This is a genomic window from Methylobacterium sp. E-016 (genome assembly GCF_022829745.1).
Lineage (GTDB): Bacteria > Pseudomonadota > Alphaproteobacteria > Rhizobiales > Beijerinckiaceae > Methylobacterium.
This window is the reverse complement of sequence record NZ_JAKSYF010000078.1, coordinates 1-111,681: the sequence shown is the minus strand read 5'-3', so window position 1 is coordinate 111,681 and position 111,681 is coordinate 1. Positions and strand designations below refer to the sequence as shown.

Annotated in this window: 102 protein-coding genes and 4 pseudogenes (1 of these 106 only partly in view); 56 read left to right on the top strand and 50 right to left on the bottom strand. The window is 67.8% G+C overall.

Annotation, left to right across the window (positions count from 1 at the left end; translation table 11 throughout):
- The 3 genes from MKK68_RS08720 to MKK68_RS08710 all read right to left on the bottom strand — a co-directional run.
- Positions 1-657 carry the start of a zeta toxin family protein gene (locus MKK68_RS08720; RefSeq protein ID WP_244029876.1) on the bottom strand. 1,182 nt of this gene lie to the left of the window's left edge, so 657 of the gene's 1,839 nt are visible here — the first part of the coding sequence; its start codon is at positions 655-657; the stop codon falls past the left edge of the window.
- Between the two features lie 22 nt (positions 658-679).
- Positions 680-946 (bottom strand): hypothetical protein, encoded by a 267-nt coding sequence (locus MKK68_RS08715; protein WP_147726388.1) that lies wholly within the window; start codon positions 944-946, stop codon positions 680-682.
- 159 nt (positions 947-1,105) lie between these two features.
- Complete coding sequence (locus MKK68_RS08710; protein WP_147726389.1) at positions 1,106-1,300, bottom strand: hypothetical protein; 195 nt, start codon at positions 1,298-1,300, stop codon at positions 1,106-1,108.
- Between the two features lie 550 nt (positions 1,301-1,850).
- Between MKK68_RS08710 and frc the strand changes: the two genes are divergently transcribed.
- Positions 1,851-3,128: a formyl-CoA transferase gene (gene frc / locus MKK68_RS08705; RefSeq protein ID WP_244029874.1), complete on the top strand. Its 1,278-nt coding sequence runs from the start codon at positions 1,851-1,853 to the stop codon at positions 3,126-3,128.
- A gap of 190 nt (positions 3,129-3,318) precedes the next feature.
- Positions 3,319-4,251 (top strand): methionyl-tRNA formyltransferase, encoded by a 933-nt coding sequence (locus MKK68_RS08700; protein WP_244029872.1) that lies wholly within the window; start codon positions 3,319-3,321, stop codon positions 4,249-4,251.
- A gap of 53 nt (positions 4,252-4,304) precedes the next feature.
- On the opposite strand, the gene MKK68_RS08695 is transcribed toward MKK68_RS08700, so the two are convergent.
- Both MKK68_RS08695 and oxlT read right to left on the bottom strand, forming a co-directional pair.
- Complete coding sequence (locus MKK68_RS08695; RefSeq protein ID WP_244029870.1) at positions 4,305-4,955, bottom strand: class II aldolase/adducin family protein; 651 nt, start codon at positions 4,953-4,955, stop codon at positions 4,305-4,307.
- A 104-nt stretch (positions 4,956-5,059) separates the two neighbouring features.
- Complete coding sequence (gene oxlT / locus MKK68_RS08690) at positions 5,060-6,325, bottom strand: oxalate/formate MFS antiporter (protein ID WP_244029869.1); 1,266 nt, start codon at positions 6,323-6,325, stop codon at positions 5,060-5,062.
- Positions 6,326-6,981: 656 nt separating this feature from the next.
- Here oxlT and MKK68_RS08685 point away from each other — a divergent pair.
- The 3 genes from MKK68_RS08685 (at position 6,982) to MKK68_RS08675 (ending at position 9,219) form a co-directional block, all read left to right on the top strand.
- On the top strand, positions 6,982-7,674 hold the full coding sequence (locus MKK68_RS08685) for a GntR family transcriptional regulator (protein ID WP_147726394.1): 693 nt from the start codon (positions 6,982-6,984) through the stop codon (positions 7,672-7,674).
- 158 nt (positions 7,675-7,832) lie between these two features.
- On the top strand, positions 7,833-7,982 hold the full coding sequence (locus MKK68_RS08680) for a hypothetical protein (protein ID WP_187274712.1): 150 nt from the start codon (positions 7,833-7,835) through the stop codon (positions 7,980-7,982).
- A gap of 184 nt (positions 7,983-8,166) precedes the next feature.
- On the top strand, positions 8,167-9,219 hold the full coding sequence (locus MKK68_RS08675) for an HD-GYP domain-containing protein (protein WP_244029866.1): 1,053 nt from the start codon (positions 8,167-8,169) through the stop codon (positions 9,217-9,219).
- On the opposite strand, the gene MKK68_RS08670 is transcribed toward MKK68_RS08675, so the two are convergent.
- Both MKK68_RS08670 and MKK68_RS08665 read right to left on the bottom strand, forming a co-directional pair.
- Complete coding sequence (locus MKK68_RS08670; RefSeq protein ID WP_244029865.1) at positions 9,220-10,470, bottom strand: MFS transporter; 1,251 nt, start codon at positions 10,468-10,470, stop codon at positions 9,220-9,222.
- Positions 10,471-10,555: 85 nt separating this feature from the next.
- Positions 10,556-11,614: a helix-turn-helix domain-containing protein gene (locus MKK68_RS08665; RefSeq protein WP_147842421.1), complete on the bottom strand. Its 1,059-nt coding sequence runs from the start codon at positions 11,612-11,614 to the stop codon at positions 10,556-10,558.
- A gap of 275 nt (positions 11,615-11,889) precedes the next feature.
- On the opposite strand from MKK68_RS08665, the gene MKK68_RS08660 reads away from it, so the two are divergent.
- Both MKK68_RS08660 and MKK68_RS08655 read left to right on the top strand, forming a co-directional pair.
- Positions 11,890-12,105, top strand: a complete 216-nt coding sequence (locus MKK68_RS08660; protein WP_147726397.1) for a hypothetical protein — start codon at positions 11,890-11,892, stop codon at positions 12,103-12,105.
- Positions 12,106-12,229: 124 nt separating this feature from the next.
- A complete protein-coding gene (locus MKK68_RS08655; protein WP_147726398.1) occupies positions 12,230-12,733 on the top strand; it encodes a CAP domain-containing protein in 504 nt (167 codons plus the stop codon).
- A 7-nt stretch (positions 12,734-12,740) separates the two neighbouring features.
- On the opposite strand, the gene MKK68_RS08650 is transcribed toward MKK68_RS08655, so the two are convergent.
- Positions 12,741-13,718, bottom strand: a complete 978-nt coding sequence (locus tag MKK68_RS08650) for a right-handed parallel beta-helix repeat-containing protein (protein ID WP_244029863.1) — start codon at positions 13,716-13,718, stop codon at positions 12,741-12,743.
- 142 nt (positions 13,719-13,860) lie between these two features.
- On the opposite strand from MKK68_RS08650, the gene MKK68_RS29720 reads away from it, so the two are divergent.
- Positions 13,861-14,742 (top strand): hypothetical protein, encoded by an 882-nt coding sequence (locus tag MKK68_RS29720; protein ID WP_313899221.1) that lies wholly within the window; start codon positions 13,861-13,863, stop codon positions 14,740-14,742.
- 357 nt (positions 14,743-15,099) lie between these two features.
- A complete protein-coding gene (locus MKK68_RS29715) occupies positions 15,100-16,014 on the top strand; it encodes an FUSC family protein (protein WP_313899220.1) in 915 nt (304 codons plus the stop codon).
- Positions 16,015-16,030: 16 nt separating this feature from the next.
- On the opposite strand, the gene MKK68_RS08640 is transcribed toward MKK68_RS29715, so the two are convergent.
- Positions 16,031-17,161 (bottom strand): alpha/beta hydrolase, encoded by a 1,131-nt coding sequence (locus MKK68_RS08640; RefSeq protein WP_244029861.1) that lies wholly within the window; start codon positions 17,159-17,161, stop codon positions 16,031-16,033.
- A gap of 220 nt (positions 17,162-17,381) precedes the next feature.
- Between MKK68_RS08640 and MKK68_RS08635 the strand changes: the two genes are divergently transcribed.
- The gene (locus MKK68_RS08635; protein WP_243933074.1) at positions 17,382-18,818 is read left to right on the top strand and encodes a phospholipase D-like domain-containing protein; all 1,437 of its coding nucleotides are present in this window, start codon (positions 17,382-17,384) and stop codon (positions 18,816-18,818) included.
- Here the strand turns inward: MKK68_RS08635 and MKK68_RS08630 are convergent.
- A complete protein-coding gene (locus MKK68_RS08630; protein ID WP_147842414.1) occupies positions 18,751-19,527 on the bottom strand; it encodes an endonuclease/exonuclease/phosphatase family protein in 777 nt (258 codons plus the stop codon). The genes MKK68_RS08635 and MKK68_RS08630 overlap by 68 nt on opposite strands.
- A 241-nt stretch (positions 19,528-19,768) precedes the next feature.
- On the opposite strand from MKK68_RS08630, the gene MKK68_RS08625 reads away from it, so the two are divergent.
- Positions 19,769-21,004: an exonuclease SbcCD subunit D gene (locus tag MKK68_RS08625; RefSeq protein WP_244029859.1), complete on the top strand. Its 1,236-nt coding sequence runs from the start codon at positions 19,769-19,771 to the stop codon at positions 21,002-21,004.
- Between the two features lie 52 nt (positions 21,005-21,056).
- Positions 21,057-24,533: an ATP-binding protein gene (locus MKK68_RS08620; RefSeq protein WP_244029857.1), complete on the top strand. Its 3,477-nt coding sequence runs from the start codon at positions 21,057-21,059 to the stop codon at positions 24,531-24,533.
- A gap of 41 nt (positions 24,534-24,574) precedes the next feature.
- On the opposite strand, the gene MKK68_RS08615 is transcribed toward MKK68_RS08620, so the two are convergent.
- Positions 24,575-26,119 (bottom strand): carboxypeptidase M32, encoded by a 1,545-nt coding sequence (locus tag MKK68_RS08615; RefSeq protein ID WP_244029854.1) that lies wholly within the window; start codon positions 26,117-26,119, stop codon positions 24,575-24,577.
- 325 nt (positions 26,120-26,444) lie between these two features.
- Here MKK68_RS08615 and MKK68_RS08610 point away from each other — a divergent pair, with 325 nt between their 5' ends.
- On the top strand, positions 26,445-27,098 hold the full coding sequence (locus tag MKK68_RS08610) for a DJ-1/PfpI family protein (RefSeq protein WP_244029932.1): 654 nt from the start codon (positions 26,445-26,447) through the stop codon (positions 27,096-27,098).
- Between the two features lie 125 nt (positions 27,099-27,223).
- Positions 27,224-27,412 (top strand): hypothetical protein, encoded by a 189-nt coding sequence (locus MKK68_RS08605; protein ID WP_244029853.1) that lies wholly within the window; start codon positions 27,224-27,226, stop codon positions 27,410-27,412.
- Between the two features lie 12 nt (positions 27,413-27,424).
- Here MKK68_RS08605 and MKK68_RS08600 read toward each other — a convergent pair whose 3' ends face one another.
- From MKK68_RS08600 to MKK68_RS08590, 3 genes are all read right to left on the bottom strand, one after another.
- Positions 27,425-28,321: an MBL fold metallo-hydrolase gene (locus MKK68_RS08600; protein ID WP_243946468.1), complete on the bottom strand. Its 897-nt coding sequence runs from the start codon at positions 28,319-28,321 to the stop codon at positions 27,425-27,427.
- A gap of 205 nt (positions 28,322-28,526) precedes the next feature.
- A complete protein-coding gene (locus tag MKK68_RS08595) occupies positions 28,527-29,717 on the bottom strand; it encodes a murein L,D-transpeptidase family protein (protein ID WP_244029852.1) in 1,191 nt (396 codons plus the stop codon).
- A 106-nt stretch (positions 29,718-29,823) separates the two neighbouring features.
- Positions 29,824-32,397, bottom strand: coding sequence for an ATP-binding cassette domain-containing protein (locus tag MKK68_RS08590; protein WP_244029850.1), 2,574 nt, complete (start codon positions 32,395-32,397; stop codon positions 29,824-29,826).
- 353 nt (positions 32,398-32,750) lie between these two features.
- On the opposite strand from MKK68_RS08590, the gene MKK68_RS08585 reads away from it, so the two are divergent.
- From MKK68_RS08585 to MKK68_RS08520, 14 genes are all read left to right on the top strand, one after another.
- Positions 32,751-33,410 (top strand): cytochrome c3 family protein, encoded by a 660-nt coding sequence (locus tag MKK68_RS08585; protein ID WP_243933085.1) that lies wholly within the window; start codon positions 32,751-32,753, stop codon positions 33,408-33,410.
- A gap of 16 nt (positions 33,411-33,426) precedes the next feature.
- Positions 33,427-36,372, top strand: coding sequence for a TAT-variant-translocated molybdopterin oxidoreductase (locus MKK68_RS08580; RefSeq protein WP_244029847.1), 2,946 nt, complete (start codon positions 33,427-33,429; stop codon positions 36,370-36,372).
- 4 nt (positions 36,373-36,376) lie between these two features.
- Positions 36,377-38,413: a quinol:electron acceptor oxidoreductase subunit ActD gene (locus MKK68_RS08575; protein ID WP_244029845.1), complete on the top strand. Its 2,037-nt coding sequence runs from the start codon at positions 36,377-36,379 to the stop codon at positions 38,411-38,413.
- Positions 38,410-38,937, top strand: coding sequence for a c-type cytochrome (locus MKK68_RS08570; protein ID WP_244029843.1), 528 nt, complete (start codon positions 38,410-38,412; stop codon positions 38,935-38,937). Before MKK68_RS08575 ends, MKK68_RS08570 begins: the two co-directional genes overlap by 4 nt.
- On the top strand, positions 38,934-40,016 hold the full coding sequence (locus MKK68_RS08565; RefSeq protein WP_244029840.1) for a hypothetical protein: 1,083 nt from the start codon (positions 38,934-38,936) through the stop codon (positions 40,014-40,016). The genes MKK68_RS08570 and MKK68_RS08565 overlap by 4 nt, the downstream gene beginning before the upstream one ends.
- Positions 40,013-40,489: a hypothetical protein gene (locus MKK68_RS08560; protein ID WP_147726021.1), complete on the top strand. Its 477-nt coding sequence runs from the start codon at positions 40,013-40,015 to the stop codon at positions 40,487-40,489. The genes MKK68_RS08565 and MKK68_RS08560 overlap by 4 nt, the downstream gene beginning before the upstream one ends.
- A gap of 4 nt (positions 40,490-40,493) precedes the next feature.
- A complete protein-coding gene (coxB, locus tag MKK68_RS08555; RefSeq protein WP_244029839.1) occupies positions 40,494-41,471 on the top strand; it encodes a cytochrome c oxidase subunit II in 978 nt (325 codons plus the stop codon).
- The gene (locus tag MKK68_RS08550; protein WP_147842549.1) at positions 41,468-43,147 is read left to right on the top strand and encodes a cbb3-type cytochrome c oxidase subunit I; all 1,680 of its coding nucleotides are present in this window, start codon (positions 41,468-41,470) and stop codon (positions 43,145-43,147) included. The genes coxB and MKK68_RS08550 overlap by 4 nt, the downstream gene beginning before the upstream one ends.
- Before the next feature lie 10 nt (positions 43,148-43,157).
- Positions 43,158-43,817: a cytochrome c oxidase subunit 3 gene (locus MKK68_RS08545; protein ID WP_147842550.1), complete on the top strand. Its 660-nt coding sequence runs from the start codon at positions 43,158-43,160 to the stop codon at positions 43,815-43,817.
- A 4-nt stretch (positions 43,818-43,821) separates the two neighbouring features.
- Positions 43,822-44,133, top strand: a complete 312-nt coding sequence (locus MKK68_RS08540; protein ID WP_147842551.1) for an oxidase — start codon at positions 43,822-43,824, stop codon at positions 44,131-44,133.
- Between the two features lie 116 nt (positions 44,134-44,249).
- The gene (locus MKK68_RS08535) at positions 44,250-45,068 is read left to right on the top strand and encodes a class II glutamine amidotransferase (RefSeq protein ID WP_147726016.1); all 819 of its coding nucleotides are present in this window, start codon (positions 44,250-44,252) and stop codon (positions 45,066-45,068) included.
- A gap of 168 nt (positions 45,069-45,236) precedes the next feature.
- On the top strand, positions 45,237-45,980 hold the full coding sequence (locus MKK68_RS08530) for a NepR family anti-sigma factor (RefSeq protein ID WP_147726015.1): 744 nt from the start codon (positions 45,237-45,239) through the stop codon (positions 45,978-45,980).
- A 118-nt stretch (positions 45,981-46,098) separates the two neighbouring features.
- A complete protein-coding gene (locus MKK68_RS08525) occupies positions 46,099-46,512 on the top strand; it encodes a DUF1236 domain-containing protein (RefSeq protein WP_147726014.1) in 414 nt (137 codons plus the stop codon).
- A 147-nt stretch (positions 46,513-46,659) separates the two neighbouring features.
- A complete protein-coding gene (locus MKK68_RS08520; protein ID WP_244029837.1) occupies positions 46,660-46,950 on the top strand; it encodes a hypothetical protein in 291 nt (96 codons plus the stop codon).
- 3 nt (positions 46,951-46,953) lie between these two features.
- Here the strand turns inward: MKK68_RS08520 and mscL are convergent, their stop codons facing one another.
- The 6 genes from mscL to MKK68_RS08490 form a co-directional block, all read right to left on the bottom strand.
- Entirely contained in the window at positions 46,954-47,382 is a 429-nt protein-coding gene (mscL, locus tag MKK68_RS08515) for a large conductance mechanosensitive channel protein MscL (RefSeq protein WP_147726012.1), read from the bottom strand.
- Between the two features lie 81 nt (positions 47,383-47,463).
- Positions 47,464-48,300, bottom strand: a complete 837-nt coding sequence (pssA, locus tag MKK68_RS08510) for a CDP-diacylglycerol--serine O-phosphatidyltransferase (protein WP_243934132.1) — start codon at positions 48,298-48,300, stop codon at positions 47,464-47,466.
- 12 nt (positions 48,301-48,312) lie between these two features.
- Positions 48,313-49,023 carry a phosphatidylserine decarboxylase gene (locus tag MKK68_RS08505; RefSeq protein WP_244029835.1) on the bottom strand — a complete coding sequence of 237 codons (711 nt, stop codon included), beginning with the start codon at positions 49,021-49,023 and terminating at the stop codon, positions 48,313-48,315.
- A 934-nt stretch (positions 49,024-49,957) separates the two neighbouring features.
- A complete protein-coding gene (locus MKK68_RS08500) occupies positions 49,958-50,929 on the bottom strand; it encodes an SDH family Clp fold serine proteinase (RefSeq protein ID WP_244029833.1) in 972 nt (323 codons plus the stop codon).
- Positions 50,930-51,020: 91 nt separating this feature from the next.
- A complete protein-coding gene (locus MKK68_RS08495) occupies positions 51,021-52,940 on the bottom strand; it encodes an ABCB family ABC transporter ATP-binding protein/permease (RefSeq protein WP_244029831.1) in 1,920 nt (639 codons plus the stop codon).
- A gap of 100 nt (positions 52,941-53,040) precedes the next feature.
- Positions 53,041-54,354 (bottom strand): LysM peptidoglycan-binding domain-containing protein, encoded by a 1,314-nt coding sequence (locus MKK68_RS08490; RefSeq protein WP_244029830.1) that lies wholly within the window; start codon positions 54,352-54,354, stop codon positions 53,041-53,043.
- A gap of 266 nt (positions 54,355-54,620) precedes the next feature.
- Between MKK68_RS08490 and MKK68_RS08485 the strand changes: the two genes are divergently transcribed.
- Positions 54,621-55,223, top strand: coding sequence for a TIGR00730 family Rossman fold protein (locus MKK68_RS08485; RefSeq protein WP_147844644.1), 603 nt, complete (start codon positions 54,621-54,623; stop codon positions 55,221-55,223).
- 529 nt (positions 55,224-55,752) lie between these two features.
- Positions 55,753-56,187 carry a hypothetical protein gene (locus MKK68_RS08480; RefSeq protein WP_147844643.1) on the top strand — a complete coding sequence of 145 codons (435 nt, stop codon included), beginning with the start codon at positions 55,753-55,755 and terminating at the stop codon, positions 56,185-56,187.
- 125 nt (positions 56,188-56,312) lie between these two features.
- Here MKK68_RS08480 and MKK68_RS08475 read toward each other — a convergent pair whose 3' ends face one another.
- From MKK68_RS08475 to cysS, 3 genes are all read right to left on the bottom strand, one after another.
- On the bottom strand, positions 56,313-57,449 hold the full coding sequence (locus MKK68_RS08475) for a sensor domain-containing diguanylate cyclase (protein WP_244029930.1): 1,137 nt from the start codon (positions 57,447-57,449) through the stop codon (positions 56,313-56,315).
- Between the two features lie 323 nt (positions 57,450-57,772).
- Complete coding sequence (locus MKK68_RS08470; protein ID WP_244029828.1) at positions 57,773-59,701, bottom strand: autotransporter domain-containing protein; 1,929 nt, start codon at positions 59,699-59,701, stop codon at positions 57,773-57,775.
- Positions 59,702-60,049: 348 nt separating this feature from the next.
- Positions 60,050-61,426, bottom strand: coding sequence for a cysteine--tRNA ligase (cysS, locus tag MKK68_RS08465; RefSeq protein WP_244029825.1), 1,377 nt, complete (start codon positions 61,424-61,426; stop codon positions 60,050-60,052).
- Positions 61,427-61,843: 417 nt separating this feature from the next.
- On the opposite strand from cysS, the gene MKK68_RS08460 reads away from it, so the two are divergent.
- Positions 61,844-62,194, top strand: coding sequence for a hypothetical protein (locus MKK68_RS08460; RefSeq protein WP_147729418.1), 351 nt, complete (start codon positions 61,844-61,846; stop codon positions 62,192-62,194).
- A gap of 55 nt (positions 62,195-62,249) precedes the next feature.
- Here MKK68_RS08460 and MKK68_RS08455 read toward each other — a convergent pair whose 3' ends face one another.
- A complete protein-coding gene (locus MKK68_RS08455) occupies positions 62,250-62,777 on the bottom strand; it encodes a CreA family protein (protein ID WP_244029824.1) in 528 nt (175 codons plus the stop codon).
- 185 nt (positions 62,778-62,962) lie between these two features.
- On the opposite strand from MKK68_RS08455, the gene MKK68_RS08450 reads away from it, so the two are divergent.
- Entirely contained in the window at positions 62,963-64,024 is a 1,062-nt protein-coding gene (locus MKK68_RS08450; RefSeq protein ID WP_409567201.1) for a DUF2865 domain-containing protein, read from the top strand.
- Between the two features lie 102 nt (positions 64,025-64,126).
- On the top strand, positions 64,127-66,367 hold the full coding sequence (locus MKK68_RS08445) for an OmpA family protein (protein ID WP_244029822.1): 2,241 nt from the start codon (positions 64,127-64,129) through the stop codon (positions 66,365-66,367).
- Positions 66,368-66,495: 128 nt separating this feature from the next.
- Here MKK68_RS08445 and MKK68_RS08440 read toward each other — a convergent pair.
- Positions 66,496-69,099 (bottom strand): annotated as a pseudogene (locus tag MKK68_RS08440) (autotransporter domain-containing protein); the annotation flags it as partial.
- Positions 69,100-70,322: 1,223 nt separating this feature from the next.
- On the opposite strand from MKK68_RS08440, the gene MKK68_RS08435 reads away from it, so the two are divergent.
- Positions 70,323-71,531 (top strand): MFS transporter, encoded by a 1,209-nt coding sequence (locus MKK68_RS08435; protein ID WP_244029820.1) that lies wholly within the window; start codon positions 70,323-70,325, stop codon positions 71,529-71,531.
- Between the two features lie 11 nt (positions 71,532-71,542).
- Positions 71,543-72,316 carry a class I SAM-dependent methyltransferase gene (locus MKK68_RS08430; protein WP_244029818.1) on the top strand — a complete coding sequence of 258 codons (774 nt, stop codon included), beginning with the start codon at positions 71,543-71,545 and terminating at the stop codon, positions 72,314-72,316.
- A gap of 229 nt (positions 72,317-72,545) precedes the next feature.
- Here the strand turns inward: MKK68_RS08430 and dgcA are convergent, their stop codons facing one another.
- Together dgcA and dgcN are read right to left on the bottom strand one after the other, a co-directional pair.
- Positions 72,546-73,532 carry an N-acetyl-D-Glu racemase DgcA gene (gene dgcA, locus MKK68_RS08425; protein WP_243932735.1) on the bottom strand — a complete coding sequence of 329 codons (987 nt, stop codon included), beginning with the start codon at positions 73,530-73,532 and terminating at the stop codon, positions 72,546-72,548.
- Positions 73,529-74,548 carry an N-acetyltransferase DgcN gene (gene dgcN / locus MKK68_RS08420; RefSeq protein WP_147727657.1) on the bottom strand — a complete coding sequence of 340 codons (1,020 nt, stop codon included), beginning with the start codon at positions 74,546-74,548 and terminating at the stop codon, positions 73,529-73,531. The genes dgcA and dgcN overlap by 4 nt, the downstream gene beginning before the upstream one ends.
- Before the next feature lie 187 nt (positions 74,549-74,735).
- Between dgcN and maiA the strand changes: the two genes are divergently transcribed.
- The 4 genes from maiA (at position 74,736) to MKK68_RS08400 (ending at position 77,927) form a co-directional block, all read left to right on the top strand.
- The gene (gene maiA / locus MKK68_RS08415) at positions 74,736-75,383 is read left to right on the top strand and encodes a maleylacetoacetate isomerase (RefSeq protein WP_244029928.1); all 648 of its coding nucleotides are present in this window, start codon (positions 74,736-74,738) and stop codon (positions 75,381-75,383) included.
- A 210-nt stretch (positions 75,384-75,593) separates the two neighbouring features.
- Positions 75,594-76,925 carry an NAD(P)/FAD-dependent oxidoreductase gene (locus MKK68_RS08410; protein ID WP_147727658.1) on the top strand — a complete coding sequence of 444 codons (1,332 nt, stop codon included), beginning with the start codon at positions 75,594-75,596 and terminating at the stop codon, positions 76,923-76,925.
- A gap of 373 nt (positions 76,926-77,298) precedes the next feature.
- A complete protein-coding gene (locus MKK68_RS08405) occupies positions 77,299-77,613 on the top strand; it encodes an EthD family reductase (protein WP_244029816.1) in 315 nt (104 codons plus the stop codon).
- Complete coding sequence (locus tag MKK68_RS08400) at positions 77,610-77,927, top strand: hypothetical protein (protein WP_244029814.1); 318 nt, start codon at positions 77,610-77,612, stop codon at positions 77,925-77,927. The genes MKK68_RS08405 and MKK68_RS08400 overlap by 4 nt, the downstream gene beginning before the upstream one ends.
- Positions 77,928-77,977: 50 nt before the next feature.
- On the opposite strand, the gene MKK68_RS08395 is transcribed toward MKK68_RS08400, so the two are convergent.
- Positions 77,978-78,289, bottom strand: a complete 312-nt coding sequence (locus tag MKK68_RS08395) for an Hpt domain-containing protein (protein ID WP_244029812.1) — start codon at positions 78,287-78,289, stop codon at positions 77,978-77,980.
- Positions 78,290-78,666: 377 nt separating this feature from the next.
- On the opposite strand from MKK68_RS08395, the gene MKK68_RS08390 reads away from it, so the two are divergent.
- A complete protein-coding gene (locus tag MKK68_RS08390) occupies positions 78,667-79,455 on the top strand; it encodes an EAL domain-containing protein (protein ID WP_244029810.1) in 789 nt (262 codons plus the stop codon).
- Positions 79,456-79,685: 230 nt separating this feature from the next.
- On the opposite strand, the gene MKK68_RS08385 is transcribed toward MKK68_RS08390, so the two are convergent.
- The 4 genes from MKK68_RS08385 to MKK68_RS08365 form a co-directional block, all read right to left on the bottom strand.
- Positions 79,686-79,952 carry a hypothetical protein gene (locus tag MKK68_RS08385; RefSeq protein WP_244029808.1) on the bottom strand — a complete coding sequence of 89 codons (267 nt, stop codon included), beginning with the start codon at positions 79,950-79,952 and terminating at the stop codon, positions 79,686-79,688.
- Positions 79,953-80,887: 935 nt separating this feature from the next.
- A complete protein-coding gene (locus MKK68_RS08375; protein ID WP_244029806.1) occupies positions 80,888-81,097 on the bottom strand; it encodes a hypothetical protein in 210 nt (69 codons plus the stop codon).
- Positions 81,070-81,333, bottom strand: coding sequence for a hypothetical protein (locus MKK68_RS08370; protein ID WP_244029804.1), 264 nt, complete (start codon positions 81,331-81,333; stop codon positions 81,070-81,072). Before MKK68_RS08370 ends, MKK68_RS08375 begins: the two co-directional genes overlap by 28 nt.
- A 2-nt stretch (positions 81,334-81,335) precedes the next feature.
- On the bottom strand, positions 81,336-82,100 hold the full coding sequence (locus MKK68_RS08365; RefSeq protein ID WP_244029802.1) for a Crp/Fnr family transcriptional regulator: 765 nt from the start codon (positions 82,098-82,100) through the stop codon (positions 81,336-81,338).
- A 1,537-nt stretch (positions 82,101-83,637) separates the two neighbouring features.
- Between MKK68_RS08365 and MKK68_RS08360 the strand changes: the two genes are divergently transcribed.
- Complete coding sequence (locus tag MKK68_RS08360) at positions 83,638-83,790, top strand: hypothetical protein (RefSeq protein ID WP_244029800.1); 153 nt, start codon at positions 83,638-83,640, stop codon at positions 83,788-83,790.
- A 173-nt stretch (positions 83,791-83,963) separates the two neighbouring features.
- Here the strand turns inward: MKK68_RS08360 and MKK68_RS08355 are convergent, their stop codons facing one another.
- Positions 83,964-84,434, bottom strand: a complete 471-nt coding sequence (locus MKK68_RS08355) for a MucR family transcriptional regulator (RefSeq protein WP_244029798.1) — start codon at positions 84,432-84,434, stop codon at positions 83,964-83,966.
- A gap of 157 nt (positions 84,435-84,591) precedes the next feature.
- Between MKK68_RS08355 and MKK68_RS08350 the strand changes: the two are divergent.
- A pseudogene (locus MKK68_RS08350) lies at positions 84,592-84,912 on the top strand (response regulator); the annotation flags it as partial.
- Between the two features lie 387 nt (positions 84,913-85,299).
- On the opposite strand, the gene MKK68_RS08345 reads toward MKK68_RS08350, so the two are convergent.
- Positions 85,300-85,731, bottom strand: a complete 432-nt coding sequence (locus tag MKK68_RS08345) for a hypothetical protein (RefSeq protein WP_244029796.1) — start codon at positions 85,729-85,731, stop codon at positions 85,300-85,302.
- Between the two features lie 5 nt (positions 85,732-85,736).
- The gene (locus MKK68_RS08340; protein ID WP_244029923.1) at positions 85,737-86,330 is read right to left on the bottom strand and encodes a recombinase family protein; all 594 of its coding nucleotides are present in this window, start codon (positions 86,328-86,330) and stop codon (positions 85,737-85,739) included.
- Between the two features lie 326 nt (positions 86,331-86,656).
- Here MKK68_RS08340 and MKK68_RS08335 point away from each other — a divergent pair, with 326 nt between their 5' ends.
- The 3 genes from MKK68_RS08335 to MKK68_RS08325 all read left to right on the top strand — a co-directional run bounded on the left by MKK68_RS08335 (position 86,657) and on the right by MKK68_RS08325 (position 90,110).
- Positions 86,657-87,133, top strand: a complete 477-nt coding sequence (locus tag MKK68_RS08335; protein ID WP_244029794.1) for a PAS domain-containing protein — start codon at positions 86,657-86,659, stop codon at positions 87,131-87,133.
- Positions 87,134-87,409: 276 nt separating this feature from the next.
- On the top strand, positions 87,410-89,164 hold the full coding sequence (locus MKK68_RS08330; protein ID WP_244029792.1) for a putative bifunctional diguanylate cyclase/phosphodiesterase: 1,755 nt from the start codon (positions 87,410-87,412) through the stop codon (positions 89,162-89,164).
- A 763-nt stretch (positions 89,165-89,927) separates the two neighbouring features.
- On the top strand, positions 89,928-90,110 hold the full coding sequence (locus MKK68_RS08325) for a hypothetical protein (protein WP_244029790.1): 183 nt from the start codon (positions 89,928-89,930) through the stop codon (positions 90,108-90,110).
- Between the two features lie 826 nt (positions 90,111-90,936).
- Here MKK68_RS08325 and MKK68_RS08320 read toward each other — a convergent pair.
- The 3 genes and pseudogenes from MKK68_RS08320 to MKK68_RS08310 all read right to left on the bottom strand — a co-directional run bounded on the left by MKK68_RS08320 (position 90,937) and on the right by MKK68_RS08310 (position 92,237).
- Positions 90,937-91,266, bottom strand: a pseudogene (locus MKK68_RS08320) (hypothetical protein).
- 121 nt (positions 91,267-91,387) lie between these two features.
- Positions 91,388-91,951 (bottom strand): chemotaxis protein CheB, encoded by a 564-nt coding sequence (locus MKK68_RS08315; RefSeq protein WP_244029788.1) that lies wholly within the window; start codon positions 91,949-91,951, stop codon positions 91,388-91,390.
- A gap of 88 nt (positions 91,952-92,039) precedes the next feature.
- A complete protein-coding gene (locus tag MKK68_RS08310; RefSeq protein ID WP_244029787.1) occupies positions 92,040-92,237 on the bottom strand; it encodes a hypothetical protein in 198 nt (65 codons plus the stop codon).
- A 311-nt stretch (positions 92,238-92,548) separates the two neighbouring features.
- Here MKK68_RS08310 and MKK68_RS08305 point away from each other — a divergent pair, with 311 nt between their 5' ends.
- Entirely contained in the window at positions 92,549-92,956 is a 408-nt protein-coding gene (locus MKK68_RS08305; RefSeq protein WP_244029785.1) for a hypothetical protein, read from the top strand.
- Between the two features lie 182 nt (positions 92,957-93,138).
- Here the strand turns inward: MKK68_RS08305 and MKK68_RS08300 are convergent, their stop codons facing one another.
- Complete coding sequence (locus tag MKK68_RS08300) at positions 93,139-93,375, bottom strand: DUF2171 domain-containing protein (protein WP_244029783.1); 237 nt, start codon at positions 93,373-93,375, stop codon at positions 93,139-93,141.
- A 198-nt stretch (positions 93,376-93,573) separates the two neighbouring features.
- Here MKK68_RS08300 and MKK68_RS08295 point away from each other — a divergent pair, with 198 nt between their 5' ends.
- Together MKK68_RS08295 and MKK68_RS08290 are read left to right on the top strand one after the other, a co-directional pair.
- Entirely contained in the window at positions 93,574-93,777 is a 204-nt protein-coding gene (locus MKK68_RS08295) for a hypothetical protein (RefSeq protein WP_244029781.1), read from the top strand.
- 188 nt (positions 93,778-93,965) lie between these two features.
- Positions 93,966-94,193 carry a hypothetical protein gene (locus MKK68_RS08290; protein ID WP_244029779.1) on the top strand — a complete coding sequence of 76 codons (228 nt, stop codon included), beginning with the start codon at positions 93,966-93,968 and terminating at the stop codon, positions 94,191-94,193.
- Positions 94,194-94,409: 216 nt separating this feature from the next.
- On the opposite strand, the gene MKK68_RS08285 is transcribed toward MKK68_RS08290, so the two are convergent.
- Complete coding sequence (locus MKK68_RS08285) at positions 94,410-94,667, bottom strand: hypothetical protein (RefSeq protein WP_244029778.1); 258 nt, start codon at positions 94,665-94,667, stop codon at positions 94,410-94,412.
- A gap of 137 nt (positions 94,668-94,804) precedes the next feature.
- Between MKK68_RS08285 and MKK68_RS08280 the strand changes: the two genes are divergently transcribed.
- Positions 94,805-96,085, top strand: coding sequence for a cation:proton antiporter (locus MKK68_RS08280; protein WP_244029775.1), 1,281 nt, complete (start codon positions 94,805-94,807; stop codon positions 96,083-96,085).
- A gap of 11 nt (positions 96,086-96,096) precedes the next feature.
- On the opposite strand, the gene MKK68_RS08275 is transcribed toward MKK68_RS08280, so the two are convergent.
- The 4 genes from MKK68_RS08275 to MKK68_RS08260 form a co-directional block, all read right to left on the bottom strand.
- Complete coding sequence (locus MKK68_RS08275) at positions 96,097-97,212, bottom strand: potassium channel family protein (RefSeq protein WP_244029774.1); 1,116 nt, start codon at positions 97,210-97,212, stop codon at positions 96,097-96,099.
- 88 nt (positions 97,213-97,300) lie between these two features.
- The gene (locus MKK68_RS08270; protein WP_244029772.1) at positions 97,301-98,053 is read right to left on the bottom strand and encodes a helix-turn-helix domain-containing protein; all 753 of its coding nucleotides are present in this window, start codon (positions 98,051-98,053) and stop codon (positions 97,301-97,303) included.
- A 778-nt stretch (positions 98,054-98,831) separates the two neighbouring features.
- The gene (locus tag MKK68_RS08265) at positions 98,832-99,149 is read right to left on the bottom strand and encodes a hypothetical protein (RefSeq protein WP_279605264.1); all 318 of its coding nucleotides are present in this window, start codon (positions 99,147-99,149) and stop codon (positions 98,832-98,834) included.
- 506 nt (positions 99,150-99,655) lie between these two features.
- Positions 99,656-99,904 carry a hypothetical protein gene (locus tag MKK68_RS08260; protein ID WP_244029768.1) on the bottom strand — a complete coding sequence of 83 codons (249 nt, stop codon included), beginning with the start codon at positions 99,902-99,904 and terminating at the stop codon, positions 99,656-99,658.
- A gap of 355 nt (positions 99,905-100,259) precedes the next feature.
- Here MKK68_RS08260 and MKK68_RS08255 point away from each other — a divergent pair, with 355 nt between their 5' ends.
- On the top strand, positions 100,260-100,649 hold the full coding sequence (locus MKK68_RS08255) for a heme utilization protein (RefSeq protein ID WP_244029766.1): 390 nt from the start codon (positions 100,260-100,262) through the stop codon (positions 100,647-100,649).
- Between the two features lie 1,889 nt (positions 100,650-102,538).
- On the opposite strand, the gene MKK68_RS08250 is transcribed toward MKK68_RS08255, so the two are convergent.
- Together MKK68_RS08250 and MKK68_RS08245 are read right to left on the bottom strand one after the other, a co-directional pair.
- On the bottom strand, positions 102,539-102,838 hold the full coding sequence (locus MKK68_RS08250) for a hypothetical protein (RefSeq protein WP_244029764.1): 300 nt from the start codon (positions 102,836-102,838) through the stop codon (positions 102,539-102,541).
- Between the two features lie 65 nt (positions 102,839-102,903).
- Positions 102,904-103,203, bottom strand: a complete 300-nt coding sequence (locus MKK68_RS08245) for a hypothetical protein (protein WP_244029762.1) — start codon at positions 103,201-103,203, stop codon at positions 102,904-102,906.
- A 627-nt stretch (positions 103,204-103,830) separates the two neighbouring features.
- Between MKK68_RS08245 and MKK68_RS08240 the strand changes: the two genes are divergently transcribed.
- Positions 103,831-104,310: a hypothetical protein gene (locus MKK68_RS08240; protein WP_244029760.1), complete on the top strand. Its 480-nt coding sequence runs from the start codon at positions 103,831-103,833 to the stop codon at positions 104,308-104,310.
- 288 nt (positions 104,311-104,598) lie between these two features.
- Here the strand turns inward: MKK68_RS08240 and MKK68_RS08235 are convergent, their stop codons facing one another.
- Positions 104,599-104,919, bottom strand: a complete 321-nt coding sequence (locus MKK68_RS08235; protein ID WP_244029758.1) for a helix-turn-helix domain-containing protein — start codon at positions 104,917-104,919, stop codon at positions 104,599-104,601.
- Positions 104,920-104,992: 73 nt separating this feature from the next.
- Here MKK68_RS08235 and MKK68_RS08230 point away from each other — a divergent pair, with 73 nt between their 5' ends.
- Positions 104,993-105,211 (top strand): hypothetical protein, encoded by a 219-nt coding sequence (locus MKK68_RS08230; protein ID WP_244029756.1) that lies wholly within the window; start codon positions 104,993-104,995, stop codon positions 105,209-105,211.
- Between the two features lie 380 nt (positions 105,212-105,591).
- On the opposite strand, the gene MKK68_RS08225 is transcribed toward MKK68_RS08230, so the two are convergent.
- Entirely contained in the window at positions 105,592-106,134 is a 543-nt protein-coding gene (locus tag MKK68_RS08225) for a PAS domain-containing protein (protein ID WP_244029754.1), read from the bottom strand.
- Positions 106,135-106,464: 330 nt separating this feature from the next.
- Between MKK68_RS08225 and MKK68_RS08220 the strand changes: the two genes are divergently transcribed.
- Complete coding sequence (locus MKK68_RS08220; protein ID WP_244029752.1) at positions 106,465-106,701, top strand: hypothetical protein; 237 nt, start codon at positions 106,465-106,467, stop codon at positions 106,699-106,701.
- An 893-nt stretch (positions 106,702-107,594) separates the two neighbouring features.
- Here the strand turns inward: MKK68_RS08220 and MKK68_RS08215 are convergent.
- The gene (locus tag MKK68_RS08215) at positions 107,595-107,939 is read right to left on the bottom strand and encodes a hypothetical protein (protein ID WP_244029750.1); all 345 of its coding nucleotides are present in this window, start codon (positions 107,937-107,939) and stop codon (positions 107,595-107,597) included.
- A gap of 252 nt (positions 107,940-108,191) precedes the next feature.
- Here MKK68_RS08215 and MKK68_RS08210 point away from each other — a divergent pair, with 252 nt between their 5' ends.
- Positions 108,192-108,428, top strand: coding sequence for a hypothetical protein (locus MKK68_RS08210; protein ID WP_244029749.1), 237 nt, complete (start codon positions 108,192-108,194; stop codon positions 108,426-108,428).
- Between the two features lie 706 nt (positions 108,429-109,134).
- Here the strand turns inward: MKK68_RS08210 and MKK68_RS08205 are convergent.
- The gene (locus MKK68_RS08205) at positions 109,135-109,314 is read right to left on the bottom strand and encodes a hypothetical protein (protein WP_244029747.1); all 180 of its coding nucleotides are present in this window, start codon (positions 109,312-109,314) and stop codon (positions 109,135-109,137) included.
- A gap of 226 nt (positions 109,315-109,540) precedes the next feature.
- Here MKK68_RS08205 and MKK68_RS08200 point away from each other — a divergent pair, with 226 nt between their 5' ends.
- Positions 109,541-110,182, top strand: a complete 642-nt coding sequence (locus tag MKK68_RS08200) for a ParA family protein (protein WP_244029744.1) — start codon at positions 109,541-109,543, stop codon at positions 110,180-110,182.
- A 593-nt stretch (positions 110,183-110,775) separates the two neighbouring features.
- Positions 110,776-111,535 (top strand): annotated as a pseudogene (locus MKK68_RS08195) (IS5 family transposase).
- The last annotated feature ends 146 nt before the right edge of the window (positions 111,536-111,681 follow it).

Genomic DNA, 111,681 nt, shown 5'->3' with positions numbered 1-111,681 from the left:
ATGACGGACGATCCCCGACGCGACCTTGTGCAGGGCGGCGCTCGCCGCAAGCTCGAGCGCGTTTTCGCTGGCCGCGGCGCGGACGCACCATGCGGCGCAATGGGCGAGCGCGCGCTCCTCCGTGGATCGCGCGTCGTCGGCGACGGGGGCCGGCGGCGCCGCGAGGCCGAGCACGTGCCGCCAGGTTCTCGGCGGAGGGGGCGGCGGCGCGGGCGGCGCGAAAGCCGCGTCGAGTTCCACGGCGATCCGGGCGCGCGCCTCGTCCGCCACGGCGCGAAGGGTCTCGGCGATCCGGTCCGCATGCGGCGCGATCGCGGTCGCGAGGATGTGGGCGACGATCGCGCGGAAGTTGACGCCGAGATCGCCGTAGGTCTCGCCGACGGGGACCGAGAGGTCGGCCATCACCCGGATCAGCAGCTCGTGCACGACGAGGCGATCCGGCCGGAAGGCGACGATCTCCGGCATCGGCAGGCCCGAGAAGGCGGAAAGCTCCATCGCCTCGGCGAGGGGCGTCGCGACGTTCTCGGGGCGGTACAGGGTCGTCAGCGGCAGGAAACGCCGCGGCAGCGTCGATTCGATGCCGGGATTCCACGGCCCGCGCCCGACGAGGCCGTCGTCCGGCAGGGCGTAGCCGGCCGGTGCCGCCGAAGCGCTCATCGCATCACGACGCGGGTCCGGCTCAGGCCGCCTCGGCCGGGGCCCGGAACAGGCTGGCGCAGCCGGAGCCGCGATGCATGCTCAGGATCGAGGCCCGGTCGATCTCGGGATGCGCCGCGAGCACGTGCCGGACGCAGTCCACGACCTTCTCGTACTGTGCCGCCTCGTAGTTCCGCTCGAGCGGACTGACGGCGATGTAGGTCTCGACCACCAGCACGCGCTCGGCGCGCTCCTGCGTGACCTCGACGGCGATCCAGGACGACTTGATGAGGCGGGAACTCGAAAGCATGGGCGTACCTCCGTTGGTCTTCGCTCGTTGATCGAGCGTCGTTTGACCGGGAGGATGAACCCGTATCCTGCCCGTGCCAAGTGCCTTGCCGGAAAGACAGGTGGGCGGCCGCGAACGTCGTCGGCCTGCGCGTTGAATGCTGCGACGAGGGCCGCCAGATCAATCGAGCTCGCCGGCGGCCGAGATCGCCTGATCGAAGCCCGCCTGGTCGCCCAGCCATACGATCATCGATAACACGAGGCCGAGGCCGACGAGGTAGAGGATCGCGAACGCATCTCCGTTGCCCCGGCGCGTCGACAGCGCCAGCCAGGCGAACGGGAGCGATTGGATCGCCAAGGCGGCGGGAACATTCATCGTGTCGATCCGTCGGACGACGCAAGATGCCCTGCGCCGCCTGCGCCGACAACAACAATCGGCCCGCGTGAATGCGGAATTCGATCGATTTCGGGGGCGACATCTTGCGGTTGCACAAGTCGAGGCGGATCGTAAATTTGGTCGGCTCGCCCGATCGGTGGGCCCGGCATAGCGGAAATCGGGGCAACCGACGCCTTCGTTTGGCATATTGCATGCCATTCCATCTTCGGTCATCTTGCCGGCAACGGTCGACAAGGCCGATGTCGAGCAAGGCAACAGGGATGGAGCGTCGCAATGCCCCTCGGGCGTGATGAGGGCCTTCGGGCAGCCGCGGCCGGACCTGCGCGCTCGGACGCCCCGCACCGGGTCGGCGCATGCGTGACCCTGCGGCAAGCCGGGCTTGGCCGGCACCGGACTTTTATTGACTTGACGATGCGCGAGCGCACCCGCCAGGCATGAGGCCTGACGGGATCGCGGCGCGACACCTTCGAAGCCGGGCGGCATCGCCGGCATCCCGATCCACCGGACTCGAGAAGATCAGAGACAGACCATGAGCAAGGCCCTGGAAGGCGTCAAAATCCTGGACTTCACCCACGTCCAGTCCGGCCCGACCTGCACGCAGCTGCTCGCGTGGTTCGGCGCCGACGTGATCAAGGTCGAGCGTCCCGGCGCCGGCGACGCGACCCGCGCCCAGCTCCAGGACCTGCCCGACGTGGACAGCCTGTATTTCACCATGCTGAACCACAACAAGCGCTCGATCACGCTCGATTCGAAGACGCCGAAGGGCAAGGAGGTGCTCTGGCGCCTGGTGAAGGAGTGCGACGTGCTCGTCGAGAACTTCGCCCCCGGCGCGCTCGCCCGCATGGGCCTGACCTGGGAGAAGATCCACGAGGCCAACCCGCGCATGATCCTCGCCTCGGTCAAGGGCTTCGGGCCGGGCCGCTACGAGGAATGCAAGGTCTACGAGAACGTCGCGCAATGCGCCGGCGGCTCGGCCTCCACCACCGGCTTCCGCGACGGCATCCCGATGGTGACCGGCGCCCAGATCGGCGATTCCGGCACCGGCCTGCATCTCGCGCTGGGCATCGTCACCGCCCTGTTCCACCGCACCGTCACCGGGCTCGGGCAGAAGGTCGACTGCGCGATGCAGGACAGCGTGCTCAACCTGTGCCGGGTCAAGCTGCGCGACCAGCAGCGCCTCGATCACGGCCCGCTCACGGAGTACAGCCAGTTCGGCGAGGGCATCCCGTTCGGCGACTCGACCCCGCGCGCCGGCAACGATTCCGGCGGCGGCCAGCCCGGCCGCATCCTCAAGTGCAAGGGCTGGGAGCACGATCCCAACGCGTACCTGTACTTCATCACCCAGGCCGCGGTCTGGGCGCCAATCTGCGACATCATCGGAGAGCCGGGCTGGAAGACCGATCCGGGCTACGCCACGCCCAAGGCGCGGCTGCCCCACCTGAACGAGATCTTCACGCGCATCGAAGCCTGGACGATGAAGCACGACAAGTTCGAGGCGATGGACATCCTCAACGAGTACGACATCCCCTGCGGCCCGATCCTGTCGATGAAGGAGATCGCCGCCGACGAGTCGCTGCGCAAGACCGGCACGATCGTCGAGGTCGAGCACCCGACGCGCGGCACCTACCTGACCGTCGGAAACCCGATCAAGCTGTCGGCGAGCCCGAGCGAGGTGACGCGCTCGCCGCTGCTGGGCGAGCACACCGACGAGATCCTGCGCAGCGTCCTCAAGTACACCGATGCCGAGGTCGACGAGATCGCCCATTCGGGCGTTGTCGGCCGGATCGAGAAGATCGCGGCGGAGTAGGCCCGCGGATCGCATCCGACCATCGCGGCGGAAGCGGGCCAACCCGCCTCCGCCCGTCATCCCCGGGGCTGCGTCGCAGAGCCCGGGATGACGGCGAGAGTCCCGGGGCGGCCGAGGTCGCCCGTGCATCCGGCATCCTCCTGGACGAACGGGTCGAGGCGGACCATCCCACCGAAACGACGAGGATCCCATGCGCATCGCCTTCATCGGTCAGCAGGATTTCGGCAAGGCGGTGCTGGAGGCCTTCCTGAAGCGCGGCGACACGGTGGCCGGCGTGTTCTGCGCGCCCGAGAAGGAGGGCGCCAAGCCCGACGTGCTCAAGACCGCGGCGCTCGAGCAGGGGCTGCAGGTGTTCCAGTTCCCGAGCCTGAAGAGCGCCGAGGCGGAGGCCGCGATGCGCGGGCTCGACGCGGAGATCGGGGTGATGGCCTACGTGCTGCAGTTCGCGCCGCAGGACTTCGTCACCATCCCGAAGCACGGCACGATCCAGTACCATCCCTCGCTGCTGCCGCGGTATCGCGGGCCGTCCTCGATCAACTGGCCGATCGCGAAGGGCGACACGAAGACCGGGCTGACGATCTTCCGCCCGACCGACGGCCTCGACGAGGGCCCGATCCTCCTGCAGAAGACCTGCGACATCGGCGCCGACGACACCCTCGGCGACGTCTACTTCAACAGCCTTTTCCCGATGGGCGTCGCGGCGATGCTGGAGGCGGCCGACCTCGTCGTCGCCGGCCGGCACATCGAGATCGACCAGGACGAGGACGCCGCGAGCTACGAGGGCTGGTTCCGCGCCCGCGAGGCGGCGATCAACTGGGGCGCCCACGCCAACCAGATCTACGACCTGATCCGCGCCGCCAACCCCGCGCCCGGCGCCTGGACCACGGTGAACGGCGCCAAGCTGCAGATCTTCGATGCCCGCCTGCACCCGGTGCGGACGCTCGCCGGCGTGAAGGGCAAGGTCGGCGAGGTGATCGCGATCGGCGACGACTCGATCCGCGTCACCGCGCAGGGCGGCCAGATCGAGATCTTCAAGGTGAAGCCCGAGGGCGGCAAGAAGGTCTCGGCGGTGGAGTTCGCGCAAGGCGGCGGCGTGAGCGTCGGCACGATCCTGGGCGGCTGAGCCTCGGAACGAGGACTCGAGCGCGCTGGCGATCGGCCGACGCGTCGATCGCGTCAGGCCGTCGGCCGAGGCCCGTAGCTCCTGAACTTCTCGATGTTGCGCGCGATCTCGTCGTCGGGCAGCACCATCGGCGTGCCGACCTGCAGCGCGATCGCGTATTGCCGACAAAGGGTCTCGATCTCGACCGCGAGCCACAACGCCTTGGCGAGGTCGGGGCCGGTGGCGATCATGCCGTGGTTGGCGAGCAGGCAGCCGTTGCGGTCCTCCAGCGCTTCGAGCGCCAGGCGCGAGAGCTCCTCGGTGCCGAAGGTGGCGTAGCCCGAGCAGCGGATCGTCGGGCCGCCCACGGCCGCGATCATGTAATGCACCGCCGGGATCGTCTGGCGGCACATGGCGAAGGCGGTGCCGTGGTCGGGATGCGCGTGCACCACCGCGTTCACCGCCGGCTTGTCCTGCAGGATGTCGCGATGGAAGCGCCATTCCGAGGACGGGCTCAGGGGATGGTCGAAGCTGCCGTCCATGCGGAGGAAGACCACGTCCTCCGGGGCCATCCGCCCGTTCGGGATGCCCGACGGCGTGATCAGCAGGCCGTTGCGCCAGCGCAGCGAGACGTTGCCCGAGGTTCCGCGGTTGAGGCCCTGCGCATCGAGGCCGCGCGCGGCCTCCACCACCGACGCCCGCGCCCTGGTCTCGTCGGCGTCCATCCGCAATCCTCCGGTTCCCCTCCCCCCGATATGCGCGAAGGCCCGGCACCGTAAAGACGGTGCCGGGCCTCGTCGCGTTCGGACCTGTCGGTGGGGTGGTGCCCTCAGGCGGCCACGACCCCGCGGGTGGTGGCCGCCTCGGGCGCGGCGAGCATCGCGTTGGCGACCACGCGCTTGCGCCAGGGCTTCAGCACCGCGATCGCGAGGATCGAGGCCAGGATGTTGGCGCCGGCGGCCATCAGGAACACGCCGTCCCAGCTGCCGGAGCTCTGCTGCAGGTAGTTCGCCGCCGGCACCAGCAGGGCCGCCGTGCCCTTGGCGGTGTAGAGCAGGCCGGCATTGGTCGCCGCGAACTTCGAGCCGAAGGTGTCGGTGCAGGTCGAGGGGAAGAGCGAGTAGATCTCGCCCCAGGCGAAGAACACGAAGCCCGAGAGCAGCACGAACCACAGCGGATCGTGGCCCCAGAGGTAGAGCATGTAGATGCCGAACCCTTCCATTGCGAAGGCGATGAACATCGTGTTCTCGCGGCCGATCTTGTCCGAGACCCAGCCGAAGAACGGCCGCGTCAGCCCGTTGAGCACCCGGTCGATGGTCGCAGCGAAGGTGATCGCCACCATGGTCACGCCGAGGATCGTCACCGGGATCTTGTCGACGCCGATGTCGGCGGCGATCGGCTTCAGGTTGGCGGTGATCATCAGGCCGCCGGCGCCGACGATGACGAACATGAAGTACATCAGCCAGAAGATCGGTTGCCTCGCGACTTCGCCGGGCGCGTAGTTGCGCCGGGTCTGGATCACGTTGGCGTTCACGGCGGCCTCCGGCACCTGACCCTTCTTCGGCGAGACCAGGAAGAACGCCAGCAGGCAGACGACGAGGCCCTGGCCGAGGCCGAACCACAGGAAGGCGGCCTGGAAACCGTTCTCGGCGATCATCCACTGGATCGGGGCGACGGTGAAGGCCGAGCCGGCGCCGAAGCCCGCGGCGGTGATGCCCGCGGCCAGGCCCCGCTTGTCCGGGAACCACTTGAGCGCGCTGCCGACGCAGGTGCCGTAGACCGCGCCCGCGCCGATGCCGGCGATGACCTGGCCGAGATAGAACATGTTGAGCGAGGTGGCGTAGGAGTTGATCACCCAGCCGATCCCGCAGAGCAGGCCGCCGAACAGCACGACCACGCGCGGGCCGTACTTGTCGACGAACCAGCCCTCGACCGGCACCAGCCAGGTCTCGAACAGCACGAACAGCGTGAACGCCCACTGGATGGCGGCGCGGTCGAAGCCGAACTTCTTCTGGATGTCGGGCACGAAGAACGTCCAGCCGTACTGGAGGTTCGCGATCATCACCATGCAGATCACGCCAAGCGCGAGCTGCATCCATCGATATCCGTCGGACACCCGTCCGATCGCCGGCCGTTCTTCGTGCATCATGTCATCCTCCCAGAGGTCTCGCGTAAGGCCGGTTGTCCGGCACGTGGCGTGTCGTCTGCGTTGACTGCAGCGTCGTCGTGTGGCGGCCGGCGTCCGAGCCGGCCGTCAGACGGCGCGCCATGGAACGCCGACGCCCTTCAATCCTCGATGTCGTCGCGCGAACACCGTCGTTCACGCGCGAACCGCAATGTCGGCATGATCCTGATGCCGCGTTCCGGCTTCCGATGCAGCTTCAATTGCACGGCTCATCTCGGAAAAACTTTTGGCACCGCAACAAGAAAAAGTCAGCGCCTCAGCCGGCCGATCTCTGGTCTACGGTATGCCAGAAATATCGTGCGTCATCCTCGCGGAACCTGTCAACGAGAGTGGAATAAAAATACAGAAATTTCGCCGGGATTACCGAGAAGGATCGGACGTGCACGCGGTCGGGCGGTGCTTTGACGATCCTGACGCCGAGCCGCCTTGGTCCCGCCCACGACGCGCCGAGCGGTGCCTGTGTGGAGCGCACGGGTGCCATCTAGGCTGGCGCCGAGGTTTGGGTTACTTCGGCGGTCGGTCGCGCGTCGAACACAAACCGAAGAACGCGGACCGACGGGTACGGCATGTCGAACTCCGAGTCGCTCAGCATCAAGCCGATCGTGGTCAGTTCGAGCCTGCGGACCTTGGCCTACGAGGCGTTGAAGACGTTCATCACCAACATGGACATCTACGGGCGCCCCGACGAGGTCCGTCTCGACGAGCGCAAGCTGTCGCAGGATCTGGGCGTCAGCCGGACGCCGGTGCGCGAGGCGCTGACGGTGCTGGAGCAGGAGGGCTTCGTCCGCTCCGAGGCCCGGCGCGGCGTGTTCGTGATCAAGAAGACCAAGAAAGAGATCGTCGGGATGATCCATGCCTGGGCGGCGCTCGAGAGCATGGCCGCCCGGCTCGCCTGCACCCGCGCCTCGGACGCCGAGCTGCGCTCGCTGCGCGAGGCCTTCCCCGAATTCTACGACGGCCGCCCGGCCGAGCACATCGACGAGTACTCCGACGCCAACATTCGCTTTCATCAGAAGATCATCTCGCTCGGGCAATGCGCGATGATCTCGGAGCTGTCGAGCAACCTGCTGATGCACGTGCGCGGCATCCGCAACACCGCCCTGCGCCAGGGCGACCGGGCGGAGAAGTCGATTCGCGAGCACGTCGCGATCATCGACGCGCTGGAAGCGCGCGACGTCGAGCTCGCCGAGCGGCTGGTTCGCGACCACGGCATCGGCCTCGCCGACCACGTCGACGCCTACGGCGCCTATCTCGACTGACCTCAGGGATCGTTCGGAGGCTCCGAGCCGGATCGGCGGAACATACGGCCGAGCCTGAGCGCATGCGTGATTCGCATATTTGGCATGTGGCGTTTGGTATACCAGAATGCAGCGCAGCATGAGATCTATTGCGTCGCAACACGCAACCGGATCCCGACATGCTGACCTCGTTCCTCGCCGTCTTCGCCGCCCTCGCCAGCGTGCAGGTGCTGCTCGTCGTGAAGCTCGCCGATTTCCTCACCGACGGCGCCGAGGCGCGCGGCGCCCGCGCGATCGACGCCGACGTCCACGGCGCGACGGTCGCCTGAATCGACGACGGGCGCATCCCGTGCGCCGGCGACCTGCGCACTCTGCCCGCTTACGGACGAGGTGAACGCCGACGCCGAATCGGGCATTAGCGTGGCGTCGCCGAAATATCCGGAAACGGTTCACTCACGAAGTTCGGTTTATCGTCAACGAAGCGTTGACGACGACAACCGAGGATTTCCGGCATTGGCTCAGGGCGCCCAGTTCCCGGCCGCGGAGGACGCCTTCGTTCTCCTGATCACCGATCATGCCGACCTGCGGCGCCCGCTTGCGCGCGGGATCGATCTGGTGATGCCGTGCCGCACGGCGGCCGCCTGGCCGCTCGGCGGCGGACGCCCCGCCCTGGTGGTGCTCGATCTCGCACCGCCGATCGCCGACGCCATCCTCGCCGAGACCCCCTGGATCCCGACGCTGGTGCTGCGCCGCGGCGGCCCGCAGCGTCCCTCCTCCTCGCCGATCGTGAGAAGCCTGCCCGCGACGGCCGCGCGCGAGACGATCCTCGCCGGCGTCTTCGCGATGATCGAGGTCGGGGCGAACCGGACGCGGCGTCTCGAGGCGCGCAGCGCGGCCGCCACCGGGATCGTCACGGAGATCTTCGATTCGGCGGCGCTCGGAGCCGGGTTCCAGCAGGCCGAGATCGACCGCGGCACAGACCTCGTCCTCGCGGCGGTGTCCGAGGCCGGGATCGGCGACTGGCTCGCCACCGTCTGGCGGCACGATGCCGGCGTCTACCAGCATACGCTCGGCGTGGCCGGCTACGCCGCGGCGTTCGGCGCGCTGGTCGGCCTGGCGCGTGCCGACCAGCATCGCCTCACCAAGGCCGCGCTGCTGCACGACATCGGCAAGGCGCGCATCCCGGTCGAGATCCTGAACAAGCCCGGCCGGCTGACGCCGGAGGAGATGCGCCTGATGCGGCGGCACCCGGAGATCGGCGCCGGGCTGCTGGTCGCGCAGGGCGGTTTCGAGCCGGAGATCGTCGAGGTGGTGCGCCACCATCACGAGAAGATGGACGGCACCGGTTATCCGGCCGGCCTGCAGGACGGCGCGATCACCGATCTCGTGCGCATCGTCGCGATCTGCGACGTGTTCTCGGCGCTGACCGAGCGCAGGACCTACCGCGATCCGATCGCGGCGCCCGAGGCGCTGGCGACGATGGACAGGATGAAGGGCCATCTCGACGGCGCGCTGATGCGGGCCTTCGCGCCCGTGGCGCTCGGCCGGGCGATGGCCGCCGCCTGATCAGGCCCGCCGGCACCGCCGGCCGGAATCCCGCCGCGCCGCCATCAGGGCGAAGACGACGCCGAGGCCTCCGACCACCGCGTACAGCGCGACGAACGCCCGCCCGATCCCGTCGGTGCCGAACACCCGGTCGTTCAGGAGGCCGAGCAGCGCCGGTCCCGCACCCAGAGCCACGAGGGTCACGAAGGCGATGAACACGCCGCTGACCCGGCCCCGCAACGCGACCGGCGTCAGGAACTGGATGCCGGCCAACCCCGGGGGGCTGCAGAAGCCGAGGGCGACGACGAGGGCGGCGAACCCCGCCAGGGACGGCCCGAGGCCCGGCGCCAGAGCCATCGTCGCGGTGGCGGGGAGCGCGAAGAGGAGGCCAAGGCCCAGCATCAGCGGCGCGGCCCGCGGATTGGTGCGCCGGAGCCGGTCGAGCACGATCCCGCCGACGACGTGCCCGATCGGTGCGGTGACCAGAACCACGAGACCGAGGACCAGGCCGCTCTCAGCCGGCGTGACGCCGTGGGTGCGCACGTAGAAGGTCGGCGCCCAAGCCGTCAGCGTCTGGCCCATCAGGATCGCGGCGGTCGCCGCCGCGGCATGCGGCAGGTAGGCGCCGCGCCGGCGGATCATCCATCCGACGACGCGCGACCATTTCGGGCGGGCGACCGGCACGACGGGCTGCGAAGGTTCGGCGATGCGCCAGATGAGGGCCAACAGCACGAGGTTCGGCAGGGCCGCCAGCACGAACAGGGCCTGCCAGGGTGCCAGCGTGCCGAACCCGGGGATCGCGATCCCGGCGCGTCCCGAGAGCCAGCCGAGGGTCGCGCCGCCGACGAGGAAGGCGAGACTTCGCCCGAGCGTCCCGCCGGCGGTCAGGAGCGAGATGCCGCGCCCGAGCTGCGCGCGCTCGATCCTGACCGCCAGGAGGGACAGGGCCGCCGGGGTGATCCCCGACTGCCCGAGCCCGAGGAGCAGGCGGCTCGCGAACAGCGCGGCGAAGGAACCGGACAGCCCGCAGGCGATCGTCGCGATCGTCCAGGTGACGAGGGATGCCAGCAGCACCAGCCGCCGGTGCCCGCGATCGGCGATCGCGCCGAACCCGGGCAGCGCCCCTGCGTAGAGGAGCGCGAAGGCGGAGCCCTGAAGCAGGCCGATCTCGGCGTCGCTCAGCATCAGGTCGTGCTTGAGCGGCGTAGCGATGACCGTGATCAGGAAGCGGTCGCTGAAGGCGAAGAGCTGCGTCGAGGCCAGGAGCAGCATCAGCGGCCGGCCCGAACGTCCTGCGCTGCGATCCGCGGTGGGCAAGGGGGCGGGCGAACGGACGGATCTGTGCGGGACGCCCGGATCAGTAGAGTTCACAAAGCCACGCGGCGAGCTGCGACCGGTCTTCGGCGATCCTCGCCCGGGAGGCGCGCGCCCGCTGCAGGTCGGCACGGAACTGGCCCGGCGGTTGCCCGAATGCCGCGTGAAACGCGCGGTTGCAATGACTTTCGCTGCCGAAGCCGCAGGCGAAGGCCAGGGCTGCAATCGAGCGGGTCTCGGTCGGCCGCCTCAGGCAGGCGCGCAGGCTCTCGAGCCGCCGAAGCCGCAGGACGTTCGCGACGCCGCCCTCGCCCGAGAACGAGCGATACAGGATGCTGCGGGAGACGCCGATCCCGCGCGCGATCGTCTCGGCGTCGAGGGCCGGGTCCGACAGGCGCGCGGCGATAAAGGCCTCGGCGCGCTCGCGCCTGAGACGCATCGACTGCTCGTCCATGTCCGCGTCGAGGCCGGCGACCGACCGGTCGCCCAGCGCCCCCGCCAACAGCATCGCGAGCGCACGCCCCGCCCCGGCCGCGGCCTGCGGGTCGACCGCGGCACCCCTGCGCGCGAGCGAGACCATCAGGTCCGCGAGCAATCCGGCGGATGCTTCCGGGAGCACCGCGCCATGGAAGGCACGGAACGCACGCAGCGGACCCTCGACCTGATCGCGCGCGAGCGCGATGGTGACGACGTGCGCGTGCTCGGCTCGGCTCGATTGCGGTCGCGTCGTATCGAACAGCAGGATCTCGCCCGGCGCGACCCGCCCCTCGTCGCCGGGCACACCGCCCCACAGCGTGCCGGCGAGCAGGAGGTGGAGGTTGACGTGATCGAAGCCGTCGCGGCGCACCCGCGTCGCATCACGGCTGTGCACCAAGCCGTGCAGGAAACGATCGAACACCACCATGCGCGGGAAGCGATGGGCCTGGAAGCGGGCGTAGAACCGCTCGCCCGCCAAGGCCACGTTGGAGCCGTGGGCATACAGATCGTGATAGGCGCCGAACCCGTCGGGGGCGTCAGGCTCCTGCGCAGCGAAGGTGAAGGATTGCAGCGTCACGGTTCGGCCGGCGATGATGTTCGACGCGCGGGCCGACTCCTTGTTCATTATTCATCGTGCGAAGGCGCATGCAAGCTGCGGCCGAGCCGCGGCCATGTGGGAACGAGGATCGATCGTCCCCGATCGACAGCGCCGAATACCGGGTGATCGTTTCCGTCACGGGCCGGCAAGGTGCCGAGCCGCCCGCGTCTGCTCGGCCCCGGCCGTCGGGACCCCACGCAAGCTGAGCCCCGGGGTGCGTTGGATCGGCGCATCGACGGCCACCGTCACGGTGCTAGCGTCGTCGCCGCGCGCCGTAGGGCAGCGGCTCTCGGAGGATCGCGATGACCGGCGTGTTCTTTCTGTACTTCACCGCGTGCATGGCGAGCGCTCCCGAGACCTGCGAGGCGCGCCGCATGCCGCTCGACGTCGCCACGCCGCGCGCCTGCCAGCACGTGGCGCAGCCGCAGCTCGCCCGTTGGGTCGGCGAGCATCCGGAATACCGGATCACCGGCTGGCGCTGCGGGGCGCCGCTGCGCGATCCCGGCACACGGATCTGAGGCTGGGCGTGGCGTCGCGGGCACAGGCGTCTGCCCTTGCGTCGTGCGGGCGTCCGCGCGCCCCGGTTTCGCCGCATCGGCCGGGCCAAGGCGACGGCCCGTCCCGCCAGCGAACCCTTTTCCGATGACCCACCGCGCCAGCCGCCACCGCAACGCCTTCGCCGGCCTGGGCCTCCTCGCCCTCGCGCTCTCCGCCTGCGGGACGCCGACGATCCTCGAGAGTCCGGGCCCGGTGAGCCCCGTGATCCTCGACGAGACCGCTGCCGCCGCCGCGATCTCGCGCTACCGGGCGCAGCACGGGCTCGGACCGGTGACGGTGGACGCGGGGCTGGTCACGGCGGCGGCGTTCCAGGCCGGCAACAACGCCCGCACCGGCCAGCTCAGCCACGAGGCCGGCGGCAGCTTCACGTCGCGGATGGCGTCGGCCGGGCTCGGCCGCACCTGGTCGGCCGAGAACCTCAGCGCCGGCTCCGAGACCTTCGATCAGGTGCTGGCCCGCTGGAAGGCCTCGCCCGAGCACAACAAGAACATGCTGATCCCGCAGATCCGCCGGATCGGCATCGCCCGCGTCGACGCGCCCGGCACCCGCTACAAGCGCTTCTGGGCGCTGGTAATGGCCGGCGGCTGAGGCCGGATCACTCGCTCGTGTTCGGCTCGACGACGTTGCCGGTGCCGCCGTCGGCATCGTCGCGGCTGCTGCCGAACGGGTAGCCGGCATCCTGGCCGCAATAGAGCCGCCATCCGCCGCGGGAATTGACGACGATCGCCGTCGACCCGAACAGGCCGCCGCCGCCGGTGAAGACGTTGCCGGTGATCACGTTGTCCGACGGGCTCTGGTGGCGGACCGTGCCGCCCTCCCCGCAATTGCGGTAGAGCCGCACGCCGCCCTGCCCGTGCTGGGCGATGCGGTTTCCGGTGATGCGGTTGCGCGCCGAGCCATCGACGGCGATGGCCTCGCGCCCGATCGCGACGTCGATGGTGTTGTCGGCGATCACGTTGTCCGCGCTCTCGGCGTCGAGGTAGATCGCGTCCGCGCCCGAGTTCCCGTTCAGGGTCGATCCCTGGAGGGTGAAACGGGTGACCCCGGGGGCGAGGTAGATCGGGATGTGCCCGAGCGCGGTGATCGTCGAATCGCGGATCGCGACCTGCGTCGGCGCGGCGGCCTGCGCCCGCTCGGTATGGCCGAGGCTGTGCGAGGACGCCTTCACCGCGAGCCCCTGGCCGTTGAGGCCCATGCCCCACACGCGGATGTGGCCGAGGATGCGGCAGTTGCGCAGGGTCACGCCGCTCGGCCGCGACCAGATCCCCCCCGCTCCGGTCGGCGCGCGCGAGCGGATCTCGACCGCGAGCTCCGCGAGCGTCGGCGCCGGCTCGGCCCGGCCGATCGTCGCGCCGCCGCAGTCGATCTCGGTGCCCGAGGCCTCCGCCCCCTCGATCACGACCCGACGCAGGACGTGGTCGCCGGGGCTCAAGCCGATCGAGCACGCGAGGCTGACGGTCTCGTCGCCGGGGCTCGGAGGCGACAGCAGGCGGGCGCGCGTCGCGGCATCGCAGGGCCGGGCGGATGCAGGTTCGACGAGGGTGGGCGGGGCCGGCGGCAGGCTGACGATCATCGCCGGGAGATGACGGGCGACGACGGCATTTTCGGGATGAGGCCGCGCAGGTCCGAGATGCCGGCCCCGGCGGTTCCGCTCGCGGGCGAAGGGTTCTAGACCTCCGGTGCGCCGAGGTCCGATCCGGCGCTGGAGCCGAAGGTTGGCAGACCCCGTCCCGAGCATGCCGAAGCAGACCGCGAAGCGGACGGTCGTGCGCCTGCGCCGCCGCCGGGTCGCGGGCGGGCGCGGGAGCCTCGGCCGGCCCGGCTCCGACCTGACGCGGCTGCCGGTGGCCCTCGACCCGCGGGGCCTGAGCCTCGTCGAGGGCGTGCGCGCGGCCTTCGCCTTCGCGATCGTGCTGCTGGCCAACGAATGGATCCAGTGGCCGCCGCTCCTGACGATGGCGCTCGCGGCCAACCTCACCTGCTTCTGCGACACCGGCGGCCCGATCCGCATCCGCCTGCGCGTGCTCACCGCCTTCTCGGTGCTCGGCGCCCTGATCTGGGGCGTGTTCGGGCTGATCCAGCCCTACGGCCCGCTCGTGGTCGTGCCGGCCGCCTGCGCGGTGATCTTCGCCTGCGCCTACGCCCGCGTCTGGAGCGTGCAGGCCCAGGCCGCGGGCAACGTGCTCGTGGTGGTGCTCTGCATCGCCATGGACCGGCCCTTGAGCCCGCAGGAAGCCGCGATCATCGCCGCGATGTTCCTCGCGGGCGGGCTGTGGGCGACCGTGCTGGCGCTGGTGCTGTGGCGGCTGCACCCCTACCGCGCGGCCCATCGCGCCATCGCCGAGGTCTGGCACGCGCTCGCACGGCTGACCGGCGATCTCGAGAAGCTCGCGGCCGCGCCCGAGACGGTGGCCGCCGCCTTCGACGGCCATGCCCGCGCCCACCGCCGCGGCGTCCGCGCCGGCATCGAATCCGCACGTGCGCTCCTCCTCGACCTCGCGCGCTCCCGCGAGCGCGTCTCCGAGCGCACGGCGCAGGCGCTGCTGCGCCTGGAGACGGCCGAGCAGCTGTTCTCCGGCCTGATCGGCATCGCCTAGCTGATCGAGAGCGCGCCCGAGCCGCACCGGCGCGCCGCCGCCAAGCTGTTCCTGCGACGCCTGCGCCCGCTGCTGATCGCCATCGCCCGGGCGATCCGCGACGACGTCGACCTCGACCTGCCGCGCCTGGAGCCGGCGATCGCCCGCGCCACGGAAGGGCTGGAGGCGACGCCGATCCTCGCGCGCCTGGCCGAGCGCATCATCGAGCGCGTCCGGATCGGGGCCAAGCTCTCGACGCCGGAGGGCTACCGCCCCGGCGGGGCGCTCTCCGACGGCGGCAGCCTCGACTGGCGTGCGCGGTTCTTCGGGCCGCTGCGCACCAACTTCACCCTCGCCTCGGCCAACCTCCGCCACGCGGTGCGCGCCAGCGCGGTCTGCGCCCCGGCGCTCGCGGCGACGCTGATCTGGGCCGGCCCGTTCTCGCATTGGCTGGTGATGACCGTGGTCCTCACCATGCAGCCGTTCTACTCGGCGACGTGGCAGCGGGCGCTGGAGCGGATCGGCGGCACCGTGCTCGGCGGCCTCGTCGGCGCGCTGCTGGCGCAGATGGCGACGACGCCGCTGATGCAGATCGCGCTGATCCTGCCGTTGAGCATCGTCGGCTTCGCCGCGCGGCAGGTCAGCTACGGCGTCTTCGTCGCCTGCCTGACCCCGCTGATCGTGCTGCTGATCGAGGTGATCACGCCCGGCCATTCCTCCTGGGAGGTGGTTGGCATGCGTGCGCTGTTCACCATCCTCGGCGGGCTGATCGCCGTGGTCAGCTGCCTGCTGCTGTGGCCGATCTGGGAGCCGGACCAAGTCCGCAAGGAACTGCGCCGCGCGCTCGCGAGCCATGCCGCCTTCGCGGAAGCCGCCTTCGCGGAGACGCCGCTTTCGGAGCGCGAGGCGAAGCTCTCGACCTGTGCCCGGAGCGCCGGCCTCGCGCTCAACGACCTCGAAGCCGCCCTGTCGCGCGCCCTGCAGCAGCCGCGCGCCGGTCACCACCCGGAGGTCGAGGCGGCGATGGTCGCCGACGCCACGCTCCGGCGGATCAGCGCCCGCCTCACCGTGCTCCGCCATGCCGGCGCGCCGGCGGGCGCGGAGGACGGCCCGTGGAAGGCCTGGATCGCGGCGACGCTCGCGGCGCTGGCCGAGCACCGCTATCCGTTGCCGGACCGCCCCGATGAGGCGCGCAGCCCGCAGCTACAGCGCCTCGTCGCCCAGGTCGACCTGCTCACCGGCACCCTGCGGCCGGGGCAGGTGCGGGAGACGCCGGTGGGCGCGGCCGCATGACCCGCACCCGACCGGCTCAGTTCAGCGCCTGCGGCTCGGCCTCCTGAAGGAAGGCTGCGACCTCGCGGAAGAACTGCATGCGGTTCTTCTCCATAATCACCGTATGCGTGCCCTCGCCGAGCTCGACGAAGCGCTTGTAGGGGGCGTTCGTCAGCTGGGTGAAGTATTCCTGCGCCTGGTAGCTCGGCAGGTCGGCGTCCCATTCCGCGTGGATGATCAGGGTCGGGACGCGGATTTCGCCCGGGTCGTAGAGCGGCTTTCCCGCCTGCCAGTAGGCCTGCGAGTCGGCGACGACGCCGTTCGGCGCGCGCAGCACCGGCGGCGACGAGGCCGCGCCGGCCGCGTCGGTGGCCCAGGTCGCATCCGCCCATTGCTCGAACCAGCCCGCCGGGATCAGGTCGGCGCGCTTGTCCCCGGCGACACCCTTGAGCCAGCGGTCCCGGGCGCTGTCGCGGGTGACGGTGCGGTAGGCGCCGAGCGGCCCGGAGGTGCCGAGGTTCGGCGGCGCCTTGGCGATCCATTGCGGCGCGTAGAGCACGAGGCGGTTGACCCGGTCGTTGTGGGTCGTGGTGTAGAGCCCCATGGTCGAGGTGCCCCAGGACCATCCCATCAGGTCGAGTTTTTCGACGCCGCGCCGCTTCAGGATGAAGTCGACGGCGACGCCCACGGCCTTCGCCGCGTCGGCGGTGCGCATGAAGGGCGGGTTGTCCGCGGCCGGCCGGTCCATCTGCTTCGGGCGGCTCGAGAACCCGTAGCCGGGCAGGTCCACGAGGTAGACGTCGAAGCCGAGGCCGGCCAGGTAGTCCATCATCGACAGGCCGGCGAGCGGCAGGTCGAACGCCGTCGAGGCCGGGTAGGTCGCCCCGTGGACGTAGAGCAGGATCCGGTCGGCGGCGAAGCGCGCCTGCCCCGCCGGGTGCTTGTTGCGGACGTAGAGCTCGATCCCGTCCTCGCCCGTCGGCACGCGGAACTCCTCGCGCGCGATGGCGGGTGCCGCCGGCTCGCGCGCCAAGGCCGGCGTCGCCGCCAGACCGAGGCCGAGGGCGGCAAGGCCGCGGAAGACGTCCCGGCGCGGCACGGCGCCGAGGTCCGGGTCCGCCGCGTTTCGGCCTTCGGCCGGCGGTTTCGGCTTCGATGGTGCGGGCATCGTTCTCTCCCATGCGGATCTTGCGTCCGATGCAGGAGATGAATCATTCCCGCGGCGCCCAGGCAACGGAGATCGCACCGCAGCGCGGACGATCATCGGCGATCGTCGCCCGACGATCGGCCATCCCTATCGCGCTCACGGAAAAAACACGCTGCCGCGTCCGCGCGCATCGCGCCGTTTCCCGTATATCGGCGCGGGACATCGAGAGCGGACACGACCTTTGGAAGACGCGTTGATCCGGTGGCTGCAGTCCACCGCACATCTGAGGGCCGACGTCGCGGCCGTGATCGGCACCGTGCTGGCGCTCGGCGTCACCCTGCACGCGCTGCTGCGCAAGCGCCGGGTCAGCGTCGCGGTCGGCTGGATCGGGCTCGCCTGGCTGTCGCCGGTGTTCGGGACGTCCCTGTACCTGCTGTTCGGGATCAACCGGGTCGAGCGCCGCGCGCGCAAGTTCCAGTCGAAGCCCTCCGCGGCGCCCGGCGCGCCGAGCACCGAGGACGCCATCGTCCCCGAGGTGATGTGGCCGCTGGACAGGGCGGTGCGCCGCATCTCCGGCCTGCCGGCGCTTGCCGGCAACACGATCCGCCTGTTCCGCAACGGCGACGCGGCCTATCCGGCGATGCTGGCGGCGATCGGCGCGGCGCGAACCAGCATCGCCCTGTCCAGCTACATCTTCCGCGACGATCCCACCGGACGGACCTTCTGCGCGGCGTTGAAGGAAGCGCAGGACCGCGGCGTCGCGGTGCGGGTGATCATCGACGGCATCGGCGGCGGCTACTTCCGCGCCGCGGCCTTCCGACGCCTGCGGGCCGCGGGCGTGCCGGCCGCCCTGTTCATGCATTCGGGCCTGCCCTGGCGCATGCCGTTCCTGAACCTGCGCACCCACAAGAAGCTGCTGATCCTCGACGGGCGCGAGGCCTTCACCGGCGGCCTCAACATCTCGCAGCCGAACCGCCTTCGGACGCGCCCGGACCACCCGATCCGCGACACCCATTTCCACGTCGCCGGCCCGGTGGTCGAGCAGCTGATGCTGGCCTTCTCGGCCGATTGGGCCTTCGCCGACGGCGGTGCGCTCGAAGGGCCGGACTGGTTCCCCGACCTCCAACCGGTCGGGGAATCGATCGCGCGGGTCGTCGTCTCCGGGCCCGACGCGGACGTGGAGAAGATCGAGTTCGTGATCCTGCAGGCGCTGGCCTGCGCGCGCAGCTCGGTCCGCGTCGTCACCCCCTACTTCCTGCCGGACGAGGTGGTGATGAACGCCCTCATCCTCGCCAGCCAGCGCGGGATCACGGTGGACATCGTCATCCCGCGGATCAGCGACCATCACTTCATCGATTGGGCGACGCGGGCGCACATCGCGCCGCTGCTGCGCAACGGCGTGCGGATCTGGCTCGACGAGCCGCCCTTCGACCATTCCAAGGCGACGGTGGTGGACGGGGCCTGGTGCTTCGTCGGCAGCGCGAACTGGGACATGCGCAGCTTCCGGCTGAACTTCGAGCTCAACGTCGAGATCCACGACGCGGATCTCGCCGCGCAGCTCGAGAGCTTCATCCGCGCCAAGATGGAGACGCCGCTGACCCTGGACGCGATCAACGCACGGGTCTTGCCCGTCCGTTTGCGCGACGCAGGCGTGCGACTGCTGCTGCCATACCTCTGAAGCGCAGGCGCGGCGCCTCGCCGGGCGGGGCCGGGCTGAGATGGACGACGATCGGGCGGTGGTCTGAGGGCCCGCGCGGCAGCACCGCGTGCTCGCGGCAGACGAGGCCGCGCACCAGGCAGCGGTCGAGGCGCAGCGGCACCATCTCGACCATCGCGTGCGTCGGTCGGCGCGGGCCGACGTCGCGGAATCCCGGCACCAGCGCCGGCCCGACGATGTTGTAGTCGCCGAGGATCGCCGAGCGCTCCGGCAGCATCCCGACGATCCGGCGCAGCTGGCGCCGGTTCAGCATCTGGCCGTGCGACAGGTGCACGTTGGCCACGCCGAAATCGCCGAAATCGAGCACCTGGCAGACCCGGTGCACGACCGCGCCGGACGGCAGCTTGACGACCGTCGGCGTCTTCGCCCACGGGGTCGGGCACCACATCGCCAGGCCGTGGATGCGCCCCGGCAGCGGCACCCAGGCATAGGATCCGCCGACGCGGTCGGTGATCCCGGCGATCTCGCGGGTCGCCTCCTGCATCAGCAGCAGGTCCGGCCGCTCCTGCTCGATCAGGGCGACGACGTCCTCGACCGCCGCGCCCGTGCGCCGCAGCAGGTTCCAGCTGACGACCTTGCGCGACACCGCCGCGGCATCCGCCTGGCGGATCGGCGCCGGCGCGACCGAGTCGAGGCCGAGGGACGCCGGGGAAACCTGGATCGTTGCCATGCGGGCCGTTCGTGCTCCTGACGGCGCTCGCCTGACAGCCCCGGGCAGGCGCGAGACCGGGACGGGGTGCGGGGGTATCACGCCCGCGTCCCAACGCGCGACCGATGATCCCGTTGCCCTGTTGACGCAACCACCCTCGACCCTTGAGCCTCGCGGCGCGAGCGCCCAGAACCCATCTCGATCCGTTCGGACCTGCCGCGGGGCAGCGCTCCGGATCCCGAGGACCCAGATCACGGGGACCATGACGCGTTTCACGTTCATCCACGCCGCCGACCTGCATCTCGGCAGCCCGCTCGCCGGGCTCTCGGCGCGGAACGCCGAGATCGCCCAGCGCTTCGCCTCCGCCGGCAGGCGCGCGTTCGAGGACCTGGTCGGCCATGCGATCGAGGCGCGCGTCGCGTTCCTGATCGTCGCCGGCGACGTCTACGACGGCGACTGGGCGGACCACTCGATCGGGCTGTTCTTCGCCCGCCAGGTCGCGCGGCTCGACCGGGCCGGCATCCCGGTGGTCTTGGTGCGCGGCAACCACGACGCCGAGAGCGTGATCACCAAGGCGATCACACTGCCGGACGCGGTGCGCACCTTCTCGACAAAGAAGCCCGAGACCCTTCGCCTCGACCACCTGAAGGTCGCGCTTCACGGGCAGAGCTTTCCCAACCGGGTGGTCGACGAGAACCTGTCGCTGGCCTATCCGGCCGCCGTGCCGGGCTGGTTCAACATCGGCGTGCTGCACACCTCCTGCACCGGGCACGCTCAGCACGCGACCTACGCGCCCTGCTCCGTCGCCGACCTGCGCGCGCGCGGCTACGACTACTGGGCGCTCGGCCACATCCACGAATATGCCGAGCTGTCGCAGGATCCCTGGATCCTGTTCCCGGGCAACCTCCAGGGTCGCAGCATCCGCGAATGCGGCCCCAAGGGCGCCGTCGTGGTGGAGGTCGGCGACGGGCAGGTCACGGCGGTGCGACGCCTGATCGTCGATCATGCGCGCTTCCACAGCCTCACGGTGGCGGTCGACGCGGCCGAGAGCGAGAGCGAGGCGGTGGCCCTGGTCGAGGCGGCTCTGCGCCCGCTGGCGGCCTTGGCCGAGGGCCGCCTGCTCGCGGTCCGCGTGCACCTCACCGGCGTCACCGCCGCCCACGACCGGCTCGCCGCCGACCGCGAAAACCTCACCGCCGAGATCCAGGCCGCCGCCGACCGCGTCCACGAGGACATCTGGCTGGAGAAGCTGAGGATCGACACCGCCCGCCCGAGCAGCGGCCCGCGGGAGAACGTCGTCGACGCCATCGACCCGGCGACGCTCCTCGCCGAGATCGACCACGACCCGGAGTTTCGCGCGCGCGCGACCGCCGCGCTCGCCGAGATCGCCGCCAAGATGCCGGCGGCCGAGGACGGCGACCTCGCCGCCGATCTCGATACTCTCTGCGCCGAGGCCGAAGCGATGATCCTCGGCCGCCTGACCAAGCGCGCATGCTGAGCCGCGCGATTTCACCGGACGCTCGCCGAAGCCCGGCGGTGCGGAGACACCCGTGCGCCTGCTGAGCCTCGACCTCGAACGCTACGGCCCCTTCACCGGCCGCCGGGTCGACTTCCGCGCCGATGCGCGCCTGCATGTCGTCCTCGGCGCCAACGAGGCGGGAAAATCCTCGGCGCTCGCCGCGGTGACCGACCTGCTCTTCGGCATCGGGACACGGACCGCCTACGCCTTCCTTCATGAGATGCCGCAGCTGCGGATCGGCGCCGAGATCGGCAGCGCCGACGGACGGACGCTCTGCTTCCGCCGCCGCAAGGGCAACCGCAACACCCTGGTCGACGCCGACGACGCGCCCCTGCCGGAGACCGTGCTCGCGCCCTTCCTCGGCGGCCTGACCCGCGAGGTGTTCTGCCGCGCCTTCGGCCTCGACGCGAACAGCCTGCGCGAGGGTGCCAGGGAGATGCTGCTCGCCGAGGGCGAGCTCGGCGCCAGCCTGTTCGCGGCGGCCTCGGGCCTGCGCGGCTACAGCGACCTTCAGAAGAGCCTCGAGGCCGAGTCCGACCGGATCTACGGGCCGCGCAAGCGCCAGGACCGCAGCTTCTACCAGGCGTTCGACCGCTACGAGGACGCCCGGAAGGCGATCCGCGACACCGGCCTGCGCGCCGGAGACTGGCGCGACCTCAACGACAGCATCGCCACGGCCGGGAACGCGCTCGACGCGATCAAGGCCGAGCGGATGCGGATCGCGGCCGAGCAGGCGCGCCTCACCCGCCTCCGGCGCGTCGGCCCGCTGCTCGCCGAGATCGACGGGCTCGCAGCGCGGGACGACGCCGAACCGGGGCTGGTCGAGGTTCCCGACGCCTGGGTCGACCGCCTCGGAGAGGCCTGCGCCGCGTTGCGCGCCCGGCAGGCGGACGCCGCGCGCATCGATGCGGCGGCGGACGCGGCGCGGGCGGCCTTCGCCGCCGTCGCCGTCGATGCCGGGCTCGTCGGGCGTGCCGAGGAGATCCTGGAAGGTTTTCGCGGGATCGACCGCTTCGACAAGAACGGGGTCGACCTGCCCCGCATCCAGGGCGAGGCGGACCAATTCGACGCCGAGCTCGCCCGGCTCGCCGTGCGGGTCGGCCTCCCCGACGTGGAGGCGCTGACGCGGCGCCAGCCCTCGGACGCCGTCCGCGCCCGGGTCGAAACCCTGATCCGCGACGGGCAGGAGGACGCCGCAGCGATCGCCCGGCTGGAGCGCGACCTCGCCGCGGCGCGTACCGAGCACGAGGGCCTGCTGCGCGACGTGGCCGAAGGCGGCACGCCGGTCGATCCGGCGCCCTTCCGCGAGACGTTACGCCCGCTGGCGGCGATCCGCGGCGTGATCGCCGAGCGCGACGCCCTCGATGCCACGGTGCGGCGGGCCGAGCAGGTGCTGCGCGGGCAGGCGGCCCGTCTGTCGCCAGCGGTGGCCGACGTCGCGGCCCTCGCCGCCGCGCCGCTGCCGACGGTCGAGACGGTGACGCGCTTCCGGGCCTTGCTCGACGGCAAGGAGCGCGAGCGCGTGCTGGCGGTCGAGCGCCGCGACTCCGCCCGGCGCCAGGTCGCGACGCGGCGGGGGCGCCTGCGCGAGCGCGAGGCCGGCCGGCCGATCGCGACGCTCTCCGACCTGTCTGCGCTTCGGGCCGAGCGCGACGCCGCCTTCGCGCCGCTCCGCGAAGCCCTGAGCGAGGGGGTCCGGCGAGCGCCGGGGGATATCGCCGCCTACGAGCGCCTGGCGCAGGCCGCAGACCGGCTCGCCGACGATCTCGCCGCCGACGCCGCCCGCGTCGCGGAGCACGCCGCCGACCGGCTGCGCCTCGACGCCGAGCTCGTCGAGGCCGAGGCCGCCGACGCGATCCTGGCGGAAATCGAAGCCGAGGTCGCGGAAGGCCATGCCGCCTGGGTCGACCTGTGGCGCCCCGCCGGCATCGCGCCCTCGACCCCGGCGGAGATGACGGCGTGGCTCGGTGAGGCCGAGACCCTGATCGAGGGCAAGGGCGATCTCGACGAGCGGCACATCGATCGCGCGCTCCGCACCGAGCGGATCGAGGCGGCACGGGCGCCGTTGCTGGATATGGCCGACCGGATGGGACTGACCGACCTCGCCGGCCTCGACGTCGGCCTGATCCTCGGCCGCCTGGAAGAGCGCGTTGCGGCGATCGCGTCGCGATGGGAGGCGACCCGCGAGGCGAACGCGCGGATCGGCGCCGCCGCGATCGGCATCGCGCGGTCCACGACGGCGCTCGCCGACGCGAAGGCGAAGCAGGCGGCCTGGCGCAATGCCTGGGACGACGCAGTGCGGGCGATCGGGCTCGACGGCGCGGCCGGGACCGAGATGGCGACGAGCGCCCTCGCCGCCTGGCAGGCGGTGCCGAACGCGCTCGCCGAGCGCGAGAACCGCCGCGCGCGCGTCGCCGGCATCCGCCGCGACATGGAGGCCTACCACGCCGCCGTCACGCCGCTGATCGCGGCGCTCGCCCCCGACCTCGCCCACATCCAGCCGAGCGCCGCGATCCGCAGCCTGCAGACGCGGCTGCAGGAGGCGCAGGCGAGCGAGACCCGCCGGCGCGAGCTCGCGAAGCGGCGCGACGAGGCGGAGCGGGAGGCCGGAGCGGCGATGCGCGCGCGCGACGACGCGCTCGGCCATCTCGCGGGTCTTCTGGCCGACACGGTGCCGGACCTCGGCGCCGACGCGCAGGACGCGGTCGAGGCGCTGCACGGCCGCCTCGTCGCCCGGCGCGCGTTGCGTGCGGAAGCGCTCGCGCGGCGCGTCGAGCTGGCACGCGCCGCAGACGGCGTTCCCGAAGACGCGCTGCGTGCCGACCTCGCCGCCATCGACGCCGATGCGATCGAGGCGCGGCTGCGCAGCCTGGCGATGGAGGACGAGGACCTCGACCAGCGCGGCAAGACGGCCTTCGCCGAGCGCGATCGCAGCGAGCGCCGGCGCGAGGCGCTGGAGGGCGGGACCGGGGCCGAGCTGGCATTGGCGCAGAAAAAGGCGGCCGAGGCCGAGCTTCACGCGAGCGCCCGGCAATGGGCCGTGCTCAAGCTCGCGAGCCTGATGCTCGGCACCGCCATCGCCCGCCAGCGGACGGGGCAGCAGGACCCGCTGCTGACCCGGGCCGGCGCGATCATGGCGGCCCTGACGGGGGGCGGGTTCTCCGGCCTCGCGCAGGATTACGACGAGGCCGACAAGGCGCTGATCGTCGCCCGCCGCGCCGGTGGCGAGACCGTCCACGTCCAGGGACTCAGCGAGGGCACCCGCGACCAGCTCTACCTCGCGCTGCGGCTGGCCTACCTGGAGGATTACGCCGGCAAGGCCGAGCCGGCGCCCTTCATCGGCGACGACCTGTTCTCGACCTTCGACGACGCGCGGACCGGCCACGGCCTCGAAGCGCTCGCCGCGATCGGCGGCACCGTGCAGCCGATCCTGTTCACCCACCACCGCCACGTCGCCGACCTCGCGCAGGCGCGTCTCGGCTCGGCGGTGGACATCATCCCGCTCTAGAGCAATTCCCGTGATCCCTGGATCACGGGCATTGCTCTATCTTATTGTGAGATCGCGTTTCCTTCACGCGAGCCGGGATCCACTTCACTTGAAAATGCTCTAGCCGATCCGTAGCGCGTTTCGAGGTGGGCGAGGTAGGCCTCGGTTCCGAGCGGGCGGACGGTCGCCTGCTCGAGCAGCGCATCGGTGGGCAGGCGGCTGCCTTGCTCGTGGACGTGGCGGCGCAGCCAGCCGCGCAGCGGCGCGAAATCGCCCGTCGCGAGGCCCGGCAGGATCCCCGGCTCGTCGCGCTTGGCCGCGGCGAAGAGCTGGGCGGCGGCCATCGCGCCGAGCGTGTAGGTCGGGAAGTAGCCCCAGGCGCCGCTCGGCCAGTGGATGTCCTGCAGGCAGCCGAGGCGGTCGTTCGGAACTTCGAGCCCGAGCAGGTTGCGCATGCCGTCGTTGAACGCGCCCGGCAGGTCGGCCACTGCGAGGTCGCCGGCGATGAGGGCCGATTCGAGGTCGTAGCGGAGCAGGACGTGCGCCGGGTAGGTCGCCTCGTCGGCGTCGACCCGGATGAAGCCGGGCTCGACCCGGGTGTGCAGGCGGTGAAGGTTCTCGGGCGTGAAGGCGGCTCCGTCGCGCCCGAATTCCGTACGGACCAGGGGCGCCAGGAACGCGAAGAATTCTCGGCTGCGGCAGGCCTGCATCTCGACGATGAGCGATTGGCTCTCGTGCAGGCTCATGCCGCGGGCCTTGCCGACGGGCTGGTTGCGCCACGCGGCCGGGCGGCCCTGCTCGTAGAGCGCGTGCCCGGTCTCGTGCAGCACCCCCATCAGCACACGCCCGAAATCGGCGGCGTCGTAGCGCGTGGTGATCCGCACGTCGTCGGTGGCGCCCCCGCAGAACGGGTGCAGGCTGATGTCGAGGCGCCCGCGCGCGAAGTCGAAGCCGAGCGCACGCATCAAGGCCAGCCCGATCCGCCGCTGCGCCTCAACCGGGAACGGGCCGTCGAGCGGCAGCGGCGCGGGCTCGCGCGCCTGCCGCTCGCGTGCCTCGGCCACCAGCCCGGGAAGCCGGGTGCGCAGATCGCCGAAGAGCGGATCGATGGTCGCGCGCCGCATGCCCGGATCGTACTCGTCGAGCAGCGCGTCGTAGGTGCCGAGCCCGAGGGCCGCCCCCTTGATCGCCCCGATCTCGCGCTGGAGTCGCAGCACCTCGGCCAAGTGCGGCAGCAGCATCCCGAAATCCGACTGCGCGCGGGCCTCGCGCCAGACCATCTCCGCCTTCGAGATCGCCCGCGAGCTCGCCTCGACGAGGTCGCCCGGCACCGCCGCGGCATGGGCGTGGAGGCGGCGCATCTCGGCGAGGTTCGCAGCCCGCCACGGGTCGAGGGCGGTCTCGTCGGCAGCCGACAGCGCGTCGGCGGTCTCGGGCGCCGTCAGGATCTCGTGGGCGATGCCGCGCAGGACCGCGAGCTGGTCGGCGCGGCCGTCGGCGGCACCGTCCGGCATCAGGGTCTGTGAGTCCCAGCCGAGGATGCCGGCGGCGGCGCCGATCGCGTCGAGGCGGGCGAAGCGGCGTTCGAGGCTGGAATAGACGTTCACGATGCGAAGGCCCCGCGGTGACGATCCGGCCGCGAACGGCCGGGATGGGTGCTCTCGTCATAGGCGGCCGTCGGCGCTGCGAACACCCCGACCGGGGCCGAAGACGCTCGCGAGCCCATATCGGCGAGCCCGACCGCGCCTTCCGAGCCGAATACCCCATATGGTCGCGATGCGCCGCAGGCGTCGCCGACACCGGAGCCGTTTCGTGGATCGCCGCGCCTTCGTCGCCACAGCCCTGGCCTGCACCGGCCTCGTCGGAGGATCGGCGGCAAGCACCGCACCCGAACCTGCGGCGATCCCGGATGGTCGCCCGGTGCGGATCGCCATGCTGCTGTTTCCGGGCATGACGGCGCTCGACGTCGTCGGGCCGCAGGAGATCCTCGCGGGCCTCGCGCCGGGAAACCTGCATCTCGTGGCACGGGCGGCAGGTCCCGTGGCGAGCGACACCGGGCTCGCCCTCCTCGCCACCGCCGACTTCGAGACCTGCCCGCGCGACCTCGACGTGCTGTTCGTTCCCGGCGGGGACGGCACGCCCGACCAGATGCGCGACGCCGCGACCCTCGCCTTCCTGCGCGATCGCGCCGACCGGGCCGCCTGGGTCGCCAGCGTCTGCACCGGGTCGCTGATCCTCGGAGCAGCGGGATTGCTCTCGGGGTACCGCGCGACCTCGCACTGGTGCGTGCGCGACGCCGTGCTGCCGCTGCTCGGCGCGGTGCCGGTCGACGAACGCGTGGTGTTCGATCGCAACCGCGTCACCGCGGCCGGCATCTCGGCCGGGCTCGATTTCGCCCTGGCGCTCGCGGCCAAGCTCCGCGGCGAGGCCTATGCCCGCACCAGCCAGCTCGTGGCGGAATACGCTCCGCGCCCGCCCTTCGATGCCGGAAGCCCGTCCGCGGCCGGCCCCGCGATCACCCGCGCGGCGGACGCGATCCTCGCGCCGCTCGTCGCGGGCGCACTGGCTGCGAGCCGCGACCGGTGAACCGCCCCGCAGCGCACGCCTCCGTGAACGGGCGCGCCGGAACGGCAACCACGGGTAAGCATTCTGGCAAGTGAAGCCGTCGCGCGGCGACGGCCGCCATCCTGGACCACTACGCCGGACCTGCCATGATCCTCGGAATGCTCGTCTCGGCCGTCATCGCGGCGCTCGGCCTGCTCGTGGCGCTCGGCCGGATCGGCCATCCGATCGACGGGCAGGTGCTCACCAATTTCGGCTGGAGCGGCGTGATCATCAGCGTCGCGCTGTTCGGCTTCTTCGCCTACCTGATGCGCGGGCGCCGACGCCCGGTGGCGTGAGCCGTGACGGTGTCAGGCGATGCGGATCAGCGGCTCGCGACGTAGCGCCGGCGTCGCGCCGACCTCGACGCGCTGGCGCTCGCGGGCGATGTAGGCCGTCGGCATGATCGCCTGCATGTCCGCCTCGACCGCGCGCAGGGTCGCGTCGGAGTGGCATGGATGCAGGTGGATGATCGCCAGCGCCTTCACGCCGGCGGCCTGCGCCAGCTCGACGCCCTTCTGCCAGGTCGAGTGGCCCCAGCCGCGGCAGGTCGGGTATTCGCAGTCGGTGAACATGCCGTCGTAGACGATCAGGTCGGCATCCTCGACGAAGCGCATCAGGGCGGCGTCCGGCCAGGGATCGGTGTGCTCGATGTCGCTGATGATGCAGAGCCGTTTCCCGTCATGCTCGAACCGATAGCCGACAGAGCCCTGGGGATGGTTGAGCAGGATCGTGTCGACGGTCGCGCCGTCGGAGAAGGTCAGGGTCTCGCCGGCGCGGAAGCCGTGATGCTTGAGCGTGCAGGGCAGGACGTCGAGTGTAACCGGGAAGAGCGGCGGCGCGTATAACCGACCGAGCGTGTCCTCGGCCGACTGCCCGCCGAGGTTCCCGCACCAGGTGTGGACGGTCCGCTCGGGATCGAACACCGCCGGCTTGAAGAATGGCAGTCCGCCGGTGTGGTCGAGATGGAGATGGCTGAAGAGAAGATCGACGTCCTTCGGCAGGTCCTGCCGGTTGTGCTGGCCGCACGCGTAGAGGCCGGAGCCGGCATCGACGACGAACAGGCGCTCGCCGCAGCGCACCTCCATGCACGGGGTGTTGCCGCCGAACTCGGCGTATTCCGGGCCGCTCACCGGCGTCGAACCACGCACGCCCCAGAAGCGCAGCGTGAGACCGCCGTCCGATACTGGACTTCTCGACATCGTCATCACGGGTCGTTTTCGTTCGGATGGTCCGATCGCCTTCGATCTGGAACCGTTCTCCGCTTCGCCGTCAATGCGACCGAGGCGGTGGGCGGACGGTGGTTTTCTCATCGCCGCTCTCTGACAGGGGTTGAGATGGGTGGCCGCCGCACGCTGCGATGTGCGAGCCCGCACATGGGATAAGTCCCATCCACGCCTCGCGTTTCGGAGATCACGGGCGTTCGGCGAGGGCGAGCGGACCGGTCGGAACCCGAACGGGCACCGTCGGATCGCCGGCGCCGGCTGCCCGGACGAGCCTCGGAAGCCGGTCCCGGTAGCGGGAATCGAGGCCGTCGAAGCGATCGGCCTCGCGCTCGTAGGACGGCACGAAGCCGGCCATATGGGTCGGGGACAGGGGCGAGCCCGGCGCCGCCCAGGCGGCCCAGGTCACCTCGGGCACCGGTGGCGCGCGCCGACGGGCGGGGATGACGATCGTCTCCAACCCGGCATAGGCCAGCGCCTCGGGGCGGCTGACCTCGCCGAGCGACGTGCCCTTGGCGGCGAGCGCCGCCCAGAAAGCGTGTTGGCCGCCGTCGGAATAGCTGGTGCGGATCGCGGCCGCCCCATCGTCGACGAAGGCGGCGATGCGGGCCTCCTCCGCCGCCCGGCGGGTGACGACGGCGGCTTCCTTGGCCGGGTCCTTCGACGGCGCGAAGACGTAGCGGCCGCCCTCGACGCCGACCTGCAGCTCGTCGCCGGTCGCCTCGAACCGGTCCGCGCCCGCCTTGAGCTCGCGCCAGAACCCGATGTTTGGATCGGTGCGATAGCGCGCCATGTTCTCCGCGGTCATCCGGAACGGATAGGCCTGGAACTGGAACGCCGCCTGGCCGCCCTTCAGCGCGTCGCGGGCGATCGCATAGATCTCACCGACGGTGTGGTCCATCATCGCGAAGCAGCCCATCGACGAGCACACGCCGTGCACCATCACCGCCGAGCCGGTGCCGCCATGCGCCCGGTCGTAGGCGTTCGGGTAGCCGACGTCGAAGGACAGGTAGTAGTGCGAGTTCGGGTTCATCTGGCGCTGCGGCACCATGTAGAAGCCCTCCGGCGTCTGCCGGTCGCCGTTCTTGCGCTTGGGACCGAGCTGGCCGGACCACCGGCAGATCGGGAAGGTCTTGAGGTAGACGAAGCGGCCGCCGGCGGCCTTCTTCCACACCTCGATTTCGGAATCCTTCTTGTAGGCCCGGAACAGCACCGGCGCCTGCGGGCTCGTGCCCTTGGCCGCCATCAGCGCGAGGGTGGCGGCGGGGATCGGCGCCTCGGCCTTGGCGTTCTGCGCCGGCGCGTCGCCCGCGAACAGCAGGGCGAGCACGACGGCGAAGCCGATCTGAACCAGACCTTTCAGACGGTGGGCGGGAGGCATCGCGGGGCCGGGGCGGGAGGGTCGCGCGACGCCGCGGCCGACGCGGCCGCGCACGGGACGGGCACGCGGCCCGAACCTGTGCGGCCAATACGGCGTCCGTATGGCTTCATGCCGGCTCGAGCGCGCGGGCGGGCTTCGCCGGCACCGGAACCACGGTGCTGTTCTCCACGGCGATCACCGCATCGAACGGGTCGAGTACGTCGAGGTCGGCGGCGTCGGGGACGCAGACGATGAGGCCGCGGCCGGCCCGGGCCGCGCGCAGGCGGGTGATCCGCGCCGCGATCTCGGCGGGCTTGCGCTCGTCGAGCAGGATCGCGACGACCACGATGTCGGGCTGGCGGATCAAGCAGCGGGCGAGGTCGATCGCGATCCGGGTCTCGACCGGGATCGCGCCCTCGCCGAGCACCGAGCCGGTGCCCGCGCTTCCGGGCTCGACCCGGCTGTCGAGGCCGAGCCGATAGACCGAGGCTTCCAGGCCCTCCTCGGTCAGCACACGCCGGACGATCGCCCGCACCCGCGGCTCCGCCCCGGCCTCTCCGAGGCTGACGCGGCCGAACAGCAGGTTCTCCTCGACGCTGGCCGCCGGATTGATCCGCGTGGGATCGTGGAACTCGACCGCGGCGGCGAGGTGAGCCGGCAGCATCCGCGCGAAGGAGCGGCGGGCGGCGACGAGCCGCTCCTCGAACGCGGCGTCGATCAGCCCGAAGCGGTGGCGGGTTTCGCTGTAGCGCAGCGCCAACCCGATGAGCCGCTCGCGGTCGCGCTGGCCCGCCGGGCCGCGACGCAGCGCGACCGCATTCGGCTGGCGCACCACCAGATCCTCGAAGTAGCCGCGCTCGTCGGCCGGGAAGAGGGAGAACGCGTCGAACAGCGGATGGTCGTTGGGAAGATCGGCGAAGATCTCGACGGTGCTGCGCGCGACCGCGAGGCCGATCTCGGTGAGCGGGCGGACGAGGTCTTCCGCCTCCAGCACGGCGCGCATGTAGGGATGGCGAGCGAGGCGCTTGGGCGCGAAGGTCTGGCCCACGGGCTCGCCGAACAGGATGTTCTCGCCGACCGTGGCCTGATGGTTGTAGCGGGCGGGATCGAACGGCTCGACCAGGCGCTCCGCCCCTTCCGCCTTCAGCATCGTCCGCATCGTGGCGCGGGCGGCCACCAAGGCGCTGGCGAAATCGGGGGCGGCGACCGGATCGACCCGGGCGAGGAGGCCGCGGGAATAGGCGAAGGCATCGAGCCCGGTGATCCGCAGGATCTCGACGAAGGCGGGCTGGTCGGGAGCGGCCGCGGGATCGGCGCCGTAGAGGATGTTGGCGCGGAGCGTCCCCTCGACCAGGATCGCCTCGCCGGCGGCGAACGCGATGCGGCGGGCGCGATCCGCGGCGTCGAACGCGCTGAGATCGTGCCCGGCATAGGTGACGTTGCCCGCCGTCGGCGCGACCTGGCCCGCGAGGATCGCCGCGAGCACCCGGGCGCCGCTGCCGCGGATGCCTGTGATCGCGACGTGCGAGGGCATCGCCAGCGTGAGGTCGACTCCCGAGAGCCGTTCGCCGGTCGCCGCGTCGTAGGCGCCGACGCCCCGCGCGGCGAGATCGCCGGCGCGGGGGACGGCGAGCCCGCCCTTGCGCCCGCGTCGCCCCTCCAGGGCTGCGATCGTGCGGGCGGTCTCGCGGAAGAGCGGCCTCAACCCCTCGCGCAGGCGCGAGAGGTTGAGCGTTAAGGCGATCAGGATCGCCGCGACCGCGAAGGCGCCGGCCGCCGCGACCAGGGCGGCGGGGTCGACGTCGCGGGCGGGCGGCGCACCGTTGCCGCCGCCGCGCCACAGGGCGGCACCGGCGGCCATCGCCGGCAGGATGATGGCCAGCGCCAGCGAGGGCGCACGGGCATAGGCGAGCTTCGCCTCGGCGCTCGACAGCGCCGCGCGGGTGGCCGCGGCCTTCTCGGCGATGCGCGCGCGCTCCAGGGTCGCCGAGCCGTGGATCCGCACCGCCGGCATCCGTCGGACCAGATCCCCGAGCGTCCGCTCCGCAAGCGCGCTCGAGCGCAGGCGCAGAGCGCTCCGCGAGGCCGAGCGGCGAAGAATCAGCTCGCGCGCCATCGCGGCCGCGAACAGGCCGACCGCCGCGGCGGGCACCAGCCGCGGGGCGGCCAGGGCGGCGAAGCCCAGGGCGACGAGGATCGCGCCGAGCGCCATCGCCGGCACGAGGATGCCGATGGCGAGCAGGCCGTCGACCCGGCCGAGCGCCTGCCCGAGGAGGCCGGCGAGGCCGCGCGCCTCCTCGCGGGCACCCGGCGGCGCATCGAGGATCGCCGCGGTCGCGGCCTCGCGCATGCGCAGGACCGCACGGCTCTGGGCCGAGAAGCTCAGGGCGGCGACGAACCACCCGAGGCCGGCGAGCGCCAACGCGCAGGCGGAGAGACCGAAGAAGGCCGCGCGTTCGAGGTCGAGCGGCGCCAGGCTCCAGCCCGGAACCAGGACGAGGTCGTCGGCCGTGCGGGCGATGGCGACGCGCAGGAAGACCAGTGCCGTCGCCTCGTCGTGGCCCAGGGTGTGGACGAGGTCGCGCAGGCAGAGCAGGGCGAGGATGCAGAGCGGGCCGCCGAGGCCGAGCGCCAGCGCGACCGCGGCGAGGTGGCGCCCGCGCGCCGCGCGCCAGGCGAGAACGATCGGATCAGGCTCCATGGCCGCTCACGTGATCGAAGGCTTTCGCATCGGCCGGTCCCGGGCGGCCGCCGGATCGCACGCCGCCTCCCAGCGCATAAGCGCTCTTCGGTCCCGCGAAAAGCGCGCCACCGCACGCCGCGCTCGCCGGCGGACAACGCGGCCAATCGCCCCCTGTCGCTCAGCTTGGAATTCTTCCATAGCGCGTGGCATCGGCCGGGCAAGAGCGAACCTCCGTCGCATTGCTTTGACGGTGCAGACCGGGTCAACCTTGCGGGACCGGGCTGCGGGCATGGCGAGGCAGGGTCGAACATCTTGGTGACGCTCTCCACCGACGACATGCGGCGGTCTCGGCGCCCGCGGGCCATCGCCTGATGGCGCAGCTGTTCTCGCCGGGCGCCGACGCGATCTACCGGCTCGCCCTGCTCACCGGCGTGGCGTGCCTTGCCGGCATCCCGATCGTCGCGGCGGGGATCGTGCGCTCGGATTACGTCACCGGCGTCGGGGTCGCCCCGGCCCAGCCGGTGCCGTTCAGCCACAAGCATCATTCCGGCGAGCTCGGGGTCGACTGCCGCTACTGCCACACGACGGTGGAGACCCAGGCGACCGCCGGCATTCCGCCGACCCACACCTGCATGACCTGCCATTCGCAGATCTGGACCGGGTCCGACATGCTGAAGCCGGTGCGCGACAGCTTCGCGCGCGACGAGCCGCTTCAATGGGTACGCCTGAACAAGCTGCCAAGCTACGTCTACTACAACCACTCGGTCCATGTGACGAAGGGGATCGGCTGCTCGACCTGCCACGGCGACGTGACCAGCATGCAGATGACCTACCGCGCCAACGCCTTCGAGATGCAGTTCTGCCTCGACTGCCACCGCGATCCGGCGAAGTACGTCCGCCCGCAGGAGCAGGTCTGGAACATGACGTGGAAGCCGCCTGAGAATCAGGCGACCCTCGGGCCCGAGCTCGTCGCCAAGAACCACATCCGGGGGGGCGAGCGCCTCACCGAATGCGCGATCTGTCATCGCTGATGGGGACGGACCGCACATGACCGGGCATCACGACATCGGCGCGATCCGCGCGCGCCTGGCGTCCGGCGACGGGCCGGCCTTCTGGCGCAGCCTCGACGCGGTCGCCGACACGCCCGAGTTCCGAAGCTACCTGGAGGCCGAGTTTCCCGCCGCGGCGCGGCTCGCGGCCTCGCCGGAGCGGCGCGGCTTCCTGAAGCTGATGGCCGCCTCGTTCGCGCTTGCCGGATTGTCCGCCTGCGACTCGAGCGACGGGCGGCACTACGAGCTGCCCTACGTCAACGCGCCCGAACGGGTCCTGCCCGGCGCGCCGCTCAGCTACGCCTCGTCGGCGCTGCTCGACGGGTTCGCCAACGGCATCCTCGTCACCACCCGGAACGGCCGCCCGCTGAAGATCGAGGGCAACCCCGACCATCCCTGGAGCCTGGGCGGCACCGACGTGCTGGCGCAGGCCTCGGTGCTCGGCCTCTACGATCCGTTCCGCTCGCAGGCGGTGCAGCATATCGGGCGGCCGAGTTCGTGGGCCGCCTTCCAGGGCGCGATGCTGGCGCAGATGCCGGCCTGGCAGGCGAAGGGCGGCGAAGGCCTCGCCCTGCTCACCGGACCGGTGACCTCGCCGTCGCTCGAGGCCGAGATCGCGCGGATGCGGAAGACCTATCCGGCGATGCGCTGGTACGTCAGCGCAGGCGTCGCGCGCGACGGCCTCTATGAAGGAGCCCGGCGCGCCTTCGGCCGGCCGGTCGAGACGCTTCCCGAGTTCGCCAAGGCGCGAACCATCGTGTCCCTCGACGGGGACATGCTCGACCTCGGCCCCGGGCAGGTCGGGCTGGCGCGGCGCTGGAGCGACGCGCGAAAGGCATCCTACGCGGCCGGCAACCTCCTCACCCTCCACGCCGCCGCGGCGACGCCGACGCTGACCAGCGCCAAGGCGGACTACGGGATCGCGGTCGCCGCCACGCGGATGGAAGCCCTGGCGCGGGACCTGCTGAGCCTCGCCGAGGGCGGAACGGCATCCTCCGCCGACGACGCGTCGGCGGCTTGGCTCGAGCGTGCATCCGCTGCGCTGAACGCGGCCCGCGGCGCCGGCCTCGTCACCACCGGGCTCAGCGGCTCGCCGGCGTTGCATGCGCTCGTCCACCGGCTCAACGGCGCCTTGGGCAACGCCGGCACGACGGTGCGGCATACCGCACCGGCCCAGGCGATCGGCGCCGGGACGCTCCGCGACCTCAGCACCGCCATGGCGGAGGGCTCGGTCGAGACCTTGATCGTGCTCGGCGTGAACCCGGTCTACGAGGCGCCGGGCGCCCTCGACTTCGCGCAGGCCATGGAGCGCGTGCCGCTGAAGATCCATGCCGGCCTCTACTACGACGAGACCGCGGCCCATTCCGATTGGCACCTGCCGCTGGCGCATCCGCTCGAATCCTGGGGCGATGCCCGCTCCCTCGACGGCACCGTCGGCCTGATCCAGCCGACCGTCGCGCCGCTCTACAACGGCCGCGCCGCCAACGAGCTGTTGGGATTCCTCGACCGCGGCACGATCGGCAACGGCCTCGATCTGCTGAAGCAGCGGATGCGCGGCGAATCCGAGACCGACGCCACGTTCCAGGCCCGCTTCGAGGAGGCCCTGCGCAGCGGCTTCCTGCCCGACAGCGCGGCCAAGCCCGAGACGACGGTGCTGACCGAGGCCGCCTCGGCGCCGGCGAAGCCTCCGGAAGCGCCGCAGGAGACCATCGAGGTGGTGTTCCGCCCCGACCCCACCATCTGGGACGGGACGCTGGCCGATCTCGGCTGGCTGCAGGAACTGCCCAAGCCCCTGACGAAGATCGTTTGGGAAAACGTCGTCGGTGTCAGCCCGAAGCTCGCCGAGCGACGCGGGCTCGCCAACGGCGACATCGTGCGCATCGCCGCGGCTGGGCGCGCGATCGAAGGTCCGGTCTGGATCACGCCCGGGCAGGCGGAGAACACGGTCAGCCTCGGGCTCGGCTACGGGCGCAACGTGCCCGACCACCTCGCGAAGGGCCTGGGATACGCCGCCAACGTGCTGCGGCCGGCGATGGACCCATGGCTGCTGGAGGGCGCGACGCTCGCCGCGACCGGCCAGCGCCGGATGCCCGCGACCACCCAAGATCTCGGCACGATGGAGGGGATGGATCTCGTCCGCGTCCAGCACCAGGGCGCGAAGCCGGTCGGCGATGCCAAGGCCTACGAGCTGGCCTCGTTCTACCCGAAGCCCGCAGCCGCAGAACGCGGCGCGGAGGCCGCCTGGGCCATGGCGATCGACCTCGATTCCTGCATCGGCTGCAACGCCTGCATCACCGCCTGCCAATCCGAGAACAACATCCCGGTCGTCGGGCGCGAGGAGGTCGAGCGCGGCCGATGGATGGGCTGGCTGCGGGTGGACCGCTACTTCTCCGGCGCGCTCGATGCGCCCGAGACCCATTTCCAGCCCGTGCCGTGCATGCATTGCGAGAACGCACCCTGCGAGGTCGGCTGCCCGGTGGAGGCAACGCTGCACGACAGCGAGGGCCTGAACCTGCAGGTCTACAATCGCTGCGTCGGCACGCGGACGTGCCAGAGCTATTGCCCGTACAAGGTCCGGCGCTTCAACTATCTCGATTATACCGGCGACATGCCGGTGGTGGCGCAGCAGCAGCGCAATCCCGACGTGACGGTGCGCGCCCGCGGCGTGATGGAGAAGTGCACCTACTGCGTCCAGCGCATCGCCGCGGCCCGCATCGAGTCGGCCAAGGACGCGCACGCGTCGATCCCGGACGGTGCCGTCGAGACCGCCTGCCAGGGCGCCTGCCCCACCCGCGCCATCACCTTCGGAAACCTCTCGGACCCCGGCAGCCGGATCGCCGCGGCGCGAGCGGACGGCCGCAACTACGCCCTGCTCGGCGAGCTGAACACGCGCCCGCGGACGACCTACCTCGCGAGCCTCGCGCCGCCGGCGAAGGAGGGCTGACGCCATGTCGGGAGCCACGCTCCAGCCACCATCCGGCACCGGCCTGATCGGCCCCGACGCGACGCTGCACGGCATCGGCCGCGCCGTCGCTTCGGTCCCGCTGACGCATCCGTTGAACCGCCGCTGGTGGATCGCCTTCGCCGGCGCGCTCGCCCTGCTCGGCCTGTTCGGCGGGGTGCTGTGCTACCTGCTCCTGACGGGCGTCGGCATCTGGGGGAACAACAACGCCGTCGTCTGGGCGCTCGACATCGCGAGCTACGATTGGTGGATCGGCGTCGCCAGCGGCAGCCTCCTCGTCTCCGCGGTGCTGCTCCTGCTCGGGGCGGAATGGCGCGGCGCCGTCAACCGGGTCGCCGAGACGGTCGCCTTGCTCTGCACCTGCGCCGCCGGCCTCTACCCGATCATCCATCTCGGCCGGCCGTGGTTCTTCTTCTGGAACCTGCCCTATCCGAACACCTACGACCTGTGGCCGCAGTTCCGCTCGCCGCTCCTGTGGGACGCGATCGACATCGTGTCCTACCTCGTGGTCTGCGTCAGCCTCTGGTACATCGGGTTGCTGCCAGACCTCGCGTCGTTGCGCGACCGCGCCGTCGAGGATGCGCTGGCGCAGGAGAAGGCCCACGGCCGCCCTCGGAAGCGGTCGCTCCTGAAGGCGCAGGCCTACGGGATCGTCGCATCGGGCTGGCGCGGATCGGCGGCGCATTGGCAGCTCTGGTCGCAGGCCTACCGCACCATCGCGCTGCTCGGCGTGCTGCTTGTGGTCTCGCTCCAGACCGGCGCCTCGGTGATGCTCGCGGGCTCGGTGATGCCGGGCTGGCACGACACGATCCTGCCGGTGACCTTCCTCGTCAACGCCGTGTTCTCGGGCGTCGGCGTCACCGCCGCGATCGTGGTGCTGATCCGCTCGGTCTACCGACTCGACGGGCTGATCTCGGCACGGCACCTCGAGATCCTCGCCCGGCTGATGCTCTGCCTCGGATGCGCCAGCCTGTACTGCTACGCCACCGAGTTCTTTTCGACGTTCCTGCACGGCGACCAGCAGGAACGCGACGTGCTGATCCGGCGGATGACGGGCGCCCATGCCTGGGCCTTCTGGACCGTCGTCGCGTGCCTGCTGATCCCGGCACAGGCGTTCTGGTCGGCCCGCCTGCGCCGGTCGCCGCTCGCGGTCGCGCTGATCGGCGTCATGATCGCGATCGGCGCCTACGCCGACCACGTCATGGTCCTCGTGGTGACGCTGGCCCAGGATTTCCTGCCCTCCTCGCGGCTGGCCTACAGCGAGACGATCTGGGGCGTCGCCACCTTCGCCGGTTCCGTCGGCCTGTTCCTGACGCTGCTGCTGCTGTTCCTGCGCTACCTGCCGGCGGTCTCGATCACCGAGAGCCGTCGCCTAGCGCTCGCCGTCGTGCCGGCCGCGGCCGCGGCCGAGCGGAGGGCGGTGAAGGAGGCCGAGGCGCGGCCGCTTGCCAGCGAGCGGGACGGGACGGAGGACGCGCCGCTCTGGGGCGTCAGCGCCGCCTTCGCCTCGGAAGGTGACCTCGCGGCCGCCGCCGCCGCCCTGTCCGGCCGAGACGACGCCCACGTCCACCTGGACGCGCACGGCCCCGTGCCGATGCCGCGCGTGCTCCGCACCCTCGGGATCGCTGGGCGCTCGATCCGCGCCTACGCGATCCTCGGCGCGCTCGCGGGCGGCGCCGCCTTCTTCGGGATGTGCGTCTACGCGACGGCCTACGACTACGTGTTCCTGATCGGCGGGCGTCCGCGCTTCTCGTGGCCGTCCTTCGTGGTGCCGAGCCTGTCCTTCGCGATGATGAGCGGCACGATCGCGGTCCACCTTGCCTTGCTGATCCTGAACCGGTTGCCGCGCTTGAACCACCCGGCGTTCAACATCCCGGGGTTCCTGCGCGCGACGGACGACCGCTACTTCCTCTCGGCCGAAGCCCAGGGCGAGCGCTTCGACGCCGACCGCGTCGTGTGCAAGCTGGCGTCCCTGCCCGCGGAAGCCGGCCGCCCGCTCGACATCCGCCGGGTGCCGCGATGAGGCGTCTCCTGGCCCTGCTCGCCCTCGCGCCGCTCGCGGCCTGCGGCGAAGCCGACATGAGCGAGCAGCCGCGTGCCAAGACCTGGGACAGGAACGGCTTCTTCCCGCAGGCGATGACGATGCGCCATCCCGTCGCCGGCACCGTGCCGCGGAACGATCCGGCCAAGCCGGCGGCGCAGCTAGCAAGCATCACCGAGACCCTGCTGGCGCGCGGGCGGGAGCGGTACGGCATCTACTGCACCCCGTGCCACGGCGCCTCGGGCGACGGCCGCGGGATCATCGTCGCGCGCGGCTTTCCCTCGGCCGGTCAGCTCACCACCGAACGCCAGCGCACGGCGTCGGCCGACGACCTGTATCGTGCGATCTCGGAGGGGCACCGGGCGATGTACGGGATGGGCCAGATGATCCCCTCCGCGGATCGCTGGGCGATCATCGCCTATGTCCGCGCCCTGCAACAGAGCCAGGATACCGAGGTCGCGGGCCTGCCGCCCGAGGACCGGGCCAAGCTGGAGGCGTCGCGATGATGGCCGCTTACGCCTCGGCCGCACGGCGCCGTCCCGTCGCGGCGTCGCTCCTCGGCGTCGGAGCGTCGATCCTCGCCGTGCTGGCGGGTGGCTGGCGCGGGGCGGCCACGTCCTACCTGGCGGCTTGGCTCGCGCTACTCGCCCTGCCGGTCGGCGCGCTTCCGATCGCCATCGCGCTCGAGCGGTTCGGCCTGCGCGAGCACGACCGCGGCGAAGGCGAGCTTTCCAAGTCCTTGCGTCGCCTCGTCGGGCTGATGCCGGTGGCAGCGATCCTGGGCGTGCCCGTCCTATTCGGCATCGGGCAGATCTATCGATGGACCGACGCGCCGCCCGCGACGCCGCTGGCCGCTTTGTGGTTTACGGTGCCGCTCTTCGCCCTGCGGGTGATCGCGTACCTCGCCGCCTGGGTCTGGCTCGCCGCGCGGTTCGTGGTCCCGGGCGAAACCCGCGACGGACGCACGATCTCCGGGGTCGCGCTGCATGCCGTCGTCGGAACCCTGGCCGTCACCGACCTCGTCGGATCCCTGGACCATCGGCTCGGCTCCAGCCTCGAAGGTGTGCTCGTGCTGACGGCCTGGAGCAGCTTGGCCCTGGCCGCGGCGATCCTCCTGGCACCGGAGGAGCCGACGCCGATCGGGCGCGGGCGCGCGGTCCCCGGGCAGGACCGGCTTGTGCCGCTGGTGGTCCTGCTGAGCCTCTGGGCCTTCCTGCACTTCGTGCAGTTCCTGATCGTCTGGTCGGCGAACCTTCCTCAGGAAGTCTTGTGGTACTTCGCCCGCGGCGGCTGGCTCGGCCGTGCGTTCGCGAGCCTCGGCGGGGCCGTCGTCCTGCTCGGCGCGCTGGCGACGCTTCGGCCGGGGCGCCCGACGACGCGGGTCTTGGCGGCGCTGGTGCTCGCGCTCCACGCGGTCGAGATGTTCTGGTTCGTGACGCCCGCTCTGCGCGACCGCTTCGTGATCGGCTGGAGCGACGCCTTCGCCGCGATCGCCGTCTGCTGCCTGGCCGTGGCCCTGCTGCCAGTGGCGCAACGCCTGATGCCCGTTCTCTCGCCCCGGCGCCGGCGGAGCGCGGTCGCATGAGCACCGAGCGCACGCAGCACCGGTTCGGCTTCGTCTCGTCGATCATCTCCGGCTTGGCGATCTTGCGCCGCCGTCCTTCCTCGCCCGGGACGGCGAAGGCATCCGGCGAGGCCGGATCCTCGGACGGGCCGGGCTACGAAACCTCCGACGTCCATGTCGGCAACACGGCCCGCGTGATGGCCGGGCTGATGGTGACAGCGCTCGCCGTGATCGGAGCGATGATCTGGCTGAAGACGATGGTCTCGACCGATCAGCGCCAGGCCCTGCCGAGCCTGACCGCGCAGCAGACCGCGCGGCTCGTTCCCCCGCCACCGAACCTTCAGGCCGACCCCTACGCCGACCTCGCTGCCGAGCGTGCGGCCGAAGGCCGGCAGCTCGACGGCTACGCCTTCCTCGACGCCTCGCGGCAGCGCGCGCGCATCCCGATCGACCGTGCCATGGCGCTGACGGTCGGCCGAACGCTGGACCCGTGAGCCGATGACGCCGAAGCACGCAGCCCTCGAGCTCTGGCCGGCGGCGGCCTCCGCCGTCGCGGTCGAGACCGACTACCTGATCCTCGCCTTCACGGTGCTCACGCTGGTGCTCACCGTGCCGGTGTTCCTGGCGATCACCTGGTTCGCGATCCGGTACCGCGACGGCCAGGAGGCCAACCGCGACACCAGCGGCATCCGCTCGAACCTGATCGAGATCAGCTGGATGCTGATCCCGTTCCTGCTGACGCTGATCTTCTTCGTCTGGGGCGCGCGGCTCTTCGTGATCTCGAAGAACCCGCCGCCCGACGCGATGGTGATCGAGGCGATCGGTCGGCAATGGATGTGGAAGTTCCAGCACCCGACCGGCCAATCCGAGATCAACGACCTGCATGTGCCGATGGGCCAGCCGATCAAGCTGCGGATCATCAGCCAGGACGTGATCCATGCGCTCTACCTGCCGGCGCTCCGGGTGCAGATGGCGGCCTTGCCCGACCGCTACACCGAGCTGTGGTTTAAGGCCGACAAGCCCGGCACCTTCCACCTGTACTGCTCGGAATATTGCGGCACCGACCACTCGGCGATGGAGGGCAGCCTGACAATCCTCAGCCAGGGGGACTACCAGGACTGGCTCACCCATTCCGGGGCGCAGCAATCGAAGGTCGCGGCCGGCGAGGCGATCTACAATGCCTACGGCTGCGGAACCTGCCACGACGACGGTTCGACCGTGCAGGCGCCGAAGCTCGCCGGCCTCTACGGGCGGGCGGTGCGACTGGCGGACGGGCGCACGATCACGGCCGACGAGGACTACCTTCGCGACAAGATCCGCAACCCCAACGGCAACCGGCTCGCCGAGGGCTACAAGCAGATCATGCCGAGCTTCGCCGGCGTGATCCCGGAGGACGACCTCGGCCGCCTGATCGACTTCCTGAAATCGAACACCCGCACCGTGGGCGACGCAGCGTCCGGAGAGGCCACGCGATGAGCGCATCGGGCACGATCGACAGCGGGATCGCGAACCGCGAGCCGCACGCGCCGGAGGCGACGCTCGATCGTCCGGCCGACTATCTCCACGCCCAATCGACCCTGCGCTCGTGGTTCCTCACCACCGACCACAAGCGCATCGCGATCCTCTACCTCGCCTCGATCACCGCGTTCTTCATCATCGGCGCCGTCGCCGCGGGCGTGGTGCGGCTGGCCCTCGTCGTGCCGAACGGCGCGGTGATGGCCAACGACACCTACAACAAGGCCTTCACCATCCACGGCGTGGTGATGGTGTGGTTCTTCCTGATCCCGTCGATCCCGGCGACCTTCGGCAACTTCCTGATCCCGCTGATGATCGGGGCGAAGGACCTCGCCTTCCCCAAGCTGAACCTCACGAGCTGGTACGTCTTCATGACGGGCGCGCTCTTCACGATGGTGTCGGTGGTGCTCGGCGGCATCGACACGGGCTGGACCTTCTACGCGCCGCTCTCCACCGCGTTCTCGAACGGCTGGGTCCTGCCGGCGCTGATCGGCGTGACGATCGTCGGGTTCTCTTCGATCCTGACGGGCCTGAACTTCGTCGTCACGATCCACACCATGCGCGCGCCCGGCATGACGTGGTTCAAGCTGCCGATCTTCGTCTGGACGCACTACGCCACCAGCCTGATCTTCCTGCTGGCGACGCCCGTGATCACCACGGCGCTGATCCTGCTGATCATGGAGCGCGCCTTCCACATCGGCGTGTTCGATCCGGCCTATGGCGGCGACCCGGTGCTGTTCCAGCACCTGTTCTGGTTCTACTCGCACCCGGCGGTGTACATCATGGTCCTGCCGGGCATGGGGGTGATCTCCGAGATCATCCCGGCCTTCGCCCAGAAGAAGCTCTTCGGCTACCGCTTCGTCGCCTACGCCGCGATCGGGCTCGCCTCGGTGACGTTCTTCGTCTGGGGCCACCATATGTTCATCAACGGGCAGAGCGATCTCGCCTCGCTCGCCTTCTCGGCGCTCTCCTTCGCGGTCGCCGTGCCCTCGGCGGTGAAGGTCTACAACTGGACCGCGACGATCCATAAGGGGAAGCTCCGCCTCGACACGCCGATGCTCTACGCGATGGGCTATATCGGCCTGTTCGTGCTCGGCGGCCTCACCGGCCTGTACCTGGCGACGCTGGCGATCAACCAGCACATCCACGCGACCTACTTCGTGGTCGCGCACTTCCACTACATCATGGTCGGCGGCACGGTGCTGGCCTTCCTCGGCGGGCTGCACTTCTGGTGGCCGAAGTTCACCGGCCGGATGTACAACGAGGCCTGGGGGCGGATCTCGGCGTTGCTGATCTTCCTCGGCTTCAACGTGACGTTCTTTCCGCAGTTCATCCTCGGCTACCTCGGCATGCCGCGACGCTACGCGACGTACCCGCCGGAATTCCAGCTGCTGAACGTCCTCTCCTCGGCCGGCGCGACGATCCTGGCGGCGGGCTACATCTTCCCGATGCTCTACCTCGTCTATTCCCTGTGGTTCGGCAGGAAGGCGCCCGCGAATCCCTGGGACGCCAAGGGGCTCGAGTGGGAGACGACCTCGCCGCCGCCGACGCTCAACTTCGCGTCGCCGCCCGAGGTGCCGAGGGTTCCGTACGACTACCCGATCCAGGAGCAGGAAACCAAGGCGCAGCATCGATGAGCCAAGAGCGATGAGCACGGGTCTCGCCGACGGCGTCGGCATCAAGCGCGCCCACCATTTCGAGACCGTCGCGCAGCAGCGCTATGCCGCCACGCTCGGGATCTGGGCGTGGCTGATCACCGAGCTCCTGCTCTTCGCGGCCCTGTTCCTGGTGGCGCTGATCGTGCGGATCCAGCACCCGGAGGCGACGCAGGAGGCGGCGCGCCACCTGAAGTTCTGGATCGGCGCCGTCAACACGGTGGTGCTGATCGTCTCCAGCCTCACCATGTCGATGGCGATCGAGTTCTCGCGCATCGGCTGGCAGCGGGCGATGGTGCGGGCGATGCTGGCGACCGCCGCTCTCGGCAGCCTGTTCCTCGTGCTGAAGGGCTACGAGTACTACGCCGACTACGAGGAGCACATGATGCCGTTCCTCGGCTCGCGCCCCTACGAGCTGTCGGCGAGCCCGGCCTCGCGCCTGTTCGTGAACCTCTACTACGTCGCGACGCTGTTGCACGGGCTGCACCTGCTGACCGGCATCTCGCTGCTGCTCGGCATGACCTGGATCGCGTCCAAGGCGGGTTTCCTGTCGCGGCACCAGAACTGGATTGAGATCTACGGCCTGTACTGGCACTTCATCGACCTGATTTGGATCATGGCCTTCCCGATCCTCTACGTCGTCAACCGGTAGCCCGATGCGCAGCCCGCTCGCGACCCTCTCCGACGCCGACCGCGCGCTCCTGAAGGATCGGCTGCGCAAGCCGGTCCTGACCTTCCTGGCGCTGATGGGCCTGCTCGCGGTCAACGTCACCCTCGGCGCGACGCTGCCGTTCGAGCAGGTCTGGGCGCTCGAGCTCGTCGTCGTCGCGGCGATGGCGCTCGTCGTCCTCCTCGTGTCGATGGAGGTGCTGCACGAGCCGCCGCTGGTGAAGCTGTTCTCGGGCCTCGGCTTCTTCTGGGTCGCGATCATGGTCGGCATGACGCTGACGGATTACCTCGGCCGCTGACGCGCGGTGCGGTTCACGGTTGTTCGCCGTCCGAAACGCACCTAAACCGAAGTGGACATCCGGGCGGCGGACGATCCGCGCCGAGGCCCCGCCCGATCAGGTAAGTTTCCGAGACGATGTGCGAACTGCTCGGCATGAGCGCGAACGTGCCCACCGACATCCGCTTCTCGTTCGCGGCGTTGGCGCGGCGCGGCGGCGAGACCGGTCCGCATGCGGACGGATGGGGCATCAGCTTCTACGAGGGCCGCGGCTGCCGCAGCTTCCACGAGCCCGAGCCGAGCGCGAAGTCGGAACTCGCCCGCCTGCTGCGCGACTACAAGATCAAGAGCCGCATCGTCATCGGGCACGTGCGCAAGGCCAATCGCGGCCGCGTCAGCCTCGAGAACACCCATCCGTTCTCGCGCGAGCTCTGGGGCCGGCGCTGGACCTTCGCGCATAACGGCCAGCTCAAGGGGGTGAAGAAGCTTCCGCTCGGCGGGTTCATGCCGATCGGGTCGACGGACAGCGAGTACGCCTTCTGCTGGATGCTCGGCCGCCTGCAGGGGCGTTTCTCGGCCCTGCCCAAGCCCGCGCTGCTCGACCGCGCGGTGGCCGACCTCTGCGCCGAGCTGCACGCGCTCGGCGTGTTCAACATGCTGCTCTCCGACAGCCGAACCCTCTACGCCCATTGCGGCAAGCGCCTGTGCTACCTCACCCGCCGGGCGCCCTTCGGCACGGCGACGCTGATCGACGAGGATTGGCGGGTGGACTTCGCCCAGGAGACCACCGAGCGCGACGTCGTGTCGGTGGTGGCGACGCAGGCGCTGACCCGCGACGAATGCTGGACCGACCTCGCGCGCGGTGACGTCATCACCCTGCGCGACGGCGCGATCCGCCTGCTGAAACCCGGCGCGCCGGCGGCGGCCACCGTCGTCGTCGCGCCGAAGCCCTGTTGAGGCGAGGCGCGACGCACTTGGATGTGACGGTCGCGAAGGTGCAAGCGCGGCCGCGATAGGCTAAAGACACGGAACAACTCGAACGGCTCAGGCGCGAGCCGCACACGTTCCGCCTCGCGGCTTCGGACCACCCGCGAGCCCGCAGAAGACCGTAGATTGCGACGCATCATGACCCGCGACGAGACCGACACCCTTCCGAGCCAGTCTGGAAACGGCGACAAGGATGCGCGGCCGAACCTGTCGCACACCATCCGCTCCCATCTCGGCGACCATCTGCGCAGCGCCTACGACACGTTGGGCCAGACCGAGCTGCCGAGCCGCTTCGCCGAGCTGATCGCGAAGCTCGAGGCGGCGCTCAAGGCCCGCGGCGAGGCGATCGAGCCGGAGTTCCGCAACGGCCTGCTCGCGGCCGTGCCGAGCCTGCGCGCCTTCGCCCTGTCGCTGACCTCGAACCCGGCCCGCTCCGACGACCTCGTGCAGGATACGCTGATGAAGGGCTGGCAGCACCGCGCCCGCTTCCAGCCCGGCACCAACCTGAACGCGTGGCTGTTCACGATCCTGCGCAACATCTTCTACTCGGACCACCGCAAGCGGGTCCGCGAGGTCGAGGATCAGGACGGCTCCTACGCCGCGCGCCTGGCCACCGCCCCGCACCAGGGCGACCGCCTCGACGTCGAGGACCTGCAGACGGCGCTCGCCAAGCTCCCGCCCGACCAGCGCGAGGCGCTGGTGCTCGTCGGCGCCGAGGGCGTCTCCTATGAGGAGGCGGCGACCATCATGGGCTGCAAGGTCGGCACCGTGAAGAGCCGCGTCAGCCGGGCCCGGGGGCGGCTCGCCGAGCTGCTGGGCTACGACGAGGAAGACCTCGGCTCCGACCGGTTCATCCAGTCCGCGATGCCCAAGGACGCTTGAGAGAACGCCCGACGATCGGTCTTTTTTGACGCATCCGTTTCCGGGGGTCGTGCGTTACCGGCCCGACACTCGCACGGCGCCGGTTGGCGCGGCGAGCATCGGAAGACGGAGCTTTGCCATGCAGTTCAAGACCCTTCTGGCCGCCTCGGCCCTCGTTCTCGCCCTGCCGCTCGCCGCACAGGCGCAGGGCACCATCCGCGGTGCCGAGCGCGGCGCCGAGACCGGCTCCGACATCGGCGGCCCGATCGGCGGGATCGTCGGCGGCGCGGTGGGCGCGGCGACCGGCACCGTCGGCGGCATCCTCGGCGTCGACATGCAGCCGCGCTTCCGCAGCTACGTCCGCGAGCGCAACGTGCGCTCCTACGATTACGACGGCCGCGTCGCCGTCGGCACCACCCTGCCGGGCGACGGCGTGACCTACTACGACGTTCCCGACGAGTACCGCGTCCAGCCGGGCACCCGCTACACCGTGATCAACAACCGCCCGGTCCTCGTCGATCGCGGCCACCGCATCGTCGAAGTGATCGACTAGGCGTTTCATCGCCGCGCGACGTGCGAGGGCTCCGGAGCGACAGGCTCCGGGGCCCTTTTCCTTGGCGCCCACCGCACGCTCGGCCGCCCATGCAACGCTTCGCCGCATCGCCCGTTATGGCTCTGACGGCGAACGGGAATTCCCACCATGAACGACGACGCCATCGATCCGAAGGCCGGGCTTCCGGAGCCGGTCCGCGACCATCTCGGCCAGCAGCTGCGCTCGATGCTGTCGGTGGGCCAGGAGAAGCCGCGCTTCCTCGGCGACGATCCCGCGCCCGACGCCACCTTCGCGCCGCAGCTTCAGCGCCTGGAGACCCGGCTCAAGACCCACGAGGAGGGCACGGGCGCCGTCGAGCACGCCCTCGACCGCATCCTCGATGCTTTCGGCGTCACCCCCGACGACGGCAAGCCCGCCGAAACCAAGCCGACGGCCTGAGGGTCAGACCTTCGGGCGCGTCGCGAGGAGGTCGCGGATCTCGCCGAGGATCTTCACGTCGGCCGGCACCTCGGCGACGGCCTCGGGCTTGGCCTCCTCCTTGGTCACGAGCTTGTTCATTGCGCGGATGACCAGGAACAGCACGAAGGCGACGATCATGAAGTTGATCGCCACGGTGATGAACTGGCCGTAGCCGATCACCGCGCCCTGCTTCTTCGCCTCGGCATAGGCCGCGCCGGCCTGCACCTTCGACGACAGCGGCAGGTAGTAGTTCGAGAAGTCGAGCCCGCCGGTGATCGCGCCGATCATCGGCATGAACACGTCCTGCACCGCCGAGGTGACGATCGCCCCGAAGGCGGCGCCGATGATCACGCCGACGGCGAGATCGACCACGTTGCCGCGCAGCGCGAACTTCTTGAACTCTTCGAGCATGGCAGGTCCCCAGCCTTCAGGTTGCATCACGCTACGCGTGGCGGCGGGGGCCGCCAAGCGGACGCGCCCTGGCATCCACCGTCAGATCGCCGAGGCCGGATCTTCGCCGGCCTCGATGCGGGCCGCCGGCTCGAGCCGGGCGCGGCGGCGGTACTGCGCGGCGCCGATCGGCAGGCCGACGATGTAGGCGGCGCTGATCGCCACCAGCGATTCGAACGGGAACGAGATCAGCAGGCCGAAGGCGGCGACGCCGGCGAGGAAGATCGGCAGCACCCACCCGCGCGGCACGCGCTTGCCCATGGTCTTGCCGGAGAAGGTCGGCACGGTGGAGACCACCAGCAGGGCGATGCCGAGCACGTAGACCAGGATGGCCGGCGCCGCCCAGGCCTCGAAGCCGAAGCCGAGGAAGTGCAGGTAGAGCGGCAGCATCGCCGTCATCGCGCCGGCCGGGGCCGGCATGCCGACGAAGTAGTCCTTCTTCCATTCCGGGCGGTTCGGGTCGTCGAGCATCGCGTTGAAGCGGGCGAGCCGCAGCGCCATCGCGATGGCGAAGATCAGCGCCACGATCCAGCCGAGCGATTTCAGGTTGTGGAGCGCGAAGCCGTAGAGGATCAGCGCCGGCGCGCAGCCGAAGTTGACGAAGTCGGCCAGCGAATCGAGCTCGGCCCCGAAGCGCGAGGTGCCCTTCAGGAGCCGCGCCACGCGCCCGTCGATGCCGTCGAGCACGGCGGCCGCGATGATCGCGATCACCGCCGGCTCGAACTTGCCCTCGAAGGCCAGGCGGATCGCGGTCAGCCCGAGGCAGAGCGCCATCAGGGTGATCATGTTGGGCGCGATCATCCGGAACGGCACCGGCTTGAACCGGCGCGGCCGCGGCTCGTTCGCGTCCGGCTCGAAGGGCGGGAAGAGATCGTCCATCGCCCCCTCCCCTCAGATCCGGCGGAACGAACGCTCGGGCCCGCCGCCGAGGTCGGCGAGCACGGTCTCGCCGGCGACCGCCTTCTGGCCGAGGCCGACCAGCACGCGGGTGCCGACGGGCAGGTACACGTCGACCCGCGAGCCGAAGCGGATCAGCCCGAAGCGCTCGCCCACCGCGAGCTGGTCGCCGGCCGAGACGAAGCCGACGATGCGGCGCGCCACGAGGCCGGCGATCTGCACCACGCCGACCCGCACCGGCTGGCCGCCGTGCACGGTCTCCATCACCATCCCGTTGCGCTCGTTGTCCTCGCTCGCCTTGTCGAGCTCGGCGTTGAGGAACAGCCCCGGCGTGTAGTGGATCTGCCCGATCCGGCCCGTCACCGGCACGCGGTTCACGTGGCAGTCGAACACGTTCATGAACACCGAGACCCGGGTCATCGGCACCTGGGGCAGGTCGAGCTCGGGCGGCGGCAGCACGGTCGAGATCAGGTTCACCCGCCCGTCCGCCGGCGAGACCACGAGGCCCTCGGCCACCGGCGTCACCCGCTCCGGGTCCCGGAAGAAGTAGCAGACCCACAGGGTCAGGATCAGGAACACCCAGCCGAAGAACTGCGAGAAGGTGCCGGCCAGCACGGTGAGCACGATCCCGATCACGATGAAGGGGTAGCCCTCCTTGTGGATCGGGACGAGCGTCCGGCGGATCGTCAGGAGAAGGTCGTTCATGCGGTCTTTCGGAAGGGGCGCGCGAAGGGCGCGGGGCCAACGGGATTTTGACCCGCGCGATGGCAGCCCAGGGCGCGAAGGTCAACCGCCGGCGCCGTCGCGCGCCCCTTCCCTCCCCCCGCTGCGGGGGAGGGTGGGCTTCGCGTCAGCGAAGGTCGGGAGAGGGGAGCGACCTCTCTGGATGCGGCGCTCCCCTCTCCCGACCCCCTGACGGGGGCCACCCTCCCCCGCAGCGGGGGGAGGGAAGCGGCGTCGGCGCACGCCAAAACGACCCCGCGCGGAAAGCCTCCGCCGGCGGCATGGCCCCGACATCACGGACAGGAGACGCGGGACGCCGCGGAACCCTGGGATGATGCGCAATGAGCCGGTTCCCCGGCGCCCCGCGGTGCCGGGCCCCGAGAACGCGGGCACCCGACGCCGATTTGTCGTCGCGGCTTTACGTACCGCACGGCCCCGCCGCCGCGGCCCGCGCGACGCGGGCCCCGGTCACGTATCCGGCCACGTAGGGCCGGGTCGCCCCGGCGACAGCCGGAACGGGCGATCCCCGCACCCTCCCTAACGTCGGGACGGGCTCAGGTCTCTTCTGAGAGCGCTCCGCTTGCGGGCGACAGCCCGCCGCTCGGAGCGCCCCGCGCCGCGCATTATGGACGCCGTATCGCGGCGGGTTGATCGACCCACCGCGCAGGACCGCCACGCTGCCGACCGCCCCGTCGATCACCGGGCCGGCTCCTGACGGCGGCTCCGGGACGAAACGCAGCCCCGGCGCCGTGCAGCGCGTGATGGGGCTATAGGCAGGATTTAGGAATTTTGTCGATAGGCCGAAGGGTAGCCTATGAAAGCGGGGCGATTGAGCAATATAACTCCGAAGAAAGAGTCGTTACTCACCCATTCGCGCGCATTACAATAATAGAAACCCGAGCCAGCATGTATAAATTTAATTTTCGTATTGATTTTTGTCGTTCCTGTATCCGAACCCTGTTTCTACGCTACCCACGTGCCAGTATTTCTTTTTCTCAATAGCCATGACAAATCCAATAAAATCCAGCATTCGATAAATTTCATCGGCTGCTTTGTATTCGAATGAATTGATTTTTATCATATCTGACCCAAGCAGTTCCGTTGCTTCGTCAATATCTATCACAAATCCATGGTCTTTATAATGATTTACCAAATGCTTTGCCACGGTTTCGGAGGTATGATTACTGCCGAACGTTCTTGATTGGAGCAGTCGCTCGGCGTATTGAACAGCACTCTCATTCACTCGCTGATAATATCCAATATTTCGGATAGGAGCTTGAACTCGAAGGTAGTCCTTAAAAATTTCGGCGGCGCCGGGAAATTGACATGCAAGCTCTGCTATTACGTTGAGCGCATTGCCAAGAGCGAGAGCGGGCAAACCACCCATCTGTGGATCAATTGGCCCAAGATGGCTCATCAATCCCATATGTATCTCATCAGCACCTAAACATATCAAAGTAGCTGCAGATTTGGCCCGCCTTGGGACAGCTACAACAAATTTGCCGCACGAAAGCCTCTTTAATGTTTTACTTAACAAATAAGCTGGTTCGATCCCACCCCCACCGCTGTTAATTATCAGCAATATATCGTCTTTGATATCTGACTCAGTCGCGGCAGCGTAGATTTGATCAGCGTGATAATTCGATATGCTATCTACTTCGTCCACAAGCATTATTGTTGTGTAATTTGATAAATTATTTTTATGTATAATATCATTTATTTCATTTTTTATGTATTGATTGATCGTTTCTTTATCATCAGACTTGATGGCAGATATCCAGTCAAGCTTAGGCTTAGCTGCTGGTGCGGTCGCTGCGGGTGTAGGTGTAGGTGTGGGCTGCGCATTCAGTGGCATTTCTTGAGTATCAGTAATCGGATCACCGCTCACACACGCCTCCTAGGCAATATCAACCTAGAGTTTAAAGAGGCACGCTGACGTGAGTCAAGATCGGTCAAGCCTAGTTTAATCCCACGACGTACTATTCCACAGTCATTGCTTCCTCCCTTATCCCACGCACTCCAACCCGCACCCGCTCCGCCTCCTCCTCCGCCCGCCGCAACGCCGCCCGCGCCGCGTCCGCCTCGCGCTGCCGGTTCCAGAGCGCCGCGTAGACCCCGTCCTGGTCGAGCAGCGCGCCGTGGGTGCCGCGCTCGACGATGACGCCCTTGTCGAGCACCAGGATCTCGTCGGCGTTCACCACCGTCGAGAGGCGGTGGGCGATGACCAGGGTGGTGCGGCCCTTCGCGATGCGGTCGAGCGCGTCCTGGATCTGCGATTCGGTGAAGCTGTCCAGCGCCGAGGTCGCCTCGTCGAGGACGAGGATCGGCGGGCTCTTCAGGATGGTGCGGGCGATGGCGACGCGCTGCTTCTCGCCGCCCGAGAGCTTCAGGCCGCGCTCGCCCACCGGCGTGTCGTAGCCCTCCGGCAGGCCCTCGATGAAGCGGTCGATCTGGGCGAGGCGGGCGGCCTCGCGCATCTCGGCCTCGGACGCCTCCCAGCGGCCGTAGCGGATGTTGTAGCCGATCGTGTCGTTGAACAGCACCGTGTCCTGCGGCACCATGCCGATGACGGCGCGCAGCGAATCCTGGCGCACCGCGGCGATGTCCTGCCCGTCGATGGCGATGCGGCCGCTCTGCGGCTCGTAGAACCGGAACAGCAGGCGCGAGAGCGTCGACTTGCCGGCGCCCGAGGGGCCGACGATCGCCACGGTCTTGCCCGAGGGCACCGTGAACGAGACGCCGCGCAGGATCGGCCGGTCCGGGTTGTAGGCGAAGTGCACGTTCTCGAAGCGCACCTCGGCCGGGCCGGCGACCAGCGCCGGGGCGCTCGGCCGGTCCGCGATCTCCGGGTTGCGGTGGAGGATGCGGAACATGTCGTCGATGTCGATCAGCGCCTGTTTGATCTCGCGGTAGATCATGCCCATGAAGTTCAGCGGCATCGAGAGCTGCACCAGCATGGTGTTGGCGAGCACGAAGCCGCCGATGGTGGTGCGCCCGGCGAGGATGTCGCGGGCGGCGAGCCACATCACCGCGGTCATGCCCAGCGTGAAGATCAGCGCCTGGCCGGCGTTGAGGACGGCCAGCGACACGTAGGTCTGCGTCGAGGCCTTCTCGTACCGCGCCATCGCGCCGTCGAAGCGCTGGGTCTCGCGGGCCTCGGCGCCGAAATACTTCACCGTCTCGTAGTTCAGCAGCGAGTCGACCGACTTGGTGTTGGCGTCGGTGTCGGACTCGTTCATGCGGCGGCGGATCGCGATCCGCCACTCGGTCGCCTTGTAGGTGAAGCCGAGATAGGCCGCGACCATCACGAAGACGACCAGGGAGTAGGTCCAGTCGAACTCCCAGGCGAGCACGCCGAGCACCAGCACGAACTCGACGATGGTCGGCACCAGCGTCAGCACCATCAGGCGCGACAGCTCCTCGATGCCCGAGCGCCCGCGCTCCAGCACCCGCGTGAGCCCGCCGGTCTTGCGCTCGAGGTGGAAGCGCAGGGAGAGCTGGTGCATGTGCTGGAAGGTCTTCAGCGCCAGGCGGCGCACCGCGTGCATCGCCACCTTGGCGAACAGCCCGTCGCGCGCCTGCGTCAGCCCGGCCATCAGGATGCGCGAGGCGCCGTAGATCGCGATCAAGAGCATCGGCGCGGCGAAGATCCCGGTCGGCACCTGCTCCTTGCCGTGCTCCTGGCCGCCGACCGCCGCGACCAGCGCGTCGGTGATCCACTTGAAGGTGAACGGCGTCACCATCGTCACCAGCTTGGCCACCAGCAGCAGCCCGAACGCCAGGAAGACCCGCCGCTGCAGGTCCGGCCGGCCGTAGGGCCAGAGATACGGCCAGAGCCGGCGATAGGTGGCGACGAGGCCCGGGCGCGCGTCGGGCGCCGGCGGGGGAGTGGAGGTCATACGCGATTGTCCGGAAGAGGAGGCTCGCCCCGGCATATAAGCCGGCACCGCCCGCGGCACACCCGCAGCCGCCGCGGGGCGGGGCGGCGTGGGGGAATCCTCAGCCGTTCCTGCCCGCCTTCGCGTCCTTGCCGTCGCCCGGCAGCACGAAGATCTGGCCGGGATAGATCAGGTCCGGGTTGCGGATCTGCTCCTGGTTGGCATCGTAGATCACCGTGTAGCGGTCGCCCGCGCCGTAGGTGCGCCGGCTGATCTGCCACAGGCTGTCGCCGCGGATGATCTTGGCCGTGCTCACCGCGGGGACGAACACCCCCGCCCGCGGCGGCTCGATCGCGGCCGGGGTGGGCGAGACGGCCTCGGCCCGCGCCGCCGGGGCGGCGGGCCGCTCGGCCGGCTTGTCCGCCGCCGCGCCGGGCCTGGGCGGCGCGAGGTTCGTCGCAACGCGGGCGGGTTCCGGCACCGAGAACGGCACCTCGGCCCGGCTGCGCACCTTGCCCGAGACCGAATCGACCTGGTCGACCCGCACCGTGTAGGCGCCCGGCTTCACCCCGCGGCCGATGGTGAAGGTGACCTTGCCGTCGGCGCCGACGCTCGCCGGGGCGATCAGCGTGTCGTTGAGGTAGAGCCGCACCGTCGCACCCGGCGCGGCCTGGCTGGTGACGAACAGCCGGCCGCCCTCCTGCGCGTCCACGCTGACGATCTTAACGGGCGCGGGGGCGTCCTTGGCGGCTTTCCCGGAAGGCGGCTTGGCCGCCGCGTCCTTCGCCGCAGGGCCCTTCGCCGCGCCCTTGACGGGGGTATCCCTGCCGGCGACCGCCTGGCCCGGCGCCGGGTCCGGCGCCCGCTGCGCCGTCCGGACCTCCGGCTGCGACAGCACCACCGTGGGCCTGTCGGGCGCGGTCAGCGCCACCAGCGGCTTCTCGGTGCGCGTGGGCGAGACCGCCACGGCGACGCTCTCGGCCGAGCGGGTCTCGCGGCCCTCGGCATTGGTGGAGCGCAGCACGATCTCGCTGTTGCCCGCGGGCAGCGCCGGCGGCACGATCGCGAACTGCCCGTTCGGGTCGGCGAGCGCCTTGGCCACCGCCTTGCCGTCGACCAGGAGCTCGACGACGGTGTTCGGCGCCCCGCGGCCGGCCACCACCGACTCGCCGTTCGGCTCGACGCGGACGATATCGAACTTGAGCGCGTCCGGCGCCGCCGGCGCCGCGGCGCGCGCCGCCGGCTGAGGCGCCGCGTCCGGCACGGGCGCCGGGCCCGGCGTCAGGGCGCCGACCGCGCCGGGCGCGGGCTCGGGCGCCGGAGCATGCGCGTGCCGCCACCGGTCGAGCCCGCCGAACACGGCCGCCACCAGGCCGAGCCCGATCAGCAGGCCCAGGACCGCGAGAAACACGCCGCGCCGCAACTCCGCCGTCATGGCGATCCATCCCTCGTCGACACCACGCCCGCCCGGCCGCGACCCCCATCCCCGGCGGTGGAGACTTTCGAAAACGCCCGCGCGAAAAACCGTCGACTGTTCCTCCCATATTACCGTACATGTCCGGGAGACCAAGCCGCAACGCGCGCGCAGCGAACGAATTCCCCGCGCGATCAGCCGTTTGGCACCGATTTCGCCCCTGTTTACGACCTGTCCGCGGCCCGAACGGGACGCACGATACGACGAGCATCGATGAAGGAGGCCGGATGGCGCCGGTGAAGACGGTCTGTGTCTATTGCGGCTCCGGCTTCGGCGGGGACCCGGCGTTCCGCCAGGCGGCCGAGGCGCTCGGCGCCGCGCTCGCCGCGGCCGGGCTCGACCTCGTCTACGGCGGCGGCGACGTCGGCCTGATGGGCACCGTCGCCCGCGCGGTGCTGGCCGGCGGCGGCCACGTCACCGGCATCATCCCGGACTTCCTGAAGTCGCGCGAGCACATGCTCGACGCGATCCAGGAAACGGTCGTGGTCGGCGACATGCACACCCGCAAGCGCATGATGTTCGAGCGCTCCGACGCCTTCGTCGCCCTGCCCGGCGGCATCGGCACCCTCGAGGAGCTGGTCGAGCAGCTAACCTGGGCCCAGCTCGGCCGGCACCGCAAGCCGATCCTCCTGGTCGAGGTGGCCGGCTTCTGGAAGCCGCTGCTGACCCTGTTCGACCACATGCGCGCCCACGGCTTCATCCGCGACGGGCTCGACCTGAACTACGTCGTCGCCGAGGGCGCCGACGCCGTGGTGCCGATGCTGCAGGCCGAGAACCGCCGCCTGGGCGAGGACCCGGCCGCCGAGCGCTTCGTCACCGAGCGGCTCTGAGCGGCGGGGTCCGGCGCGTTCGCCCTCGGATCCTCGCGCCGCCGGGCCGCCGCTCGCGACGGCGAGGGGCGGCCCATGCGAAACGGTTTCCCCCCCCGCCTCCCCTTGCACGGGCGAGAGACCGCGACGCGTGTCCGACGATCCGCTCGTGGCCATTCAGTAAATCTTGCCGTAAATTTTGAATACAGAATAGCATCGCGCGCGGCCGGCGCCGCTCGTTGAACCTATTCGACGCCGTGCTAGACTGACGGGCGAGTCGATCGGGCACGAACCGCAGCGCGAACGGCCGCGAACCGATCAAAAGTCTGTGTTCGCGCCGTTCGGCGGCGCCGCCGACAACAATCGGAAACGTGTTCGTCCCATCACGGCCCAGTTTTTGCAGACCTTAGGTCGGCATCGCCGCGGAGCGCGCCATGGATATCCGGGAGATCGATCGGCACCGACGCCGGCACATGGACGACGAGGCCGCTCGTCTTCGCGGCGGGACGATCGTCGCTTCGGCCGCGTGCGCCCGCCTCGGAGATGCGCGATGACCGCCGCCGGACAGCCGGCCCTCCTCGCCCCGCCGGCCGACGCGTCCGCGCGGCGCCCGGCTTCGGAGCGGTTCGGCCTCGCCTACCGGATCGGCCTGCCGATCGCGCTGTGGGTGCTGTTCGCCAACGGCGCCACCCATTACCGCGACCGCCACATCGTGCCGGCGGCGGGCCTGCGCGAGGCGGTCGAGGCCGAGGTCGCGAGCCGGCTGTGCCCGGGGCTGCGCCTCGACGAGGCGAGCTTCCGGATCCACGCGCAGGCGCACGGGATCAACCATTCCGACCTCTACCAGAAGCGCTCCGCCTGGCTGCGCAAGGACGCCGACGCCCTGGAACGCGAGCTGCGCGCCGACCCGGACACCGGCTGCCGGCACATGCTCGACCTCTACGGCGGCGACGGCACCGCGCCGCACCTGCTGACGCACGGCTGACCCGGCGTCGCGCGCGGCGACGGGATCGTACGCCGCCAGCGCCCCGACGAGCCCCGCCCGACCGTGCCGCCGGCGCCAGCCGACCGCCGCGCAGCGCACCCCCGTGCTCGACGAACCCGCCGGGTTCAGGCCGCTTGGACCTGCGGCGCGTCCTCGGCACCGTGCAGGATGCAGCGTCCCTTGCCCGCGGTCTTGGCGGCGTAGAGGGTCTGGTCGGCGCGCCGCATCAGATCGGCGAGACCGAGCGGGGGTCCCGACGCGGCGGGCCGTTGCCGGGCGACGCCGACGCTGACGCCGATCCCCGCGAACGCGCCTCCGCCGACCTGATAGGGCGCGGTGATCGCCGCGATGATCCGGCCGCCGAGCCGGCGCGCCGCCGCGTCGTCGAGCCCTTCGGCGAGCACGAGGAACTCGTCGCCGCCGAGGCGGCAGGCGGTCGCGTCCGGCCCGATCGCCAGCGCGAGGCGCCGTCCGACCTCGCGCAGCACCGCGTCGCCGGCCGCGTGCCCGAGGCGGTCGTTGACCTGCTTGAACCCGTCGAGGTCGAGGTAGAGCAGCGTCCGGTCCCCGGCCCCGGCCCCGGCCGGGCGCGCGTCGAACGCCTCCTCCAGGCCGCGGCGGTTGAGCAGCTCGGTCAGCGGATCGGTGATCGACCGGCGGTGGCTTTCGCGTTCGCCGAGGATCGCCTGGACGGCCGCCGCCCGGTGATGGCGCAGGATGCTGCGGTTCATCAGGACGAAGGCGACCGTCTGGATCGCGATCAGCGGCAGGAATTGCGGATGCGTCGTCGCGAAGGTGGTCTTGTAGCTGAGGTCGATGAACAGCACCTGCGCCATCGCGTAGCGCGGGGCCGCGAAGTTCCGGCCGACGATCCCGCCGATCGCCGCGAGACCGGAGGCGAGCACGACCATCGACATCGCCATGTCGCCCGAGGGGACGACGCAGGCGATGGTCGCGCCCTGCAGGCCGGCCCAGAGCAGGCCCGTCGCGAAGACCGGGCCGGACGGCGCCTCCACCCGCCGCAGCAGCACGAGGCGCAGCATCAGCAGGAGCAGGTCGAGGAACGCGATGGCGGCGAAGAGCCACCGGTCCAACCACAGGTAGGCGACCCCCGCCACGGCGATGGAGTTGACGGCGCCGACCACGAGGGGCGTCGTCGAGGTGAAGAAGCCGGCGCGCATGCGCGCCTGCACCGCCTCCGGCAGGTCGGGCCCGATCTCGGCGAGCCACCGCAGGACGCGGCCGTGAGGCGCAGGGTACATCGTCAAGGTCGGTCCCGGGTGCCGCGAAGATCGGGCACTGCAACCGTAAGACGTTCCGATGAAGACTCCGTCTTGGAAGTGGGTCGCTTTTGTATCGATCCTGCCATCCCGTAAGATCAGGCGCTCGGCGATAGGCTCGCAACCTTCGATACGGCCGAACAACTGACGATTTCGGGCGCGGTCGGGTGCCACACGCGCTGGGTGCGACACCCGGGAAGCGACGGGCGTCCGGGCGTCGGTCGCCGCGGTTTCGGGTCGCCCTTCCGCCGCGTGCGCCGTGCGATCTCCCCGATCGAGCGCCGGCGCGGAGGGCGCGTCGTGGTTCAGAAGCGGTACCGCAGCCCGACGCTGCCGGTGTGATCGTCGCCGCCCGCGCGGGCGACGCTGGTCGAGCCGGTGACCACCCCGCTGAGCCCGTTGCCGAAATCGAGGTCGAGGCCGCCGGCGATCCGTCCGTAGACGTCGTCGCCGCGGCGCCCGGTCTCGGTGCGGATCAGCAGGCTCGGCGCATAGGTCTGGAACGAGGTCACCGTGCGCACGCCATCGAGGACATCGTGCTGGGCGGTGAGGTTGAGGAAGGGCGAGACGATGCCGCCGAGGAGCGGCGCCACGGTGCGGATCTGGAGGCCGCCGCCGACGGACAACCCGTCGAGATCCTGGCGCCGGACGCCGATCGTGAGCAGCGGGTCGCCGGTCTCGCGATAGGCGCTCACGCCGGCCCGCGCATAGGTGACCTCGCCGACCGGGCCGGCCCTGAAGGTCTCGAAATCGAACAGGTAGCCGGTGCGCGCGGCGACCGTCACCGTGTCGCCCCCCGGCGCGGCCGCGAGCCGGTCGTTGAGCACGCCCGGCCGGTCGAGGGCGAAGCCGTTGCCGCCGTACGTCACGGCCACGTCCGCGAACACCTCCGGGGTGGCGTACGAGGCGAAGACGGCGCCCTGGAAGCTGTCGAGGTCGATCCGGCCGTTGCTCGCGCCGCGGAGGTCGACCCGGGCGTTGAGGTAGTTGAACGCCGCGCCGAGAACGAGGTTGGGCGTCGCCTGGTACAGCAGCCCCGCGGTGACGCCGCCGAAATCGGCATCGTAGGTGTTGCCCAGGCTGCCCGCACCGGCCCGGTTCTGCGCCGTGCGGTCGAGCCCGGCATAGGTGCCGAGCGCGAACACGGAGACCGGGCTGCCGGGCTGGACCGGGATCAGGCCGGGGGCCGGGCGCCGGCCCGGCAGGTCGGCGGCGAAGGCGGCGGGCACCGACAGGGCCATGTTCCGGCGGCGCTCGGCCCCGAGGAAGTCGATCAGCGTCGACGAGAAGGCGAGGCCGGCGGCCTGCCCGAGCTCGCCCTGCGGCCCGATCGTCAGCGGCGCGTTGAGCTGGTTCGCCACGAAGGCGGCGAGGTAGCCGTTGGCGCGCGCGGTGAGATGGATGCCGTCGACCGAGATGTACTGGTTCTCGACGGCTGGGTTGGTGTACCCGATCACGGCGCAGGCCGGGTTGAATGCGCAACTGCCGGTCGCCGCCTGCGGGATGAATCCGTAGGCCGTCGGGTCCGCGCGCAGCCGGTTCAGGAGCCCGTCCGCATCAAAGTAGTGCACGTTGATGCCGCGATCGGAATACGCCTGGAGGTATCCGGGGAGCTGCGCGTTGAAGGAACGCGCCAGGTCGGCGTTGGCGGCGCGGAAGGTCTGCTGGCTGAAGACCAGCAGCTCGCGCGCCCCGAGGCCGACGAGGCGGTCCAGGTTCGCGACGTTGTTGTTCAGGATCGTGGTCACGCCGGCGGCGCGGGCCGCGGCGGTGACGGCCGGGATGGCGGTGATGTCGTTGTAGCCGATCCAGAGCGTGACGAGGTCGCGCGATCCGAACCGGCCGGTGCGGGCGGCGAACTGGTCGATCTGGTCCGGCACGCCCCAGGGAAAGAGGGGCGAGAACTGGGCGTTCGGCTCGAGGTGGACGGCCTGCGACCCGCCGATCGCGTAGTCGTTGCCGGGCACGTAGGGCGCGCCGATGCGGGCCGGGATCTGCTCGAAGTAACCGGGCGCGTTCGACAAGCGCCCGCCCTCGTAGAGCTTCATGCCGAACCGCGCGTCGAACGTTCCAGAGGGGCTGTAGCCGGTCTCCCGCGGGATGCGGCCGTTGTCGGTCAGGCTGTCGCCGAAGGCGTAGGCGCCGGAGTAATACCCGGACTGCGCGTGGCCCAGGCCGGGCGACGACAGCACCATTCCCGACGCGAGCAGCGCCGTCCGCAGGACGCGAGCCATTTCATTCCCCCCATTCGGATGACGGCACGGATTTCCTGCGAACCGCATCCGGAGAAAGAATGTCACGCCCATTTCCCGGTCAAAACCCCTTCCCGGGCATCGAACGGTCAGCACATCAACAGTGTTGCGTCAAAACAACAAATACAACACGGATTTTCTACTTCTAATGATCATATAGCAACCTTCGATCACTATACCGCGCGGTATTCCGGGATCGATCGACGGAACGCCGGTCGCGCGAAGGCTCGCGGATGCGCGCAGGACGAACCGCGCGACATCGGGGGGCACGGGATCGGCGATGCGCGTCGCCCGGAACCGGCCCTGCGACCCATCCAGGCGCACCGGCGCCTAGATCACGCTCCAGGTGGTGCCGTCCTTGCCGTCCTTGACCGCCACACCCATCGCGGCGAGGGCGTCGCGGGCGCGGTCCGAGGCGGCCCAGTCCTTGGCGGCGCGGGCGGCGGCGCGATCGGCGATCAGCGCCTCGATCGCCGCCACGTCGAGGCCCGAGGCCGCGACCGTGGCCGCGTCCCGCTCGGAGCGGGTCTGCCCGAGGAACCCGAGCAGGTTCGCCCCGGCGCGGAGGCGCGCGGGATCGTCGAGGCGGTGGATCTCGGCGAGCGCCGCGGCGGTGTTGAGGTCGTCGAGCAGTGGGTCCAGCACCGCCTCCGGCGCCTCGGCGGCGGGCCTTGCGTCGCCGACGGCGCCGTACCAGCGGTCGAGCATCCGCCGCGCCTCCTCGAGGCCGCGCAGGGTCCAGTCGATCGGCTGGCGGTAGTGCGACTTGAGCATGGCGAGGCGCACCACCTCGCCCGGCCAGTCGTTCAGCACCGCGCGCAGCGTGACGAAGTTGCCGGCCGACTTCGACATCTTCTCCCCCTCCACCTGGAGGAAGCCGTTGTGCAGCCAGGTGTTGGCCATCACCGGCGTGCCGAAGCAGCAGCGGGACTGCGCCACCTCGTTCTCGTGGTGGGGGAAGATCAGGTCGATGCCGCCGGCATGGATGTCGAAGGTCTGCCCGAGATGCCGCGCCGACATCGCCGAGCACTCGATGTGCCAGCCCGGGCGCCCGGGCGCGGCGATGCCCGACGGCGACGGCCAGGACGGCTCGCCGGGCTTCGAGGGCTTCCACAGCACGAAATCGAGGGGCGAGCGCTTGTAGGGCGCGACCTCGACCCGCGCCCCGGCCTCCATCTCGTCGAGCGGGCGCTTCGAGAGCGCGCCGTAATCGGGCATCGCGGGCACGTCGAACAGCACGTGGCCGGCGGCGACGTAGGCGTGGCCGGACGCGACCAGCGCCTCGATCATCGCGACCATCTCGGCGATGTGGTCGGTGGCGCGCGGCTCGATCATCCGCGGGCGCTCGCCGGGCACGTTCACGTCCTCCGGCATCAGCACGCCGAGGTCGCGCAGGTCCGCGTGGAAGGCGGCGAGCGTCCCGTCGGTGAGCGCGCGGATGGTGATGCCGCGCTCGGCGGCGCGGGCGTTGATCTTGTCGTCCACGTCGGTGACGTTGCGGGCGTAGGTGACGTGGGCCGCGCCGTAGACCCGGCGCAGCAGCCGAAACAGCAGGTCGAAGACGATGATCGGGCGCGCGTTGCCGATATGGGCCGCGTCGTAGACCGTCGGGCCGCAGGCATACATCCGGACATGGCTCGGATCGATCGGCGCGAAGGCCTCCTTGGCTCCGGTCAGCGTGTTGTAGAGCCGCAACATCGGCGCCATGAAACGTCCCTCGTCCTTCGCGGCCGCGATCCCGGCGGCGCTGCCCTCGCCGGGCGCCGGACCCGCGAAAACTCTCGTTTGGCGTCAGTGCCCTGGGCGCCGCGCGCCGCCCCCGCGGACGGGGCTCCGCGCGACCCGGCCCGCCGCAATGCCGCCGGCTTCGCGCCGAGCCGTGTTGCGGATCGGCGACGGTCCGGAGGCCCGGATCGGGCTACCCGAAATCCGTCAAGAATTCGAGACCGGCGCGGCGGCGCGCCGGCTCGGGCGGCGCGATCGGGTCCGGGCACGGAAATCCGATCGGCGCCGGAAAGCCTTTGTTTACCCCGCCGTCGGATTTTGACCGTCGAATTCCCGCCCGCGACTTCAACCCGCACGCCAGACCCTGAACCGGGGCATCCCCTGAACAAGGACGTATCCATGCGACGCTCGGCTGCCGGATTCGGTGCACTCGCTGCCGCTGCCCTCCTCGTCACGATCGCCCACGGCGCGATGGCCGCCGGCGACGGCGAGACCCCGGCCGGCAAGGGCGCGCCCCATGTCGAGAAGACCTTCCTGATCCCGTCGAGCGACGGCTACGGCGTCGGCGAGTGCCTGACCAGCCCCGGCAGCGAGTGCGGTCAGGTCGTCGCCAACGCCTGGTGCGAGGCGCAGGGCTACGCCACCGCCAACGCCTACGGGATCGCGGCCGCCGAGGAATACACCGGCGCCGTCGACCTTCCCGTCACCAAGCCGGCCGACCGCCCGATCCGCATCACCTGCCAGGATTGAGGGGGTCCCCGAAGCGTGCCCCCTCCCCCGCAGAGGGGGGAGGGACGCGTGCGCGTCACCCCTTCAGGAACGCGCCGCATTTCAGCGGCGGCTCGGTGCCCCAGGGCATCAGCGGCACGCTCGAGGTCGAGTTCTTGGGCGAACCCTGGATCACCTTGTCGGAATAGACCATGTAGATCAGCGTGTTGCGCTTGGCGTCGCAGCCTCGCACGATCTGCATCGACTTGAAGATCAGCGAGCGGCGCTCGCTGAACACCACCTCGCCCTGGCCGAACTTGCCGGTGAACTGCACCGGCCCGACCTGGCGGCAGGCGAGCGAGATGTCGGAGACGTCCTCGGCCAGCCCGAGCGTGCCCTTGATGCCGCCCTTCTCCGGCTGGGTGTACCAGCACGCGACGCCGCTCACGAGCGGGTCGTCGACGCCGTAGACCACGAGCTTGTCGTTGGGCGTGAGCGGGCGCCAGACCGTCGACTTGTCGAAGATCCGGTCGGGTTCCTGCGCCGCGGCGGCGCCGGTGAGGCCCGCCAGCGCGGACAGGAACAGCACGGCCCGCGCGCCGCGTGTGAGACCCCGAAGCAACATCGTCCGCCATTCCCCCGCTTGTGTCACCGCGGGCATGTAGGAGGGGTGTCGCCGATGCGCGAGGGCGTTTAAAAAAGTTAAGCCCGCCGGTGCTTCGCTCGCCGGCGCCACTCTCCACGACGCGGCGGACCGCACAGCTCCCCTTCCGCCCTGCGCCGAACCCCCGATCGTTCGCCATGCCGTCGATGCGCCACACCTTTCGCCCGCTCCGCCGCCCGCTCGCGATCCTCGCGCTGTGGCTCGGCGCGGTCGCGGCCGGGCAGGCCCAGGCGCCGTCCCCCGAGCCGAGCCAGTCCCCGCTTCCGACCCAGGCAAGCGTTCCGAGCCAGAGCCACCTGCCGAGCGCGGCCTGCCTGCGCTACCGGTCCGAGCTGGCGAGCCTCGGCAACGGCGCCAGCATGGTGCGCGCGCTCCAGAGCGAGATCGGCCGGCTCGAGGCCTATCACCGCTCCCTGAGCTGCGAGGGCGGCACCTTCCTGTTCTTCGACACGCGGCCCCCGCAATGCGGCGCGGTCGAGCAGCGCATCCGCGCGCTCAACGCCACCTACGGCGGCGCGGCGATCGACGACAGCGGTGCCCGCCGCCGCCAGCTGCAGGGCCTGATCGCCGCCTCCTGCGCCGATACGGCGCGCGTCGACCCCGCCACCGGCGAAGCCTATGCCCGCGGCGGCGCGCAGGTGATCTGCGTGCGCACCTGCGACGGCGCCTACTTCCCGATGCGCAACCTGCCCGAGGGCCGCAACGGCGCCGACGAGATGTGCCAGGCGCTCTGCCCCGGCACCGAGGCCGTGGCCTACTCGATGCCCTACGGCGACGAGGCGCTGAAGTCGGCCGCGACGGTGAAGGGCGGCAAGGCCTACGTCTCGCTCGCCAACGCGTTCAAGTTCCGCAAGACCTTCGTGCCGAACTGCTCGTGCAAGCCCGCCAACAGGACTTGGGCGCAGTCGCTGGTGAAGGCCGAGAGCATGCTGGTGCGGCACAAGGGCGACATCTTCGTCACGCCGATGCAGGCGGAGGCGCTGTCGCGCCCGGCCCCGAAGGTCCGCCTCACCCTGGTCGGCCGCGCCGACAAGACCGCCGCGGTGCTGGCCGCCGACGCCGCCGAGCGCTCGGGCCTGCCCGTCGAGATGGCGCCGAAGCCCGCGCCGGACCTCTCGACCGAGCCGTCGACGACCGGCACCGCCGAGCGCACGGTGCGCATCATCGCCCTCGATCGGCTCGTGCCGGCGAAGGCGCCCGCCCCCTGAGCGGCGGCGCCCGAACGCGGGAAACCGGAACCGGAATTTCGGAACCATCCGGCGCCTGAGGGGTTCGGTTCGGCCTTTTACACGATCCTCGAGGCCGACCGAATGCGGACACTCCGCCTGCTCCTCCTGACCGGCACGATGCTGCCCGGGCTCGTCCTCGCCGCACCGGCCTTCGCCCGGCAGGACGGCGCCTCCGGCACGATCCTCCTGGCGCAGGGCGGCCCCGACGAGCGCGGGCCGCGCGGCGGCGAAGGTCCCGGCGGGCGGGGTGGCGAGGGACCCGGCGGGCGCGGCGGAGAAGGCCGCGGCGGCGGGCGCGAAGGCCCGGCCGGCGGTCCGCCCGGCGGACGCGAGCGGCCGGAGCCGCGCCCCGAGCGGGCGCCGCCGCAGGAGCGTCCGCAGCCGCGTCCCGAGCGCGCCCCGCCGGCCGAGCGTCCGGCCCCGCAGGAGCGCGCCGCCCCGCCGGCGGCCCGCGAGCGCCCGGAGCCGCGCGAGGACCGTGCGCCGGCGCCCCGTCCCCAGGAACGGCCGCAGCCGGCCGAGCGCCCGGCGCCGCCCGCCGCCCGCGAGCGCCCCGAGCCGCGCGAGGATCGTGCGCCCGCCGCCCGTCCGCAGGAACGCCCGCAGCCGGCCGAGCGCCCTGCGCCGCCCCCAGCTCCCCCGGCCGCCCGCGAGCGCGACCCCGAGCGCGCCGCCCCGCCCGCGCGCCGCGACGCGCCGGACGCGGTCACCCGGCCCCCGGCTGCCGAGGCTCCGCCTGCGCGGACGCCGCCGCAGGCGCCCCCGCCCGCGCGGACCGGTGCCGAGCCGAACCGGCCCCCGACGCCGCCCGGCGCGCCGACGCCGCCGAATGCCGGCGAGCGCCCCGCGCCGAACGCGGCGCCCGGCATTCCCGGCCGGCCGGTGCAGCCGCCCGGCGCACGCCCGGGCGAAGGCGGCCCGCAGGATCGCGCCACCCCGCCCGGCACGCCGCCCGCGACGGTGCCGGGCGCGCCGCCGGCGCAGCCCGGGGCGGTGGCGCCGAACGCGCGCCCCGGCGTTCCGGGCCGTCCGGTCCAGCGTCCCGATGCCGTCGAGCCCCCCGGCGCCGCCGGCGGGCCGGGCCGCCCCGGCGGCCCGAATGGCAATCCCAATGCCGCCCCGCCCAATGCCGCCCCGCCCAATGCCGCCCCGAACGCCGGCCCCGGCGTGCCCGGACGGCCGGTCCCGCCGCAGGGCGCCGGCCCGTTCGGCCCGGGCCAGGGCAATCCCGGCCAGCCGGGGCTGCGCGGTTCCGACACGCAGCCGGGCGCCCAGCCCGGGCAGCCGGGCTACGATCCGCGCGGCGTGCCGACGGGCCGCGTCGGCGACCGCGACCGCGACGGCTTCAACCGTCCCGGCCGTCCCGGCTACATCCCCGGCGGCTTCAGCACCGACGACGAGGACGTGCGCGACTACGACCGCGTGCGTCGCGACCGCCGCGAGTTCAACGAGGACGGGCGGACCTACATTCGCGAGCCCGGCCGGATCATCGTGCGCGATCAGAACAACTACTTCATCCGCCACGACGAGAACGAGCGCTTCCGCGACATCGGCGGCGGCGGCTACCGCAGCGAGCGGCGCGGGCCGGACACCTACACCTATCTCGACCGTCCCGGCGGCGAGCAGATCGTAACGGTGGTGGACGACGACGGCCGGATGCTGCGCCGCTACCGCCGCTTCCGCGACGGCCGCGAGGTCGTGCTGATCGACAACAGCTACGGCGACGCCCCGCGCCCGATCTACGAGGACGTGGTCGACCTGCCGCCGCCCGACATCCGCATCCCGCGCGAGCGCTACGTGGTGGATTACGGCGCGGCCGACGAGCGCGCGGTCTACGAGGCCCTGTCGGCCCCGCCGGTGGTGGCGGTCGACCGGCGCTACACGCTGGACCAGGTCCGCTACAGCCCGCAGCTGCGTGCCCGGATGCGCAGCGTCGACATCGACACGATCACCTTCGACACCGCCTCGTTCACGGTCACGCCCGACCAGGCCGCCCGGCTCTCGACGATCGCGGCGGCGATCAACCAGGCGATCCGCGCCAACCCGCAGGAGGTGTTCCTGATCGAGGGCTACACCGACGCGGTCGGCGCCGACGTCGACAACCTGTCGCTGTCGGATCGGCGGGCGCAGTCGGTCGCGACGGTGCTGACCCAGAACTTCCAGGTGCCGCCCGAGAACCTGACCACGCAGGGCTACGGCGAGCAGTACCTGAAGGTGAACACGCAGAACGCCTCGCGCGAGAACCGCCGGGTCACGGTCCGCCGCATCACCCCGCTGCTGCAGCAGAGCGGGGCGCCCCCGGCGGCTCCCCCGCCGCGATAGGATGGGTGTGATGCCGGCCCCCGCCTCGGGCCGGCATCCGTCGACAGGCCGGATGAGAACCGGCAGGTGAGGTTGCCCTTTACCGCGTGGTCCTGCGCCCGCGCGCCGGTCTGGCCGGTATAGGCCGCGCCGAAGGTCACGCCGGACGCCAGGCGCAGGTCGAGGCCGACCTCCGCCACCACCGCGTCCCGATCGATCGGGACGCCCGCCGAGAGGAAGCTCGGGCCCGCACCGAAGGCGAGCAGCGCTTTCGGCACCACGTCGCCGTACGCCCGGCGGTAGCCGAGGAGCGCGTGCGCCGAGAGCGGCAGGCCGAGGCCGAGGTCGAACGCCGTCTGCCCGCGCAGGCCCGCCGTCAGGGCGGCGAAATCGTAGTCGCGGGCGGACCCGGTCAGGGCGGCGACGCCGCCGGTCTCCGCGAAGCGGTCGCGGTGGATGCCGACATAGGCGCCACCGACGAAGGGCTCGACGTAGGTCGGGGCCGATCGCACCGGCACGCCCAGTTCCGCGTCCACCGGCACGGCCGGCGCGGGCGCTCCGGCGAGGAACCGGTAGCCGATCTCGCCGAAGCCCTGCATCGTGCTGCCGCCGTAGCGGCCGGACGGCGTGTCGGACACGCCCGGAACGACGACCGTGCGGCGGGTGTGCAGGGATTCGTCGGCGTAGACCGCGCCGAGCCGCACCGAGACCGGGCCGAGCTCGTAGCCGCCGTAGACGCCGCCGAAGCCGCCGGTGACGCCGGCCGATTCGCGGCGGCCGGCGGTGTCGAGGGCGCTCTCGGCGTAGCCGCCGACGAGCCCGAGCCTGAAGCCGCTCGGCAGGCGCAGGTCGAGGCCGGCGGCGAAGCCCGCCAGCGTCCGGTCGAGGCCGAAGGCGTTGCCGCCGCGGGCGCCACCGAAGGCGCCGAAGCCCTGGCCCCAGACGCCGACCACGGTCGGGTCGAGGATCCGCATCGGCACGGAGGCGACCGGCGGCCGGCTTTCCGGCAGGTCGGCGGAATAGCGCGCCGGCAGGTCGCCGAAGCTCGGCCCGTCCGCCGAACCGGGGGTGACGCCCCAGCGCAGCCGGTCGAGGATCGCCTCGCGGACGAAGAACGCGGTTTGGTAGGACCCGGACACCGCCGAGGCGTGGACGTCGCCGGCAAGCGCCCGGAACGCTCCCTGCGCCTCCGGCGTCGTCAGCCCGACGGTCGCGGCGTAGGCGCCGGCGCCCGGCCCGCCCGCCTGGATCGCGTCGGCGACCGCCGCCGCGTTGCGGGTCGTGGCGATGGCGGAGAACGCCACGTCGTTGCGGGTCAGGTTCAGATCGACCGCGGTCGGCTCGTAGCGGAGCGTCGGCGTCAGGAAGGCGAAGTTCGACGTCGCGCCGGAAAACCGCCCCGACACGCCCCCGGCCGCATCGAGGATCGCGTAGCGGGTGCGCGGGCCGTAGCTGCCGGCTTGGGCCAGCACCTGCACCGTTCCGCCCGCGAGCGTGGCGGTGCCGGCCACCGCAAGGCGGTCGGACCGGCCGGCGGCGTCGGCCTCGACCTGATAGGCCGAGCCCGCCGCGAAGGCGGCGCTGCCCGCGACCGTCAGGGTGCCGATCGAATGGCCCGGCGCCACCGTACCGCCCGGCAGGACGGCGAGCCCCCCCACCGTGCCCGAGCCGCCGAGCCGGCCGCCCGCGACGGTGACCGTCGAGACGAGCGAGCCGTCCACGGTCAGGGTGCCGCCGTTGACGAGGGTCGGGCCGGCATAGGTGTCGGTGCCGCCCAGCCGCAGGGCGCCGCTGCCGTTCTTGATCAGGCCGCCGGGGCCGGAGATGTCGTTGTTCCAGCTGTCGCTCGCGCCGTAGCCGCCCTGCGACGCGTCCATGGTCACGGAGACGGTGCTGGCGAAGGTCCCGTAGCCGTCGTTGGCGGCGTAGAGGTTGATCCGTCCCCAGCCGCCGTAGGTGTTCCCGTCGAGAAGCGGATACCCCGAGGGCAGGCCGGTGCTCGCCAGCACGTCCGTCCGCTGGGCGTCGGTCAGGTAGGGGAAGCGGGTGAGGAGCAGGACCTGCGCCTGGACCGGGACCTCCGCGGCGGTCATCGCGGCCTGCGGGCCCGTCGGCTGGAAGCCGTAGGTCATCCGCGCGCGGTAGTTCGCCCTGTTCTGCGCGGCGTCGCCGAAGGGGTCGGCGGCGCTCGACGCAGCCGCCACGCAGGCGCCGACGCTCGCGGCCCCGCAGGAGGCCGCGAGGTAGGATTGGGTCTGCCGGTAGGCTTCGTAGACCGCGTAGGCCGCGGCGTTGGCGGGGTTGGTCCAATCGAGCCGGTTGCCGCTCGCGTCGTAGAGCGCGGCGTAGATGTTCGTGGCGGCGATCGCGGTGGCCTCCATGCGGCCGCCCATCACGTCGAGGGGCGAGTGCATGCCGGCGAGGATGCGGTCGTTGCCGAGGTCGGCGGCGCGGGCGAGCAGTTCCTGGAACTGCTGCGGCACCAGGAAGCCGACGCCGAGCGCCTGGAGCGTGCCGGAATTGGTATGGCCGCTCGGAAAGGCGCCGTCCGCGTAGGGGTTGGTGCCGTTGATGACCGGCTGGAGCAGGGCGGGCACGCTGACGGAGGTCGAGACGCGGTAGGGCCGCGGCGCGGTGCCGACGCCCGGCAGGTAGTCGCCGACGCCGAAGGTGGCCGGGGTGAAGGTGCCCGCCGCATCGAAGCTGCCGACGTTCGGCGCGGTGAGCGGCCTTCCGCCGTTGGCGTCGATCATCGCCCGGGTCACGGTGAAGCCGCGGACCCAGGCCGCCGTGGTGCCGTAGACAGCTGGGACGGGGAAGCTCGACAGGTAGGCCGGGACGACGAGGCTCGCGGTGTCGGACGCCCTCAGCGCGGTCCGGTTCGTGATCGCGTTGTAGTTGCCGTAGCGGGGGTCCAGCGGGTCGACGGCCGGCGTCGCGCCCTGGTAGCGCTCGAAGATCCGCTTGGCCGGCTCGGTCGAGCCGTTCGCCCGGACCACGTTGTTGATGAAGCTCACCGCCGCGGCGAGCGGCGTCGCCGTTCCGTTGCCGAAGGTGGTCGTCCCGGCGCTGGCACCGGTGCCCAGGCCGATGTCGGCCGCGTATTCGGACAGCGTCGGCGCGGCGTAGATGGTGGGCGTCAGACGCGTGGGCGTCGTCCCGCCGAATGAGGCGCCGGCGCCCGTGAGATACAGGCCGGTCAGCGGCCCGAGGCCGTTGAGCACGCTGTAGGGCTGCGCGGTCCGGTCGTCGCGCACCGCCGCAAGCGTCTGGTCGGCGGTGCGCGCCTGCGTCATCGATACGACGGTCTGGTAGTTCTGCGTCAGCACCGCGGGGTCGCCCGTCAGGAGCCGCCCGTAGCTGTCGAACAGGCGGTTGAGGACGGTGCCCGGGCTCACGGACGTGCTGTTGGGAAAGCCCGGCGCCGGCCCTGCCGGAAGCGCCTGCGCGTCCGCACGGGCCGGCAGGAGGACGGTCGCGCCGAGGAGGGCGGCCTTGAGCGGAACGCGCATGGAGGGTCCATTCAAGCGGCGGGGGTCGAAACGGATGACCGGGCGATCGCGCGCCCTGGGCCGCCGGCCCAGTAGAACGCGCGTTCCAGTTGTATCGATGACGTATTCTGCACCCGAGCCGTCAGGTTTCGCCGGGTGATGCCGATGCGGGTGCCGGTGCGACGCCCGTTTCGTCGCTCTGTGCTTGCGGTCACGCTTATCCAGCGGCCGTGTACGTCTTGTGACGGCCCTTCCGTCCGAACGCGAATACCCGGCCTCCGGGTTCGCCGCGGGCGATCGTCTTAGCCGATACGCTGGTCGCGCGGCCGGTGCCGGTGCCGCCGCGGCGGGCTCCGGGATCCGTGCGTCGGCCGGGCGGCCGTGGAAAGCGTCGGAATCGAACCGCCCTGCGCCTCCGGCTGTTGACGCCGGCCCGGGAGGCGGCCCAACACCGACGCCGCCACCGGAGCCGGAACCAGGAACGCATGAGCGACGGCGTCGAGCTGATCCGATCGGGCACGCCGGTCTTCCGCCGCACGGCGCTGGCGCTGGCGGCGGCCGGGTTCTCCACCTTCGCGGTGCTCTACGGCGTGCAGCCGCTGCTGCCGGTCTATGCCGACGATTTCGGCGTGTCGCCGGCCGAGAGCAGCCTCGCCCTGTCGCTGCCCTGCGGGGTGCTGGCGGTGGCGCTGCTCTTCGTCAGCCCGATCTCCGAGGTGCTCGGCCGCAAGCCGGTGATGCTGGCCTCGCTCTTCGCCTCCGCCCTCCTCACGATCGTCGCCGCGCTGGTGCCGAGCTGGCACGGGTTCCTGGTGCTGCGCGCGCTGACCGGCCTCGCCGCGAGCGGGTTGCCGGCGGTGGCGATGGCCTATCTCGGCGAGGAGATGGACGGGCGCTCGATCGGCCTGTCGATGGGCCTGCTCGTCGGCGGCAACGCGGTCGGCGGGATGTGCGGGCGGCTGATCGCCGGCATCATCGCCGACCACGCCTCGTGGCGGCTCGGGATCGGCACCATCGGCGTTCTGGCGCTGGTCGCGGCCTTCGCGTTCTGGTGGGCGCTGCCGCCATCGCGCAGCTTCGTCGCCCACCCGATGCGCTGGCGCGAGGTGCCCGGCACCTTCGGCCAGCACTTCCGCGATCCCGGCCTGCCGTGGCTGTTCGCGGAAGCCTTCCTGCTGATGGGCGGCTTCGTATGCGTCTACAACTACATCGGCTTCCGCCTGCTCGACCCGCCGTTCTCGCTGAGCCAGACCGCGATCGGCGCGATCTTCGTCGTCTACCTGTTCGGCACGATGAGCTCGACGCTCACCGGCGAGGTCGCGAGCCGGCTCGGGCGGCGCAAGGTGCTGTGGCTGGCGATCACCGTGGCGATCGCCGGCACCCTGATGACCCTGTCGCAGAGCCTGTGGCTCGTCGTGCTCGGCATCGTCGTCGTCACCATCGGCTTCTTCGGCGCCCATTCGGTGGCGAGCAGCTGGATCGGCCGCCGCGCCCTGCGCGATCGCGCCCAAGCCTCGGCGGTGTACCTGTCGCTGTACTACCTCGGCTCGTCGGTGCTCGGCACGATGGGCGGCTGGTTCTTCGCCCATTCCGGCTGGACCGGCGTGGTGGCGTTCGTCGGCCTGCTCTACGGGCTGGCGCTCGCCGTCGCGCTCCGGCTCTCGCGCCTCGCGCCGCTGGTGCCGGCGCCCTGAGGAAGGATCCCATGAGCGCCCCCACGCGCCGCCACGAGACCCACGTCGCCGACCGGTTCGGCGCGCAGGCCGCGTCCTACGTCGCGAGCGCGGTCCACGCCGCCGGCGCCGACCTCGACCGCATCGCCGAGCGCATGCGAACGGTGCGCCCGGCCCGCGCCCTCGATCTCGGCTGCGGCGGCGGCCACGTCGCCTTCGCGATGGCGCCGCATGCCGGCACGGTCACCGCGCTCGACCTCTCGCCCGACATGCTCGCCGCGGTGGCGACGGAAGCGGGCCGACGCGGCTTGCCCAACATCGCGACCGAGGCCGGCTCGGCCGCGGCGCTGCCGTTTCCCGACGCGGCCTTCGACGCGGTCGCGACCCGCTTCAGCGCGCATCACTGGCGCGACGTGCGGGCCGGCCTCGCCGAAGCGCGGCGCGTGGCCAAGCCCGGCGCGCCGGCGCTCGTCGCCGACATCGTCGCCCCGGACGACGCCCTCCTCGACACCCATCTCCAGGCGGTCGAGCTGCTGCGCGATCCCTCGCACGTGCGCGACTATTCGGTGCCCGAGTGGCTGGCGATGCTCGCCGAGGCGGGATTCACCGTCGACAGGATCACCCATGGCCGCCTGCGCATGGACTTCGCCACCTGGATCGCCCGGATGCGCACGCCCGAGCCGCTGGTCACCGCGATCCGCGCCCTCCAGGCCACCGCCCCCGACGAGGTCGCCCACCATTTCGGCCACGCGCCGGACGGGAGCTTCTGGCTCGACACGGTGCTGATCGAGGCGGTGGCGGCCTAGGTGCGTCGCAGGCGCCGGGATGGGCCAACCCGTCATTCCGGGGCGACACAGGCGAGCCCGGAATCCAGAACTGACGCGCGCTCGAACCGCGGCACCAGTTGCGGCTCTGGTTTCCGGGCTCCGCTTCGCAGCCCTGGAATGACGGCGCCCGATGTCATGACCATCGCGGTGCCCGACCAGCGCGCCCCTCCCTCCCCTCTTTTGCGGGGAAGGGAGAAGCGGCCGCGCCTCACCCCCAAAGGTCCCGCTCCGGCGGATGGATCGTGCTGCCCTCGAACAGCAGGCCCGGCGTGCGGTCGCGGGCGAGGAGCAGCGGGCCGTCGAGGTCGATCGTGTCGGCGTGGTGGGCGAGCAGCATCGCCGGGGCCATGGCGAGCGAGGTGCCGACCATGCAGCCGATCATCAGCGAGAGGCCGCGGGCGCGGGCCTCATGGGCGAGCATGATCGCCTCGGTGAGGCCGCCGGTCTTGTCGAGCTTGATGTTGATCGCGTCGTAGCGGCCGGCCAGATGATCGAGCCCGGCGCGGTCGTGCAGGCTCTCGTCAGCGCAGATCGGGATCGGGCGCTCGATCCGGCTCAGAAGCCCGTCGTCGTCGGCCGGCAGCGGCTGCTCGATCAGCGTCACGCCGGCGGCGAGGCAGGCCGCGAGGTTGGCCTCGAGCGTCTCCGGCCCCCACGCCTCGTTGGCGTCGACGATGAGCCGGCTGTCGGGCGCGCCGCGGCGCACCGCGGCGATGCGCGCGGGGTCGCCCGCGCCGCCGAGCTTCACCTTGAGCAGCGGCCGGGCCGACGCGTCGCGCGCGGCCGCCTCCATGCTCTCGGGTGTGCCGAGGCTCAGGGTGTAGGCGGTGGTGGCCGGCGACGGCGCCGCGAGCCCGGCGATCTCCCAGGCCGGGCGGCCGGACGCCTTGGCCTCGAAATCGAACAGCGCGCAGTCGAGCGCGTTGCGCGCCGCACCGGGCTTCATCCGCTCCAGCAGCTCGGCGCGGCCGAGGCCGGCGGCGATCGCGTCGCCTTGCGCCTCGATCGCCGCGGCCACGCTCTCGACGCTCTCGCCGTAGCGCGGATAGGGCACGCACTCGCCCCAGCCGGCGACCGCCCGCTCGGCGTCGGCGATCCGCGCGGTGACGACCACGGCTTCCGTGCGGCTGCCGCGGCTGATCGTGAAGGCGCCGGCGATCGGGAAGCGCTCGACGGCGACCGCGAGCCGCCTCACGGCGCGGTCTCCGGGAACTCGGCGATCAGCCGGTCGACGAGGCCCTCGACGCCGAAGCGCACCGGGTCGGTGGCGGGCAGGCCGTATTCCGCGCCGAGCTTCTCGAGCAGCGCGCGGGCGGGATCCTCCTCAAGGGCCTGGGTGTTCACGGCGATGCCGGTGGGCCTGATGCCGGGGTTGGTCAGGCTGCCGAGCTGGATCGTCAGGTCGATCACCTGGCGGATCGAGGGCAGCGGGTGCTGGACACCGCGCATCGTCGTGCGGCTCGGCTCGTGGCAGACCACGAAGGCGTCCGCCTGAGCCCCGTGCAGCAGCCCGAGGCTGACGCCGGCAAACGACGGGTGGTAGAGCGAGCCCTGGCCCTCGATCAGGTCCCAGTGCTTCGGGTCGGCCGCCGGCGCGATCCACTCCACCGCGCCGGAGATGAAGTCGGCCACCACCGCGTCGATCGCGACGCCGCGGCCGGAGATGAACACCCCGGTCTGGCCGGTGGCGCGGAAATCCGCGTCCATGCCGCGCGCGCGCATCCCCTTCTCCAGCGCCAGCACCGTGTACTTCTTGCCGACCGAGCAATCGGTCCCGACCGCGAGCAGGCGGCGGCCCGGGCGCTTGGTGCCCTTGCCGGTGGCGAAGGTCTCGTCGGTGTGGCGCACGTCGTGCAGCGCCCGGCCGCGGCGCGCGGCCGCCTCGGCGATGGCCGGCACCGCGCCGAGGCGCGCGTGCAGGCCGCTCGCGATGTCGAACCCGGCCTCCAGCGCGGCGACGATCTCGGCGACCCAGTGCTCCGGCAGAACGCCGCCGGCATTGGCGACGCCGATCACCATCGTGCGGCAGCCCTTGGCCAGCGCCTCGTCGAGGGTCAGGTCGGGGATGCCGAGGTCGGCCGCGCAGCCCGGCAGGCGGATCTGGCCGATGCACCAGTCCGGGCGCCAGTCGACGATGCCGTAGGCGGTCTTGGCGGCGAGCCGGTCCGGCACGTCGCCGAGGAACATCAGATAGGGCGTCTCGATCTGCATCGGCCGTCATCCCTTGTCGCGCGCCGTGTCGCGCGCGTCGTCGCGGTCTCGTCCCTATCGCGGGATCGCGTCCGCGGGGCAATGCACGATCACGGCCAGACCGCGCTTCGCCGACGCTTCGCCCTTGCGGCCCGCCCGGTTGTGCGGTGTGGTCCCCGCCGAAACCGATGAAGGGCCATGTGGCATGATCAGGATGTACGGCAACTGGCGCTCGGCCGCCGCCTTCCGGGTGCGGATCGCGCTGAAGCTGAAGGGGATCGCCTACGAGGAGACCTTCATCGACCTCGATGCCGGCGACCAGCACGCGCCGGAATTCCGCGCGATCAACCCGCAGGGCGCGGTGCCCGCCCTGTTCGACGGCGACGGGCCGCCGCTGACCCAGTCGCTCGCGATCCTCGACTACCTGGAGGAGACCAAGGGCGGCGTGAAGCTGCTGCCGGCCGATCCGCGCGAGCGGGCGCGCGCCCGCTCGCTGGCGCAGCTCGTGGCCTGCGACACCCACCCGCTCTACGTGCCGCGGGTGCGCACCTACCTGATGGAGGCCTACGATCTCCCCAAGGAGCGCATGATGGGCTTCGTCCGCCACGCCTTCGAGAGCGGCCTGAAGACGCTGGAGACCCGGCTCTCCACGGAGCCCGGCACCGGCCGGTTCAGCCAGGGCGACGCGGTGAGCCACGCCGATCTCTGCCTCGTCAGCCTGTGGGTCGGCACGGGCATCTTCGGGGTGGAGACCGCGCCCTACCCCACCGTGGCGCGCATCGCCGAGGCGTGCCTGGCGCTGCCGGCCTTCGCCGAGGCGCATCCCAAGCGCCAGCCCGGCGCGCCGGCCGCGTGAGGCCGCCGCTCGCGGCCGATGCTTGAGCGATAGGCTTGAGGCATGGCCAAAAAATTTTGACGGCGCCCGCCGGATTACGGCCATCCCGGTATGGTCTAGAACCGTTCCGAGATGGCCCCGCCCGGAACGGCGGCACGGGTGGTGCCTGTGCACGGGGGCACCACCGGCGATGAGGCGGCGACGGCCGCACCGAGGAGCAACGAGACAGGCATGGTACCGGGCGAGAACGAACAGGGCCTGCACCGCATCGTCGTGGTCGGCGGCGGCGCGGCGGGCCTTCAGCTGGCGACCAAGCTCGGGGACAAGCTCGGGCGCGGCAAGGACGTCCACGTCACCCTGGTCGACCGGGCGCGCACCCACATCTGGAAGCCGCTGCTGCACGAGGTCGCCGCCGGCAGCCTCGACGTCGGCCACCACGCGGTCGACTACCTGCACCACGCCCACCAGCACCATTTCCGCTACCGCATCGGCGAGATGACCGGGCTCGACCGGACGGCGCGCACGATCCAGCTCGCCGCCAGCCACGATGCGGAAGGCCGCGAGATCACGCCGGTGCGCTCGGTCGGCTACGACACCCTGGTGATGGCGGTGGGCTCCACCACCAACGATTTCGGCACGCCCGGGGTGAAGGAGCACGCCATCGCGCTCGACACTCAGGACCAGGCGGTGCGCTTCCACCAGCGGCTGGTGAACGCGATGCTGCGCGCCCACACCCAGGTCGGCCCGGTGCGGCCGGGGCAGCTCCACGTCACGGTGATCGGCGCCGGCGCGACCGGCACCGAGCTCGCGGCCGAGCTGCACCGGACCGTCCGCGACGTGGTCTCCACCGGCATGGACCGGATCGATCCGGCCAAGGACCTGAAGATCACCCTGGTCGAGGCGGCCGACCGCATCCTGCCGGCGGTGCCGCCGCGGCTCTCGTCCGAGGTGATGGCGCTGCTCGCCAAGATCGGCGTCGAGGTCCGCGTCCAGGCGCGGGTCACGGAGGTGCGCGCCGACGGCGTGGCGCTGGCCGACGGCGCGTTCATCCCGTCCGAGCTCGTGGTCTGGGCGGCCGGCGTGAAGGCGCCGCCGTTCCTGCAGGGCCTCGGCGGCCTGGAGACCACCCGCACCAACCAGCTCGTGGTGACGCCGACGCTGCAGACCACCCACGATCCCGACATCTTCGCGGTGGGCGACTGCGCCTACCTCGTCGAGGCCGGCTCCGACCGGCCGGTGCCGCCCCGCGCCCAGGCGGCGCACCAGCAGGCGACCTACCTGATCAAGCAGATCCCCGCCCGCATCGCCGGGCGGCCGCTGAAGCCGTTCAAGTACCGCGACTTCGGCTCGCTCGTCTCGCTCGGCGAATACTCGACGGTCGGCAGCCTGATGGGGTTCATCCGCGGCAAGAACATGTTCATCGCCGGGCTGTTCGCGCGGATGATGTACCGCTCGCTGTACAAGATGCACGAGCAGGCCCTGCACGGCACAGTGAAGACCGCCCTCGACGCTGCCGCCCGCGCGCTCACCCGCCGCACCGAGGCGCGGGTGAAGCTGCACTGATCGCGATCATCGCCGGTCGGCGTGCAGGGCGGCCCGCTCCTCGCGGATACCGTATCCCCACCCCCGGGTGTGGTCTGGCGGAGACCCGCCTCAACCCCGTCATCCCGGGGCTGCGCAGCGGAGCCCGGGATCCAGAGCCGCCGAGATGGCAGGCTCTAGCGCCGTCGGCGGCTCTGGATTCCGGGTTCGCCTTCGGCGCCCTGGAAAGACGGGGTGGGCGATCCGGGCCGCTCAGGAAACGTGTGAAACCCTCGGCCCTTGCGGAGGGAATAGAAAAGAGGCGTCGCGAGCGCCTCCATTGCGCTGGCAGGCATTCGGTGGTTCCGTGCCGGCGGCGCGCGGCAGACGCGCCGCCAGGGAGTGTTCGACAGCCATGATCCTCGTAAGCGTGATGTATCCGGCCGGTCCCCGGTTCGACATGGACTACTATCTCGGCCACCACATGCCGCTGGTGCGCGAGCGCTGGTCGCCCCTGGGCCTGCACGAGGCCAAGATCGTGCGCGGCGTCGGCACGCCGGACGGCAAGACGGCCCCGTTCCAGGTGATGGCGCTTCTGACCTTCGAATCGGCCGACGCCTTCACGAAGGCCGCGGCCGAGCACGGTCCCGAGATCTTCGGCGACATCCCCAAGTTCACCGACGCCCAGGCCGCGGTGCAGATCAACGAATTGCCCGAGGCGACCGCGTGATCGACATCGTCCAGGCGGTCCAGGCCGCCGACCCCGGCCTCGGCTCCCGCGTGATCGTGCTGCGCCCGGATTCGCGGGCGCTCGCTACCGCCGAGGCGCTGGTGCCCGAGGCCGAGGCCTGGATCGCCGAGAACGCGCCCGGCGCCCGCCTCGTGCGCAAGACCATCCTGCTCGCCCCCTATCCCGGCGCCATGCCGGCCGAGCGCGAGGTCACCGTGATGGCGTTCGCGGAGGCGCAGCACCTCGCCGCCTTCGCCACCGCCTGGACGGCCGACCCGGAGCCCGAGGACGACGAGGCCGCGCCGGAGGCGTAGGGGCCCGTCGCCGGTCCCTCCCCCACCTGTGAGGGGGAGGGAAACGGGCGTCAGGCCGCCTTGAGCTTGTGGATCGTGCCCAGCACCTCGGCCCGCTGGATCTCGAGCCGGTGGATGAGCGGGCGCAGGTCGCCGTCGCCGTGGGCGGCGGCCTCGATCTCGCGGCACAGGCGCGACAGCCGGGTGAAGCCGAGCATGCCGGCGGCCGAGACCAGCGCGTGCGCATCGTGGGCGACCTGGACCCGGTCGTCCTCGTCGGTGCGGAAGCGGTCGCGCAGCTCGCTGCCCATCAGGTCGAGCAGCGTCGCCACGCGCTCCGGCCCGAAGCCGTCCTTGACCACGCAGGCCGTCGCCAACATCATCAAGCGGTAGTCCACCGCCGCTGGGCTCGATGCCTCGACGTTCGGGGCGCATTCGCTGCTGGCGGGCTACATCACCTCGGTGGCCGAGCGCGGTGCGGACCTCGCCCGGATCATGGTCAGTCAGGGCACCGCGATCCGCGCACAGTCGTCGGCTACATCCGCCGGGCGAACGCGTTCAAGGGGCACTGGGGGAATGGGTTCCTCTAGACTCCCCCGTGGGAGAATGAATAGAAGCACGCCATCATATTACAATCTTTTCCTGAGCATTAGCGTTATGGCGCATGGCGTATGAATTGATCATTTGATCAAGCTGAACATATTTACTTAGGTTTCATTATAGGCCTCTAGTTTCAGAACGTGTAGGTGGAGAGGCTGTGATGACTACGATGAAATGCCAGGGATGCCGCGACGGGAAGCCACTGCCTTTCGAGTTTACGATGGCGTTCCATCCCATCCTTGATCTCCGGCAGAATACCGTCTGGGGCTATGAAGCTTTGGTTCGGGGAACTGAGGGGCAGGGGGCGGGGCAGATCCTCGGCATGGTGGACGAGAGTAACCGGTACAAGTTCGATCAAGCCTGCCGCGTCAAGGCTATCGAACTTGCCGCCTCCTTGTTCCCTGATCAGGAAACGCGGCTGTCAATCAACTTTATGCCGAACGCCGTGTATGAGCCTGCAGCCTGCATTCGTGCGACCCTCGACGCCGCCCATCGCGTCGGCTTCGCTCGCCGTCAGATCATGTTCGAGTTCACAGAGAACGAGCGCATGACGGACGTTGCCCACGTCCAGCGGATCATCACCGAGTATCGTAAGCACGGCTTTACTACAGCGCTCGACGACTTCGGTGCTGGGTATGCCGGCCTCAATTTATTGGCAAGCTTTCAACCCGACTTCATCAAGCTCGATATGGAGTTAATTCGGGGCATCGAGATCTCCCTCGCACGTCAGAGCATCGTCGCGGGCGTGGTTGCGATGGCACGTCAGCTAGACGTGGCAGTGATTGCTGAAGGTATTGAGACGGAGGCCGAACTAACAAGCCTTTATTCGACTGGCATCCGGCTGTTCCAGGGATACCTCTTCGCTAAGCCGGCCGTAGCCAGCCTTCCGCACGTCTGGCTACCCGATGCCTTGCTGTCAGACGATACCCAACAATCTCACGCCGCCTGAGCGTTCAACGTATCCTGACACGCTACGCAGTCACAGGTGACCACAAACGCCCAGCCCGTAATGCCTGGGAGACTGCCATGTGCCATGCAATTGCTCGCTGCAGCCGACCGGAGGTATGGCAGGGCAAACGACAAGACGGATCACGCCCTCGGGGATGCCAGATGCGATTAACGTGCCTTTCGCCGACTGCACATCGTCGCGGCTCCCGTACAACGCGCTGATACCGAAACTCATGGCTTTGCCTTCGATAAAGAGGCGCTTGCGTCTTCATGAAGTGAAGAGCCATTCTCGGCCTCGATCTCCGCTCGTGCGGCTGCGATTAAGTCAGCACGTTGATCGTCGCTCAGAAGAAAAGCTTCGCTGAGCGGAGGCTCATTTGCAGCGCCGGGGGCACCCCACATTCGATCTCCCAAACCGTTGTTTTGGAAGTTGCGCTTGGCGCGCGCGAGCACCGCGATTTCGGCCACATCCGCAGTCGTCGTCTTGGCCGATTTCATGGGTTGGCCCTGCGTACGGCTGGCTGCGGATAGGCTGGATTGCCGCCAGGGACACCACTGCTGTTCGCAGATGACGTGACATCCAATCTGCCGCTTTCGGACCCGGTAATCTGCTTACGAGACGCGGCTTGGCTCTGGCTGGCGTAATCGGCAGGAGAATTCGCTCCCTGCCAAATCATCAGCCCAGCCAAGGAAGTGAGCATCAATCCGACGCTTACGATCAAGACATAGAGGGCTGGCCTGCCACGGTTGCCCTGACGACTGTCCTGACCAGAGGTATATTCTGACACTCGTAAACCTCGCTCGCCCAAATATGATGGACGTAGAAACAGAACAAGCATCGTGACCGAGAGGTCCAGACGTGCGACCTTATGGGTGCAATAAACAAATCATAAGGGATCGAAAAATATGATTTGTCTGGCGGACTTCTAACCAATTGACGAGATTGTCGCAAATGGGCGGTACAAAGCTACAAATCTTCACCGTGACATTTATGGGACGAACGCTCGGCCCGCTTGGTATGAATGTCTCATAGCTTAGGATGCTAGATCCTATCTAATTGATTATTTAGATCAGCAGCTTGCCCAGCTGGCGGCATGCAAAACCCGCCGCGGCGAGCCGGGCGGGCTGAAGGGTTACGGCAGACTGATAGTGGCGAAGATGCTACCTTCCGCCACCGCTACCGGTCGAGCCTAGGCGTGAAGGCTGCCCCTCGTTGCCGGAAGCCGCCGAGTCGCCCGAAATTCCATCCTCGGCACGCCCAGTTGGTGAGTAAGTAGCAGCACCCTCTTCGCCGGTCGAACCTGGTTGGCGGGTCACGACACTAGGCACGCCACGCGGGCCGACCCCACCCGTGTTTGCGGGTACATCATGATACTGAGCGAAGGCAGGCGTAGAGAGCACGGCCGCAACAGCAGCGGCGAGCAAAATTTTAATCACTGTAATTCCAGACGATGGAGATGCGGCAGGAAAATCCTGGAGCGTCTGACAACAGGCGCTGTAGGCGATCGATCCCGCGACAGTTCGGCCATCACGGTATGGTGTTTGACGAGGTTCGTCTGTGCTACTTCGCCTGTCCGGCCATTGGGCGAACTTTGCAGCACCGATCCTGTTTCAGTCACGCCTTTCGGTGCTGGCGCAGCCATCGCGTGGCCTCCTCCAGCGTGTCGAAGATCGGCGCTGAGATCCCGAAAAGTCGTCCGAAAGCCGCCTCCACGAACCAGCCGTTACCGACCTCGTACTCTGGGGTATCGAGACGCACCAGCACTGCAATCAGCAGGCCGTTGGCCAGGACGAGACGTCCTTCCCGATCCGGGCTACCCGTATCCACCATAATCGGTTGCAGCACGAGCAACGTCTCGACGTTGTCGCGCGCATCCATGACTAACTTTCCCGTAGCTGGTTCAGCCACGTCTCGCTCCGGCTTGCGCCCCAACGAGTGTTCTTGAGGTGGAGGTAGTTTGGGTTGAACCCACAAAACGACTTGAGCTCCTCGACATCATGGATCGTCAGAACCCGCCGTTTGATCGTGATCAGGCCGAGATCACGAAGCTCTCGAAGCGTACGGTGCACGTGAACGGCGGACAAGCCCATCGCATCCGCAAGCTCCACCTGCGTAAACGGAAAGGGGTAGCTGTCGTTTGTGACTTTTCCCACCGCATCGAGCCGAACCAACAGTTCGCAGAGGAGGTGAGCTATACGCTGCTCCGGGGCACGGCCACCAAGGTTAACCAGCCACTCGCGCAGCACCGCCTCATCGACAAGACCGCACCACCAGAAGGCCCGCGTGATCTGCGTATGGGCCTGGGTAATCTCCTCGATTGCCCGACGCGGAATGTCGACCACATGGCAAGTGGAGATCGTAGCACTGTTGTGGTCCATCTGATCGAGGATGAACACGTTTAGATCGCAGAAATCTCCTGGAACCAGCAGTGCCATGATCTGGCGCTTGCCGTTCGGAAGCACCTTGTAGCGGCAAGCGATGCCATCAAGGATCAGATGGACGTTCTCGGGCTCGTCGCCTTCTCGGACCAAATCGACCCGTGCACCGACCTGCCGGATACGTGGCGCCAGGCCATCCAAAGCCCGACGATCGTCATACGATAGGTCCTCGAAGCCTTCCAGCTTCCGGGTTAGCACCTGCTGCATCTCGCCTCGGTAGAATTTTACCGGAACGACTATATCCGAAATTCAACATTTCAAATTGTCATTTGATGAGGATTTCACTTAACGACCGCATTCTCCTGCAACCACGTAGTATTTACAACTTTACGGGCGCGTGCAGCTGGGGGATCGTGCCCTCGGCCTGTTCGGGAGAAGTCCGTGACACAGCTCCGGCAGTCCATGTGTCGCACCACCCACTCGGTCACCGTCAGTTCCGGGCCGGTGATGCAAAGAACCCCTATCGCGACGATGCCGAGGCCATCGGCGACCCATGCCTGTCAATCCGCTATGCCTTACAAACTTCTCCAGGAGCCTGATCCGGTCCGCATTTAACGATAGCCTCTGCTCTCCAGCTCCGGAATGGGCACCTTCAACGTGGCCCGGCCGGACGGTATCGAGAAGTGGTCCGGCCATGCCGTGGGCGTCCGCCTGGTCGTCGTGGACGGTGCGCAGTAGCAATTGCCCGAAGGCTAGCTGACTGCGAGCGGGTGTAGGGCGGTGTCCCGCAGTATGTCTTCGCGAGAGGGCAACCGACATGCGTCCGACGATGTGTCAGAGTTAGCGCGAAGGTGGCAGTTTAGTTTCCAGTAACAGTCACAGGCTCGTGGCAAGCCAGGCAGCGCTTGACGGCCATGGCGTATTTCCCGTGTGCGTCCGCAAGGCTGACCGCAAGCCACTGCCCGGCAACCTTCACTTCACATGGCGCGGGATCTGCTATCGTCATGGCTGACCGTCCCATGCCCCCCGAGCACTTACTAGTGCTGCTCGATCACATTCAAGTGGAAACTAGACCGGTCTATCGCACTGTCTAGGTAAAGCGGCACCTGGAGCCTTGTGCAGGTGCAGCGGATTGAAGCGCGGTTCGCATGAGGTCGGAGAGCTACCGTAGGGGGGACTGGCCGATCCATGCGCGGCCGTTCCAAAGCTCAAACGCGCGGCCCTCAGCGATCCAAGTCATAAGTGCAAGCGCGTCCCCATCGTTGGGGGCGTCGATAGTGACGATGCTCGATCGGTCATTATCGAGAGATAGGACGCCCCGGTAGGACGACCGCCACACTACGCCTTCACCTGCCCCCGGGCTTTCTCGATCACTGACCATGCTGGGCTCTTCGCTCAGGACAAGAGCAAAGGTAATTCGGCTCGGCGCTGAGTGGTTCGCGACGGCGCCGGCGAGGCCGCACCGTACCCCCCTGGGCGGTGCTGCTCTGCCGGCGCTCGACTATCAGCCGGTCGCTTAGGGCAACCTGGCAGGACATGGTTAAGAGATCGTTGCCTTGGCTGTAGTTACACAGCGGGATCGAGACTATGGCCGGCCTGATGCCTGGCGCCGCGGCGCTGAAGATCGTCGCTGACGATGAGACCGACAGCTGGAGAGCGCAACGAGCCTCAGGCAGTTTGGCGAGATGTCGGACGACTTGGCTGAGAGCTTACAGGGCGGTTGAGCCCCCCGCATTGGGGGAGCCTCATTGCCCAGCTCTTCCCGGGCGCCGCATAGATAGGTCCGCGACATGGGGGAATGCCTATGCTCGACAAGAACGAGCCAAAGGCCGACGGCACCCAAACCGCAGAGGTGAAAACTCCCACCCCGAAGATCGAGGGGAGCCACACGAGGGAAACGGTCGATCCGGCGGAGCGCCTGCAGGAAGATCCCGAAGAGCAGAACGATCTGGCTTAACCCCTACGACGGTTCGGCCCCGCCCTAATCCGCTCACGGGGCGGGGGAACCCCAGATCTCACTAGCGGAGTCAATACGCAGCTCGGCCCTGCCGTAGGATAGCTATGGCAGGGTAAGAGGCACGTCACCGGCACGAGTGCCAAGATGTGCCGGAACGGGCCCACTCAGCGGTGTCAGGCCGTCTCGGCAGCTTTCTTCCGGCCGTTGGCCTTCCCGAAGCGAGTCTTGGGTGCCTCGGAGATCGTTTCTACGGTATCAGCAGCCTTGGAAGCCACCTTGCGCCGCAACTGGCCGAGGCCAAGTGAACGCGCCAGCTCGGACCGCTTGGCAGAGTAAGCGGCCGATACGATGGGGTAGTCAGAGGGCAGGCCGTACTTCGCACGGTAACTATCCGGTGTGAGCCCGCGAAGCGTGAGGTGGCGCTTCATCGTCTTGTAGGTCTTGCCATCCTCGAAGCTGACCATACCGTCGGGGGTGATCGACTTGCGGATCTGGGCGGGGGTCGGCTTCTCAAGGGAGGGCTCGGCTGTTTCTTCCTTGCCCAGGCTGGACAACGCCGCGTGCACGGAGGCGATCACACCCGGCAGCTCACTCAACGACACTCGGTTGTTGGAGACGTAGGCGGCGACAAGGTCGGTCGTCATTTCGAACTCATCGCGCCCTGAAACGAGCATCGCACCATCAGTCATACTATTACCCTTGGAAAACCTATCGCTCTGCATAACGATTTGCCAAATCGAGCGTCAAGCTTTTGTTAGGGATACCGCATTAGGGGTTTCTTAGATTTTTCGGGGTTGGACGATGCGGGTTCTGCTAATCGAGGACGATGCGTCTGTAGCGCAGAGCATCGAGCTGATGCTCAAGACGGCCGGGTTCAATCCCTTCGTCACCGATCTCGGTGAGGAGGGGATCGATCTCGGCAAGCTCTACGATTACGACATTATCCTGCTCGACCTGAACCTGCCCGACATGTCTGGCTATGACGTGCTCAGGAAGCTCCGCGTCGCCAAGGTCAAGACGCCGATCCTGATCCTGTCGGGCATGGCCAGCATCGAGGACAAGGTGAAGGGCCTCGGCTTCGGTGCCGACGACTACCTCACCAAGCCGTTCCACAGACAAGAACAAGAGAGGTTCATGGGCAGGGCGCGGGAACGACATTTCGTGAACGCGCACTGCGCGCCTAGCACTGTCCTGTGTTTACTCATGCCGGAGGCTGCATCCTTCTCTGGCCTCTCATCAGCCTTCGATTGGCAGGACGTGAGCCTTTATCCCACACATACCCGTCAGGCTCAGGATGTGGGCTTTTATCCCACGTGATCTCGTAGTGCTGGCGCTCGATGACACGATCGAGTGGCCCTGGTGTCGGCGCATTCGGGCCCGAGGGATTGACCATGATCCGGTGTGCTCGTCCGGCGTAAGCTTAAGACTGCGCCGGAGCCAGCCCACGAACTGTAGCCTAAGCGTCGAAGCGCTGGACGGCCACGGAAGATCGATGAACTGTCTGAGAGATCACGGGGGCGAGTAGTGCCCTCGAAACAGGTCGCCCATGGCTCTGCGCCGGAAAAGCGTCCGCCAACGGCGGCGCTGATGCTCCGGCCGGTCATGGTTCACGTGGCAGCGCTGGCAGAAGGCCGCGAGGTTCGCGTCGGCGTTGTTGGCCGTGTCGTGATCCCGATGGGCAGTGGCCAGCACCACCCGGGTCGTGCGGATAGCGCCGAGATCCTCGATCGTCGGCAGAGCTCGGAGCGTCCGTCCCTGCCCGTCGCGCCAAGCGCCGACTGCGGCATCCCACCATCGTCCATCGCCGAGGCAGTAGACCGTCCGCCCATGCGGCCGGCCGCAGGTCTCACAGGCCCCACCCGCGCGTTGGAAGCGAACCGTCGCTGACAGCTGCGGCCAGTCGATTGGATAGAAGTAGCGATGCTCGCGCCGGATCGGCATCGACGTCAGCCCTTCCCGGCTACGGCAGCAGCCTGACTTCGGGCGCGGGCCTGAGGAAAGTAGCTGTAGAACGTATCCCGGCTGATCCCGAGGCGCTTGGCGATCGCCGCAATCGAGATGGTGCCGGTCTGGAGGAGGGCGCGGCCGACCTCGATGTCGGCCTCGGTCAGCTTCTTCGGGCGTCCGCCCTTCCGGCCGCGGGCCAGCGCCGCCTTAAGCCCTTCCATCGTGCGCTCGCGGTTGAGGTCGAGGAAGTACTCAGCCATGGCGCCGTGCATCTGCAAGGCGAAGCGCCCGTGGGCGGTATCGCTGTCGAACTGCTCGGTCAGCGACCGGAAGTGGATCTCCTTCAGTCGCAGGCTGTCGATGGTGCGCATCATCTCGACGAGCGACCGGCCGAGCCGATCGAGCTTCCACACCACAAGCACGTCGGTGGGTCGCAGGTAGGCGAGCGCCGCCTCGAACTCCGGACGCTTGGTCCCAGCCTTGCCGGACTTCTTCTCCTCGAACAGCTTCTCGCAACCGGCGCCTTTCAGCGCATCACGCTGCAGGTCGAGGTTCTGATCGAGGGTGGAGACGCGGGCATATCCGACGAGCATGTCGGGATAGTGGTCCAAGAGCGTTTTATCCGCAATAGAAAAGCGGTCATAGTTTTCCGACAGAAATAGAGTGGTTTGAGCTTGCCAACCAGCGGCTCATACTGCCCGTCGGGAAAACGGTCGGATTGCCGACACAGAAGGGTCTAGGACATATGTCTTGATTGAATCACGTTTTCCCCGCCTGATGGAGATCCGATGATTTACACGGTAGCCGCGGTTATCCCCGGCCTTTCGTAATTCTAACAACCCCTGGGGAACGTCTTTGTCAGCTCTACGATTGGACGATAGCGAGCTACGGCTTACAAAAAGGTGATCGCCCAACCAATATGACAATCGTCGAATTAATCCGTGCCTTTGGTCGGGATCTTCCTGTTGGTATCGTCATTACGGAGGCCGCTCTTGAGCCGCCTGGGCCGATCATCACCTACGTTAACCCAGCCTTTGGGAAGCTGGTCGGACGCGATCCAGACGAGATTGTTGGTCTGAGCCCACGCTTCATGCAAGGTCGAGAGACGCGCAGGGCGACGCTCGATATCTTCCACCATGCCTTGAAAATGGGAGAGCGCTTCCACGGCTACCTGACGAACTACAGAGGTGATGGAACACGATATCGCGCCGAGATTGATTGCCGTCCCATTCGCAATGTGCGCGGCGAGATTGAGGGCTTTATCTCATTCGAGCGTGAGGTGATCCGCCGAATTGGTCGCCCGATTGCAAACATCGCAGGGCGCTACGAGGACGCTTCGGCAAGTAACGATCAGTTAGGGAATGCCTTGCGGGCCTTGGGCATTTTTGTCGCATAAAACCAGTCTTATAGCTCTCCATTTCCCGCCATCTCAGCCTAATAGCTAAATCTGCGCCGCCAAAACTATCATATGACCATATTAATCATTGTGCATCATTTGATATTAATGTAAAATCAACTTGTTTGATGCTAAAAAAGCTTTCTTGTCAGTACTCTGTAAATTTATAGAAATTTGATCTATCTATAATTTGCAGAGAAATCTGTCTTCAGCCACCGCATACCAGGTGGTTTCAAGGCGTGATCAATTTATCGGTTTAGTTGGGAGTACCAACCGATGGTGTTGGCTGAAGAAAGCAACCGTCTAGACGCGCTTCACAGACTAGACCTCCTTGACACGTCACCGGGGGAGAACTTCGATCGTATCACACGAATGGCAAGCCAGATTTTCGACCTGCCAATCGCAGCTATCTCTCTCACCGATAGCGACAGACAATGGTTCAAGTCGCGGGTCGGCGTAGAACACAGCTCGATCCCACGTGAGAAGGCACCATGTGCTGAAGTGGCCGAGAGTCGTGACCTATTGGTGATCGAGGACTTTCTCACAGATCCCTGTTATCACGACAGCGTCTTGGCAAGAGCTGGAATACGCTTCTATGCTGGAGTTCCGCTCTTGACGCGCGACGGTTTCGGTCTTGGCGCCATGTGTGTGCTCGGAACATCCCCGCGACAGGCAGAGCCCTCTGAGCTAGCGGCCCTTCACGATCTCGCCGCTATGGTGATGTCGCAGATCGAGTTGCAGCATGCCTTCGGGCGCATTGATCCGATCAGTGAACTTCCGAACCGAACACAGTTTTTCGACGACCTTAGCGATCTGGCTCGTAACGATACAGCAAAAGCGCAGAATCTCGTGATTGTTGTTGATTTAATCTCCGTTGAGCAGATGAACCATGCTGTACGCGTTATGGGCTCGACCGTTATCGATGATCTTATCAAGGCATCAGCACGCAATTTTCGGTCCCTGATTGGGCCACAGCGAAAAGCATATCATATCGGAAGTACACAGCTAGCGGCATTAGCACCTGAAAATATGGACGAATTTGCCTACGTCAATCTTTTGAGCACGCAAACTTATAAGCTCCAAAAGCTAGGCGGGCCGGATATGATTGGCACCGTCGCGCTAGGGATCGCTCCCTTTATCTTGGGAGAGCTACCCCCGAGCGACATTTTGAGGATTGCCCAGGGAGCAGCTCAGGACGCTCGTGCGACAGGCAAGCTCTTTCAAATCCATTCAAACACTTCGGACAACGCCTTCCAACGAAGCTTCATGCTGTTGCGGGATTTCGAGGCAGCGTTGCAGAAGCCCTCAGAGTTTTCTCTCGCCTACCAGCCTCGCGTGGATCTCGCCTCCGGACGTTGTGTGGGCGCCGAAGCTTTGATGAGGTGGACGCATCCGACGCTCGGGTCGATCGCTCCAGGTGAGTTCATTCCTCTGATCGAGCGCATGGCCCTGGCAACACCAACAACAGCCTGGGTGCTGGAGACTGCTGTCTCACAGCTGGCGCAGTGGCGAGAGATGGGCTTGGAGCTGATCATCTCGGTCAACATCTCTTCTACCAACTTGCACGAAGCCGATTTTGCGGCCCGCGTCAGGCAGGTTCTGGCGCGCCATCGAGTACCACCCGAGTTCCTTGAGCTTGAGATCACCGAAACGGCAGTAATGAACGATGCAGAGCAAGCCCTGAGCCAGCTTAATGAGCTGGCTGCTGCCGGTATTCGTTTAGCGATCGACGACTTCGGCACCGGGTATAGTAGTTTGTCCTATCTACAGCGGCTGCCGGTCCATGTCGTAAAAATCGATCGCTCTTTTATGAGTGACATCGATACCGATCCACGCCAATTCTCACTGGTCACCATGATGATCTCGATGGCGAAGCATCTTGGCCATCGCGTTGTAGCCGAGGGCGTCGAGACGCAAGCTGTACTCAGCCAGCTCCAATCGACAGCCTGTGCCGAGGTGCAGGGCTACCTTTTTGCTCGCCCTCTACCGGTAAATGAAGTTGCAAGTTGGATGAAAGATTTTAACTCGTGAGACAATCATAGATTTGATTATACTTATTAGTTTATCCGGCTGTTCCGTCGGCGGCCGAGCCAACGCGGCTCCTGGGGCTTCTTGTGTGGTTCTTGGCCTGTTCGACAGATCGTTCAATTTCGGACAGTTGCCGCGCCTCAATCAGCCCGGACAGCGCTTCGGCCTAAGGGTCGGACAGGTCCCCTTCCCCAAACTGACGGAGTACATCCAACGCTCAACTTGGGTCGGATGTAGAACGTCCGCTTCCAGATCGGAGACCAAGGTCTGGTAGCCACCCTTCTCGGACCTTGCTGCATGCAGCTGTGCGAGTCGGGAAAACGGTCTGATACCCGACATGTCGTTGGGCCACGTGGGAGGGCTGGCTCATGCCAGATCTTGGTCCATCCGCTCCTCCAATGATCAGCGACGAAAGGTCATTCGCTGCCCCTCTCCACGATCACGTGCAACCAGCATTCGGCTGACATCGTGGCTCCTAACGCTGTCGCGAAGGCGTAGGGTGACTGGGTTACCGATGTGGTGGACAGAGCCGTAATGCTCCACCGATATGAGCCCGGTTGTTGCTCGCTCGGGAACACCGAGATCACATGGTCGCGTTTCGTAGCATTTGACATGCTCGCGTCATGCCACGCAGGTGCGCGCCAACTAAGGCCGAGTCACCCCCGCCGATTTCGAACTGCTCCTACCCAGCTTGCGCATCCATCCCTCCGCCCGAAGGTCACCGGCTCGATGTTGTCGTGAAAGGCATGCCTCGCTACACCGCTCCATGGATAAACTCGACGCCCTTCTGGACCGCCTCAAGTACCGCCAGCGCGACCTCATCATGGAAGCCGCTCAGTACGACACGATGCCCGCCGACAGCACGTTGAAGCAGATTGTGGAGCTTGAGAACGCCATCGCCGCGGTGGAGGCGGTAGCCGACGAAGAACGAGGTCGGCGGCGGTTGTAGAAATACACGTCGCCGAGCGGGTCTTGGGAGCAATTTTAGCCCCAGATGAGCGTGCGCGAGACGTCCCGCCCCTCATAACCAAAGCAGAACGCCGAGCATCATGATCTGTAGAGCGAACAAGGTGCCGATCATGATCTTGGCGGCGCGATCGTGATCGGCTTGGGCCCGCCGCTCAGCCTCGGTCTGCATCAGACCTACCCCTCGCGCGACCTGTGTAGGCGAGCATTAGGTGTCCAGCGGGGTCCCACACCATTGCAATACGCCGCCTGCTGGACCTGTGCGCTTCCACTTCATAAGCGGCGATTGTGACAGCCTCCATTTCGCTGTCAGCTTCGTAGATCAAAGCTTTCCCGCTGGGCGTACCTGCCGACCCAATCTGCTGTACCCTGACACTGTAAGCCATCGCGCCCTCTCCAGCAGTTGACGCCCGCGCCAGCCGATCGGGGAAATGCCGCCAGCGCGGGCGTTGCCGAAGTTGCCAAGGGGAAACTACGACGGCATAGCGTCGCATAGGTTGTCGCTTCTAAGATTATCAAAAGAGCAAATTAGATAGAGAGTCTCCATGATAAAATATAATTGTTGACGCATTCGGAGATAATATCATCAAATTATAAGGCACGCCTTTGAGGCATTGGCATCTTAGGACTGTCGTGGCGGCTTTGCTCAGGTCGTTTCGATCGCTCGCGGGTTGTGATCTGAGCCTACCCGCTGTGCGTCTCCTCCCGAACCAACCTCGCCCCGCGGCCAGTCTGGTGCGCGGGGCACTTTGACAGCGAAATCGAGGCCCCGCGGCGGGTAGGCGTAGGGGACGATGATGTCTGGCACTTCAGTGCTGGCAGAACGCGGACAGGTTCGCATCGGCGTTGTTGGCAGTGTCGTGGTCCTGATGGGCGGTAGCCAATACCACCCGCGTGGTCCGCAGCTCGCCTGTTAGGTCCGCGAGCGTCGGCGGCTAAGTGAGGCTCTTGCCCTTCCCGTCGCGCCAGGCGCGGATCTGAGCGTCCCACCAACGTCCGTCGCCGAGATGGTAGACGACACGCCCGTGCGGGCGACCGCAGGCCTCGCAGGCGCTGCCAGCGCGCCGGAACCGGACCATGGCCGATAGTTCGCGCCAGTCGATCGGGTAGAAGAAGCAGTGCTCGGTACGGATCGGCACTCGGTGGCTATCCAGGACGGGTGGGCTCCGGGTTCAACCATAGCGGTAAAAACCTGACGGATGGCACTCTTTCAGAGCGTTCGGGTTTGACGAGAAGCGTTCGCTCACCTCCCTGGCACCTTCAATCGTTTGAAGCACAGTGCTCGACGACCCACTTCGCGAGCCGATCGGCGGTGAGGGGAGCCTCAGGGTGATCGAGCTTCAGCGCCGCGAGGGGCATCTCAGGAAACTCGGCCTCGTCCAGGCTCTGCACCAAGCCCAGGCCACCGTGCGCGGTGATCGCGAGAATGCCTGCGGCCCCATCGGTGTTTGCTCCGCTGAGCACGATCCCAACGACACGCGCGCCGTAGGTTTCGGCGGCTGAGATGAACAAGGGATCGGCGGCAGGTCGCGTGAAATGCTCCTTGACCCGCTGATCCAGCCAGATCCCGCCGGCACGCAGCCGCATGTGATGGTCGGGCGGCGCGACGTAGATCCGGCCGGGCTCGATCACCTCGCCATGCCGGGCGAAGGCTACTGGAAGACTGCCGTGCCAAGCGAGGATGCTGGGGAGGATGCTCTGGTTCGCCCCGATGTGCTGGACGACGAACACGGAGGCGCGGCAGGTGGGCGGTAGAGCGGCTACGATCTGCACAAGCGGACCGAGGCCACCAGCGGAGGCGGCGATGACGATGATGACACGCATTCCTCTGCACCAATCACTGCAGCAGGTTCCAGTTCATCTGCGCCGGGCCGATCATCCGAGCAGGGTCGAGCGCGGACGGTCCAAACCGTCAAGCTTGAGTTGTTGATCCAACTCTATCGATCAAGAGATTTGCGATCTGCATGCGAAGGGCCTCGACCTCGGCATGCATCTCGCTTGCATCGACGGCGGCTTCAATCAGGAGTTCCCGAGCCTCGGCTAGCTCTGCACGCAATTCGGCATTTTCAGTCGCGAGCGCCAAAACCAGAGCCGTCGTGTCGTCGCTCATCCTTCAGAAACCTGTTTGATCCATCGTGGACGCCGCCGCATCCGCGTCTAGAAGGTCGCCCGATCTGCTGCAGCGGTCCTGCCTTCCCCCACGGCAGGGCCGCCTCCTACCTATGTTGGCTCGCACGTCCCCTCGTGCTCTCACGACACGACGTCGGCCCGACGTCGTGCGCACACGGGCTGACAGAGCAAGGCGCAACCCAATCCGATCAGCGGCTGACGCAAATTATTTTCGACCGCTGACCGTTCAAGCCATTTCGACTTTCATGCCGCGGCTAGATCGTAGGGGCTCCACCAACCGGAGCCGTACCGATGCCGCTCGCGACCACCACTGACACCGCCGCCGTCACGCCCGCGCCCCTGTCGAAGTACGAGATCCAGCGCAACGAGCGTCATGGTGCCTCGCAGGCAGCCTCCAACACCAAGCGCCGAGGCAGGAATGCCCCGCGGCGGGACGACATCGCTCGTATCGGGCTGTTCCTGCTGCTGATGCAGTACCGAAAATCGAAAGACGAAGCGCTGCAGGCCTACCTTCGGAAGACCGTGGTGGATCTCCACAGCGACGCAGGTTTTGAAGAAGCGCAGGCAGGTGTGACGTTCGACAAATTGGGCCCGAGTGTCGGCGCCGACCTGGATAGGTACCTTATACTGCGTTGGATCGAGCCGGCTATTCGCAATGTCTGGCGCAACTTGAACGCGTTCCCGGTTCTCCCGGACTAGTCAGCTGCTGATACGGAGTAACGTAGGGAGTAGGCAGGTTAGGGGTCAGCTGCTGATTGGGAAGGGCGTTACCATCCCGAGCCAATCAGGGCGGATAGGCATAGCCTAAATCAGGCAGGGGGGTCGGACAACTTGTGAGATCGGGAGAGGGCATCCCCCCTCCCGCATAGCGTTCTCTAGGCCTACTCCGCTGTGCCCCACTCGTCCTTGGCTTCCGCAGTGGTCCTGTTCAAGCGCACCTCACCGTTCTCGACAGCGTCGATCGAGTCGACGTGGATGAAGTGATGCACGCCCTCCGCGTCCGGGTCAGTGCGGGTTAGCTTGATGCGCTGCCCATCGAGATGATCGACCGTGCCGACGTGGCCGCCATCGGAACCGGAGACCGGCATGTGTTCCTGGATCTTCGTGATGTCGATCATGGCTGCATTCCTCAAACCGACCGCGAATGGTCGTCGACTCGCCGGCCAACGCATCCCTTCACGATCGGGTCCCTGAGATATTTCTCGGTCTGTGGAGGAACCGGATATCTCTGGAGAAGCCGACTTCGGCGCGAGGTTCTGCCGCACCGACGAAGCGTGTGGTGCGGCGTTGCCCGCGGCGAATGTGAAGGAGCTGGCATGGCCGACAAGGCAGACGTGACGACGTACATCCTGAAGCAGGCGCTGGCGGCCAAGGTCGGCGACCACGTCGAGATCGCGGTTGAGGCTGAGGACGGGACGCGGTTCAAGATCCGCTCGACGTCTGAGCAGCTCGACGCGCTCGTGGGCGACCTCGACGGCATCCTCGATGCCGACGACGCCGACGCCGAGGCAGCTGAGTAGCGATTTTAAGAAGCCCGCTTCCGCTCCCGTGGGAGCGGGCATCAGCGAATGTGCACCTCGCTCGTACGTGCGTCATCCATCATCGCAGCGGCCTGAAGCCTGCGATACGGTTCAGTAACCAGACCGCCACATAGCCATCACCATGCAGCGTTAGGCATCTCCGCTCCTGCGACGCATGGAGCACATGCATGGTACTCGCCGATCTCGACAAGCGAGCGGAACTGACCGTCTGGCCGTCCAACGGACCGGCTCGTACCGCCCAAGCGCGCGAGTTTTCGAGCCTACGCGAAGCTCTCGTAGCTGCAGCCGAAAGCATCCAGGCCGACGACGTACAGCCCTGGATCATCACCGAGGACGGCGACATCCTATCGCCACGCTGGATTAGGGCAAACGCCGATCCGCACCGGCTACAGTAGGATGGTAAAGGACAGGCCATAAGCCGGCGTCGGCAGTTCCTGTTCCCCGCAGCACCAACCTTCACGCAATCACCCGACCCGAGGCTTCACGGACGCGGTGCAGGGAACTGGCCCGCACCGGTCTGTCATCACGTGCTCTCTGTACCGAGCTACCTGTCGGCGTTCGCGACCACCGTCGGCGCGCAAGCGTGGAGAGGCCTGGCGTGTATCAGATCATCAGCCACTTCGCAGCATGAGGTCCGGTCGTTGCTCAGCTTCAGTTCGCCACGCATCGAGCTCGGCTTGCGCCTTGGCCAACTCCGCCTGCACCTCCTCAAGCCGAGCGTGCATCTCCCCGGCATCGACCGCGGTCTCGACCAGGAGTTCTTGCGCCTCAGCGAGCTGGGCTCGTAGCTCGGCGTTCTCTGTCGCGAGCGCCAGGATCAGGGTCGTAGGTTCACCGCTCATGGCCATCGCTAACACCAGCTTGGCCATTCGTCTTCGGCTTTTGATGGAACGAAGGCTGGCGCCGTCATAAACCCACCATCTGCTCGGGTAGATCTGTCGATGGTACCGGCCTCGTAGGAACCGAGGGGCAGGAACAGAGACTGTTGGGACGGGTTCGCCATTCAATGGAAACCTACGTCCTCGTCGTCGCCGGGTTCGGTGCCCTGGTCCTGCTGACGGCGTGGCTGCCGATGGTGCTGCGAGCGCTACCGCTCTCGCTGCCTATCTGCTGCGTCGGTGTCGGTGCTGCCTTGTCGGTCGTTCCGTCCCTCTCTGGGCTGGCGCCACATCCGGGTGAGCACCTCAAGCTGGTCGAGCACGCCACCGAGGCGGTAGTCGTCATTTCCCTGATGGGCGCCGGTCTCAAGATCGATCGACTAATCGGCTGGGAGCGCTGGGCAACGACATGGCGGCTCCTCGGCCTTGCGATGCCACTCACCATCATCACCCTGGCCGCGCTCGCCTTCGCGCTCCTCGGGCTTGGGATTGCATCCGCCTTGCTGCTCGCTGCATCGCTCGCTCCAACAGACCCGGTGCTTGCCTCCGACGTCCAAGTCGGACATCCCTCGGAAGGCAAGGAGGACGAGATGCGCTTCGCCCTCACGTCCGAAGCTGGCCTCAACGATGGCCTCGCCTTCCCCTTCGTCAACCTTGCCATCGCGTTGACCGGCGGCGGCGTCGCCGGACTGTCCCTCTCGCATTGGATTGCCATCGACGTCCTCTGGAAGGTCGCCGTCGGGGCGATCCTAGGGGCCCTTGTCGGTCGGGGTCTTGGCTGGCTGACCTTCCACCTGCCCAACGTCTCGAAGCTGTCGCGCACCGGCGACGGGTTCGTGGCGCTTGGCGTCACCTGCCTCGCCTACGGCATCGTCCAGGCCGTGGATGGATACGGTTTCGTCGGGGTGTTCGCTGCGGCCCTGGCGCTGCGCTCCTCCAGCCGTGGGCACGACTATCATCGCAAGATGCACGACTACGCCGAGGAACTCGAACGCCTCCTGATGATGGTCCTGCTCGTCGGGTTCGGTTTCGCGCTTACCGGCGGCGGCCTGCTCGCCGGGCTGACGTGGCCTGCTGCAGCATTCGTGGCGTTGGCCCTGCTCGTCGTTCGCCCGCTATCGGGGTGGATCGGCTTGGCCGGATCGGGCCTGCCTACCGACGAGAAGGCGGTGATCGCCTTCTTCGGCATCCGCGGGCTCGGGACGGTGTACTACCTTGCCTACGCCTTCGGTCATGCGCCGTTTGAGGCGCCTGACCTGCTCTGGGCCACGGTTGGCCTCGCCGTGCTGGTGTCCATCGTCATGCACGGGATCACCGTCACACCAATTCTCCGCTTCCTCGACCATCGCAGCGGACGCGACACCGAGAGTGGCCAGCTTGAGATCCCCCTGGAACCGCGGATCCTCTGATCGATAGGTCCTCACGCCTTCGTTCGAGCAAGGCGGGTGTCGAGCAGGTTCCGGAGTGCGGCATTGGTGGGCCGCTGTGTCTCGTCGACCAGCACGAACAAGGCTTCAGCGGTAACCACGGCATGCGGTGGCGGATTGCTGTGAGGCTGTCCCTGAGCATCGGCGTATCCGACCGGTGTCCCGTAGTTCGCTTCGAGCACGGTCGAGACCACGTCGGACCATGCCATCCCTTGCAGCGTGACGTCGAAGCGCAGGCACTCGTCGCCCTCGCTGGAGAACAGGCGTTCGACGATCCACTCCGTCCCCGGTGCAACGATGGCGCGGACGATCATCTCCGGGTAGCCGCGTAGCGGCCGGACAATGGCGGAGGCACCCGCTCGCTTCAGTCGATCACGGTTCAGATCGTCCACGCATTCGGCGACGATCCGCGCCGTAATCCCCCGCTCGCGCAGGCGATGAATGATATCGAAGGTACGACTGTCCGAAAGTCGGTCGCCTTCCTGCTCGGCCAGGATGACCAACACCTGTGCATGATCGACGCCCGCGGCCTCCAGCGCGGCAGGATCGTCGAAGCGTCCCTTGAGCTGGACGATGCGCGGGTCGTCTTCGAGGTCCGGCGGCAGACCGTCGGGGAAGGCCTCGGTCAGGATCAGCGAGGATACGTTGGCAAAATTGGCGTGCGAGCGATGCAGCTGGTTGAGGAGACGGCGTAGGTAGTCGCCGGGCTCGTCGGCGGGCGCATTCACGAAGACGATGTGGTCGCGCATATCCCACCTCCACTCGCCTCGGCGCTTGCGCTCGCGCCGCAGGATCCTGAACTCGAAGAAGGCCCCGCCTGCCTGGGTGAGCAGGAAGATGCCCGAAAGGTAGATCAGCACGATGGTGGAGGCACGTCCGGCCAAGGTTTTGGCAGACAGATCGCCGTAGCCGGTGGTGGTGATCGTCGTGAAGGTCAACCATACCGCCTCGCCGAGATTGAGCCCCTCGAAGGCTACCATCGCCGCAGCGTGCAGGCCGATGAGGATCAGCAAACCGACGAGTGCGAAGCGGATCCGGTTGCGCAGGTCCCGTACGACGCTGCGGCGGAACCGCAGAGGGCTGGTCCGAGATCGAAGCGGACGCGCCATCAGATTGGCTGCCTTCGATCTCGCACCAACAGTCCGATCTCAATCCGTTGTTCGCCAAATCGCCCGCCGCGAGTTGGCTTCGGACATCTCATGCTCGCACACGTCCTACTCGCATGCCCGGTGAGACTCTGACCGTAAGGTCATCCTCTATCATTCGGCAGCTTTTTTGCAGTCTCCAACCCTCTGAATTTACAGGGTAGGAAACAGGAGTATTCGTGCCGCTCACGGATTTACGCCCTCCCTCCTTAGAGGAAGGGGGTAGCGTTTCGGTACCCCCTTTGCGAGCGAGCCGTAGCCAAGCGGTCCATTCCCGCGACACGATGCAAACGATGTTGGTGTCGTTGCGGAAGCGGGCGAGGCGTCGTTCCTCAACGGTCACGAAGCCGAGCACCATAGCTTGTCGGATCGCGTTCCGGACGGTCGCACGGCTCACACCCGCTAGTGCGGCTAGGTGATCCAAGGCTAGACGGCAGTCCCTCCGCTTCACGACCTCCACCGTGATCACAGCCAGCACCGCCTGCTCCGCCAGGGTGAACTGAGCAGCGATAGCCGGTGGAAGCCTGCCAGAAGCCGCCCAGCGGCGACGACGGGCCATTGAAGCACTGGTGCGCGCGCGGGAACCAGTGCGGCTCCTGATGGCTCCCGCGCGGTTCTCAGCCTGTTCGGCAGATCGTTCAGCATCGGACAGTTGCCGCGCCTCGATCAGCCCGGACAGCACTTCGGCTTCGGCCTCGGACAGATGCCCTTCGCCGAACGCCTTCCACATTGCGGATGCGACAGCCGGCAGCGCGGCGCGCGGACCCTCCTCCACCTGTCGGCGGATCTCATAGGCATAGTTCATTGGTCACAGCCCTGCTCGGGCCGCGTCAAAGCAGAGGGCTCGGCGTGAGCCGTCCCCGGCAGAAGGCAAAACGCTATCGTTTCGGGAAGCAATCCCGATTGACTCCCGGTGGGAGCTATGATGTCTGGGGAGTTGGAAACGGTCTCCGCAGACCCATCGATTTCGACGGCCTCACCCTTGCCGGGGTGGGGCCGTTGGCGTTTTGTGCTTAGGTCTTTCTCGCGGCCTTGATCCCTTGTTCCAGCCGGCTCACGACTCGCCATAGGGCGAGCCATAGCCGGACATGGCATGTCGGCCGGCAGGCCCGGTTAAGTCAACGGTAGGAAAGGTGAGTGGTATGGCTGATGGAGCGCAACGTCCTCAGTCGCGCGTCGCTCTAGCCGTCTCTGTCGCCTTCGCCATTCTCGTCGCTGGCATCGGAACGATCGGATGGCGCTGGTACAGCTACGTGACTACCGGAGCCTCGCCCTACGACGAGGTTGGGATCGAGGTGAACCGACGCCTGCCCGGACCGCTACGAGCCTGGGGCTGCGACCAGATCAAGGAACGTTTCCCCCGTGCAGTATCGCCCTACGGATGCCAGACGGGTCAGATCTGAAGCTTGTTCGAGACTTCGCGATGCGGTTGTCACGAGCATCGGTAGAAATCAGCCTCAGCATGCTTAACGGGATCTACCGATGAGTAGGTTGGCCCCCAAGACGAAGTTTGCGAGGCGGTGCCGGCACTCATTGCGATGACAGGATGCGATCTTACTCTACGAGATATATCGAATAGACTCTCAGATCCGTTTATGTCGCATCGCACCGAAGAAACCTTCGATTTCGATTTCCAGCATTCGGGTGCTGAACGTCCGGATGATCGTGCCGTGAATGGCTCCGTCACGCATCTCGATCGTTGCGGTTTTGTGATTGTACGAGAACGTCATTTGTCGCTCGCCGAACGATGCCCAGAGCACGTTCACCGGAATGTCGCCGTCCTTGAGCTGCAGCATGAGCGAACCATGATTGGCCTGCCATGCAATCCCGCCGATTAAAGCGAGAGTAATCGTGATGACGCCCATCGTCCCTTCCTCAGCCCGATCCATGATGCCGTTCATGTAGGTGCGAAGCGTGTCGATGTCCGTAGCGGTGCTGACGATGATCGCCTCCCTTCAAAGGTTTAGATTACAAATTTCATCGGGGTTTGAGATGGACATCGGAAGTTGAAGGCTCTGAAGCAGCGCTGCTTTGTCATCTTTAGAGCAATCAATGCCTTAAAGCGAAGTGGGGAATTAAATAATCTTATTGCCGCATTACAGACCAATGCTGACGGGAGACCTGGGAAGCGACTCCATTGGTCCGTAGAGATTTAGTGTTCAGTCCCCGGGCGGTTCTGCCGAGGAATTTCACCGTTATTCTTGGTGAAGCTGGAGCGTTCTGGATCACCTTTGGACTCTGCAACCTTGCCTCGCATCACTGACGCGACTACGATAACTGTAGTCAAAGTCATCAGCGCTAAGCCGGCGATAAAATATTCGTTTCCTAGCATAAACCTATTCCTCAGATTTTGACAAAAGCACAATTCAACGTAAATATTCCATTAATTATATAAGAAAAATACTTGTCAATCAGCGAATAGTCTTTTCGTGTTGGCCGCCACGTACTCGCGGTATCGCGCAATAACGACTTCGGGGGAGCTGCCCATTATTAGCGCACCGGTGGCCTCTATGCTCGCCTGGATCTTCTCGACCACCATGGAGTGCATCTCAGCCCTAGCCTCACGGCCGCCCCAGGCTAGTCGGACAAGGCGAAGTTCAATGACCTTTTGGCATTCGAGAGCGAGCATCATCGATGAGAAAAAGGGATTGTACACAGCACACTCCTCACCACATGGGTCGGGTATCTGGGTAGAAGAAAATCTGCTTGGTCGAGCTGTTATGCTGACGCTTAATCTGGATCGTAACGCTTGATGAGGCACAATCTACGCCCGTTGACTCCACCGGGGGCAGGCGAGGGTCAACAGGCGCAGACGGCGGACGTTATCGGGAATGATCGTCAGCATCTGCACCTTAGAGATATTTGCACGCCAAATATCATCAATTCATTGTTTTCGGATAAATTTACTGTCGGGTTACAGTAAATACTAGCATCATACGAAACCATCCGATCGAGTCGGCTCTTCCAGAGAGGGGCGGTTAACGCGGCCGTGCCCGCGCGGAAGTTATGACATGCCTCGTATCGCTATCTCGACCTTGGCTGCCTGCTTCATGGGTATCCTCCTCGTTCCGACTGAGGCAGCCAAGAGGAAGATCCAGGTGCCCAATAAGTACGACGGGACTTGGAGCATCACGGCAGTTACGAAGGATGGGCCATGCTCAGCCAGTACGAGCTATCAGGTGCAGATCAAGGACAGCGATGCATCGGTCCCAGGTGACGAGATTGATGCCGGCGGCGGCGTCTCGCAGTTGGGAACTGTGCAGGCCACGATCATCAAGGGGTCCAACAGGGTGCCGATCGCTGGGATCCTCGACGCCAAGGGTAGCGGTAGCGGGACGTGGCACACCACCGGCGGCATCATTAGTTGTAGCGGAAGCTGGAGCGCCAAGCGTTCAGGATAGGCTACCCCAGCTCCGCTCAAACGGGGCTAGAAAGTAGATCAGTATGCCGCAGCCTTGTGGCCGCGGTCTGACGGTTGCAGTTCGGGTTTGTAGCGCTCGCTGGCAGAGCACTAAGCCTGTGCATTCGCTCGATGCGACCCGCCTAGGCTGATCCCTTTGGATGAGACCGAGCGGGTCCCGAACGACGCCGGAACGTAGGGTTTTGCGAGACAGATCGTGCAGCGCGTCTCCGATGAGGCCCGGTGCACGTTGCAGAGTGCGTCTCTCGCAGGTGGCAGCAATGCGGATGCCGAGTTCGTGGGTGTGGCTTCGTCCGTAGAGGTACACCGCGAGCCGGGCGCGGGTGGCTTCGGGGATACCTTCCAACAGGATGGGCAGCTTTTCAGCTTCGGCGCCCATGAGCTGCCTAAGCGCATTAAGCCCAACCGGACAGTCCGCGGCCGGATCATCGACGCTGATCGGGTACGCTCGGTTCACGACGGCACCTGCTAGCTGGACGCGAGCACGGTGGTAGCGGATGGTTGATAAAGAATGTCGTGCTTACAGCTGCCCTGTCCTTAACGGCACCAAGGAGCTGCTCCACACCAACGCATAGGCGCAGGCGGTATCGAGCCGGTCATGCTCGGATCTCCGTCTACCATCCGCCTCACCATCTGATTGGGCGGACGATTGGCCTGCACCAGCATGACAGCTGCGAAACCGCACAGGGTCAGCGACGTGATCCAGAGAAGGGCCCGTGCGGTCCGCTTAGTACGCTTCGACATGCCCGCGAAGGTGTCGGCCGGCGGTTAGCAGGCGCTTAATGGAACGCTGAAGGCGAGGCAGGCCCGTCCCCCGATCTGATCACGGGGCGACGGGTGCTTCGTCTATCTCACCAGCGAACCGGTCCTGAGCCCGGCTTGCCGGCAAGGTGCCTGCCTTCGGTTGACAGACTGTCACTCATCGTCAGCGGAGGGGTTCCAGTATGGGAAGCCACCGCATGAGGCGCGGTCAAGTGGGAAGTGGTTGCACTCGCGCGTCATCGCTTGGGCTAATCATATGAACAGATCGGCCAGGAGCGAGCGTGGCGACGGGGCAAACAGCAGGGAAGCCAAGCGAGCCGCCTAGAAGTCTTGCCGATGAGCACCAAGATCGATTTTAAGGGTCATACAGCGGCAAAAAATTGAGGCCAGCGGTATGGGCGTGCCTTTTTCGTTCGCGGATCACATAACAACTCACGAATGATGCGGAGCTACAAGGCCAAAGGTCGCTCCCGTGTTACTCGCGATAGCCTGATCTCTCCGCTTCCTGCCGCGCGGTACTAAGAACGCGCGCCCTCGCAGGCTGCTCAGTGATGGCGCTCCACAGTCGGATGAGGGTGAGCAGATCGCGGCCATCTTGGCTCAGATCGCTGACGCCGTCATTCGGGCAGTTCTGCCTTGGGACATCTTGAGGTAGGCGCCTGAAAAAGCGCGACCCTGGGGTGTCAGGTGGAGGACAATCTGTCATCGCGCGACCAAAGCGCACATTTGATTTAACTAAATCATCTTTTGCTAACTTTATTGAATAATGACGCCATAACCCGTTCAAATCACGTGGCGATATCATCCGATGGGTTAAGTGCCGTCCGCCCTTGGTGCATTTGCTCCATAAGGCTGCGCTGTCGTCATCGGCGGTGATCGTCGCCCAGCCGCAGGCTATGTCAGGGCACGGCCGATTACGGCGTGTCCAGCCTCGTGGATCGCATTGTGACGGCGGTCACTCACTAGCTGGTGTCGCCCTCTCGCGAAACCTGACGCCAGCGTCGTCCCCGCTCTCTGCCGTGAAGTCGCGACTGGAGAACGAAAAAGGCCCTGCGAGCCAGAGCTTACAGGACCATCAGATTGCCAAGTGCGACGCTAGGGACGCTTTCAGCAGTCGTTGCTGCCCTGCTTCACCACCTGACCCTCGGCCGGCTTCTTCTCACCGTCGGCGGCCTTGGTGCCGGCGCCGACGTTGTTCAGCGCGCCGACTGTTCCGGGAGACTCGGCTTTGGCGCCAGGGCTCTTGGGAGCAGCTGATGTACCATCGACCATCGAGCTTTTATCGCCCGAGGATGCTTTGCCTTCCATATTGGTGGTCGTTCCCACCGAGCACGGGGCGGCGTAGGATGCCCCGGCCGTAAGCATCAGAATGGCGGCAGCGCCTGAAAGGGTTGCAAACTTGGTCATGTTTCCTCCGGATCGTATTGCCAGAAGGAAATCGATCTGGGGGTGATCGTTCCAACCCTGTGCCACTAAGGCCCTTTCCGTCCCTGGAAGGGGCGAAGCAGCCAAGCCATGCTTTTCGCCTCATCCTGCACGACCGCGTCCGTTTCCGCCATCCGACCTGTCTCCGTGTCGATCTCATAGACGATCTGTGTCAGGAGAGGTGGGAGTGGAACGCCGTACTCATCGAGCAGCAAGGCGGCGTCGAGGAGCGCCCGGATGTGTTGGTCCAGGATTGGCCGGCTCATGATCTGCGCGTCCAGCACCTGATCCGCGAGGAGGCCGGTGAGGCGGGACAGTTCGGGCAAGCGTTCAGATGAGGCGATCATGTCTCACGATCCCGAAGCCGGGTAGCGGGTCCTACCGATCATAAAGCATTATTCTCGGCACAGGCTCGCAATGCGATGCGCCCGGCTTCAGTGATCTCCCACTCCCGCGAGCCATCATCGGCGGTGGCCCCAGTCAATACGGCGTACCCACGCTTTTCGAGCTGAACGAGCCTGTGCATCGACGTGCTGTAGAACCGCGGCCCTTGGGTCAGAAGGGTCAGCGTGTAGTGCAGGCTCGGAATTAGCTTGTCCTTCCGGGCTGGTCCCCTCACGGCGCCTTCTGCTCCCGAAATCGAATGCCGGCGCCACTACTGTTCTCATGCTGGTGCTTCCGATCGCCCCGCGGCGAGGGTGGAGCCCTGTTGCCCTGCCGGAACTCGACCAGCGCATCGGCAGCGCTCTTCGTTCGAGGTGCAGGCGCCTTCAGACCGTCAATCCAGGAGTCTAAATCCTGACGGTCAAACCGATCTAGACGCCTGTCTCCAAAGTCGATCGGGGTCACCGAACACCGCGCTGCGAAAGCTGCTGCCGACAGACCGCAGTACGCTGCAGCCTGTGTTTTGGTGAGAAGTCGAGTGGCGGGTAAGGGGACGCCGCGTTCTCTCATGGGCTACCAGTACCCCCATCGTGATCCTTCCGCCCTGTGAACCAAAAGACGAGGAGTGCGGCTGCAATCGTAACGACTGCGGCAGCGATCATGACGAGGAGGAAGAGATCGTCGATCATGGTCTGCCTTTCAAGCTGTCGACCTTCACGACGCCTGCCACGCCCGGAACCAATGCCGGCATGTTCAAAGGCGGCAATTATATTGTTCTCAACCTAAATACTCAGCCTGCCTGGCCCCGAACCAAACGAAAGTTGGCCGGTTGGGGCCTTATGGAAAAACAGCCCTCCAGCTCCGACGGCCCGGATGCGAGGTTGCGCCAGAGAATGGCGCTCAACCTCATGCTGGACGAGTTCGCCATAGATGCGCTGGCCCAGGCATTGTCAGTGCTGCGAGAAGCGGATGACCCCGAAGTACCCGATCTGGAGCACGCGGTCCGAACCCAACGTATCAGCATCATGAAGCAGCGCGCGATCTTCGGTGCAGCCGGGATCGACGTCTGATGGAACAGCAGCCTCTCTACATCGTCCGCGGGACAGCCAAAAACGGGACCGTCACCTACAAATGCCCGACACCTGAATGGGCGGTGCGCAAATATCGCGACCTGACTGCACGCAATCTAACCGATGTCGAGATTACAGGGCCAGCAGGACAGTCGTTGAGCCTCGCCGATCTGGAGTCCGTATCGAACGAGGCAGCAGTCCCAATGGCTCGCGCTGCAGCTACACACGCATGAACCAGTACCGAGATTGGCATCGTAGCTCTACCGCGTAGCGCCGCGGTCATTCAATTTACCCCTCCGCGCCGCCGTCGTTCTCGCTGGTTAGCTGATCCGGGCGCAGGCCCTCGTCCGGCTTCGCGTCTTGGCGCACTCGAAATCGGACGCCGGCACCGCCTCCATTCTCGGGAGTGAACTCGATCCCACCAGCCTCAAGAGCTTGTCGCAGGTCGTCGGTCGTCCGCTCCCGAGCCGGGCGCTTCCCCGTCTCGAAATCCGCGATCGTCGCACGAGACACCTTGCTCTCGCGGGCGAGGTCTTCGCGCGTCCAGTCCAGCAAAGCCCGACCGGCTCGGCTTTGAGCCCCGGAAATAGCTTTTTCGTCTGAAATCATAAAAAAATATCTTGCAAAAAGGTGTATTTCAGGCTATAAAACTGAAGTCAGCCGAAACGCAAGGCCCGCCCTGATGCGTTACGCCAACCTCATTCCCACCTCGCACAGCGCCGACCCGCGCCTGACCGCCGCCGCCCGCCGCGCCGTCATCACCGCGAAGGCCGCCGTCGTCTCCGCCACCGAAAGCGCCAAGCGCTTCGCTCGCTGCGAGGCGGCATCTGAAGCAGTACCACGGGTCGCGTCGGCCGAGTGTGCAATGATCGCGTTCGCGCCCCTGCTCTGGAATGGCTGAGGGAACATCATTGTGGCCGCCGCAGTAGCTTCCTCGACATGGTAGCTGGAGGCGAGCGCTGATGCCGACCGCCCTTCCTCTTACAGCCGATCGTCGGCTGACACTGCGCCAGACGAGCCGGCTCGCGTGCCTAATGTTGTTGGAACGCTACCTCGCCCGGCGGATGCACTGGGCCATGTTGCGGCAAAGCCGGATCGGCGTAGCGGCCGGTGGCGGATGTCTGCTCTACTTCACCCGGCGTTGGCTGGCCTGCCACGCCGAGATTGCTGCGCTGCTAGGCGGACCGGAACGGGGTGACGTGGCTGAAGCTCGGGCTATTTTAGTAGGGTGTCGATGCCAGTGAACCACTGTTCGTAAGAACGCCGGGCGCGGGGGCCAGTCTAGTTCATACGTCCGCGGCGCGATCGGATATCCTTCTGAGCCAGCCGTCGCCCCAGCTCCAACAGCAACGCATCCGCACAGCTCTTCAGCCGTGGGTCCTGCATCTCGACGATCGCCTGTTGCGCAGCGATGGCGTGTTCGGCTGCGCGATCCAGCGCGCTGTCCTCATTCTCGAACCCGGAACCTCTGCTGGCATCCTCCATCATGCGCATCTGCGTGATATCGACGAGAATGCCAGCCCCGTTCCACCGGCGCCCGACATGATCCGTAGTGAAGCGACCGCGATCCAAAACCCAACGGGTCCGACCATCCACCGAGATCACGCGGTACTCGGTGAGAAAGGGGCTCCCATCACGGGTGCTACGATTGATCAAAGCACGGACCCGTTCCCGATCGTTGGCGTGGATGCTATCGATGAAGCACGAGAGCGGTAGACCGGCCTTGGCGTCATCAGGATCGACGTTGAAGACCAGCGCCACGAAGGCATCGACGCGAGTCAAGTCGGTCGTGGCGTCCCACTCCCATCGCCCGATCACATCCATGGCGTCCAGGGCCGTCTGAAAGGCTTCCGGACTGGTCCGAACACTGAGGGTCTTATTCTTTGGCACTCAAAATCCGCCTTTGAGCCCGAAGGCGGTTTCATGTACAGCTGTGAGGATACAACTTCAAGTCAAATTTTATCATTTGATGGCAACTGCGACGTGTTTGCAATGCTGCTACAACGCGCAAATTGCATTATGGATACCGCGACACAGGTGCTCCGTCCGCTCGCAAAGGGATAAGTCATGGGATCGAAAGCGCCGCCCAGCCCACCGCTGCAAGCCGGCCCGCAAGAGGATGACACCGATCGGCTTCCTCGATCAGTGAGCCTCATGGCCAAGAGCACGCCCCTACAGCGGATCGCCGACGCGTTGCAGGTCTCGCTGACCGTCCTGTATCAATCGCAGAACGCGATCGAAGCGGTATCCAAGCCCGTGGAGCAGACAGAGGCTAATGGTGGCTTCGAACGTGAATGCTACGCGCTGATCCAGGCTTTCATGCGGATTTCCGATCCTAAAGAACGTCTTCGGATCTTGAGCCTTGTGCAGGCGTCAGCTGATCCGGCCTGAGACGCAAAGCATCCAAGTTTGGAAGGCCGCGTCTGTAGACTGGTCGATCACGACGCTGGTTGGGCCCACTGGATTGCACCGGACCTGAAGCGGACTCATGCAACGTCGTCACGGTTGCATATCATCTCGGTGCTCGGTGTGATGTACCTGAAAATGGTGGTCTGGCGGTGAGCCCTGATGCCAACTACTCGCCGCCTGATTTCAGCTCTAGGGGCAATGCTTCCGCAACAAACGGGCCTTCCCACTACCAAGGGTCAATTTGTGAGTTCTTTCCGAGCTAGTCCAAAGAAGGCTTCTACATGCTCGCGTAGACCACGCGGGGATACTCGGAGACGTATGCAGGACGGGACAGGGGCGGTGCATTTCACCAAGCGTAAAAGAGCGTCGTAAGCCTTTTGAATGTTCGTGGGCGACGGTTCGATATCAGCGCGAACGAGTGCACCGGCTGCAGTATGCCAAAGGGGCGCCTCGGTGCTCTGTAGTGCCTCGTCAATGCCGAACCGATGCAAGGCGGAGAGGCCTGAAGGAACATCGTTTATGAGTGTGACCCCGAAATCTGGGCGATTGGGGTCGAGCCAGACAACTACGGCATCTTCAAACGGCTTTGACATCAGGATCACATCCTCCGTCGCTAAAACCGATTTCTCAATACATGAATTCAGCCTCAGGTTGCGCTCGCTAGTAGGGCGTGTAGTTTCTCGGTTAAGCTTTAGTAACCATCAAATGTGGCATTCAAGGAGAAGCTACACGTTTCAGCCGCTAGTCATCAACTGCTTCACGAACTGTTTTATCCACCCATCGTACCTAGGCCAGCGTGGCACTGCTTGACATGGTGGTGCCGCTCTCATCCGTAAGTGCGATCTCGGCCTCAATCGCACGAACATGCTTGGCGGTTAGATGCGCTGCTTTCCGCGTTCCCCGCGGGCGTCATCTTCGGCAGCCGGAATGCCCATCAGGACCCGTAAGGGGTTCGTTCGCACCATGCGGATCTTCCCCGATACCGGCCCGCAGCCAATGCAAACCGCATACGTCCAGCGAGCCCATAAATTCTCGTTCTGCCGATCGACCCCTTGCTGTCTGATCCGAGCCTTCTCAATCAATGCTCGGATCTCAGCGGCCTTTTCGTCACCGACAGATTTTCTCTGTTGGTCCGTAACGGACGGCTTTTGAATTTCCTGTGCCGAGGTAGGCGAAGCCGCTACAATCATCCCGGCAAAAGTTAGCAAACCTGCACGCATAAGTTTCTCCTGCCCTCTTGGCTTTGATCACCGAGACGATGACATGACGAGCCAGGGAATAGGAAAGTTTCAGCTTTGCAGAAAACTAACAATTATCAATATTTTTCGTACCGCCAAGTTCATCAGAAATCTGTTCAAACCTGCCCTGAAATGTAGCTGGCTGACAGGAATTGTGACTGAGGAACGATCGGATCGTGCCTGTGGTTTCCCGCCGTGGCACCAACCCGGTGCCGCTGCAAGGAACCGGCCCCGATGACCAAGATCCGTTTCACAGCGTCTGCGGTCGCAGCCGCGGCCTTCGGTGCCGTTCTGATGTCAGCCGGTGCGGTTTCCGCTGCGACGCCCGCCCCGGCGCCGAGCCTCGTCCAGCCTGAGGCCCCGACTGTCCAGGTGCGGATGAGCCGGCGCTTGATGATGCGGCAGCACACCATGCGCCGCTCGATGATGCGTCGCGGCGGCCGGACCATTGGGACGAAGAAGGGGCTCTAACCCCCAGCTTGCCGGTTCACTTCGTCGCTAATCCCCGCGGCGAACCCATCAGATCAGCCCGCTCGATATCAGCCGCAGCGGGCTTTTTCGTGTATTCCATTCCGGTAGCACGGAGCCACATCGTCGGCGCTGATCTCTTCACCCTAGACGCAGCCGCTGTGAACCTATCTGGTCGCCAGAAGTAGCTATCGTATGACCGACCTTGTGCCACCGTCCTTGGACTATGAGGCGCTAGTGAAGGACCCTCTCGCTCGGCTGTCGCTCGCTGATTTTGTGAAGGGGTGGCGCATGATCGTCGGCGAACCGCCCTCGGTCATGCTCGACAATCGATCCGAAATGATCAGGCACCTGCTCGAAAGCGTGCCATCTGCCGTTTTGGACCTAGCGGCTGCTATCCCTGTGGCTGAATAGCTCGTCGAGATGAGTTCAATTTTTCAGCCCGCCCGACACAAGCCGCGGTGGCCTTTTTGCGCGCGCTACCCGTGATCTCTACTGCCCATCACCGCTAGCAACTCTCGCCCGGCCGGCGTAATGAACCGTCCTAACTCTACGGGCTTAGCGTCTTCCCACCGCGCTTGCCGCTCGATCACATACCCAAGCTCGACAAGCGTTCGCATCGCCCGCGAATGGGTCGTGAGCCGCATGCCGCGCGGGGATAGGGCGGCAGCGCCCAAGGCTTCTAGCGCACGGGCGCCGATAGAATCGCTCACTGTGCCTGCTCCGGTTCAATTAGCAGCCCAAAAAGATACGCCAGCGCGATCAGCTCGCCGTCGGTACACTCATGGCCGTCCACGAGCCACAGGCCCAGGTCGTCGCCTGGAGGCTCGACGTTACGACCGATCGCACGGAGGGCTTCAGCGGCTTCACGAGATGAGTTGTCTGTCATTCCCGATCCCATGCCGGCCGAGCGCGTCCACGACAAGATAGGACGTCCACGGTGCTCGCCGGGCGGCCGCACCATCGCAGCTCGCCCGGCTTACGTACCCAACGGAGGCGTGGCGATGACCATGAAATGAGTGATAAAGCTCCTTTAACCATCCCAGTCGAGGTTGGCGAACTGAGCTGCGGGCTGACGCAATTGCGTCGTTACGTAAGCACGCAATGAGGCGTTGATGTACGTTGTGGTGGTGGCGAGCCAGAAGGGCGGCGCGGGTAAGACATCGCTGATGCGAAGCCTTGCGGTGGCGACGCACCAAGCGGGACATCCAACCGCCCTTCTCGACACAGATCCGCAAGGGTCTCTAACGAGTTGGTGGAACCGCCGGGACGATCAGCAGCCGGCGCTTGTCCGGATCGAGGTCGCAGATTTCACAGCTGGCGCGGCGCGGTTGGCTGAGGCCGGGATCGAGTTCCTGTTCGTCGACACCCCCCCTTCGGTCCGTCCGGAACTGCGCACGCTACTCGGACACGCCAGCCTCGCTGTTGTACCAGTCCGCCCCTCCCCCGACGATCTTGACGCGGTAGGCGACACCTTGGCGCTGATCGAGGACGCGGGGTGTCCGTTCGTCTTCGTACTGACACAGGCGAAACCGCGAACCCGTTTGCAGATGCAAGCGGTGATGGCTCTTGCGAAACATGGCAAGCTCGCACCGACCGTGATCCACGATCGAACCGATTTCCCAACCGCCGCAATCTCGGGACGGGCGGTGACGGAGCTTGAGCCAGAGACGACCGCAGCGCGAGAGGTGAAGGAAGTGCTTGAGTACGTAATGACGCAACTGCGTAAGGACGCACGTAAAGGGAAAAGGCGTTAAACATGGCCGGGAAACAGCCGCTATCCCTAGAGGGATTGATCCAACCGAAAGGCGCACCACGGCCGACTGACGTCCCGCAAAGGGGGGAGGGTAACGCGGCCTCGTCGACAGCCTTGGAGCCAGCGCCGCCCATCCCCCCGTCTCCTAGCCGGAGCATGTCGGCAAGCGAACCTCGCACGAAGTCGCTCACACTTCGGCTTTCGGAAGGCCAGTACCAGCGCCTCCGCCGGTTCGCCTTCGACCGAGGCGCAAGCCACCAGGACGTGATTGAGGCGGCGCTAATGGCCCACCTCGACAAAGAAAACGTCTAATTGGTTCAAGCCGTGCCTACGTAGTTACGTAAGCACGTAACTGCTGATCGGCATGCTGACGTACTTGCTGGTCGACTTCCCCGGCTATAACTTTCGAGAACAATGCTTCGCGGTCGTTTGGGGGCCTGGACTTGGTCGGGGGGCATGGGGTCTAGAATGACTGCCGAACGAGCTGCGGCAGAGCTAGAGGCTGTTATGGACCCGTGGCTTGGGGTTTCCAGATGAAGGGGGCATGACCCCTTTGCGCAGACCCTACCCCCCGACGTCTTCGATGATGAGTGGGTGCTGGTCGCCCCTTATCTGACCCTGCTGCGCGAGGATGCGGGGCAGCGCGAGCATAGCTTGCGCGAGGTGTTCAACGGCCTGCGCTACGTCGTGATGACAGGGGCACCCTGGCGGTGGATGTCCAACGATCTGCCACCCTGGGAAGCCGTTGACCCGCAGGCCCAACGCTGGCTGGCGGCCGGCTGCTTCGAGCAACTGGCCGACGATCTGTGGGCACTGCTGCGTATGGCTTCTGGTCGCAGCCCGGAGCCGAGCTCCGCCATCCTCGACAGCCGAACCCTGCGCTCGACGCCCGAGCGCGGCGCGTGGGCCGCCTACGATGGCGCCAAGCGCAAGTAAAGTCTCGAAGGTCCACTTGGCCGTCGACACCCTGGGTCACCTCCTGGCACTGCACGTCACGTCCGCCGACGCCGACGACCGCGCCCAGGTCGGGCAGCTCGCCACGGCGATCCAGGCCACCACCGGCGACACCGTCGATCTCGCCTATGTCGATCAGGGCTAAACCGGGGAGAGGCCGGCTAAGGCCGCCTGCACGCACGGCATCGAACTCGAGGTCGTCAGAATGCCCGAGGCCAAGCGCGGCTTCGTCCTGCTGCCGCGGCGCTGGGTGGTGGAGCGCTCCTTCGCCTGGGCGACCCGCTTCCGACGCCTCGTCAAGGACTACGAGCGCTATCCCAGCACGCTCGCGGATCTCCACATCGTCGCCTTCGTCTGCCTCATGCTCAAACAAGCCGCTCGACTGGCAGCCAGTTCATAACACCCTCTAGCACTACCTGGGCACTTTGACATCAGAGGGCAGCGTGAAGCGTCTTCGGCAGTGTGGGCACAGGACGGGCGGGACGAGGCTGGCGAACAGCCGTCCGATAATGGCCTGCCGCACGGCGGGCAGGCTGGGTGACGGTG

What these genes read in the sequence shown, in the direction of transcription:
- MKK68_RS08360 (WP_244029800.1), top strand. Translation starts at nt 83,638, where the DNA reads ATGCTCGACAAGAACGAGCCAAAGGCCGACGGCACCCAAACCGCAGAG.
- MKK68_RS08270 (WP_244029772.1), bottom strand. Translation starts at nt 98,053, where the DNA reads ATGAACTATGCCTATGAGATCCGCCGACAGGTGGAGGAGGGTCCGCGC.
- MKK68_RS08210 (WP_244029749.1), top strand. Translation starts at nt 108,192, where the DNA reads ATGACCAAGATCCGTTTCACAGCGTCTGCGGTCGCAGCCGCGGCCTTC.
- MKK68_RS08600 (WP_243946468.1), bottom strand. Translation starts at nt 28,321, where the DNA reads ATGACGATGTCGAGAAGTCCAGTATCGGACGGCGGTCTCACGCTGCGC.
- MKK68_RS08595 (WP_244029852.1), bottom strand. Translation starts at nt 29,717, where the DNA reads ATGCCTCCCGCCCACCGTCTGAAAGGTCTGGTTCAGATCGGCTTCGCC.
- MKK68_RS08395 (WP_244029812.1), bottom strand. Translation starts at nt 78,289, where the DNA reads ATGATGTTGGCGACGGCCTGCGTGGTCAAGGACGGCTTCGGGCCGGAG.
- MKK68_RS08455 (WP_244029824.1), bottom strand. Translation starts at nt 62,777, where the DNA reads ATGTTGCTTCGGGGTCTCACACGCGGCGCGCGGGCCGTGCTGTTCCTG.
- MKK68_RS08305 (WP_244029785.1), top strand. Translation starts at nt 92,549, where the DNA reads ATGCCGCTCGCGACCACCACTGACACCGCCGCCGTCACGCCCGCGCCC.
- MKK68_RS08575 (WP_244029845.1), top strand. Translation starts at nt 36,377, where the DNA reads ATGTCGGGAGCCACGCTCCAGCCACCATCCGGCACCGGCCTGATCGGC.
- MKK68_RS08540 (WP_147842551.1), top strand. Translation starts at nt 43,822, where the DNA reads ATGCGCAGCCCGCTCGCGACCCTCTCCGACGCCGACCGCGCGCTCCTG.
- MKK68_RS08325 (WP_244029790.1), top strand. Translation starts at nt 89,928, where the DNA reads ATGGATAAACTCGACGCCCTTCTGGACCGCCTCAAGTACCGCCAGCGC.
- MKK68_RS08660 (WP_147726397.1), top strand. Translation starts at nt 11,890, where the DNA reads ATGACCGGCGTGTTCTTTCTGTACTTCACCGCGTGCATGGCGAGCGCT.
- MKK68_RS08385 (WP_244029808.1), bottom strand. Translation starts at nt 79,952, where the DNA reads ATGAAATCGGCCAAGACGACGACTGCGGATGTGGCCGAAATCGCGGTG.
- MKK68_RS08680 (WP_187274712.1), top strand. Translation starts at nt 7,833, where the DNA reads ATGCTGACCTCGTTCCTCGCCGTCTTCGCCGCCCTCGCCAGCGTGCAG.
- MKK68_RS08570 (WP_244029843.1), top strand. Translation starts at nt 38,410, where the DNA reads ATGAGGCGTCTCCTGGCCCTGCTCGCCCTCGCGCCGCTCGCGGCCTGC.
- MKK68_RS08475 (WP_244029930.1), bottom strand. Translation starts at nt 57,449, where the DNA reads ATGTACCCTGCGCCTCACGGCCGCGTCCTGCGGTGGCTCGCCGAGATC.
- frc (WP_244029874.1), top strand. Translation starts at nt 1,851, where the DNA reads ATGAGCAAGGCCCTGGAAGGCGTCAAAATCCTGGACTTCACCCACGTC.
- MKK68_RS08565 (WP_244029840.1), top strand. Translation starts at nt 38,934, where the DNA reads ATGATGGCCGCTTACGCCTCGGCCGCACGGCGCCGTCCCGTCGCGGCG.
- MKK68_RS08300 (WP_244029783.1), bottom strand. Translation starts at nt 93,375, where the DNA reads ATGATCGACATCACGAAGATCCAGGAACACATGCCGGTCTCCGGTTCC.
- MKK68_RS08665 (WP_147842421.1), bottom strand. Translation starts at nt 11,614, where the DNA reads ATGAACAAGGAGTCGGCCCGCGCGTCGAACATCATCGCCGGCCGAACC.
- oxlT (WP_244029869.1), bottom strand. Translation starts at nt 6,325, where the DNA reads ATGCAGCTCGCGCTTGGCGTGATCTGCATGGTGATGATCGCGAACCTC.
- MKK68_RS08700 (WP_244029872.1), top strand. Translation starts at nt 3,319, where the DNA reads ATGCGCATCGCCTTCATCGGTCAGCAGGATTTCGGCAAGGCGGTGCTG.
- MKK68_RS08205 (WP_244029747.1), bottom strand. Translation starts at nt 109,314, where the DNA reads ATGACAGACAACTCATCTCGTGAAGCCGCTGAAGCCCTCCGTGCGATC.
- MKK68_RS08285 (WP_244029778.1), bottom strand. Translation starts at nt 94,667, where the DNA reads ATGGCCAAGCTGGTGTTAGCGATGGCCATGAGCGGTGAACCTACGACC.
- MKK68_RS08365 (WP_244029802.1), bottom strand. Translation starts at nt 82,100, where the DNA reads ATGCAGCAGGTGCTAACCCGGAAGCTGGAAGGCTTCGAGGACCTATCG.
- MKK68_RS08445 (WP_244029822.1), top strand. Translation starts at nt 64,127, where the DNA reads ATGCGGACACTCCGCCTGCTCCTCCTGACCGGCACGATGCTGCCCGGG.
- MKK68_RS08430 (WP_244029818.1), top strand. Translation starts at nt 71,543, where the DNA reads ATGAGCGCCCCCACGCGCCGCCACGAGACCCACGTCGCCGACCGGTTC.
- MKK68_RS08370 (WP_244029804.1), bottom strand. Translation starts at nt 81,333, where the DNA reads ATGGATGCGCGCGACAACGTCGAGACGTTGCTCGTGCTGCAACCGATT.
- MKK68_RS08225 (WP_244029754.1), bottom strand. Translation starts at nt 106,134, where the DNA reads ATGGATGTGATCGGGCGATGGGAGTGGGACGCCACGACCGACTTGACT.
- MKK68_RS08715 (WP_147726388.1), bottom strand. Translation starts at nt 946, where the DNA reads ATGCTTTCGAGTTCCCGCCTCATCAAGTCGTCCTGGATCGCCGTCGAG.
- MKK68_RS08480 (WP_147844643.1), top strand. Translation starts at nt 55,753, where the DNA reads ATGACCGCCGCCGGACAGCCGGCCCTCCTCGCCCCGCCGGCCGACGCG.
- MKK68_RS08585 (WP_243933085.1), top strand. Translation starts at nt 32,751, where the DNA reads ATGGCGCAGCTGTTCTCGCCGGGCGCCGACGCGATCTACCGGCTCGCC.
- MKK68_RS08435 (WP_244029820.1), top strand. Translation starts at nt 70,323, where the DNA reads ATGAGCGACGGCGTCGAGCTGATCCGATCGGGCACGCCGGTCTTCCGC.
- MKK68_RS08265 (WP_279605264.1), bottom strand. Translation starts at nt 99,149, where the DNA reads ATGAACGGCATCATGGATCGGGCTGAGGAAGGGACGATGGGCGTCATC.
- MKK68_RS08345 (WP_244029796.1), bottom strand. Translation starts at nt 85,731, where the DNA reads ATGCCGATCCGGCGCGAGCATCGCTACTTCTATCCAATCGACTGGCCG.
- MKK68_RS08625 (WP_244029859.1), top strand. Translation starts at nt 19,769, where the DNA reads ATGACGCGTTTCACGTTCATCCACGCCGCCGACCTGCATCTCGGCAGC.
- MKK68_RS08550 (WP_147842549.1), top strand. Translation starts at nt 41,468, where the DNA reads ATGAGCGCATCGGGCACGATCGACAGCGGGATCGCGAACCGCGAGCCG.
- MKK68_RS08355 (WP_244029798.1), bottom strand. Translation starts at nt 84,434, where the DNA reads ATGACGACCGACCTTGTCGCCGCCTACGTCTCCAACAACCGAGTGTCG.
- MKK68_RS08290 (WP_244029779.1), top strand. Translation starts at nt 93,966, where the DNA reads ATGGTACTCGCCGATCTCGACAAGCGAGCGGAACTGACCGTCTGGCCG.
- MKK68_RS08545 (WP_147842550.1), top strand. Translation starts at nt 43,158, where the DNA reads ATGAGCACGGGTCTCGCCGACGGCGTCGGCATCAAGCGCGCCCACCAT.
- MKK68_RS08610 (WP_244029932.1), top strand. Translation starts at nt 26,445, where the DNA reads ATGCTGCTGTTTCCGGGCATGACGGCGCTCGACGTCGTCGGGCCGCAG.
- MKK68_RS08605 (WP_244029853.1), top strand. Translation starts at nt 27,224, where the DNA reads ATGATCCTCGGAATGCTCGTCTCGGCCGTCATCGCGGCGCTCGGCCTG.
- MKK68_RS08710 (WP_147726389.1), bottom strand. Translation starts at nt 1,300, where the DNA reads ATGAATGTTCCCGCCGCCTTGGCGATCCAATCGCTCCCGTTCGCCTGG.
- MKK68_RS08295 (WP_244029781.1), top strand. Translation starts at nt 93,574, where the DNA reads ATGGCCGACAAGGCAGACGTGACGACGTACATCCTGAAGCAGGCGCTG.
- MKK68_RS08215 (WP_244029750.1), bottom strand. Translation starts at nt 107,939, where the DNA reads ATGCGTGCAGGTTTGCTAACTTTTGCCGGGATGATTGTAGCGGCTTCG.
- MKK68_RS08640 (WP_244029861.1), bottom strand. Translation starts at nt 17,161, where the DNA reads ATGCCCGCACCATCGAAGCCGAAACCGCCGGCCGAAGGCCGAAACGCG.
- MKK68_RS08655 (WP_147726398.1), top strand. Translation starts at nt 12,230, where the DNA reads ATGACCCACCGCGCCAGCCGCCACCGCAACGCCTTCGCCGGCCTGGGC.
- MKK68_RS08220 (WP_244029752.1), top strand. Translation starts at nt 106,465, where the DNA reads ATGGCCAAGAGCACGCCCCTACAGCGGATCGCCGACGCGTTGCAGGTC.
- pssA (WP_243934132.1), bottom strand. Translation starts at nt 48,300, where the DNA reads ATGGACGATCTCTTCCCGCCCTTCGAGCCGGACGCGAACGAGCCGCGG.
- MKK68_RS08390 (WP_244029810.1), top strand. Translation starts at nt 78,667, where the DNA reads ATGACTACGATGAAATGCCAGGGATGCCGCGACGGGAAGCCACTGCCT.
- mscL (WP_147726012.1), bottom strand. Translation starts at nt 47,382, where the DNA reads ATGCTCGAAGAGTTCAAGAAGTTCGCGCTGCGCGGCAACGTGGTCGAT.
- MKK68_RS08520 (WP_244029837.1), top strand. Translation starts at nt 46,660, where the DNA reads ATGAACGACGACGCCATCGATCCGAAGGCCGGGCTTCCGGAGCCGGTC.
- MKK68_RS08685 (WP_147726394.1), top strand. Translation starts at nt 6,982, where the DNA reads ATGTCGAACTCCGAGTCGCTCAGCATCAAGCCGATCGTGGTCAGTTCG.
- MKK68_RS08310 (WP_244029787.1), bottom strand. Translation starts at nt 92,237, where the DNA reads ATGAGCGACGACACGACGGCTCTGGTTTTGGCGCTCGCGACTGAAAAT.
- MKK68_RS08590 (WP_244029850.1), bottom strand. Translation starts at nt 32,397, where the DNA reads ATGGAGCCTGATCCGATCGTTCTCGCCTGGCGCGCGGCGCGCGGGCGC.
- MKK68_RS08200 (WP_244029744.1), top strand. Translation starts at nt 109,541, where the DNA reads ATGTACGTTGTGGTGGTGGCGAGCCAGAAGGGCGGCGCGGGTAAGACA.
- dgcN (WP_147727657.1), bottom strand. Translation starts at nt 74,548, where the DNA reads ATGCAGATCGAGACGCCCTATCTGATGTTCCTCGGCGACGTGCCGGAC.
- MKK68_RS08235 (WP_244029758.1), bottom strand. Translation starts at nt 104,919, where the DNA reads ATGATTTCAGACGAAAAAGCTATTTCCGGGGCTCAAAGCCGAGCCGGT.
- MKK68_RS08250 (WP_244029764.1), bottom strand. Translation starts at nt 102,838, where the DNA reads ATGACCAAGTTTGCAACCCTTTCAGGCGCTGCCGCCATTCTGATGCTT.
- MKK68_RS08530 (WP_147726015.1), top strand. Translation starts at nt 45,237, where the DNA reads ATGACCCGCGACGAGACCGACACCCTTCCGAGCCAGTCTGGAAACGGC.
- MKK68_RS08230 (WP_244029756.1), top strand. Translation starts at nt 104,993, where the DNA reads ATGCGTTACGCCAACCTCATTCCCACCTCGCACAGCGCCGACCCGCGC.
- MKK68_RS08505 (WP_244029835.1), bottom strand. Translation starts at nt 49,023, where the DNA reads ATGAACGACCTTCTCCTGACGATCCGCCGGACGCTCGTCCCGATCCAC.
- MKK68_RS08670 (WP_244029865.1), bottom strand. Translation starts at nt 10,470, where the DNA reads ATGCTGCTCCTGGCCTCGACGCAGCTCTTCGCCTTCAGCGACCGCTTC.
- MKK68_RS08650 (WP_244029863.1), bottom strand. Translation starts at nt 13,718, where the DNA reads ATGATCGTCAGCCTGCCGCCGGCCCCGCCCACCCTCGTCGAACCTGCA.
- MKK68_RS08450 (WP_409567201.1), top strand. Translation starts at nt 62,963, where the DNA reads ATGCGCCACACCTTTCGCCCGCTCCGCCGCCCGCTCGCGATCCTCGCG.
- MKK68_RS08375 (WP_244029806.1), bottom strand. Translation starts at nt 81,097, where the DNA reads ATGGCTGCGCCAGCACCGAAAGGCGTGACTGAAACAGGATCGGTGCTG.
- MKK68_RS08410 (WP_147727658.1), top strand. Translation starts at nt 75,594, where the DNA reads ATGGTACCGGGCGAGAACGAACAGGGCCTGCACCGCATCGTCGTGGTC.
- coxB (WP_244029839.1), top strand. Translation starts at nt 40,494, where the DNA reads ATGACGCCGAAGCACGCAGCCCTCGAGCTCTGGCCGGCGGCGGCCTCC.
- MKK68_RS08580 (WP_244029847.1), top strand. Translation starts at nt 33,427, where the DNA reads ATGACCGGGCATCACGACATCGGCGCGATCCGCGCGCGCCTGGCGTCC.
- MKK68_RS08330 (WP_244029792.1), top strand. Translation starts at nt 87,410, where the DNA reads ATGGTGTTGGCTGAAGAAAGCAACCGTCTAGACGCGCTTCACAGACTA.
- cysS (WP_244029825.1), bottom strand. Translation starts at nt 61,426, where the DNA reads ATGGCGCCGATGTTGCGGCTCTACAACACGCTGACCGGAGCCAAGGAG.
- MKK68_RS08335 (WP_244029794.1), top strand. Translation starts at nt 86,657, where the DNA reads ATGACAATCGTCGAATTAATCCGTGCCTTTGGTCGGGATCTTCCTGTT.
- MKK68_RS08470 (WP_244029828.1), bottom strand. Translation starts at nt 59,701, where the DNA reads ATGGCTCGCGTCCTGCGGACGGCGCTGCTCGCGTCGGGAATGGTGCTG.
- MKK68_RS08275 (WP_244029774.1), bottom strand. Translation starts at nt 97,212, where the DNA reads ATGGCGCGTCCGCTTCGATCTCGGACCAGCCCTCTGCGGTTCCGCCGC.
- MKK68_RS08525 (WP_147726014.1), top strand. Translation starts at nt 46,099, where the DNA reads ATGCAGTTCAAGACCCTTCTGGCCGCCTCGGCCCTCGTTCTCGCCCTG.
- MKK68_RS08560 (WP_147726021.1), top strand. Translation starts at nt 40,013, where the DNA reads ATGAGCACCGAGCGCACGCAGCACCGGTTCGGCTTCGTCTCGTCGATC.
- MKK68_RS08535 (WP_147726016.1), top strand. Translation starts at nt 44,250, where the DNA reads ATGTGCGAACTGCTCGGCATGAGCGCGAACGTGCCCACCGACATCCGC.
- MKK68_RS08630 (WP_147842414.1), bottom strand. Translation starts at nt 19,527, where the DNA reads ATGGCAACGATCCAGGTTTCCCCGGCGTCCCTCGGCCTCGACTCGGTC.
- MKK68_RS08490 (WP_244029830.1), bottom strand. Translation starts at nt 54,354, where the DNA reads ATGACGGCGGAGTTGCGGCGCGGCGTGTTTCTCGCGGTCCTGGGCCTG.
- MKK68_RS08245 (WP_244029762.1), bottom strand. Translation starts at nt 103,203, where the DNA reads ATGATCGCCTCATCTGAACGCTTGCCCGAACTGTCCCGCCTCACCGGC.
- MKK68_RS08495 (WP_244029831.1), bottom strand. Translation starts at nt 52,940, where the DNA reads ATGACCTCCACTCCCCCGCCGGCGCCCGACGCGCGCCCGGGCCTCGTC.
- MKK68_RS08255 (WP_244029766.1), top strand. Translation starts at nt 100,260, where the DNA reads ATGCCTCGTATCGCTATCTCGACCTTGGCTGCCTGCTTCATGGGTATC.
- MKK68_RS08405 (WP_244029816.1), top strand. Translation starts at nt 77,299, where the DNA reads ATGATCCTCGTAAGCGTGATGTATCCGGCCGGTCCCCGGTTCGACATG.
- MKK68_RS08315 (WP_244029788.1), bottom strand. Translation starts at nt 91,951, where the DNA reads ATGCGTGTCATCATCGTCATCGCCGCCTCCGCTGGTGGCCTCGGTCCG.
- MKK68_RS08485 (WP_147844644.1), top strand. Translation starts at nt 54,621, where the DNA reads ATGGCGCCGGTGAAGACGGTCTGTGTCTATTGCGGCTCCGGCTTCGGC.
- MKK68_RS08280 (WP_244029775.1), top strand. Translation starts at nt 94,805, where the DNA reads ATGGAAACCTACGTCCTCGTCGTCGCCGGGTTCGGTGCCCTGGTCCTG.
- MKK68_RS08340 (WP_244029923.1), bottom strand. Translation starts at nt 86,330, where the DNA reads ATGCTCGTCGGATATGCCCGCGTCTCCACCCTCGATCAGAACCTCGAC.
- MKK68_RS08695 (WP_244029870.1), bottom strand. Translation starts at nt 4,955, where the DNA reads ATGGACGCCGACGAGACCAGGGCGCGGGCGTCGGTGGTGGAGGCCGCG.
- MKK68_RS08460 (WP_147729418.1), top strand. Translation starts at nt 61,844, where the DNA reads ATGCGACGCTCGGCTGCCGGATTCGGTGCACTCGCTGCCGCTGCCCTC.